Origin of the sequence: Cryobacterium levicorallinum (assembly GCF_004402405.1) — a bacterium.
Taxonomy (GTDB): Bacteria; Actinomycetota; Actinomycetes; order Actinomycetales; family Microbacteriaceae; genus Cryobacterium; species Cryobacterium levicorallinum.
In genome coordinates this window covers 1-112,882 of sequence record NZ_SOFE01000011.1, presented here as the reverse complement: position 1 = coordinate 112,882, position 112,882 = coordinate 1, and the positions used below count along the sequence as shown (strand labels likewise).

Genomic DNA, 112,882 nt, shown 5'->3' with positions numbered 1-112,882 from the left:
GGCGAGGGACCGCTGTCGCTGGCCGGACGGGTCGTACACACGGAACTCGCCGGGCACCTGCCGTGGCCGGGCATGATCGAACTCCTGACCGCGCTGGGCGAGCGGTTCAGCATCATGCGGGTGATGGGCTCAGCCACGCTGACCGTCGTGGGAATCGCCGCCGGACGGGGAGCCGCCTCGGTGATCGGCCAGTTCAGCGCCGTCGACCATCTGGCCGGCACCCTGATCGTGCAGGAGGCCGGTGGCGTCGTGCTTGACGAAGACGGGATTCCGAACGCGTTTCCTCGGCGCGGCGGCATCGTGGTTGCCGCCCCCGAGGCCGCGACGGAAGTGTATGGCCTGTGGCGCGCCGCCGTGCGCGCGAGCTGATGCCCGCACTCGACGCACTCGACGGTCTCGACCGGCAGACGCCCTGGCACCTGGTCGACCGGTTACCGCTCGACTTTGCCACCTTCCACCCGCAGGGGCTGGCCTTCGCCGCGGGACTCACCTTTCTGTCTTCGGTGGAGATTCAGGCCGAAACCCGTGGAGTGGGTCACGTGTTCATCATCGACGAGCGCGGAGCGCTGCAGCGGGATGTGATCGTGGGCGACGGCGAGATGTACCACCCGGGCGGCGTCGACTTCGACGGCAGTTCGGTATGGGTGTCGGTGGCGCAATACCGCCCGGGCGGCCAGAGCATGATTATGACGATCGACCCGGCGTCCGGCGAGGTTCGGGAGCGCTTTCGGGTCGCCGACCACGTGAGCTGGGTCGTCTGCGACCGGGTGAATGGCCTCGTGCACGGCGCCAGCTGGGGCTCACGGTTCTTCTACACCTGGACTGTTGCTGGGGCGTTGGTCGCGTATTGGCCGAATCCGAGCGGGTTCATCGACTACCAGGACTGCCGCTTTCTCGGTGAGGGTCTCATCGCCGCGAGCGGAATCGCGGTGCTGAGCGGGGCATCCGGAGCCTTTGAGCTGGGCGGGTTGGCACTCATCGATACCGCACAGCGCACGATCGCTCGGGAATTTCCGATCGGCCTGTACTCGACGGCCGGGCACACGGTCACTCGAAACCCGTTCTCGATCTCGCTCGACTCGGGCTGCGTGACGATGCGGGTGGCCCCCGACGACGACGACGAAGGCAACGGCACCGAAATTCTGACCTATTGCGCCACCCCCTGACGCCATCGTGCACGGGGCCCGGACCCGGAACGTGGGCCCAGTTCATAGGCTGGGCCCCGGTTCACAGGGTGGGCCCGGCGCCTGTCACGCACCGGGGAGGGCTACGAACGGTCGGCGAGCATCCCGGTCATCAGATCGATTTCGGACTCCTGGCTCAGCACGACCGAGGTCGCAAACGACTGCACGGTCGCGTTGGTGCTGCGGTCCAGCACCGCCTCGGCCATCTCGATCGCACCCCGGTGGTGAGTGATCATGATGGCGAGAAACTGGCGTTCAGCTTCGACCCCGGAGGCCGCGGTGAGCGCGGCAATTTCGGCGGCGGTCGCGAGCCCGGGCATCGGCTCCCCGGCGACGTGCACGGCGTCGGAACCGGCCGTGTGCGGTCCGTCGTGGGTCTCGCCGGAGAGGCCAGGCCGAGTCATCCAGGTCATCGACGGCTCCGGGGCGAATTGCGGCAGCCCCCACACGGCGAGCCAGCCCGACATCTGCCCGCTCTGCTTGGCCTGCGTCGTGGCGATGTCGTAGGCGAGCAGCCGCACCGGTTCATCATCGGTCCGATCGCGGATGATCAGGGCGAGTTCGACCCCCTGGTTGTGGTGCTCCTGCATATCCCGCGCGAAGCCGGCCTCGGCGCTCGTCGTCTCGGGCGTCGCGTCGACGATCGTGCTCAATCTCCCGATTGAGAAGGCCACGGCTCCGACTACGAGCGCCGTCACCAGAACGGATGCCGCGATCGCACGAATCAGGGTGCGGCGCGGTCGCGACGGTGGGGCATCCGCTGGTCGCGCAGGCATTATGGGCTGCACGCTGTCCCGCGCTCTAGGAAACCTTGCCGGGGGCGTCGATTGCGCCCGAGCAGGAGGCGCCGTCTTCGGGCACGTTCGTGCTCTTCCAGAATTCGGTGAAGAATTCACCGATGCGCGCGTCGTCTGCGCTGTCGATCTGCAGCTGGGCATTCCAACCGCTCAGCACGATCGGTGCGGGAATTCCCTCGAAGGGCGACAACACGACGTAGCTGGAGGGCAGCGCCGTCTTGAGCAGGTCGAGCTCGGCGTCAGCGATCGCCGGGTCATAGGTAACCCAGATTGCGCCGTGCTCGAGGGAGTGCACCGCGTTCTCGCTCGGAACCGCCTGATCGTACACGCCGCAATTGAGCCAGGCCGGGGCGTGTTCGCCACCGGCGGGCGGCGTCTGCTCGTAGGTCACCGCCGTTTCGACGTGTCCGGCCGTGTTAGTGAAGGTCTCCACGCCGTCGATCGTCGACGCATCGCCGGCGCCGCCGCCCGCGTAGTTCGCCGCTTTCGGGGCGAGCGCAAAAGTGGCCACCAGGAGGGCGATGATAGCGACCGCGGCGACCGACCCACCAATGATGCCGATCCGTCGGTTGCGCTTGCTGCGCTTCTGCTGGCGGTGATATTCCTCCAGCTTCTTCGCGCGCTTCGCAGCACGCTCTTCCTTGATCGACGCTTTATTGACTGGGGATCCGGGCTGGGGGGTCACGACGGCCTCTCTGTGGGAACTACTTCCAATCGAACGTACCAGTCGCCCCTGCAGCTTCCCTCTGATCTCGCTCTCACAGACATTTCTCAGGCTGGTCGCCAGGTCTCGCCGCCCGTTAGAGTGGATGCGTGCCCGTTCACTCGTCGTGTTGCTGCTGTCGCTAGCCGACCCTCCACGAACGCGCCCGGCCACCGCCCGGAACGCGCCGCGCCGGTGCAACCCGAGGCCGCGCCTGCCCACTCGCGTGCGGCTCGACAGAAGGAATTCCCATGAAAATCGCTAACACCATTCTCGACCTCATCGGTGACACGCCGCTGGTCAAACTCCACAAGGTCACCGCGGGATTGACCGCGACGGTGCTGGTGAAGCTGGAATATCTCAACCCGGGCGGCTCGGCGAAGGACCGCATCGCGGTGCGCATTATCGACGCCGCCGAGCGCGATGGATTCTTGAAACCCGGCGGTACGATCGTCGAACCCACCTCCGGCAACACCGGGGTGGGCCTGGCCCTGGTGGCGCAGCAGCGCGGCTACAAGTGCGTGTTCGTATTGCCGGACAAGGTCGGCGAGGACAAACGCAACGTCCTCACGGCATACGGCGCCGAGATCGTGGTGACGCCGACATCCGTTTCACCGGAGGACCCCGAATCGTATTACAGCGTCTCGGACCGGCTGGCCAGGGACATTCCGGGTGCTTTCAAGCCCAACCAATACTTCAACCCGAACGGCCCGCTCAGTCACTACGAGACCACCGGCCCCGAGATCTGGCGCGACACCGACGGCACGGTCACGCACTTCGTCGCCGGAGTCGGCACCGGCGGCACCATCACCGGAACCGGCCGCTACCTACGGGAGGTGTCAAACGACGCCGTGCGCATCATCGGAGCGGACCCTGAAGGTTCGGTCTACTCCGGCGGCACCGGCCGGCCCTACCTGGTCGAGGGTGTTGGTGAGGACTTTTGGCCGGGCGCCTACGATCCCGCCGTCGTGCACGAGGTCATCGCCGTCTCCGACGCCGACTCCTTCGCGATGACCCGGCGGCTCGCGCTCGAAGAGGGAATTTTGGTCGGCGGCTCGAGCGGAATGGCCGTCGTTGCCGCCCTGCGTGCAGCCGAAAAGCTCGGACCCGACGACACCATCGTGGTCCTGCTGCCCGACGGCGGTCGCGGTTATCTCGGCAAGATCTTCAACGATAAGTGGATGCGCAGCTACGGTTTCAGCGCAGCCCCCGCCGGTCACACGGTCGCCAATTTGCTCGAATCGAAGACCGGGCGACTGCCGGCTCTGGTCTATGTGCACCCGAGCGACACCGTGCGTGACGCCATCGAAACCATGACCAGCCAGGGTGTGTCGCAGCTGCTCGTGCTGAGCGCCAAGCCGCCCGTCGTCATGGGGGAGGTGCTTGGCTCGGTCGATGAGCGAGCTCTGATGGACCGGGTCTTCTCCGGCGACGCGCAGCTCACCGACCGGATCGGGGCGATCGTGGGCGTGCCGCTGCCGCTGATCGGCGTCAACGAGCCCGTCGCTGCCGCCCGCGCCGCCTTCGCCACTCACGACGCGCTGCTCGTGACCGACGGCGGCAAACCACTCGGCGTCATCACCCGGCACGACCTGCTCAGCTACCTGAGCGTCTAATCATTTCTACACAGGGAGCACCCATGGCTAACAAGTTCGACACGATCGCCATCCACGCCGGTCAGGAATTCGACCCGACGACCGGCGCCGTCATTCCGCCGATCTACCAGACTTCCACCTACGTGCAGGAGAGCATCGGCAACCTGCGCGGCGGTTACGAGTACAGCCGCGGCGGCAACCCCACCCGCACCGTGCTCGAATCCCTGCTCGCCGCGTTGGAAGGCGGCAAGCACGGCCTGTCGTTCGCGAGTGGTCTAGCCGCGGAAGACACCATTTTGCGTGCCATCCTCAAGCCGGGCGACCACGTGGTGCTCGGCAACGACGTCTACGGAGGAACCCACCGGCTCATCAACCAGGTGCACGGAGCCTGGGGCGTGCTCAACACGACCGTTGAGATGAGCGACCTTGCGGCGGTTGAGGCGGCCATCCGCCCCGAAACCAAAATCCTCTGGGTGGAGACGCCGAGCAACCCGCTGATGAAGATCAGCGACATCGCGGCACTGTCCGAGATCGCGCACCGGCACGGTGTCATCGCGATCGTCGACAACACGTTTGCGTCGCCGGCCCTGCAGCATCCGCTTGCCTTCGGCGCTGACGTCGTCGTACACTCGACCACGAAATATCTTGGCGGCCACTCTGATGTGCTCGGCGGCGCGCTCATCATCAACGATGACGAGCTGCACGAGAAGGCCAAGTTTCTGCAGTTCGCGGCCGGGCCGGTGTCGGCCCCGCTCGACTCCTGGTTGACCGTCCGCGGCATCAAGACGCTCTCGGTGCGCATGGAACGGCACTGCAAGAATGCTCAGGCCATCGCCGATTTTCTCGACGGCCACCCAGCCATCGAGCAGGTCTACTACCCGGGGCTGCCCGGCCATCCGGGGCACGAGCTGGCCAAGAAGCAGATGTCCGGCTTCGGCGGCATGATCTCCATCGCGTTCGCCGGTGGCGCCGCGGCCGCACGCCAGTTCGCCGAGTCGATGCACCTGTTCCAGCTGGCCGAATCGCTTGGTGGCGTGGAGTCGCTCGTGAACTACCCCTCGGAAATGACGCACGCCTCGGTGCGCGGGACCGAGCTCGAGGTGCCCGACAATATCATTCGCCTCTCGGTCGGAATCGAAGACGTCGAGGACCTCATCGCCGACCTGAAGGGTGCGCTACCCGGGGCCTGATCTGGACCGACGCGTTTGTTGCGGGCCCAGGTTAGGAAAGCGGGCCCATGATCGATCATGGGCCCGCTTTCCGGGCCCGGGCCCGGAAAGACTTGCGGGGTATCGCGCGTGCGGGCCCAGTTTCTAAGCTGGGCCCCGTCCGATGCAGAGAGCAGGGTCAGGGCTTGCGGGAGAAAGCGGAGGCCCGGTGCACCTGATCGGGAGTTGGGCGGATGCCGGTGTAGAGAAAGAACTGCTCCTCGGCCTGCAGCGCGACGACCTCGGCTCCCGTGATGACCGGCTTGCCGAGCGCTTGGGCCGCCAGAATGAGCGGAGTTTCGGCGGGGGTGGCTACAACGTCGAAGACCAGGCGTGCCCCCGCTATCGTTTCGGGCAGAAATGACGTTTCAGCGGATGCCGCGCCTCCGGTCATACCTACCGGCGTGACGTTGACGATGAGGTCGGCGGTGAGCGGGCCGACCTCGGGTGCCCAGTCGTAACCGTAGAGTGCGGCCAGCGCCCGGCCGGTGCCCTCGTTGCGTGCCACGATCGTGCCCTGGGCGAACCCGGCATCGTGCAGGGCCGCTGCGACGGCCTTGGCCATGCCGCCGCTGCCGCGCAGAATGACCGAATAGTTCCGCGGCACGGCGTGCTCGGCGAGCAGACGCTGCACTGCGGAATAGTCGGTGTTGTACGCCGTGAGGTGCCCCGCGTTGTTGACGATCGTGTTGACCGAGTCGATGGCCGACGCCGAGGCATCCATTTCATCGATGAGAGCGATGACGTCTTCTTTGTAGGGCATCGACACGGCGCAACCGCGGATGCCTAATCCGCGCACGCCGGCGATCGCATTCGCCAGATCAACCGGGGCGAAGGCCTTGTAAATGTAGTTCAGGCCGAATTCTTCGTAGAGATAGTTGTGAAACCGGGTGCCCAGGTTGCTCGGGCGGGCCGCGAGTGAGATGCACAGGGTCATGTCTTTGTTGAGAATGGGCATAACTCCAGTGTGCCGTGCTTTGCGACACGAGCCGGGCCGGGCGAATGTGACAGTCACATTGTGACCGTCACAATGTGACTGTCACATCGCGGTCTGTGCCTGCATAATGTAACCGCGGGCCAATTTGTGACCGTGCACATGACTTCGGGGGTGACCGTGTCGGACGACTCAACGAAAGAGCGTGCGCCGAGCATCCGCGACGTCGCGCGCCTCGCCGGGGTCTCCCACCAGACCGTATCGCGCGTGCTCAACAATCACGCCAGCATCCGCGATTCCACCAAAGCCCGGGTGCTCGCGGTCATCGAAGAACTGCAATACCGGCCCAATCGGGCCGCCCGCGCACTCTCGCGCGGACGATCCCGCACGATCGGTGTGCTGTCCGCGTCGAGCGCCGAATACGGCCCGGCGAGCAGCATCGCCGCGATCCAGGACGCGGCGCGGGACGCCGGATACTTTGTGAACACGGCGAACCTCAATCGTGGGGAGCCCGGGTCCATCGCGGCGGCCGTCGACCACCTGATGTCCCAATCCGTGGAGGGGATCGTGGTGATCGCACCGCAGGTGCAGGTGTTCAATGCCCTCAAGCTACTGTCGATCGATGTGCCGTTCGTGACGCTGCAGTCCTCCGGGAACGTGGACGCCAACGCCCTCACCGTGGACCAGATCGCCGGTGCACGACTGGCCACTCGGCACCTCATCGACCTCGGACACCGTGACATCTATCATCTCGCCGGGCCGCAGGACTGGATCGAGGCCGAGGCTCGTATGCACGGCTTCCTGGAGGAGATGGGGGCCAGGGAAGTTCCGACCACGGCGCCGATCCTCGGCGACTGGACTGCGCAATTCGGCTATCACGCCGGGCGCGAGCTGCTGCACGTGCGGGACTTCACTGCAATCTTCTCGTCCAACGACCAGATGGCCCTTGGCCTCATGCACGCGATCCGGGAAGCCGGGCTCGAGGTGCCCCGCGACGTGAGCATCGTGGGCTTCGACGACATCCCGGAGGCGGCTCACTTTTGGCCACCGCTCACGACGGTGCGCCAGGACTTCGCCGAGCTCGGCCGGCGCTGCGTCGCGCTGCTGCTGGCCAACATCGCGGGCACCACTGCGGAAAACCAGGGCGCCATCATGCCGGAGCTCATCGTTCGCGGCTCGACCGCGCGCCCGGCATTCTGAGGTTCGGCCTGCGGGTCGATCGATCCTTTGTAGCGATTTCGATCGGCGGTATGCGCGATTTCGAGCGTTATTCAAACGAGACAAAGTCGCTGTTGACACACTGTGTCCCAATGCCGCTAACATAAACACACAGCAATGTGACCGATCACATTCGGTCGGAACATGCAGATCGAGTCAAGCGATTGCCCTGTCACCACACCCGAACCACTCGCGGTATCGTCCGCGCTCAGACCTGACATAGGAGTCGATTCCGTGAGTACAACCGATGCGATCTCCTGTGCCGAGTCCCTGACCTCGGTCGACGGCGGGACGCGCGCGTTGAGCGTGGCCAATCCGAGTCGGGCCGTTATGGTGCGCGCTGCCGGCGGCCGTCCGGCCGCGGCCACGGACCGCGCCAGGCTGGTGTTCGCATGAGCACCTACGGCCCCCAGATCGAGGTCGCGATCGCCCGCGTTCGCGCTGAAATCACCCGCCTGCACGCGGAGCTGTTTCGCAACGGGCTCGTGGTCTGGACCGGCGGCAATGTCTCTGGCCGGGTGCCGGGCGCCGACCTGTTCGTTATCAAGCCCAGCGGGGTCGACTATGCCGACCTGGCACCGGAGAACATGATTCTCTGTGACCTCGACGCAAATGTCATCCCCGGCACGCCGGGCGCCGACCGCTCGCCGTCGAGTGACACCGCAGCACACGCCTACGTCTACCGGAACATGCCTGATGTCGGCGGTGTTGTGCACACGCACTCCACCTACGCCACGGCCTGGGCCGCCCGCAATGAAGCCATCCCGTGCGTTATCACGGCCATGGCCGACGAATTCGGCGGCCCGATCCCGGTCGGACCTTTCGCCATTATCGGCGACGATTCGATCGGCCGCGGCATCGTGGAGACTCTCACCGGCCACCGTTCTCGTGCCGTCTTGATGGCGAACCACGGGCCCTTCACGATCGGCAAGGACGCTCGCGATGCTGTGAAGGCCGCGGTCATGGTGGAGGACGTTGCCCGCACGGTTCAGCTTGCCCGCGTGGGCGGTGAACTCGTCCCGATCCCACAGGAATCTATCGATTCCCTGTTCGCCCGCTACCAGAATGTCTACGGACAAGCACCGCAGGGGGCGTTGCAGTGATGGCAGCCGACCGCACCACCGTAACGTCGTCTGCCGGCGGCACCGAGGTGCTCCACGATTTCGCCGAGATCGCTCGCACCGAGCTTCTCGTGATCGATAAAACCACCACCCTGCGCGATTTCACCCGCGAAGTGCGTTGGAATCAGGCCTACTACCGACTGGCACAAGGCCTGTACCTGCTCCACAATCCTGCAATTTCACATCAATGACGATAAACAGAATGAAAGGTAACACAGTGAAAAAGAACGTATTCTTCGCAGTCGTGGCCGCGGGTGCCCTCGCGGTATCGATGGCAGCCTGCTCATCCGGCGCCACATCCACCGGCACCGACGGAGGTGGCGACAAGGGACTGATCGGCGTTGCCATGCCGACCAAGAGCTCCGAGCGTTGGATCGCCGACGGTAACGCCGTCAAGAGCCAGCTCGAGGAACAGGGCTTCACCGTCGACCTCCAGTACGCCGAGGACGATATCCCCATGCAGGTCTCGCAGATTGAGAACATGATCACCAAGGGTGCCGAAGCCCTGATCGTGGCCTCGATCGACGGCACGACGCTCACGAGCGTGTTGCAGGACGCCGCTGACGCGGACATTCCCGTCATCGCATATGACCGACTCATCCGCGATACCGAAAACGTCGACTACTACGCCTCCTTCGACAACTTCAAGGTCGGACAGCAGCAGGCCTGGTCGGTCCTGAACGGACTCGGACTTGCCGAACTCGACGGAACGCCCATCGAGGGCGCGCCTGCCGGTCCGTTCAACCTTGAGCTCTTCGCCGGTTCGCTCGATGACAACAACGCGTTCTTCTTCTTCAACGGTGCAATGGATGCCTTCCAGCCGCTGATCGACGACGGCGTCCTCGTGGTCAAGAGCAACCAGACCGACATTGAGCAGGTCGCTACCCTCCGCTGGGCCGGAGAAGAAGCACAGGCTCGCATGGAGGACCTCCTCACCGCGCAGTACTCGGACGGCACCGTGGTCAACGCCATCCTGTCGCCATACGACGGCATCTCTCGTGGCATCATCTCTGCCCTCGAGGGCTCTGGCTACTCCGTCGGCGACGGCTGGCCCATCATCTCCGGCCAGGACGCCGAGATCGACTCGGTCAAGGCGATCAACTCGGGTGAGCAGTACGGCACCATCTTCAAGGACACGCGCGAGCTCGCATCCGTCGCCGTGAACATGGCCGTCGCCCTGCTGAATGGCGAGACCCCCGAGACCAACAACTCGGAGGACTACGACAACGGTGTGAAGACCGTTCCGTCGTTCCTGCTCGACTCGACGATCGTGGTCAAGGACAACATCCCGGCCGTGCTGATTGATTCGGGCTACTGGACAGAAGCAGAAATCAACGGCTAGGTTTCGCTGCCCCTGTTTAGCCCGTGCCCAACGGTCGGTGGGGTAGTTTTACCCCACCGGCCGTTGTGCCCCCCCACATTTTTACCGGTCGCCGAAATCGCCCGGGTTCTGACCATGCAATAGAGGAATAAAGAAGGTGCTCACGTGACTACGAACATCCTTGAGATGCGCGGCATCACCAAGACGTTTCCCGGAGTAAAGGCGCTCTCTGACGTGACACTCGACGTCAGTCGCGGGGAGGTCCACGCCATCTGCGGCGAGAACGGTGCCGGAAAGTCAACCCTGATGAAGGTGCTCAGCGGCGTCTACCCGCACGGCACCTACACCGGCGACATCGTCTTCGAAGACGAAATCGTTGAGTTCAAGAGCATCAGCGATTCCGAGGCCAAGGGAATCGTGATCATTCACCAGGAGCTCGCGCTCAGTCCGTACCTCTCTATTGCCGAGAACATCTTTCTGAACAACGAACAGCGTGGCGCCTTCGGTCTCATTGACTGGAACAAGACCAACTCTGAGGCTGCCAAGCTTCTTGCCCGGGTGGGGCTGCGCGAAAATCCAACGACGCGGATCATGGACATCGGCGTCGGCAAGCAGCAGCTCGTCGAGATTGCTAAGGCGCTCTCGAAACGGGTGAAATTGCTGATCCTGGATGAGCCAACGGCGGCCCTCAACGATGACGACTCCGACCATTTGCTCGATCTCATCCTGCACCTCAAGGGTCAGGGCATCACGTCGATCATCATCAGCCACAAGCTCAACGAGATCAAGAAAGTCTCCGACGCGGTCACGATCATCCGTGACGGCCGGGCCATTGAAACCATCGCCAAGCTCGACGTCACCGAAGAACGCATCATCAAAGACATGGTCGGTCGTGACCTCGAGCACCGCTACCCGGATCACACTCCCGACATTGGGGAAGAGATCCTTCGGGTTGAGGACTGGACCGCTTTTCACCCGCAAGACGTGACGCGCATGATCGTTGACCACGTCAACCTCAGCGTACGTGCCGGTGAGATTGTGGGAATCGCCGGCCTCATGGGGGCTGGCCGCACGGAATTCGCAATGAGCCTGTTTGGGCGTTCCTACGGGAGCCGCATCACCGGCAAGGTATTCAAGCACGGCACTGAGATCAAGACCCGCACCGTGACCGAAGCCATCGACAACGGCATCGCCTACGCCACTGAGGACCGCAAGACCTACGGCCTGAACCTGATCGAAGACATTAAGCGCAACGTCTCTATGGCGGCGCTGCATCGGCTGGTACGCAAGGGCCTCGTGAATGACAACGAGGAGTATCAGGTCGCCAACGAATACCGCGCGAGCATGAATATCAAGGCTCCGAACGTGCTCGTCAAGACCGGCAAACTTTCTGGTGGCAACCAGCAGAAGGTGGTGCTGTCGAAGTGGATCTACTCCAACCCCGACGTTTTGATTCTTGACGAGCCCACCCGCGGGATCGACGTGGGGGCCAAATACGAAATTTACACAATCATCAACAAACTTGCCGCGGCCGGTAAGGGCGTTATTGTCATCTCTTCGGAGCTGCCGGAACTGCTCGGCATTTGCGATCGCATTTATACCCTGGCTGAGGGTGCCATCACCGGGGAATTCCCGATTGAGACCGCCACGCCGGAGACCCTCATTAAGCACATGACCATGGAAAAGGCCCGCTAGCGCCGGCGCTAGCGGAAAAGGAGAACCCCAATGAGTGATCAAGAGACCACGCCGGCCACGGGAGGCCTGGTCAACCCGAGTGAGAACAAAGCCACGTCTTGGCTGAGTCACGTTTTGGCCGACCTGGGCAAGAACGGTATTTTCATTGCCCTCGTTCTGGTGGTGGTGCTGTTTGCGGTTCTGACCGACGGCATTCTTTTACGCCCGCAAAATATCTCCAACTTGATCGTGCAGAACGGCTACATTCTCGTTCTCGCCATTGGAATGGTGATGGTGATCGTTGCGGGCCACATCGACCTGTCGGTGGGATCGGTGGCCGCTTTCGTCGGCGCATGTTCCGGTGTCTTCGCCGTGCAGTGGGGCCTGCCGTGGTGGCTGGCCATCATTATGTCGCTCGGCATCGGCGCTCTTGTTGGCGTGTGGCAGGGCTTCTGGATTGCCTATGTGGGAATCCCGGCGTTCATCGTGACCCTGGCGGGCATGCTCATCTTTCGCGGCCTGGCGCTCGTTGTGCTCGGAAATACGAACATCGGTTCCTTCCCGGCCGAGTACCGTGCGCTCGGCAACGGCTTTCTCACCGACGTGTTCGGCGAGTTCGACCTCGACCCGCTCACCCTCGGAGTCGGACTGATCGCCGTGATTGCTCTGATTGTGCAGCAGGTGCGCACGCGCCTGGGACGGTCCAAGTACGGCCAAGAGGTCGAGCCCCTGGTGTGGTTCGTGACCAAGCTCATCCTGATCACCGCGGCAGTTGGCTTCTTCGCCTACGCGCTCGCGAGCTATAAGGGCATCCCGGTCACCCTGATCGTGCTCGCCGTGCTCGTGCTCATCTATGGTGTTGTGATGAACCGGACGGTGTTCGGCCGCCACATCTACGCGATCGGCGGCAACCGCCACGCAGCCGAACTCTCCGGCATCAAGAACCGCAAGGTCGACTTCTACCTGTTCGTGAACATGGGTATTCTCGCCGCCCTGGCGGGCCTCATCTTCACCGCCAGGCTTAATCTCGCCGGCCCGAAGGCCGGTGATGGCTTCGAACTCGAGGCCATTTCGGCAGCGTTCATCGGTGGTGCGGCCGTGCAGGGTGGCATCGGTACGGTCGGCGGCGCCATCATTGGCGGTCTGATCATTGGTGTGCTCAACAACGGTATGTCGATTCTCGGCATTGGCATCGAGTGGCAGCAGGCAGTCAAAGGCCTCGTGCTGCTTCTCGCTGTGGCTTTTGACGTGTACAACAAGCGCCGGTCGGGCGGTCACTGACCGTTCTTGCGTTAGCACTACCCACCCGAAGGCCGGAATGCGTGAGCGTTCCGGCCTTTTGTGTGCCGTGCGCGCTCGGTGTGGGGACCGGCCGCGACACGCCGTCGGACATTCCACAGGCAAAATATAGTCAGGGCAAGGCCCTGTGGATAACTGTCCGGGGTTCCGCGGAATTCGGGCGGTCTGGGGCCGGTCGGCGGTGTGCGGCTTGTGGAATGTCGGTGGATAACTACATAAATGTAATTACCGCATGTAGTGGCTCTGTTCTTCTTTGATCACTAGATGTAGTATTGAGACTCTAGCCAGGCAGTATTGCCAGGCGAAAACTTGCTCACTTTACACTGCGATTTCCGACGAATTCCGGCTCGAAGTCGAAGTTTTTTATAGAACATACTTGCGAAGTATCACGAGCAGAATTAGACTGAATCAGCCAAGAAGAGAGGCCATAATCATGGCAATCACCGTTTACACGAAGCCCTCCTGCGTGCAGTGCACGGCGACTTACCGTGCTCTCGACAACAAGGGCATCGAGTACGAGGTGCGCGATCTCTCGGTCGACGAGAACGCTCTCGACGCGGTCAAGGCCCTTGGTTACCTGCAGGCGCCCGTCGTCATTACCGACGAAGAGCACTGGAGCGGCTTTCGCCCGGACAAGATCAACGCGCTCGCCGCTCGCCTCGCGTAGTTCAGATCGCACCCTCGCGCCAACACCCACAAACTCAGGATTGACTCGCACGGATGACTGACATGGTGTACTTTTCCAGCACCTCGGGCAACACCCATCGGTTTGTCGAAAAACTGGGCCGGTCGGCCGCACGCATTCCGCTCCACGCCCGCGACGAGCCGCTCGTCGTCCAGGCTCCGTTCGTGCTGTGCGTGCCCACCTATGGTGGGGGCCGTGACGGCGGGGCTGTCCCCAAGCAGGTCATCAAGTTTTTGAACAACGAGACCAACCGGTCCTTGATTCGCGGCGTCATCGGCGCCGGCAACATGAATTTCGGTACGGCCTATTGCCTGGCCGGCGACATCATCGCCGCCAAGTGCAAGGTGCCGCACCTGTATCGCTTTGAAGTATTTGGAACACCGGATGATGTACGCATCGTTCACGACGGATTGGAAGAATTTTGGAAACAACAGCCGTGAAAGTCACACCAGTGGATGCGCCGAGCATGGATTACCACTCGCTCAACGCCATGCTCAACCTGTACGGGCCGAACGGGGAGATCCAGTTCGACAAGGACCAGGAAGCCGCGCGGGAGTTCTTTCTGCAGCACGTCAACCAGAACACGGTGTTCTTCCACTCGCTGCGCGAGCGCCTCGACTACCTGGTCGAGAAGGAATACTACGAGCAGGCCGTGCTCGACCAGTACTCGTTCGAGTTCATCACGAGCCTGAACGACCTCGCTTACTCCAAGAAGTTCCGCTTCCAGAGCTTCCTCGGCGCATTCAAGTACTACACCTCGTACACGCTGAAGACTTTCGACGGCAAGCGTTATCTCGAGCGTTTCGAAGACCGCGTCGTGATGACGGCGCTGGGTCTCGCATCCGGTGATGAGAAGCTCGCCGTCGAACTGGTCGAGGAAATCATCGCCGGCCGTTTTCAGCCGGCCACCCCCACGTTCCTCAACTCCGGCAAGGCCCAGCGCGGCGAGCTCGTCTCCTGCTTCCTGCTGCGCATCGAAGACAACATGGAGTCGATCAGCCGCGGCATCAACTCCTCGCTTCAGCTGTCCAAGCGTGGCGGCGGCGTGGCCCTGCTGCTCAGTAACATCCGCGAGGCCGGCGCCCCGATCAAGCAGATCGAGAACCAGTCCAGCGGCATCATCCCCGTGATGAAGCTGCTCGAAGACTCCTTCAGCTACGCCAACCAGCTCGGTGCCCGGCAGGGAGCCGGAGCCGTCTACCTGCAGGCGCACCACCCCGACATCATGCGTTTTCTCGACACCAAGCGGGAGAACGCCGACGAGAAGATTCGCATCAAGACGCTCTCGCTCGGTGTCGTCATTCCTGACATCACCTTTGAGCTCGCCAAGAATGACGAGTGGATGTACCTCTTCTCGCCCTACGACGTGGAAAAGGTCTACGGCGTGCCCTTCGCCGATATCTCGGTGACCGAGAAGTACCACGAGATGGTCGACAACCCCCGCATCAAGAAGTCGAAGATGAAGGCGCGCGAGTTCTTCCAGACCCTCGCCGAGATTCAGTTCGAGTCCGGCTACCCGTACATCATGTTTGAAGACACGGTGAACAAGGCCAACCCGATCGACGGTCGCATCAACATGTCGAACCTCTGCTCCGAGATTCTGCAGGTGAACACCCCGACCACGTACAACGAGGACCTCTCGTACAACGAGATCGGCAAGGACATCTCCTGCAACCTCGGGTCGATGAACATCGCCCTGGCGATGGACTCCGGCAACCTCGGGCGCACCGTCAACGCCGCCATTCGTGGCCTGAACGCGGTGTCCGAGCAGAGCCACATCAGCTCGGTTCGCTCCATCGAAGACGGCAACGACCGTTCGCACGCCATCGGCCTCGGCCAGATGAACCTGCACGGCTACCTCGCCCGTGAGCGCATCTACTACGGCAGTGAAGAGAGCATCGACTTCACCAACATCTACTTCTACACGGTGTTGTTCCACGCGCTGCGCGCCTCGAACGCCCTCGCCATCGAGCGCGGTCGCACCTTCGAGGGCTTCGAAAACAGCACTTATGCCTCCGGTGCGTTCTTCGACAAGTACATCGACCAGGTCTGGGAGCCGACGACTGACCGCGGCGCCGAGCTGTTCACCCAGGCCGGAGTGTCGATTCCGACGCAGGCGGACTGGGCCGAGCTGAAGGCATCCGTTGTCGAGCACGGTATTTACAACCAGAACCTGCAGGCCGTGCCGCCGACCGGATCGATCTCGTACATCAACAACTCGACCGCGTCAATTCACCCGATCGCGGCCAAGATCGAGATTCGCAAGGAAGGCAAGCTGGGCCGCGTCTACTACCCGGCGCCGTTCATGACGAACGACAACCTGGAGTTCTACCAAGACGCCTATGAGATCGGCTACGAGAAGGTCATCGATGTCTACGCCGCGGCGACCCAGCACGTTGACCAGGGCCTCTCGCTGACGCTGTTCTTCAAGGACACCGCGACGACCCGCGACATCAACCGCGCGCAGATCTACGCATGGAAAAAGGGCATCAAGACGATCTACTACATCCGTCTGCGCCAGATGGCCCTCGAAGGCACGGAAATTGAGGGTTGCGTCTCGTGCGCGCTTTAATCTGGCGCATCGAATGATGGATTAAATTCGCTGGTCGAGCTTGCCCCGACCGCCATCGAAATACCGTGGCGGTCGGGGCAATCTCGACCAGCGGTTGGCTGGGTTTCGCATACCGGCGCCGACGAGTAACGACCCAAGCAATACCCAATAAGCAGTATCCGAAGAGGACCTCCCATGATTGACAAGCTCAAGCTGGTGTCGCACGTTGACGCGATCAACTGGAACAAGATCGAAGACGATAAAGACGTCGACGTCTGGAACCGCCTGACCAATAACTTCTGGCTGCCGGAGAAGGTTCCGCTCAGCAACGACATCCAGTCGTGGAACCAGCTGACGCCGGTGGAGCAGCAGCTCACAATGCGCGTCTTTGCGGGGCTGACCCTGCTCGACACGATCCAAGGCACAGTGGGCGCTGTCTCGCTCATCCCCGATGCGATCACCCCGCACGAAGAAGCCGTCTACACGAACATCGCCTTCATGGAGTCGGTGCACGCCAAGAGCTACTCCTCGATCTTCTCAACGCTGGCCTCCACCAAGGAGATCGACGAAGCTTTTCGCTGGTCGACCGAGAACGAGAACCTGCAGCGCAAGGCCTCGATCGTCATGGATTACTACCAGGGCGACGACCCGCTCAAGCGCAAGGTCGCCTCGGTGCTGCTCGAGTCGTTCCTGTTCTACTCGGGCTTCTACCTGCCGATGTATTTCTCCAGCCGCGCCCGCCTGACCAACACGGCCGACCTCATCCGTTTGATCATTCGTGACGAAGCCGTGCACGGCTACTACATCGGCTACAAGTTTCAGAAGGGGCTCGAAAAAGAGACGCAGGCGCGTCGCGACGAGATCAAGGATTACACCTTCAATCTCGTGTTCGAGCTGTACGAGAACGAGGTGCAGTACACGCAGGACCTCTATGACGAGGTCGGCCTGACCGAAGACGTCAAGAAGTTTCTGCACTACAACGCCAATAAGGCGCTGATGAACCTCGGCTACGAGGCGATCTTCCCGAAGGACGTCTGCGACGTGAACCCGGCGATTCTCTCCGCGCTCTCACCCAACGGCGACGAGAACCACGACTTCTTCAGCGGGTCGGGCTCCTCGTATGTGATCGGCAAGGCCGTGAACACGGAAGACGACGACTGGGACTTCTAACCACACACACGACCTCGGGAAATGCTATGCGCTCATAGCTGTTCGGAGCCGGTTGATGAAGCGGATGCCACAGCTCGCGCCGCGTCGGCTGCGCGAAACTCCTCGGGCGTGGCGAAGAAGATTGCTGGCCGCTTTGGTGTGCCGGCCGGCGTGCCGATCGTCGTGGTCCTGGCCTGAGCCTGCCAGAACGCGGGCGATATCGGTGGCAACGAGCACTGGTGTGATCGCTTCACTGGGGACTAACGTGAGGGCGTGCCCGCTGTTGTGCTCGACGCCCGGAGCGCTCACGCCGCCGGCGTGCAGCGCCTACTGCAGAGCTATCGCGCCGTCCCGGTGGCGACCCCGATTCGATTGGCCAAGTCCACCTCGAATCTGTTTCGGACCCGGACCAAAGCCCGGGGCGTAGGGCTCGACCCGTCCGGACTGACCGGCGTCATTGCTGTTGATACGGAGGCGCGAACGGCCGACGTGGCCGGCATGTGCACCTACGAAAACCTCGTTGCCGAGACGCTGCGCTACGGGTTGGCGCCGCTGGTCGTGCCGCAGTTGAAGACCATCACCCTCGGCGGCGCGGTCACCGGCCTCGGCATCGAGTCGACATCGTTCCGCAACGGCCTGCCCCACGAATCCGTGCTGGAACTGGACATCCTCACCGGCGCCGGAGAAGTGCTCACCGCATCGCGCCGCGAGAACCCCGAGCTGTACCATGCCTTCCCCAACTCCTACGGAACTCTGGGCTACGCGGTACGGCTGCGCATTGAACTCGAACCTGTCCAGCCCTTCGTCGCTCTCACGCACGTGCGGTTCCACGCGCTCGTCGACCTGGTCGCGGCGATCAACGGCATCCTGCTGACCGGCAGCCTCGACGGTGTCGCCGTCGATTATCTCGACGGTGTCGTGTTCAGCGCCGACGAAAGCTACCTCTGCGTGGGCCGGCAGACCAGCGAGCCCGGCCCCGTCAGTGACTACACCGGCCAACAGATCTACTACCGCTCCATCCGACACGAGCGCGGTGTGACAACCGACCGCCTCACGATTCACGACTACCTCTGGCGCTGGGACACCGACTGGTTCTGGTGCTCCGAGGCGTTCGGCGCGCAGCATCCGTTTATTCGCCGGTGCTGGCCCGGGCGTTACCGGCGCAGCAGCTTTTACGGAACCCTGATGAGGCTCGAACGGCGGTTTCAGATCGGCGACCTCCTCGAGAAACTGCACGGCCGGCCGCCCCGCGAGCGAGTGGTGCAAGACGTTGAGGTGCCTCTGGAGCGGTGCGCGGAATTTCTGGACTGGTTCCTCGACACGGTGCCGATTGCACCGATCTGGCTGTGCCCGCTGCGCTTGCGGGGCGATGACCGCTGGCAGCTCTACCCGATGCGACCCCGGCAGAGCTACGTCAACGTCGGGTTCTGGTCGACGGTGCCGGTCGGGTCGATCGAGGGGGAGGCCAACCGGCGCATCGAACGCAAGGTCGGCGAGCTTGACGGGCACAAGTCGCTGTACTCCGACTCGTTCTATTCCCGTGAAGACTTCGACGAACTCTACGGCGGGCAAGCCTACCGGGCCGCGAAAAAACGCTACGACCCCGATTCACGTCTCCTCGACCTCTATGCCAAGGCGGTGCAACGACAATGACGACGTTCAAAGATCGTAAAACGGATGCTTCGGCCGGCACGTTCACCATCGCGCAGGTCCTGGAGATTCTGGCCGGCGGACGCCTTCCGGTGCGGTTCACCGCCTACGACGGGAGTTCGGCCGGACCCCCGGACGCCCCGCTCGGGCTGGACCTATTGACGCCGCGCGGCACCCACTATCTCGCCACGGGCCGGGGCGACCTCGGACTGGCCCGCGCCTATATCGCCGGCGACCTCGACCTCCGCGGGGTGCACCCTGGGGACCCGTACGAACTGCTCAAGGCACTTTCCGAGAGTCTGGTTTTCACCCGGCCACCGGCGCGGCTGATGGTGGACATCATCCGCTCTATTGGAATCAGGCAGCTGCGCCCGATCGAGCCGCCGCCGGAGGAGGCGGAACCCCGCTGGCGCCGCGTTGCGGGAGGGCTACGACACAGCAAGACTCGTGACGCCGACGCGATCCACCACCACTACGACGTCTCGAACAGGTTCTACGAGTGGGTGCTTGGGTCGTCGATGACCTACACCTGCGCCTGCTACCCGAGCGGCGACGCTTCCCTGGACGAGGCGCAGGAGAACAAATACCGACTCGTGTTTGAGAAGCTGCGGCTGAGGCCGGGCGACCGGCTACTCGACGTCGGGTGCGGTTGGGGCGGCATGGTGCGCTACGCCGCCCGGCGCGGTGTGCGCGCCACCGGAGTCACGCTCTCGATCGAGCAGACCGCGTGGGCGCAGCGGGCCGTCGCCGAGGACGGCCTGAGCGATCTGGCGGAGGTTCGCTTCGGCGACTACCGCGACGTCACGGAAACCGGCTTTGATGCGATATCGTCCATCGGGCTGCTTGAGCACATCGGCGTGCGCAAATATTCGTCGTACTTCCGCTTTCTGCAGGACAGGCTGCGCCCCGGCGGCTTGCTGCTCAATCACTGCATCACCCGGCCGGAGAATCAGACCGAACCGGCGACTCGCGGGTTCATCGATCGTTATGTCTTCCCCGATGGGGAGCTCACCGGCTCGGGCCGGATCATTAGCGAAGCGCAGGATACAGGCCTCGAGGTGCTGCACGAGGAAAACCTGCGCCAGCACTACGCGCTCACTCTGCGCGACTGGGGCGCCAACCTGGTCGAGCATTGGGACGAGGCCGTCGCGGAGGTCGGGCTGCCCACCGCGAAAGTGTGGGGGCTGTACATGGCGGGTTCGAGGCTCGGCTTCGAGCGCAATGGGATCCAGTTGCACCAGGTGCTGATGACCAAGCCCCACGAGGGTGGCGCGGCCGGGGATCTGCCGTTGCGGCCGTGGTGGACGCCGTAGCAGCAGCCGGGCTCAGTACCAGTTGGACTCCTCGGAGTGTGCCCAGGCGCCACAGGGGGTGCCGTAGCGGGAAGCGATGTAGCCTAGGCCCCAGGTGATCTGGGTGGCGGGGTTCGTTTGCCAGTCGTCGCCCGCGGTCTGCATCTTGCTCCCAGGAAGCGACTGGGGAATTCCGTAGGCGCCGCTGGACGCGTTGTAGGCGCTCACCCGCCAGCCCGACTCCCGTTGCCAGAGCTGAACCAGGCAGGTGAATTCGGCGGTGCCCCAGCCCCGGGCGGCGACCTGGGTGGCGGCGATCGCCTGCGCGCCGCTGCGATCGATCACGGCTCCGGCGGGCGGTACGGGCGACGACGCGGGTGATCCGGATGACGCGGACGCCTCAGCCGCCGCGATGGCCGCAGCCTGGCGCTGCTGTTCGAGATACTGCTGATGGGCGGCCACGCCGTTTCGATACTGCCGCTCCACGTCGGCGGATGAGTTCTTCAGTGACGCGAGCTGGGCATAGAGCACCTCGCTTGCGGACTGCTTTACGACAACCTCCGCGTCGGCTGCCTGCTGGGCCGCGCGCGCAGCCGTCAGCCCGGCCAATGCTGCGGCCTGCAATCGGTCGCGCTCCGTGGTCATCGCTTCGGCTTGCGCGCTGAGCGCCTCGGCCAAGTTGCGTTCGGCATCAGCCTCCGCGGTGAGCCGCCCCGCCTGCTCCGTGAGTCGCTCCATCGTGCCGAGCCGAAACAGCAGGTCGTCGGAGTGCGTGCTGTCGAAGAAGGCGCCCAGACTCAAATCGGTGCCTGCGGCTCGGTAAAGCTGGGCCCCCAACGCGCCCAGTCGGGTGCTGCTGTCGACAGAGCGAGCGGATGCGGCATCCGCTTGAACGGAGAGCACCGTCTGCTGGGCTGCGGCTGCGCTGTAATCCGCCTGTGTTTGTTCATGGGCGGCGCCGAGCGCTACGGCGTCGTCGGCGAGGGTGGCGGTGCGGGTCTGCAACTCGTCGAGCGCGAGTTCGATCGCGGCTACCTCGGCGAGAGTGGCGGCGACGCTGCTCTTGGCGGCTTCCACCTGCTCCCAGGTCGGGTAATCGGCGGCGGCGGCGGAACTCGTGGTGACGCTGCCGGCCGCGATGGCGGCGGCGGTCACGAGGCAGAGTAACATGCCCGGTTGTTTCATGGAACTTAGTCCTCACCCCGTAGAGGGCGAGTTTAGCCGCCCGACCCGGGAAAACCGGTGGGTGGGTAAATCCGCGCGGACGGCGACGGTCACAACGGATGCTCCCGGCTCTGCCTACAGGTTCGCGCCGCACGTCGTCGATCGGGCCGAGTCGAGCCTTTAGGGGAAGGTTTGACGAGCTTTTGGGGGCACGTTTGACGAGGTTTTAGGGGAAGGTTTAACGGGGCTTGAGGGGCACGTTTACCGCTTGCCGGGATTAGGCAGGGTCCCAAGGTAGGGGCTGATCAGACGGAACCGGGGCGAGGGGAATCACCACCACCGGACGATGCTGACGGTGCGCCAACTGGGCCGCCACCGAACCGTTGATGAACTCCTGCAGGCTGGCCCGCAAGGTCGCCTCCCTAGTTCCGACCACGATCATCGCGGCACTCAGCGTGTCTGCCAATTCGCCGAGGGCCCCGGCCGGATTGCCGGCCAGGGCCCGGGTGCTCCAGGTGAGCCTGCATCCGTCGAGAAGCACGGCCAGGTGCGCCGCGAGATCCGGGTCGAATCTCGCCTCCGCACGTTCGGGCGAGTCCGCAGTGAATGGCAGACTCGTCATCGTTCCGTCGCCCAGGTCGTAGACCCGGTACTGGCCGGCGTCGACGGATGCGCACACCAGCTCCGCGTTGAAGCGCGCCGCGAATATGGCCGCCTGCACGACGACGGTATCCGCTTGGCCGGGCACTACCCCAACAATCACGCACGCGCTCATGCTGTCCTCCTTTACTCAAGGGCCCGCAGACGAACCGGAACGCCTGCCGAACAGCGGGTCACCGTCAGCATGGCAGACCCCGCCCCGATTTGCCGTTTGGCGGATACAGAGATTTTCGTCCAGCGACGAGCAGGACTTCAGGCGTTCGGTACGGTGGATTTTTCAGTTCGGCCTCCGAACAAATCGACCAAGGCGAAGGCCAGGGCAACGGCGATGAGTGCCAACGCGACCAGGATGCCGCTGAAGAAGCCGTCACGAAACACCTGCACGCGATCAGGCTGGCTCGCCTCCGCGTACAACATCGCGTAGAAGGTCGAGATTATGGCCGCGACTCCGATCGCGGTTCCCACTCGCTGACCGACCTGGGCCATCGACCCGGCGACACCGCCCTGAGTGACCGGAACGTCGCTCAGGGTGAGCGTCTGATTCGGCGAAATGACGAGGCCACCGCCGGCGCCGGTCATAGTCATGGCTGCGGCGATGAGCCACGGAGCGAGGTTCACCGAGGCGAACAGTCCAGCAAGCAGAACGAGCACAAAGCCGATCATGACCGTGACCAGGCCGGCGGCGACGAGCTGGCGGCCCCAGCGAAATACCAGGCGACCGCCGATCCACGACGTAACGGCGGAGGCGAGAGCAAATGAGATGCTGACCATTCCGGCGAAGACGGGTTCCAGCCCGAGGCCCTGCTGCAAAAAGAGGGTGACCAGCAGAAAGTACGGTGGAATCGCCGCAAAATATGCCGTCGAAATCAGTATCCCGTTGCGATAGGACGCCGTGCGAAAGAGCGAGAAATCTATAACGGGTGACTTGCCGATCTGCTGGTATCGCCGTTCCCACCAGAAGAATGCGGCACCGGACAGGCCGAAGACAATGAGCCAGAACCAGCGGTTGTGGTCATCCGTTGGCGAACCGGTCGTCAGCACGAACGGGAGCATGAGGCCGAGGGTGGCAATTCCGAGCAAGAGGATGCCGACCAGGTCCAGTCCGGTCTGCTCCCGCGCATGACTCTGACGTTTCGGAAGCACGCGCATCGCGAAAAAGAGTGCCAGCAGGCTCAACGGCACGTTCATCCAAAACGACAGACGCCATCCGTTCTCTGGGCCGCCCACGGCGATCAGGAGGCCACCCAGCGTCGGCCCGAAGGCCGTCGAAATTCCAATGACCGCGCCAAACAAGCCGAATGCGTGCCCTCGTGCCGCGCCCTGGTAGAGCTGCTGGATCAGCCCGAGTACCTGCGGCATCTGGATTCCCGCAGCAATTCCCTGCACGATGCGCGCTACTATCAGGAACTCGATCGTGGGCGCGATCGCGCACAGGATGCTCGCGACCGTAAATGAACTGAGACCCACGATGAACATGAGTCGCCGGGAATGAATGTCGCCCAGCCGACCGGACGGTACCAGCGCAAGCCCGAAAGCGAGGGCGTAACCAGCGACGATCAGCTGGAGTTCGGTGGTACCGCCGCCGAGCGACTGTTCGATGGCGGGCAGGCCAACATTGATCTTGGACAGGTCGAGAATGGTGAGCGATGCAACTCCGACGCAGACCCAGAAGGCTTGCCGCTTCAGCCGGTCGGCATGTTCGGAACTCGGATGGGGTGTATTCGGCATGTTCCACTCACTCTAAAGCCGGGGTGCGGAGCCGGCATCGTCTGGGGCGCGTGACAGCACCCTGTCGGGGCCTGACCGTGACGAAGGTTACCGAATTCTGGGCGGTATTTTGAGGGCCACTCTGCCGCGAACTTTGTCCTTCTCGGCCTGTCAGAACAGGGTGTTGGGTTCACCCACGGGGCCGCCTGGCCGGGGGGTCGAGTCCTCGGCGGTTGGAGCAGCGGTGGTGGGCTTCGCCGCCGTAGTCGCGTTGAGCCCCGTGGCTACGTAGACGACCATTGGGCCGCGGCGAGGGCTATCTGGGGCAAAATCGATGAGCTTTCGAGTCCTCAGGCGTGTCAGCCGATTCCGTGCGGTGACGACATCGCAGTCAAGATAGTTGCGGACGTCCTCGTTCGAAATGCGATCGTGACGTTTGAGGTGGCGGAGGAGTTTTTCATCGTCGGCGTCGATGCTATCTGTGCGGTACGTCAGTGCCGAACGCAGACCAGCGATCGTGCGCGATGAGAGTAGGTAGTTCGGGTGCGCCCGTCGCGTTGTGCTCTTCGTGGGTTGGATGAGCTCGGCAGTATGCATCCGGATTAGGATTCTCTGCGTGTCATTCGGGTTTCGCTGGAGCCTTGTCGAAACTGTGTCAGCGTTCACTGACCGGTTGTGCCTCAGCGCGGTTAGAACAGTGAGTACGTCGACATCAGTTGCGAGGGCGTCTGGCATTGCGGAGCTTCTCAGAAATCGCGCGAAAGCCTCATCACCGGCGCCGCCAATGAGCGCCACTCGGAACCGAGGCCCGTCTTCGAAGGCGGGTGGCTCTTTACCCAGGAGGGCGACGGATCGGAAAATCCGGTCGAAACCGAGTCCGCTCATTTCTGCCAATCGAAGCCTGGCCATGTGCCCGGCTAGTTTGGGGTTTCGTGGTGACGCGGCATCATGCAAGAGGCGGTCGACGCGGAGGGATGGCAGGAGGCCGCCTGGGCTCGTGACGACCAGCTCCTCGGGGCTGTGGATGATCTCGACGACGCCAGTGGCCTCCCAGTCTCGGTGCGCGAAGGCATTGGCAATAACCTCGCGAAGTGCGTCTCTCGGGTAGTCGACGAGTTCGATTTGTTCGGCGCCGACACGAATAAACTGGCTGCGCGCAAGTGAGCCAACAGTCGTGAGGAGTTGGTCGAGCAGTAGCACTAACGGCAAAGACGTGTCGTCTCGTCGCATCAGAATTCGGGGGTCGCCTCCCAAACTGGGGCGCGATTGCACGCTGACTCCCCATCGAAAGATTGTCTTCAGGGCCTCGGGATTTCCGTAAAGCAGCACTGCGGCACGATTCGGTCCCCCGTTCGCAGTCGCGAGTTCGGTCGCCTTGGCGAAGGCGGGGAAGTCTGAGAGGGCGATTGACGCTAACTCGTCATTGCCATTCAGTGAGAGGAGCTGGGCGCCTCTCTCGATGGCTGCCCGGGACAGTTGACTCCACTCTATGCTTGCTGGTTCGGCGGACCAGTCGCGCCCTTGTCGAATGGCTCTGAGGCCACGGAGCTGCTCGCCTTCGAGGGCGACGCAGCGGTCGTTGAGGCGGATCTTGTAGACGCCCTCCGTTGTGCTGTAGACGTCGCTCCCGTCCGGGACGCCCAGCACCAGGATGCTCTTGCCGTCCACAATTAGTGTGTGGGGGTGAACCGTGATCGACGGGCTTGTGCGGGCGTGCATGTTGTTGACGATGTCATTGATGAGCCATTTTGTGGTGTCGACTCCGACTATTGCTTCAGATCGCGTCGCTGCTTTATCCTTCACGCCGATGATGAGAATGCCGCCATTTTGCGCATTGGCGAAACAGACGACGGATTCGGCGAGGTCCTTGAGGAATTTTTCGGGAGCCAGTCGGTCACCGCTCGGTGGGGTCTGCTTGAAGTCAAGCCTTGTGCCCCCGAGCGAATCAGCGTCCCAGCCGTCCCCAATCTCGGCCAATGCTGACTCAGCTTCCTCGCGTACTGTCATAGCCAAATGATAACAGGTATGATACGACCGCACTAGGTATCTCGTGTCATACTCGAATCATTTGTGAGGTGCCGCCTATGGCCCTCAGCCTGCGCGGCGGGTGAGTCGTAGCCGCGGATCAGGTGCCACCGCGGAGGGCAGTAATCGGCTCGATGTTGGAGGCGCGCACGGCGGGATAGGCGCCCGCGGCGAGGCCGACGACCGTTCCGAGCAGGGCGGCCCCGATCGCGACGAACGGGTCGAGAATCGGGGTCCAGCCCTGCAGCAATGAGACGGCGACGACCGCGAAGACCCCGAGGGCCGAGCCGATCAACCCGCCGAGCAGGCCGATCACGGCCGACTCTACGATGAACTGCCGGGCAATGTCGTGCCCGGTCGCGCCGAGCGCCCGGCGCAGGCCGATCTCGCCGACCCGCTCCATTACCGAGAGCAGGGTGACGTTAGCGATGCCGAGGCCGCCGGCGAGCAGCGCAAGAATGCCGAGGGTGAGAAAGACGATGTTGATGTCGGCCTGAATGTTGTCCTGCAGCGATGACGCCGCGGCGGGCGCCTGCACCGTGAAATTCTCCGGAGCGCTCGGGTCCAGTGCGATCGGCGCCTGTCGCGATACCAGAGTGCCGGCACCGACCTGAATTTGCACGTGCAGTTCGGCCGGGGCGGTCAGGCCGAACTGCACGCGGGCAGTGTTCAGCGGCACGATGACGGCGTCGAGCAGGTTGGCACGACGTTCGACGCCGTCGATGATGCCGATGACGGTGTACGACACCTCGCCGATGAAGATCGACGGCTGGCTGTCGACCCGGTTGACGCCGAGCGTTTCGGCGGCCCGCTCCCCGAGCACGGCCACCCGGTCGCCGCGCTCGTCGTGGCCGGCGTCGAAGAAGCGTCCGGTGACGACCTGCCCGCGCACCGCGGCGAGCAGTCCAGATGAGGCGGCGATGACGGCGGGGCTCAGTGTTTGCGCGGCCGAAGGATCATTGACCGGAACGGATGTCACGGCCTGGCCGGCAACATCGACATCCGCCACGAGACCCGCGCGTTCTACCCCGGCCAGCCGATCGACCCGCTCCGGGGCATCCCAGGGGAGCCGGCCGGTCGCTTGTTCGGTGCCGCTCGAATTGCGGGTCGAGGCCGGCTCGATCATGATCTGGGTCGCCGAGACCGCGTCGAACTGGTTGGAGATCTGCCCGGCGGCGGTCTGCGCGAATCCGATGGTGACCACGAAGGAGGCGATGCCGAGCACGGTACCGAGGGTGGTCATGACGAGCCGGCTGGGCCGGGCGCCGACGCCGTAGCTTGCCTCGACCAGCAGGTCCTGCACCGAGAACCGGTCGGTCCGGCGAATAACCGGCACGATGTTGGGTGGGCCGGAGAGTGCGGCGACCTGTTTGTCGGTGGTGGCTGGGTGAGCGGATGCTGCGGCGGAGGATTCAGTGGCGGCCGATTCTGCACCGGCTGGCATTGCGACGGCTCTGGGCGCTGAGGCCGTCAGCTCAGCGGCATCGTCGTTCAGCGAGTCAGAGCCACCGCGGGGCGCAGGCACCGCCTCGTCGACCGCGGCGGTGCCTGCGGAACGGCGGCGCAGCATCCGCTTAAAGGAGAACGTCATGACAGCTCGCTCAAGCGACCGTCGGTGATGCGCACGCGGCGGCCGGCCCGATCGCTGACAGCTTGGTCGTGGGTGATGACGATGAGGGTGAGGCCGTCGGCGTGCAGCTCTTCGAACAGGTCCATCACCTCGCTGCCGGTGGTTTCGTCGAGGTTTCCGGTGGGTTCGTCGGCGAGCAGCAGCTCGGGCGACGCGACCACGGCGCGCGCGACGGCGACCCGCTGGCGCTCGCCGCCGGAGAGGGTGCCGGGCAGAAAGTTGAGGCGATGATTGAGGCCCACCCGGTCGAGGGCTGCTCGGGCCCGGTCTTCGCGCTCGCCGCGCGGAACTCCGCTGTACAGGGTGGCGAGCAGTACGTTGTCGAGCACGGTGCGGTGTGGCAGCAGGTGGAAGGCCTGAAAGACGAAGCCGATGGTGCCGCCGCGCACGATGGCGCGCTGCTTTTCGTCGAGCAGGCTGGTAGAGGTGCCGTCGAGGTGGTACTCGCCGACGCTCGGCCGGTCGAGCAGGCCGAGCAGGTTGAGCATGGTGGACTTGCCGGATCCGCTTGGTCCGACGATCGACAGGTAGTCGCCGCGTTCAACCCGCAGGTTGACCGATTTGAGCGCCTGCACCTCGGGCGGGCCGGGAAACGACCTCGTGACGTTGACCAGTTCGACGACCGGGGCCGCGATCACCGGCCCACCACGACGAGGTCCCCGACCGCCAGCGAGCCGTCGACGGCGGTGATCTCGACGAATCCTTCGGCGGCGAGCCCGGTGGTGACCTCGACCAGCACGGTTTCCGCGCCCTCGCCGGGGTCGAATTCGACCCGGGATTCGCCGCCGGGACCGGCGGTGAGCGCGGCGAGCGGAACGGCGAGCACCTCGCCCTCGGTCGAACTGACCGGGATGCGCACGCGCACGTTACTGCCCTGCACGGCCTGGATCTGCTCGTCGGTGAGCGCGTCGGGGGCGAACAATACGGTGAAGCGGCCGCTAGCTGGTGCACTACTTGTTGCTGCACCGCTGGCCGGTTCGGCTGGCAGGATCGAGGTGATCGTGGCGCCCTGGTCGCCGTCGGGCATGGCGAGAATGGCCGGGGCCCCGACTTCAAGCAGGGCGGCGTCGCTGGCGGTCGCCGATCCGGAGATGACCAGGGTCGCGCCCGAAACCCGCATGACCGGTCCGGTGATGCTCGATCCGCGTTTCACGCTGATCTCGTCGACCCGGCGGGGCAGTCCCGGCAGGTAGAGCACTTCGCCGGCGGGCAGGTAGGCCAGCGCACCGTCGCGCGCGTCGCTCAGGGTCTCCCCGGCGCGGGTCAGCTCGGCCTTGGCCGCGGTAACGGCGGCCGTCTCCGCGCTCGAGTCCCGCGGGGCTAGGGCCTGGACTCGGCGCGCGACGGCAAGGGTGACGGCCTCGGCGGCATCCGCTATCTCATTAGGGGTGCCGTCGGCCCGGGCAGAAGCGAGCGCCCGCTCGGCGCTGCGCACAAGGTTGCCCTGCTCGACCACGTCGACGTTGGACGCCGCGCCCTGAGCGGTGGCGAGTGCGTTATTGGCGCTGTCAACGGATGCCTGCGCGCTCGAGACGCCGGCTTCGGCGCCGCTCACCGCGCCGGCGACCTCGGAGCCGCCGGTGGGGGCCGGGTAGCCGACCTTGGCGTAGAGCGCGGTGACCGCGCTCGCGGTCTGGGCGTCGAACACGTCGGAGTCCAGCGCACCGGCATCGATTCCGGCCACGCTCAAACCCTGCTTGAGCTGCAGCACGTCGGGGCCGGACACTCCGACCCGCAGGGTGCGGTAGACCGGCAGGTCGCCCGGCAACACGATCACCGGGCGGCCGGTGACCTCGAGCGCGATCGACGCGGTGTCGAAGATTGCGGCGACCTCGGGCACCTGCCCGGTGACGATGGGCGGCCCGGCGAGTTCGCCGGTTTCGATGCTCACTTCGACTGAGTCGGCGTAGGTCGCGTCGCCGCGCATGGTGACGTCGTTGGCGAGCGTGCGGTTTTCTATGGGAACGGTGATGAGTCCGGCGGCGGGAGCATCGGCATCCGCTGCCGCCTGCCCGGGCGAGACGATCAGCTGGCCGAGTCCGAGGCCGGCCACGAGAGCGACGATGGCGACGGTGGCCATGACCCAGATCACCCGGTTGCCGACGAACAGGCGGCGCCAGCCCTGGCTGCGCGAGTGGGGTTTCGGCGCGACCGATTCGGCGGCGGGCGCCAACTCGTCGGGCGCACTCGTTCGTCGACCGAACCGGCGCGACACCTACTTGCCTTGCTCGGTGTCTGCGATGAGCGCGTCCAGCTCGGACTTGTGATCAATGATGAACTGCTCTTCGAGGTCATACTGCACACTCATCGAGGCGTCGGTGTAGTCAATCTTTTCGGCGCAGGTGAAGTCGGCCATGGCGACGGCGAGTTCCTTGTCCCGCATCTCGGCGAGCACCGTCTCATCGGGGCCGGCGCCGGTTTGGTTTTCGTAGAGCTCACTCTGCGCGGTCGAAATCGACTCCTGCGCGTCCGCCTTCTTGGTGAAGGTTGCATAGCCGGCGTCGGCCATGCACGCTGCCCACTCGGAATCGAGCTTCACGAGCGTGGGGGAGGACTGGGCTGCTTCGTACATGGCGCTCATCGCTTCATAGAGGGCTGCATGTTCGTCCTGTGAGGGCTGGTCGCCGTTGATCTCGTGACTGGCGAAACCTTGGCAGCCCGACGTCTCCCAGTTGTACTCGTAAGAACCGTCCTCGCCCATCTCTTCCTCGGTGGGCGGCGCGCCATAGAGCACCTCGTAGTACGCGGCTTGCTCGCCCTCGGAGAGGCTCGTGACGTAGTCCTGGTTCGGGTCGACGAACTCTTGGCTCTGCTCCTGCTGCTCGGCGATCTGCTCTGGCGATTGACTCATGCCGTAACCGTTTTCGGCGACCCACTTCTCGGTGCCATATTCTTCGCCGTCGTCGGCGCTCATCATGCCGCTGTACTGCGAGTTGTCGACCGGAACGTAGTCGAAGCCCTCGTCAGCCATGCAGGTCGCAGTCAGTTCTTCCTGCTCGTTCTGCTGCGCCAACATGAAGTCTTCGTCGTAGCCCTCGTTCATCACCGACATGTACTTGGTCAGCGGGCTCTCGGCCGGGTCGAGCTTGGCTCCCGCCTGGTCAGAGCTGCACCCAGCGAGCGTCAATGAGAGCAGTGTAGTAGCGGCGATGGCCGTGAGCAGCGAGCGTTGGCGCATGAATTTCCCCTTTTAATACGATGGCGACGATGCCCGTTTCCCCATAAGGTACCGCATTGCTGTGGCCGATTGGGGGTGAACGCCGCTTTGCAGCAGTACAAGAACCATACCGCTCGGTCTGTTTTGTACGCAAAGTCAGGGAAGGGATGGCGAGCGGCGTACGGAGTGCAGGCTGGGCCAGCTGCGGGCGAACGGATGCTGCGGTGCGGGCGGGTGCGGCGGCATCCGTTTGCGCAACGTGGGTTTTCGGGCGCAGCCGACCTCGAGCGTTTGGGAGCTACCCCGCGGGGGCCGCCGGGTCATCGCCGCGGGTCCACGCGATGGCAATGAGCCGGCGCAGCACGTCGAGGGTCTTGCCGTCGTCGTGGCGGCGGGCGGGCGTTACCGCGTCGAGGAAATCCTCGACGGAGGATACGGTCGATTGCGTCTTGTTTGCGGCCATGGCCTCAGTTTTGCGCGTGCGGGCCTCTTCTGCTGCCGGGCCGAAACTCGACTCGTCGATCCCGGCGCGTGCGCCACACAGCCGCGGCATGCTTCGGGCGGATATGGTGGGCAGCAAGGAGTCGCCTCCCGGTTACACGTGATTGGAAACAGCACCATGGCCCAAAATCCCAAACAGAGCAACAAGGTTGCCCGAGCGGCAAGCTCAGGCATGCGGAACGCACGGTTCAGCGCTGAAGCGGATACCGCCGCGGCAAGAGCCCGCGCCCTGAGGGCCAGCCACCTGGAGAAAAAGAAGCCCGGCAAGTAGCTTTGCGGGTCAGCTGCTGCCGCGCAGGTAGGCCAGCTGCGCGCGAACGGATGCCTCGGCGGCGAACCTCACCGCGGCATCCGTTTGGGCGTAGACCACGTCGGTGACCTGAGCCGTGCTCGCATCGTCGCCAAGCTCTCGCAGGGCGGCACGCACCTGGTCGAGACGCTCGCGCCGGTGGGCGAGGTAGGTGTCGCAGCTGGCGGCGAGGTTGGGCAGCACCGGGCCGTGGGCCGGCAGCACAATGGCCGGGCCGAGCGCGCGCAGACGTTCGAGTGAGGCGAGGTAGTCGGCGAGGGTGCCGTCGATGATGGAGGTTCCGCGGCCGAGAATGGTGTCGCCGGTGAGCACCGAGCCGGTCGGGCCGTCGTCCGGCAGGTGCAGGCAGACGGAATCGTCGGTGTGCCCGGGGGTGTGCACGATGTGGATGCTGGTGCCGCCAGCGTCGATCAGTTCACCGTCGGCGAGGGGGTCGCCGCCCAGGCAATACGCCGGATCGAACGCCCGCACCGGGACTCCGGTCAGTTCGGCGAACCGTGCGCTCGCGGCTGTGTGGTCGGCGTGCCGATGGGTCACGAGCACTAGTGTGACCCGCCCAGTCGCGGCGAGGGCAGCGAGGTGGCCATCGTCGAGGGGACCGGGGTCAACCACGACGATGTCGGTCGTGCCGGGCGCGGCAATGATGTACGAATTGGTGCCGTCGAGGGTCATCGGCCCCGCGTTCGGAGCGAGCAGGCTGCGGGTGAATGGGCTCGTGCGCTGCGGTTGTGCGTCGTGGTCGGGCATAGCTCGCAGCTTAGTGTCGGTGTCGGTGCCGATGCCGGGGGTCGGCGTTAGGGTGGGGGAACCCGATCGATGAGGACGACGCGATGACGCGAGATGCACAGACCGGCCCGGTTCCGATCGGGGATGGTGCGAGCCCGGCTGCGCCTCTCGGGGTGGCCGCGACGGTGGTGTTGCTGCGTGACGGTGCCGAGGGGCCCGAGGTGTTGCTGCTCGAACGTCCGCGCCATCGCGGGTCGTTTGCCGGTGCCTGGGTGTTTCCCGGTGGTGGCGTTGATCCGGAGGACCGATTACTAACGGATGCCGCGGATGTCGCGGCGTCGGGTGGCAGCGGAGCGACCGCCGCCGAGGGTACCGAGGCTATGATCGTCGGCGCGGATGCTGGTGATTCTGCTGACTCGGACGACCCTATCGCCCCGGCGGCAGCCGAGGCCGTCGAACAGCTCGCCGCCCGCCGGGCCGCCGTGCGCGAGGTGCGGGAGGAGACCGGGCTCGAGGTGTCGCCGGATGCGCTCGTCTCGACCGCGCTGTGGATTCCGCCCCCGATCGCGCCGAAGCGCATGCGCACCTGGTTTTACCTCACGGCGGCACCGGCCGGTATCATTGTGCTCGCCGAAGATGAGGTCATCGACTACGCCTGGCTTCGACCCGCGATCGCGCTGGAGCGGCACGCATCCGCTGTGATGACGCTCGTGGCACCGACCTGGGTGACGCTGCACGGGCTGCAGGGGTTCGAGTCGGTGGCCGCGATCGTGGCGCATTTCACCGGGCGTGGGTTGGCGCACTACGAGACCCGACTCGGAGCGAGCGAGCGTGGGCAAGTGCTGTTCTGGGCGGGCGATGTGGCCTACGACGACCAGGCCCACATCGAGCAGGAAGGGGGCCGGCATCGGCTGGAGATCGGCCAGGTCCCGTGGGTGTACACGGCGAGCGATCGGGCGTAACGCCTCAGCCGCTCGTCTGGCTGCTCGATTTAGCGCTTGCTGAACGGAACGCTCGGACGCCCGGGTAAGGCGCCCGGGTCAGGCGGCCGGGCCGACGGGGATCAGCGACGGCACGCGGCAGTTCTGGCCGCCGACGAAGTTCAAGCACTCGTCGAACATGAGTGAGAAGGGTTCGAACGTGGATTCACCAAACCAGTCACTGAAGAACAGCCAGAAATTGAGGTTGCCGTAGGTCGAGCAGGCATCGCCCTCGTCACCAGCGTTTTGCACGGCCACCGGGTTGGGCTGGTAAGGCGTGTAGTTGTACAGGTTAGCCGTGGCCTGGTTTTCGATGGCGACTGGGGTTGAACCGCACTCGGCGTTGGGGTTGAAACCCACGTCGACCGTGCCGATCTTGAAGGCCCGGTCGGGTTCCTGGGTGTACTGCCGAAACTGCCAGGCCGCGTTGTAGACCTGGTTGAAGAATCCGAAGTACTGGGCGTCGCAGTCGGCGGTGTCCGGGCAGCCGTAGCCGGTGGCGCGCAGGTAGCCCGATTCGCTCGGCCGGGTCAGCAGGGACTGCTCTTTTTGCAGCAGCACCAGCAGCACCTCGGGGCTGATCGTGCAGGCCGCCGCGATCTTCGCGATAATGCGGGCGGCGGTCTCGTTCGCGCCGCCGGTATAGGGCAGGCAGTGCCCGGCGCCCTTGGCCGGTTGGCTGGTCGTCGTCTCGCGGTACTCCCAGAGGCACGGCACGCCGTCACTCGGGGCGCAGGAGCGGTCTTCGAGAAAATCCTGGATCTCGCTCTCGGTGAGGGCATCCGGGTTGAAGAAGTTGTAGTCGCTGATGATGAGGCCGGGGTCGAACGGAGCGGGTTCCGTCACCGCGGTCGACAGCGGGGCTGCGGTAACCGGTGGCGTCGGAGAGGTGACCAGGGTCACCAGCAGCCCCAGCAGAGTTACGCCGGTCGCCAAAATGCGCAGTCGGCGAGGGGGCAGCGCAAATGTGCTCATACCAAAACCCTAACCGCGGGCGGCCAGCTCGAGGCACTCATGACGGAAGCGGGCACTCGTTCCCAGGGGTGCCAGCGTCTCGAACGAGTGCCGCGAGGCGCTGCCCAGTGCGGGTCAGGCCGTCGGGGCCGGGATGACCACCATGGGCGACTGGATGTTCAGCACGATCGAGTGACTCACGGAGCCGAGCAGCAATTTCGACAGGCCTGTGAAGCCGTGGTCGCCGACGACCAGCAGCGCAGCCCCGCGGGCTGCGTCGAGCAGCACCGACTGGGCCGGGCCGCGCACCAGCGACGGACGGATGCGCACCATCGGGTAGCGGGCGGCGACGATACGCAGCGACTCGTCCAGGATGCGCCGGTGCGAGGTCTCCAGGGCCTCCAGAAACCGGGCGTCAGGTTCGGTCGTGTCGCGCCAGACCAGCGGTTCCTGCCAGGCATGGATCGCGATGAGGTCTTCGCCGGAACGCTCGGCTTCGGCCGCCGCGAATTCGATGGCGGCGTTGGAAGCAGCCGAACCGTCGACGCCGACCACAATGCCGGTGTGCCCGGTGTTGAACGGCACAGCGCTGTCGCCCTCCGGAATGATCGCGACGGGGCCGTTGGCCGAACCGGCCAGGCGTGCCCCCATCGACCATTCGTAGCGCAGGGTCGACCCGCGGCCACGGTGGGTTCCGACGACGACGAGGGTGTCCGTTCCGCTCAGCGCGCGCAGTTCGGAGATCGGGTCTCCGGAGAGCAATTCGGAGTGCACCGTCAGCGCCGGATACTTCGCGCTGACCCGCTCCGCATCATCGCAGAGTACCTCGCGGGCGCGTGCTGTCGTGGACTCCAACGCGAAATAGTCCGCCGACGACACCGTGCGATCGAGCACCTGCACCAGCGTGAGGTCCCCGCCGGTTGCACGGGCCAGCGACCAGTTCAGGGCCGCTCGGGCCGGCTCCGTTCCGTCCCAGGCAACCACCATCTTGGCGGTAGTGAGCGTGTCAGTCATGAGCCCAACCCTTTCTGCGGTGCTGGGCCGCGAGTGAATGCTCGGGTGACCGTCGCCGACTTCTACTTTTCAGGTTAGCCACGGCGATCATCCCCAAGTAGGGCCGAAAGTCACGAGATTAGCGACGACATCCGCTCAGCACGGTACGCAACGCCGGTAGATTTCGGGACACACCGCGATTGGGGCGCAGCCAGATCGGGCAGGGAGTCGAACCATTCCTGCACGCCTCTGCCGGCGGCATCCGCTTCAAGATGGAGGGTGCGCTGGGGCGTGACGGCGGCATCGATCGCGCCCTGTCGGGTGCTTGGCCGGCTCAGGCCGTGTAGGTGGGTCGGGCCGCCGACCGGGAGCAGGTCGACCTGGCTGAGGTCCACCACGGTGTTCCGGACGGCCGGAACGAGAATGACCTCGGCCGGGGCCAGGCCACGCCCGATCGCCTCCGCGACGAGACGGGTGTTGCCGTACATCGATTCGTAGACGATCAGGGCGCGCATGAAACCTCCCGGGGAAACGTTGTTAGCGGGTGATTACGACCTTGAGGGCCTTGGTTTCGGCGGCGCGAGCAAAGGTGTCGTAGGCCTCGAGGAACTGGTCGAAGTTGAAGTGGTGCGTGGCCAGTTTCTCCGCCGGCAGCTTTTTGCTCGCGACGAGCTTGAGCAGCATCTTCGTGGTGTTGGCGTTGACCAGCCCCATGCTGATGTTGATGTTCTGAATCCAGAGGTTCTCCAGGTGCAGGTCGACCGGCTTTCCGTGCACGCCGACGTTGGCGACGTTGCCGCCCGGGCGCACGATTTCGGTGGCCATGGTGAAGGTCTGCGGAATGCCGACGGCCTCGATGGCCACGTCGACGCCGGCGCCGTCGGTGAGAGCCAGAACCTGCTCCTTCCAGTCGGCGGCACCGGAAACGACCGTGTCCGTCGCGCCGAAGTTGCGGGCCCGCTCGAGGCGGTTCTCGTCGAGGTCGATCGCGATGATGGTCGCGGCGCCGTACAGGCCCGCGGTCGCGATGGCGGCGAGGCCGACCGGGCCGGCACCGATCACGGCGACGACATCGCCGGGCTTGACCCGGCCGTACTGCACGCCGATCTCGAAACCGGTCGGCAGGATGTCGCTGAGCATAACGCCCTGGTCGTCGCTGACGCCTTCCGGCAGCTTGTGCAGGGAATTGTCGGCGTAGGGAACGCGCACGAACTCGGCCTGGGTGCCGTCGATGAGGTGGCCGAAGACCCAGCCGATACCGGAGGCACCCTCATCGCCGAGGCAGTGCGAGTAGAGCCCGTTGCTGCAGTTGCTGCAGTGGCCGCAGCTCTTGATGCAGGAGATAATGACCCGGTCGCCGACCTTCAGGTTGCTGACGGCTGAACCGACCTCGGTGATTGTGCCGACGCCCTCATGGCCGAGGATGCGGCCGACCGTGACGGCGGGAACGTCTCCCTTGAGAATGTGCAGGTCGGTGCCGCAGATGGTGGTGGTGTCCACGCGCACGATCGCATCGGTCGGGCTGTGCAGCGTCGGATCCGGAACGTCGGTCCAGCTCTTCAGGCCGGGGCCGCCATAGACGAGTGCCTTCACGGGGTATCTCCTTTGGTTCGTGGGCGGGCAAACGACCCGTCAGAGCCACGGTACTTCTGGAGCTCCTGCGCCCAACAGGGCCGAAAGTCCCCTTGGGAAAAACCCACCTAATCGGGACTTCCGGCCCTTCTATTATTCTGCGCGCACTGGGAGGATGAGGCGTAGGTGGTGCACTGCATCGCTGTGACCTGAGCTATCAGAAGAGGTAGAGCAATGAACCGGATGATTGTGGTTGGCATTGATGATTCTGCCGCCGGCGAGACCGCCCTCGCGTGGGCCATGCAGCGAGCCGAGAACGTGAAGAGCCCGGTGACCCTCATGCACACCGTGTACGAAACCTGGCTGGCCGATGGCTACGGCTACTACGATTCCATTCTCGACGCCGAGAAGAAGCTGCTCACCGACGCCGGCGCTCGCGCCGCGGCCCTGGCCCCCACCGTCACCACCCACACCGAGTTGCGAACCGGCAGCGCGCCGCGCGTACTCAGCGAGTTGTCCAAGGAAGCCGAGCTCATCGTGGTCGGCACTGATCGAAAGGGCCGGGTCCAGGGCGAACTGTTCGGCAGCGTGAGCCTGCAGATTGCCGCGCTCTCCACCTGCCCCGTCGCCGTCATCCCCTCGCTGCCCGAAATTGAGCGCTCGGGCGTGTACGTCGGCGTGGATGGCTCAGCCGATTCCGTGGCGGCCGTCGCGTTCGCCGCCGCCGAGGCCGACCGCACTGGCCAAGAGCTCTACGCCCTGTACGCGGTGCACCTGCCGAACCGTCGCGTGTTGCGCAGCATCCCGGCAGACGCCGTGACCGAGCGCATGGAAGAGGAACGCATTGTGCTTGCCGAGGCCGTCGCCGGCCTCAGCGCTCGATACCCCGACCTCGTGGTTCACCAGGTTCTCGAGACCGACGAATCGCCCGCCCGGGCGTTGGTGTCCGCCGCCGTGCGCGCCCAATTACTCGTCGTAGGTAGCCGCGGCCGCGGGTCGCTGACCCGTCTGCTGATGGGATCGGTCAGCCACGAGGTGCTACTGCACATCAGCTGCCCGACGATTGTGACGAGAACAACCCACAAGTAAGGTCACCTCCCACCAAACCGTGCCAAGGTGAGAGCACAGATCGCTGACTGGGTGGGGGGGAACACGGTGTCGGATCAGAGTATCGCCGAATTGGCGCTCACCCAGGACCGCATGCGTGGCCTGCTCGACGCCGTCGTGTCGGTTGCTGAGGACCTCAGCCTCGAAGCGGTGCTCGAGCGTGTGGTGACCGCGGCCTGCCAGCTCGTGCAGGCCCGGTACGGTGCCCTCGGAGTGATCGGCAGCGGTCCCGTCCTGAGCCACTTCGTCACCGTCGGTTTCGATGAGGAAACCGTTCACCGGATCGGGGCGCTGCCGACCGGCCACGGCGTCCTCGGTCTGCTCATTCGCGAACCGCGCCCGATCCGGCTGCACGATCTGCACGAGCACGCCGACTCCTTCGGGTTTCCGGCCCATCACCCGCCGATGAAGTCGTTCCTCGGCGTTCCGGTTCGGGTGCGCGACACGGTGTTCGGCAATCTCTACCTCACCGAAAAAGAAGGCGGCGGCGACTTCACCGACGAAGATCAGGAACTGGCCGTCGCGCTCGCCGCGGCCGCCGGCGTGACGATCGAGAACGCCCGTCTCTACGACGAGGCCCGCCGCCGCAGCCGCTGGTTGGAGGCGGTCGCGGCGATGGGCCGCGACCTGCTGCGCCCGGACGACGGTGACGAGAACAACGGCCTCGATCTGGTGGCGCAGCGCGTCCTCGTCGCTTCCGGTGCCGAGCTGGCCGTGATCGGGTTTCCCACCGACGACAGCCTGTACTGTGCGGCCGCTGCCGGCGTGGACGCCTCGGCCGAAGTCGCCGCCCGCCTGGTCGGCGGCACGGTACTGCTGCGCCCCGGCACGCTCGACGAACTGCACGACACCGGTGCGTCCTCAGCCCTCGGCAATCCGCCTATTCTGAGACAGGATGTAGCGTGCCCGGCCTCCGCGGCGCAGTGGTCGCTCCTGGGTCCCACACTGGTGGCCGCACTGGGGCCGGCCGGCGACGGGCAGGGCGTGATTCTGCTGTCGCGAGCACCGGCATCCGCTGCCTATAGCCTCACCGATGTGGAGATGAGCGCGGTGTTCGGCACCCAGGTATCGCTCGCGCTCGAGCTGGCCACGGTGCACCGGATGCGCGAGGAGCAGGCGGTGCTCGGCGACCGCGACCGGATCGCGCGCGACCTGCACGACCTCGTCATTCAGCGGCTGTTCGCCGCCGGGCTGAGCATGCAGAGCCTGCGCCGGTTCACGAACGATCCGGTTGCGCTGGACCGCATCAACGCGGTGACGACCGAACTCGATGAGACCATTCGTGAACTGCGTGACACGATCTATTCCCTGCGCGGAATGGCTCAGGACACCGGCACGCTGAGCAGTCGCATTCTCGCCGTGATCAAGGAGGGCGCGCAGGGTCTGCCGTTCGCACCGCGCATCCGCCTATCCGGGCCGATTGACGGACCGCTCGCCGATGACCTCAGCGGCAGCCTGCTCGCTGTGATCTCGGAGGGGCTGAGCAATGCTGCTCGCCACGCGCAGGCGACCAGCATTGACATTTCGGTGGACGCCCAGGACGAGCGGATCAAGCTCGTCATCGCCGACAACGGCATCGGTTTCAGTAAGCCGGCGCGGCGCAGCGGCCTGGACAACCTCAAGGAACGCGCGGCGCTGCTCGACGGTAAATTCTCGGTGCGCAGCACCCTCGGCGAGGGAACCCGGCTGCGCTGGTCTGTGCCGGTGCCGGAAATTACAGTCGGTGTTCGTCTCCACGTTTCGCAACGAACACGGCAGCCTGGGTTCGGCGCTGAAAGTCCAGCTTCGCGAGCATCGACGACACGTAGTTCTTGACGGTCTTCTCCGCCAAAAACATGGTCTGGCCGATTTCGCGATTGGTCAGCCCCGCGCCGATGAGGTCGAGCACCTTGCGCTCCTGCGCGGTGAGCGTGGCGAGCCGGGCATCCTGGGGGTCGGCCAGGCCGGCGATGATGCCCGCCTTGATCGCCGGGTCGAAGAGGGATTCGCCCGCCGCCGCGCGCCGAATCTTGCCGAGCAGGTCGGTGCTGCGAATCTCCTTGAGCAGATAGCCGGCCGCGCCAGCCAGAACCGCACCGCGCAGCGCCTGCTCGTCGTCGTAACTGGTGAGAATGAGGCACTGCTGGGCTTCGTCGACCGAACGCACGTCCCGGCAGACCTCGATGCCGGTGCCGTCGGGCAGGCGGGCATCGAGAATGGCCACGTCGGGACGCAGCTCGAGAATGAGCGGGGTTGCCTCGGCGGCCAGGCCGCAGTCGGCCACGACCTCGAATCCTTCGCCCTCGAGCAGCTCGCGCAGTCCGCGCCGAACCAGCTCGTGATCGTCGAGAATGAAGACCCGTACGGGAGCGGCCGTGGCGGCATTGCTGTTCATGGGGGTCCCTCTTCAATCGGCACGGATGCTGTCGGCACGGATGCTGGCCGGTGCGTATTGCTGACTGTTAAGTGTCGCGCCGGGCTGCACCCGGGGACTAGGGCCAAAGGTCCGGTCCTTTAGGAACGGACCAGACGTGCGATGGCGGCGGAAGCCTCGCGGAGCTTGGCCTCGGCTTCGGCGCCGCCAGCGACAGCGGCGTGCAGCACGCAGTGATTCAGGTGATCGTCGAGCAAGCCGAGTGCGACCGATTCGAGGGCGCTCGTCATGGCGGAGATCTGGGTGAGGATATCGATGCAGTACTTGTCGTCGGTGACCATTCCCTGCAGCCCGCGGGCCTGACCTTCGATGCGGCGCAGACGCTTGAGGTAGGCATCCTTGTTGGAGATGTAGCCGTGCGGCCTGTCGTGGGTCGACTCTGACTCGTTCATACGGATATCCTCTGCGTCGTCGTTAGTGTCCCAGTGTACCCCCTCGGGGTATAGTAGTGCTCTGAGTACCCCCAAGGGGTATGCTCGAATGAGACCTCTTCGCGGGGAAACAGAAAGGTTCTGACCATGAACAGCACGACCACCGCCTACGGCGTTGACGGAATGACCTGCGGTCACTGCGTCGCGAGCGTGACCGAAGAGATTGCAGCTCTCGAAGGGGCTGAGAACGTCACCGTGGAACTGGTTAAGGGTGGCACCTCGCAGGTGACCGTCACGAGCGCCGCCCCGCTCGACCGTGCTCTGGTTGCCGCAGCCGTTGAGGAGGCGGGCTACCAGCTGGTGTCCGCGGCCTGATGTTGGATGGTCAACAGGTAGACCTCCTCGTCGGTGGGATGACCTGCACCTCGTGCGCTGCCCGCATCGAGAAGAAGCTCAACCGGATGCCCGGGGTCGCCGCCACGGTCAATTACGCCACCGAAAAGGCTAGCGTTTTCGTGCCGGCCGGCACGAGCGTCGACGACGCCATCAAGACGATTGAAGCCACCGGCTACACGGCCGTGCGGCCCGCAGCCGCCCCCGTGGCGGACACCGGCGACCCCGAGCTGGCCACCCTGCGCCAGCGCCTGCTCGTCTCGGCCGCGCTGACCGTGCCGGTTGCCGCCCTGTCGATGATTCCGGTGTTGCAGTTCACGAACTGGCAATGGCTGGCCCTGACCCTCGCCGCCCCGGTCGCCATCTGGGGAGCCTGGCCGTTCCACCGCGCCGCCTGGGTGAACGCCCGCCATGGCGCCGCGACCATGGACACCCTGGTCAGCGTCGGCGTGCTCGCCGCCCTCGGCTGGTCGCTCTATGCCCTGTTCTTCGGCATGGCCGGGATGGCCGGCATGACCATGAGCTTCACCTTCTCGGCCACCCCGGGAGGTGGTGCCGATGAGATCTATCTCGAGGTGGCATCCGCTGTCACGGTGTTCATTCTGGCCGGGCGCTACGCGGAGGCGCGGGCCAAACGCAACTCCGGGGCGGCGCTGCAGGCGCTGCTCGAACTCGGCGCGAAGGAAACCACGCTGCTGAAGGATGGCATCGAGAGCCGGATCAGCACCGCGCTGCTCGTGGTCGGCGACGAGTTTGTGGTGCGGCCGGGGGAGAAGATCGCGACCGACGGCCTGATCGTGGACGGTTCGAGTGCGATTGACGCGAGCCTGCTCACCGGCGAATCGGTGCCGATCGAAGTCGGACCGGGCGACAACGTTGTGGGGGCAACCCTGAATTCCGGCGGGCGCCTCGTGGTACGGGCCGTCCGGGTCGGCGCTGACACCGAGCTGGCCCATATCGGCCGACTGGTGGAGCAGGCGCAGACCGGCAAGGCCGAGGTGCAGCGTCTGGCGGACCGGGTCTCCGCCGTGTTCGTGCCGATCGTGATCGGGCTCGCCCTGGCGACCCTGGCCGGCTGGCTGCTGGTCGGCGCCGGCGCGACGATGGCGTTCACCGCGGCCGTCGCGACGCTCATCATCGCCTGCCCGTGTGCCCTCGGGCTCGCCACACCGACCGCGCTGCTCGTGGGAACCGGACGCGGCGCGCAACTGGGCATTCTGATCAAGGGGCCGCAGGTTCTGGAATCCACCCGCCGGGTCGACACCATTGTTCTCGATAAGACCGGCACGATCACGACCGGGCGTATGACGCTGTCGAGCGTTGTGCCACACGAGTGCGGCTCTGTCGATGAGTTGCTGGCTCTGGCGGGGGCGGCGGAAAGCGGGTCGGAGCATCCGATCGCCCGCGCCATCACGGCGGGCGCGGTGTCGAAGCTCGGCCCTTTGTTGCCGTCGTCGGCGTTTCTGTCGGAGCAGGGGCTCGGGGTGCAGGCCGAGGTAGACGGCCGCCTGGTGCTGGTCGGCCGGCCCGCGTGGCTGGTTGAGCGGTGGGGGCTTAGGGTGCCGATTGAGCTGCAGGCCGTGCTGGGCACCGCCGAGGGGCTCGGCAAGACCGCCGTCATGGTGGCCTGGGAGGGCCAGGTGCGCGGCGTGCTGACCGTCGCCGACACCGTGAAGCCGACGAGCGCTGGGGCGGTCGAGCGCTTTCGGGCGCTCGGGCTGACGCCGATGCTGGTCACCGGCGACAATCTCGCGGCGGCGCAGAATGTCGCCGCCTCGGTCGGCATCACCGACGTGACCGCCGGGGTGCTGCCCGCCGACAAGGCCCGGGTAATTGCGCGGTTGCAGGCGGAGGGGCACGTGGTGGCGATGGTCGGTGACGGCGTGAATGACGCCGTCGCCCTGGCGACCGCTGACCTCGGCATTGCGATGGGCTCGGGCACCGATGTCGCGATCGAGGCGAGTGACCTCACGCTCATGCGCAGTGATCTGCTCGCCGCAGCGGATGCCATCCGCTTGTCTCGGCGCACCCTCACGACGATCAAGGCAAACCTGTTCTGGGCCTTTGCCTACAACGTCGCGGCGATTCCGCTCGCGATGGCCGGGCTGCTGAATCCGCTGATCGCCGGCGCTGCGATGGCCCTGTCCTCGGTGTTCGTGGTGACCAACAGTCTGCGGTTGCGCGGCTTCCGCGCGCTCCCGGTCGCCTGAGTATTTCCTTCCGGACCTCCTGTGTTTCCGGGTTCGGGCTTTCGGGTTTCTTGTTTCCGGGCCCGGGCCCGGTCGCTGGGCCCATGATGGATCATGGGCCCGCTGCCGCAAGGTGGGCCCGGGCGAGCGGATGCCGCCGCCGCGCCCGCAGGCTTGTGCCCTGGATACCCTCTAGGGTTTAATTTGAATGGAGGCAAACGTGAAAATCATCATTGTGGGCGGCGTCGCCGGCGGAATGTCGGCGGCTACCAGGTTGCGCAGGCTCGACGAGAGCGCCGAGATCATCGTGTTCGAGCGCGGACACTACGTCTCGTTCGCGAACTGCGGCCTGCCGTATTTCGTCGGGGGAATCATCCGTAAGCGCAGTGACCTGCTGCTGCAAACCCCCGAATCTCTCGGAAGTCGTTTCGCGCTCGACGTGCGCATCGACACCGAGGTCGTGCAGATCGACCGCGTCGAACAGACCGTTTCGGTGCGCAATCTGCTCACCGGCGAAGAAAGCCTCGAGAGCTACGACCGCCTCGTGCTCGCCGCCGGCGCCTCGGCGCGTTCCGGCGCGACCGACAGCACCATTCCCACCCATACGCTGCGCACGGTCGATGACGTCGACCACATCACCGCGGTGCTCGCGGGCGTCGAAACGGCATCCGCTGTGGTCATCGGCGGCGGATTCATCGGCCTCGAAGCCATCGAAAACCTCGTGCACCGCGGGGTGCAGGTGACCCTCGTGCAGCGCGGCAGCCAGATCTTCACCCCCCTCGACCCCGAAATGGCCGCGCCCGTGCTTGACCGACTGCGCGAACGCGGCGTCGACGTGCGCCTGGGTACCGTCGCCACTGGAGCGTCGGGGCAGAGCGTCACACTCAGTGACGGCACCGCCGTACCCGCCGACCTCGTGATCGACGCGAGCGGCGTGCGCCCCGACGTGACCCTCGCCGAGCAGGCCGGTCTGCGCATCGGCGAGAGCGGCGGCGTCTGGGTCGACGGCACCCAGGCCACCAGCGATCCACTCATCTTCGCGGTCGGCGACGGCGTCGAGAAAACGGATGCCGTCGACGGCTCCGGCACGCTCGTCACCATGGCCGGCCTCGCGAACCGCCACGGCCGCTCCGTCGCCGACAGCATCGCCGGCACGCCCGAGCAGGCTGAGCCGGCCGTCGGCGCCGGAATCGTCGCCATCTTCGGCCTCACCGTGGCCACCGTCGGCTGGAACGAGAAGCACCTGATCGCCGCTGGGCGCGCCCACCGCATCGCACACACGCACCCCGCCAACCACGCCGGCTACTTCCCGGGCGCGGAAGGGATGTCGATCAAACTGCTCATCGATGCCGCGACCGATGCAATTCTCGGCGCGCAGATCGTGGGCGGTGCGGGGGTGGACAAGCGCATCGACGTACTCGCGGTCGCGATGGCGGCCGGGCTGACGGCATCCGCTTTGACGCGTCTGGAACTCGCCTACGCGCCGCAGTATGCCTCGGCAAAAGACCCGATCAACCAGCTTGGATATGTCGCCGACAATCTCGCGCAGGGAACGAGCGTGAACCTGCAGTGGCACGAGCTGGAAGCGGCGCGCGCGGCCGGCGCTGTGCTCGTGGACGTGCGGTCGGCGGGCGAATTTGCCGCCGGAAGCATTCCGGGCGCGCTCAACGTGTCACTCGACGAGTTGCGAGCCCGACTCGCTGACCTTCCGCCGGTGCCGCTGATCGTGCACTGCCAGGTCGGTCAGCGCGGCCACACCGCCGCGCGCATTCTCACCCAGCACGGATTCGACGTGCGCAACCTCGACGGCGGCTACCGCACCTGGCTGGCCGGAACCGTCACTTCACCCATTTTGGAAAGAGCCCTCGCATGAAAGAAATCACCGTCACCGAGCTGTCCGCGCTCACCGAACCCGTTGTCATCGACGTGCGCGAACCGTGGGAGTACGAAGCCGCCCACGTTCCTGGCGTGATCCACATTCCGATGGGCGAGGTCGTCGGGCGAATCGGCGAGATTCCAGCGGATCTTCCGGTGCACGTCATCTGCGCCCTCGGCGGACGCAGCGCGCAGGTGGCGGAGTATCTGGCCGCGCACGGCCACGACGCCGTGAACATTGCCGGCGGCACCACCGCCTGGCAGCAGGCCGGTCTGGCGACCGAGCAGGGGGCCTGAGATGGACGACGTGCGCGCCGCCGAGCAGAAGAAGATCCTGAACCGGTTGCGCCGGGCGCAGGGGCAGCTGACCGCCGTCATCGCCGCGGTCGAGGGCGGCGGCAATTGCCGCGACGTCGTGACCCAACTGGCTGCCGTGTCGAGTGCCCTCGACAAGGCCGGCTTCGTCATCGTGTCGACCGCGATGCGCGACTGCATCGCGAACCCCGACAGCGAGAACTCGCTGACGGTCCCCGAGCTTGAGAAGTTGTTCCTGACGCTCGCGTAGGGCGTGCGGGCGGGGCACGGGCGGCGGGGCGCGGCATCCGCTCGCCGGGCCCACTCTCTGACTCCGGGCCCAGTCTATAAACTTGGCCCGGGGACGGGGCCCGGGCCAAGTCCGCAAAGAGCGCGGCACTCAGATGGCGGGGGTCACTCCGAGACCGGCCAGCATCTCCGTGACGTTCGCCCGGATCTGGTCGCGGATGCGCCGCACCTCCTCGATCGGCTGGCCGGCCGGATCGACGAGCTCCCAATCGACGTAGCGTTTGCCAGGGTAGATCGGGCAGGCATCGCCGCAGCCCATGGTGATCACGACGTCCGCCGCCTGCACCACGTCGTCGGTGAGCGGCTTCGGAAATGACTCGTCGAGCGACAGGCCGAGTTCGGCCATGACCGCGACCATGGTCGGGTTCAGCTCGGGCAGGGGCATCGATCCGGCCGAACGCACGTGCACGGCACCGCCCGACAGGGAATTGGTGAACACAGCGGCCATCTGCGAGCGGCCGGCATTCTGCTCGCAGACGAACAAAACTTCGGGCACCGGGCGCTCTATCGCACCCTTGGCCTGGCCCAGTGCATTCAGGCGTTCGCGAGCAAAGCGTGCCGTGCGGGTCGTCAAATGAGCCTTCACGCTCGACGTGCGCAGCAGCCCGGTATAGGACTCGAGCACGTAACGTTCGACGGTCTCGGCGGCGAAGATGCCGTGAAACTGCTCGGCGAGCTCACCGGCGAGACGCTTGAGCGACTCTTCCGGGTAGGTCAGGCCGGGAAGCATGCCTAAGCCTCGATCGGCAGAATCTCGGCGAGCAGCGCCTCGATGCGCGCCTTGATCTCATCGCGAATGGGGCGCACGCTTTCGATGCCCTGGCCGGCCGGATCGTCCAGCTTCCAGTCCTCGTAACGCTTGCCTGGAAAGATCGGGCAGGCGTCGCCGCAGCCCATTGTGATGACGACGTCGGACTGCTTGACGGCCTCGGTCGTGAGGATCTTCGGCACGTTGCCGGCGATGTCGATGCCCTCTTCGGCCATCGCGGCGATCGCGACCGGGTTGATCTGATCCTTCGGCTCCGAGCCGGCCGAGAGCACCTCGACGCGGCCCTGCGACAGTGCGGTCAGAAAGCCAGCGGCCATCTGCGAGCGTCCGGCGTTGTGTACGCAGACAAACAGTACGGAGGGTTTCATTTCTAAGTTCCTTCAGTTAGACGAGGGTACGAGTGGATGCTGCGACCGGCGCAGAGTCGGCCGCCGGCATCCGTTCGGGAAAGAGTCGCGGTTTCAGCCAGAGCGCGACGTAAACGAGCGCGACGAGCGCCGGCACTTCGATCAGCGGGCCGACGATGCCGGCGAGGGCCTGGCCGCTGAGGGCGCCGAAGGTTCCGATCGCGACGGCGATCGCAAGCTCGAAGTTGTTGCCGGCGGCGGTGAAAGCCAGCGTCGTGGTGCGTTCGTAGCTCAGGCGCAGCAGGCGCCCGGTGAGGAAACCGGCGAGGAACATCATCGCGAAGTAGACCAGCATCGGCAGTGCGATGCGGGCCACGTCGCCGGGGTGGTCGATGACCTGCTGGCCCTGCAGGGCGAACAGCATGACGATCGTGAACAGCAGTCCCCAGAGCGCGAACGGGCCGACCCGGGGTAGAAAGCGAGCCTCGTACCAGTCGCGGCCGCGGCGGGCCTCGCCGATGCGGCGAGACAAATACCCGGCCAGCAGTGGAATTCCGAGGAACACCAGCACGCTCGCGGTGATCGCCCAGATCGAGAACTCGGCGCTCGTGGTGGGCAGGCCGAGCCAGGCCGGCAGGACCTGCAGGTAAAACCAGCCGAGGGCACCGAACGCGACGACCTGGAATACCGAGTTCACGGCCACGAGAAATGCCGCGGCTTCGCGGTCGCCGCAGGCGAGGTCGTTCCAGATCAGCACCATGGCGATGCAGCGGGCGAGGCCGACGATGATCAGTCCGGTGCGGTATTCGGGCAGGTCGGGCAGAAAGATCCAGGCCAGGGCGAACATGAGCGCTGGACCGACCAGCCAGTTCAGCAGCAGAGAAGAGATCAGCAGGCGCTTGTCGGAGGCGACGGAACGGGCATCCGTGTAACGCACCTTGGCGAGCACCGGGTACATCATGATCAGTAACCCGATGGCGATCGGCACGCTGATCGAGCCGATCGTGAACGCGTGCAGCAGATCGCCGACGGCCGGAACGAACACGGCGAGCAGCAGGCCGAGGCCCATGGCGGCGAGGATCCAGACCGGCAACAGCCGGTCCATCGCGCCGAGTCGGGTGGGGGCAGGTGCCGTAATGCTCACGAATCTCCAAGTCTTGACGACAGCGATTCGCGGTAACATTGATCGTTGTCGATGTCCACGCTAGATCAATACATTGACCAATGTCAATCTAAGGAGGATCTGTTCAGATGACGTTTACCCGGACCCTGCCCCTGACCGACATTTCTCAAGCGGATGCCTGCTCCTCCCCGCTGGCGCGCGCAGCCATCGCCCCGGACCACGCAGACTCCCTGGCCCGCTCGCTCAAGGCCCTCGCCGACCCCGCCCGACTGCGCATCATCTCGATCGTGGCTGCCCACGCCGACGCCGAGGCCTGCGTCTGCGACCTCACCGACCAGCTCACGCTGAGCCAGCCAACCATCTCGCACCACCTGAAGGTGCTCGTCGACGCAGGTTTTCTCAGTCGGGCCAAGCGGGGAACCTGGTCGTATTACAGCCTGGTACCCGGCTCGCTCGACTCCGTCGCGGGCGTGCTGGCCGCCGTCTGAGGTCGGCCGCCTGATCGCGTCCGGGACCTGAGCCGTCCTGTCAGGCCGCCGTTCGTGCTGATGGCCGGCGCCGGGGCATCCGTTTGTGTCGCGTGTCGTTTTTCGAATTGTTCGGTCTGTTCTGGCCCTATGCGCTCGGCGCAATTGCTGGCAAGCTGGCGCCAGGGGAGAGGAGCCATCCGTGAGCACCTATGTGATCGTCGGCGTGATTCCGGGCCAGCCCGACGCCGTTGTGCTGGAGGCCGCTGCCTTTGCTGCCCGGTTTCAGGCCGAGCTGGTCTGCGCCACGGTCGATGCCGGCCGATATTTCGTGGATGAGTTCGCCGATGGAGGCGTTATCTCCCTGCCGATCGACCCCGACCTTGACGACACCGATGACGACGGATTCAGCGTGGCCTTCCGCGCTCACCTGACGACTCTGCTCGATGGCAGCAACCTGGTCTGGTCTACCCGGGCGGTGGCGGGCGATCCGGCCCGTGCCCTCGCCCACCTCGCCGACACGCTCGACGCCGCGATGATCGTGGTCGGTACCCGCGAATCCGGCGTGCGGGCCAGCGTGCAGGAATTCTTCGGCGGCTCCGTGGCCGTACACCTCGCCCACCGGCAGCACCGGCCGGTCGTCGTAGTTCCGCTCGCCCCGGTAGCCTTCCGCGACGAGCTGCCGTGGGAGTCGGAGCGGTAGCCGTCCAGCCGCGCGGGTATTTCGCGCCGCAGCGATTACGTGCCGCAGTCGCCACGTGCCGGAGGCCTACCCGGGCGCAGACGTGTATTCTGGCCTCGGCGATGGATCCCGCCGGAGCATCCGCTCAAACTGCCCGCGCTGATGGTTCCTACTCATTGCGACGGAATCACACCGGGCAGGACACCATCGACGAAATCACGCCGCGCGCCGCGCATCTGCGCTGGCGCTACCTCGGCCTGGTGTTTCTCGGCGGAACGGCGGGCACCGCCCTGCGCGAAGCGCTCTCGCTCGTGCTTCCTGACGGTCGCCTACCGCTGACCACGCTCGGAATTAACCTACTCGGTGCCCTGTTGCTTGGCCTCCTGCTCGAGGCCCTCGTGCGCAGCGGATACGATGCCGGTGGCCGCCGCAGCCTGCGACTCCTGCTCGGCACCGGTCTGCTCGGCGGTTTCACGACCTACAGCGCGCTCGCGACCGACAGTGCACTGCTCCTGCACGGCGGCGAGGTCGGCCTCGCGCTCACCTATGCTCTCGGCACCGTGCTGCTTGGCGGCGTGGCCACCGGGCTCGGCATCGTGCTCGGCGCCGCTCTGCACCGGCATCCGGGGGCGAACGGATGACCCCGCTCCTGTTCCTGGGGATCGCCTGCGCCGGCGGCGTGGGCGCGGCCGCCCGGTTCTACCTCGACGGCCTCTTGCGCTCCCGCCTCGGCGGGGCGTTTCCGTTCGGCACGACCATTATCAACGTGAGCGGCTCGCTGCTGCTCGGCCTCGTCACCGGCCTCGCCCTGAACCACCTGCTCGCGCCAGAGTGGAGCCTCGTGATCGGCGTAGGTCTGCTCGGAGGCTACACGACGTTCAGCACGGCGAGTTTCGAGACCGTGCGACTGGCCCAGCAACGGCGGTATCTGGCCGCGCTGGCCAACGGGATCGGCATGCTCGCGGCATCCGTTGGCGGCGCAGCACTCGGTCTCTGGGCGGGGCTGGCGCTCGGCTGACTCTGACTCTGCCTCTGCCTCTGCCTCGGGCGCCCGCGAGGCCGGGCCCATGTTGCGAACGGGGGCCCACGATCGATCATGGTCCCGCTTTCCGGGCCCGGGCCCGGGCTCGGAAAAGATTGGGCCTGAAATGGGAGCCCGCGGAATGGGGTGCGTGCGCCGCCGCGAGGTGCTAACTTTGGCACCTCACCAGAGATGACCAGCGTTCAGGGGGCTGAAGGTATCGGCCCGCGGCCGGGTCACCCGTCGGACTCCTCGAAGTAGAGGTGGGCGTGCAGGCGGCAGCCGGGGTTGAATTCGGCCGCGCAGTGCGGGCAGCGCTCGACCTGGCGATACTCGGTGATGCTGAGCTCGCGGTGGCAGACCCCGCACAGAATCGCGAGCTCCGACCACTCGGACTGTGGCCACCGCCGGGCCGCATGCGGAACGGGTTCGCCCCGTAAAGCCTCGTCGTGGCACTGGTAGCAAGGGTAGTAGCGCCGGCAGCAGGCGAACCTGATCGCCACGATGTCCAGTTCAGAGTGAAAGTGGATGCAGCGGGTCGCCGAATCGAGAACCGCCCCGAACACGGGCGGCGCGGCATCCGTTTTCGCGGATGCTACGCCGGCATCCGGCGGTGGAGCTGCGCTCGCCCTGTTGGCGGGGTTGGCGCTGGGCTGAGAACGTCGGGCCCAGGTTGCGGAGCCGGGCCCATGATCGATCGTGGGCCCGCTTTCCGGGCCCGGGCCCGGTCGATGAATCGGGCCGAACATGCTATTCGCCCGACTCGGCATCAGCGGACGCCTGCTCAGTGACGAAGGCTTCGAAAGTGGCGGCATCGCTGTTGGAGCCCGAGTACTTCACGCCATTCACCAGCACCGTCGGGGTTCCCTCGATTGCATCAATGTCGGAGTTGGGAATCGGTCCCTCGAGCGCACGTTGCGTCGAGGCGTCGACCCAGTCGGAGTAGGTCTGATCGGCGATGCAGCTGGCGACCTCGCTGGAGGTCACCCCGGACCCCTCAACCAGGCTGGTCAGCTCGGCATTGGTCAAGCCGGTCGTGTCCTCGGCGGGCTGATCGGCGAACATGGCCGCGTTGAAATCGAGAAAGTTGTCGGGAGCATAGTTGGCCACGCAGGCAGCCGCGTTTGCGGCGCGGGTGGCGTACTCGGTGCCCGACGACAACCGATCGAGAATTGAGATCGGGTGAACCTCGACCGTGGCATTTCCGGCGGTGACCCACTCGGTAATCTGCTCGCCATTGGTGGCCTCGAAATCGCCGCAGATCGGGCACAGGTAGTCGATGTACATCACGATGTTGGCCGTCTCGACAAGCGCGCTCTGGTCGGTGGCGATCGGGTCGGCATCCGCTTCTAGAGCTGCTGTCGCGGCGGCGGAAACCGTCGTTCCGTCGCTACCGAGCAGGATGCCGTCGCTGGCCATGTTGGCCGGGCTCGCCGCTGCCGGGGCGGTGACGTTGTTCACGATGACCACGGCGACGATGGCGACCACGGCGAGCAGGCCGATACCGATGCCTCCGCGCAGAAAGAGTCGACGGCGTTGGTCCCGCTTGACCTGCTCGGCGCGCATGAGGCGGGCGGTTTCGCGGGCGTCTTCGCGGCGGTCTTTCTTGGGCGGGCGGGCCTGGCCGGAAGTGCTCATGCGGAAGTTCACCATTCGTTTGTAGCTGCTGTTGCCTAAAACGTTAGCGGCCCTGCCTAACGGTCTGGTTCCGGGAGCCTGTGAGGCGACTGTGAGAGCCGAGCTTAACGCGTGGGCACCTACTGGGTGAAGGCCGCATCGAACGAGGTGCTCGGCTGCGCAAAACCGAAGCTCATCAGGAAAGCGAGTGCCTCCGGCGCGCCCTGCAGGCGGTCCATGCGTCTTCGTACTCCACCGAGAGGGGGCCGTCGTAGCCGATCGCGGTCAGCGCACAAAAGCTGTCCTCCCACGGCACATCACCGCGGCCCGTCGAGACGAAATCCCAGCCGCGTCGCGGGTCTCCCCACGGCAGATGAGACGAGAGGATGCCGTTGCGCCCGCCACCCATCCGCATCTTCGTATCCTTGCAATCCACGTGGTAGATGCGGTCCTGGAAGTCGCTGATGAACGCGACCGGATCGATCTGCTGCCACATGAGATGGCTGGGATCCCCTTTCAGGCCGAACGCCGGGCGGTCGCGTTCAGACTCGCGTTCGCGCCGAGGTATCCGGGGAGTAGTGCCTATCCATCGACGAGTTCAGTTTGCCTGGCTTTCACCGCCGAAAACATCGCCAAGACCAACGCGTCCGCCGACATGAAATTTGGGTCGTCCAACGATGTCGAAACGGCTTGACACCTCTGAGAAACAAGCAGCGACGAGATGCCATCTCTGATGGGTAAAACGAGAGTCCTTATGAGTCGTGTTTTACTTGATCAACACCGTATTTTTAGATTTTCCATGCGTCAAAACCCGAACCCGACCGATGGGTGGATGCTCGTGCAACTGCATTCAGTCGAGCTCGGCGATCATCTCATCCACGGCGGCCGCACCCAAGCGCTCGCTGAGCACCATGAGCCCGGCTCCTCGGATGCCCGCATCGGGACCACCCCGAGCGGGCACGATGTTGAGGTGCTGATTGGCTAGGGGAATCGATCGCCGGTACACCACTTCACGCACGCCTGCGATGATCTCCTGCACGTTTATACCCAGCTGTCCCCCAATGACGACGACAGACGGGTTCAGGACGCTGACGCACATCGCCGTGACCTCGCCGATCGCTCGCCCCGCCGCGCGCGCAGCGGCAATCGCTGTGGGGTCGCCCATTCTGATGCGGCCGGTGACGTCACCGGGCCCGATAATCGCGACCCCATCCCGACTCAGGTACGCCGCTATTGCCGGGGCGCTGGCCGTCGCCTCAAGGTCACGATCGTTGGCCGTTCCGGGCACCAGTACATGTCCAATGTCGCCTGCTGAGCCCCGGGAACCGCGCTGCAGTACTCCGCCCAGGATGATGCCCGCGCCAATTCCCGTGGACACCTTAATGAAGACCAAATCGTCGACCGCGGGCCACTGGGTCGCTTGCTCGCCGAGTGCGAGCAGGTTCACGTCGTTGTCGACCAGGACCGTGGCCATCAGGCGCTGGCGCACAAAAGCGGGGATGTCAAAGCCGTCCCAGCCCGGCATGATCGGGGGGCGGATGGGCCGGCCCGTCGAATGTTCTACGGGGCCTGGCACCCCCACGCCAATCCCCAACAGATCCCGTTGCTGATGACCACTAGCGACGAGTAGGCGCTCCGCGGTGTCGACGGCCCATGTGAGAATCTCGGTCGGTCCGTCGGCGATGTCAAGCACCCGGCTCTCCTGATAAAGCACGCGGCCGGAAAGGTCGAGAACGCCCACCGCACCGCGGGTAGCGCCAAGGTCGATTCCTATGCAGACCCTCGAGGTCTGGTCGAACATCAAGCGCGCGGCGGGGCGCCCGCCTGACGATGATGCCAGGCCTTTCGGAGTCACCAAGCCGATCGCCGTGAGCCCAGCCAGCCTGTTCACCACGCTGGTTCTCGCCAACCCGGTCTCGTCGACAAGCTCGGATCGCGTTCGCGGTCGGCCGTCGCGGAACAGCTGAAAGAGGTCGCCGGCACCGGATGAAAACATAGTCTCGTATCCCAAATCATGAAAAGACCAATGAGTAAAAAGAACACTACCGGACCGAACGAGTGCCCAAAAAAACTGTCTATTGACATTTTAATGTCATAAGTGCTACTTTCAACCCAGCAAGGACAAACTACAAGGAGGTAGAAGTGATGAAGTTCGCCTACGAGGCCAACGCGTGGGGCGGCGTGGTCGGTACGCCCGGCGCAGTGACTGATCTGGGATCGGGTTTCTATGTGACGCCGGGAGACGTGCATCAAACCGTCCAGGCGATCGCTGCAGCCGGCTACTCCGGAATCGAGTTGTTCGACGGCAACCTCCTTCCCTTCGAAGAATCGATCGACGACTTCGTATCTATCGTGCAAGCCAATGGCCTTGAAATCGCTGGCGTCTACACTGGTGGACACTTTATCTACCCTGATGCCCAGGAAGACGAGCTCGTCCGCTTCGATCGTTCGATTCGACTAGCCGCGTTCGCGGGTGCGCGCCACTATGTAGTCGGCGGCGGCGCAGTGCGGTCCACCGGCCCTAGGGCGCAGGACTATGAGGTAGCTGGTGCCTTCCTGGATATTATCGCCGAGCGCGCTCGCGCGGCCGGCCTCATTCCCAGCTATCACCCTCACCTCGGAAGCATCGCCCAAGCACCGGACCAAATCGACGCTCTCTTCGCCGCCACCTCCATCGGTCTTTGTGCCGACGTTGCGCACATCGCCGCAGGCGGCGGTGATCCCGTAGCCGTAATCCAGAAGTACAGCGACCGTCTGGCGTACGTGCACCTGAAAGACCTCGATCAGAAGACCAACGCCTTCCTGCCGCTGGGCGCGGGCGACCTGGACCTCACCGCCATCTTTGCTGCGGTCATCGACGCGGGCTATCAAGACTGGATCACCGTTGAGCTCGACGGATACGAGGGTGACAACGATGAAGCTGCCAGGAAAAGTCTTACATTTCTGCAGAACCTAACGCTTACCGACCCCGCACGATCCTAAGCACGACCAAGTAGTTACTCATAGCAAAGGAGCATGGAGAATGAAAGTTTCAACAACGCTTGTCGCCGCAGTTGCGGCCGCGGGTCTATTCGCGTTGACGGGGTGCACCCCGTCTGCGCAATCCACCGCAACCGAGGTTGCACCCGAGGTCACCGCTCAGATTGATGCGGCCCTCGCGGACATCACCGGCAAGGTTTTCAGCATCGGCCCCAACGGCGAAGAGCCCGCCTCGGTCGACACCACGACTGTAACCGACGAGCAGGCAACCGAGATCGCGGGTATGGGCCTCACCGCCGCGATTGTGATGCACTACGGTGGAAACGACTGGGCGAACGCCCAAATCGCCGGCCTGAACGCGGAATTCGACCGTCTCGGCATCGAAGTCATCGCAACCACGGATGCTAACTTCAACCCGGCCACGCAAGTCGCCAACATCGAGACGGTTCTGGCGCAGGACCCCGATATCATCGTGTCCATTCCCACCGATCCTGTGGCAACGGCTAGTGCCTACCGCAAGGCCAGTGAACAGGGCGTCAAACTAGTTTTTATGGACAATGTGCCCCAGGGCTTCGTCGCCGGTGAAGATTATGTCTCGATGGTGTCAGCCGACAACTACGGTAACGGGGTCACCTCGGCATACCTCCTCGCCCGCTCCCTCGGTGGCCAAGGAACGATCGGCGTGATCTATCACGAGGCCGACTTCTTCGTCACCCAGCAGCGATACGCTGGCTTCACGAAAACGATCACCGACGAGTTCCCCGATATTGAAATCATTCAGGAGCAAGGAATCGCCGGGCCTGACTTCGCCGGCGATGCCCAAGGCGTGGCCAACGCCATGCTCACCAAAAACCCCGACCTCGACGGTATTTGGGCTGTTTGGGACGTGCCAGCGGAGGGCGTGATGGCCGCTGCCCGAGAGACCGGTCGCACCGACATCAAGATCGCCACCGAAGACCTCGGCACGAACGTGGCGATCGCTCTGGCGAAGAATCAGATGATCGTTGGCCTCGGAGCCCAGCTTCCCTATGACCAGGGAATCGCCGAGGCCGACCTCGCCGCGCTCAGTATGCTCGGTCTGGAGGTTCCGGCCTACGTCGCGCTGAGCTCGCTGCCCGTCGACCACAAGAACGTTCTTGAGGCTTGGGAGACCGTTTACCACTCGGCTCCGCCGGCTGCCATCAAGGATGCCTACGTCGACTAATAACCGATGATCGACTCGTGGGGCGGCCGAAAACGGTCGCCCCACGAGAACTTTTGAAAATTGATGATCAACAGAACTGTCGAGCCCCGGTGGCTCAGGAAAGGTAGTCATGCAAGAGATTAATATCGCCATGATTGGTGGCGGATTTATGGGTAAAGCCCATTCCCTCGCCTACGCGGCGATGCCCATGTTCTTCTGGCCGTCTCCGGCGCGCCCAATCAAGAAGATCATCGTCGATGTGACCGACGATCTTGCTCGCACTGCCGCCGAGCGGTACTCGTGGGACGGTTATTCGTCATCGTGGCGCGACGTCGTCAACGATCCCGGGATCGATGTAATCGATATCGCCACCCCGAATAATCTGCACGCCGAGATCGCAATCGCCGCTGCCGAGGCCGGCAAACACATCATTTGTGAAAAGCCTCTGGCCCCGACGGCCGGCGAAGCCCGCCGCATGTACGAGGCGGCCCAGAAGGCCGGCGTTGTTACAGCAGTTGCCTTCAACTACCGCCGCACCCCGGCTGTAGCGCTCGCTAAGAAGTACATCGACGAGGGCGCTATTGGCACCATTCTGAACTTTCGCGGTACCTATTTGCAGGATTGGAGCGCAGACCCGAACTCGCCGCTCAGCTGGCGTTTCCAGAAAGACATCGCCGGCTCGGGCGCCGTGGGTGACATCGGCTCGCACGTGGTTGACTTGGCCCGCTATCTGGTCGGCGAGATTTCCGAAGTTACCTCGCTGGTCTCGAACTTTATCCCCGACCGTCCGCTCCAGTCTGGTGGTTTTGACGCCCTCGGCGGTTCCTCCACGTCTGACGGCCCGCGTGGCGCGGTCGACGTCGACGACGAGGCAATGTCGTTGATCAAGTTTCGCAATGGCGCGGTCGGCTCCCTTGAGGCAACGCGCAACGCCTGGGGCCGCAACAACTACATCACCTTCGAAATTCATGGAACCGAAGGCTCTATTTTCTTCAATTACGAGAACCGTGACGAGCTCCAGGTAGCGTTCAAGAATGACCGCGCCGATCGTCGAGGCTTTCGCACGGTATATACCGGCCCGAACACGCCATATGGTGAGTCGCTCTGGCCTATCCCTGCGCTGGGTATCGGTTACAGCGAAACGAAGATCATCGAAGCCCACGACTTCCTCAAGGCAGTCGCTGAAGGCGGAACTGTCGAACCCAACTTCGCCGACGGCTACCAAGCCGCGCTCGTCGACGACGCCATTCTTGAATCCGGCCGAACCGGTGAGTGGGTGCGGGTTCCGGATGTGACCGACCCGAACGCCACCGATGTCTGAGACTGCTGGCGCCCCTCCAGCGGTAAGAATGCGAGGCATCGTCAAGAGCTTCGGCCCGGTCGAAGTCCTGAAATCCGTTGACATGGACATCGTGGCCGGTGAGGTGCACGCTCTCGCCGGAGAGAACGGCGCGGGCAAGTCCACCCTAATGAAGGTCCTGCAAGGCGTTCATCCGATCACCTCTGGCACTATCGAGGTCGGGGGACAGCCGGTCGTCATCCGAACCACCGCCGATGCCGAGCGGGCCGGCATCGGCATGGTCTTTCAGGAATTCAGCCTCATCCCCTCGATGACGGTAGCGCAGAACATCTTTCTCAACCGCGAGATCCGCGGTAAAGCCGGACTGGTTGATGACCGTATGGCGGAGAAGGCGGCGCGCGAAATCTTTGACGGTTTGGGTGTAAAGATCGACCCCAAGGCGCGGGTGGAGACGCTGGGCACCGCGTACTGGCAGCTGGTGGAGATCGCTAAGGCTTTGGCCAAGAATGCCAGCGTCCTGGTAATGGACGAACCCACGGCCAGTCTCGCCAAACACGAGGTTGAGAACCTCTTCGAACTTATCGACAAGCTCAAGACCCGTGGCATCGCCATCGTCTATATCTCCCATCGGATGGACGAGATCCGCAGGGTCGCCGACCGCATCACGGTTTTGCGGGACGGCCGCGTCGTGCTCGCAGCCGGCGTCGCGCAACTGACCGCAGCCGAGATCATCGAAGCGATCATCGGCCGGAGGCTCGCCTCTGACCTGGTATATCGCGACCGACACCTGCTGGCCGATGCTCCCATTGTGCTCGAAGCCACCGACATTGGGAGCAGTCGCGTACTCAAATCAGTCAGCCTCACGATCCGTGCTGGAGAGATCGTCGGTCTCGCCGGGCTGATGGGCAGCGGACGCACCGAGTTCGCTCGCGTGGTCGCCGGAATGGACCGTCCGACTCAAGGAACGCTGAGTATCGATGGCACACTCGTTCGCTTTAGTACCCCGATGGCGGCTCAGCAGGCGGGTATCGCGCTCATTCCTGAGGACCGTCGCGAACAGGGGCTGGTGCTTGAGCACTCCGTCTCGGAGAATCTCGCCCTTCCCGTGCTTGACCGCGTGAAGTCAGGCGTCTTCCTTTCCATGACCAAGTTGCGCGAGCTGACCAATCAGCTCGTCAACCGCTTCGACGTCAAGGTCGCCGACCCCTATGCGCCGGTCAGTCTGCTGTCAGGCGGCAACCAGCAGAAGGTAGTCGTGGCGAAGTGGATCAACACAGGCCCTCGCATATTAGTGATGGACGAGCCTACCTCCGGTGTCGACATTGGCACGAAGACGGAAATCCTCGACATCGTGCGTGAATTTGCATCGCAGGGCAATGCGGTGCTGTTCATCTCATCCGAATTACCAGAACTCCTCGCGGTCGCCGACCGCATCGTCGTGTTCCGCGAAGGACGCTCCGACCGCGAACTCGACCGCGACGACGTCGCGAGCGAGGAACAGCTTCAACTCATAATCCAAGGAGAGGCAGCATGAGCAGCCCCACAACGGCCACCAGGCCATCCCTCATCTCCCAAGCTGTTAGTCGGTTCGACTGGCGTAGCAACGTTATTTACATCGCGTTCGTGGTCGTGTTCATCCTGTTCGCCATCTTCCTTAGCAACGACGGATTCCTCTCCGCCAACAACATGCTGAACATCGTGCGGCAGACGGCAACAATTTCGATAATGGCTGTCGCAATGACCTTCGTGATCGCCACTGCCGAAATCGACCTCAGCGTCGGCTCGATCGCCGGTCTCGCCTCCGTCGTCACCGCCATGGCGACGACCCAGTGGGGGCTCGTTCCCGGCATCGTCGCGGGACTACTCTCCGGGGCCATTATCGGCGCGATCAACGGCGGACTCGTTGCCTTGCTGAAGGTCCCGTCCTTCCTCGTTACGCTTGGGATGCTCGGCCTCGCGGCCGGGCTCGCGCAGTGGATCACCGCCTCGGCACCCCAGCCCATCAGCGACACCTTGTATGTGCAGATCTTCGGCGGCGGTGATTTCGGCCCTGTACCCGGGCTCCTCGTCTGGACGGTCGTGGCCGTGGCGGTCGGATGGATTGCAATGAACCGAACAAGTTTCGGACGCCGTGTGTTGGCGACCGGCGGTAATCCCACCGCAGCCGCGTACACCGGAATCCGCACCGCACGGATTAAATTCACCGTACTGCTTCTTTCAGGTATCGCCGCTGCTATCGCAGGGATGCTTTACGCGGGCCGGCTCGAATCAGGCCGCTTCCAATGGGGCCAAGGTGACGAGCTCACAGTCATCGCCGCAGTAATTCTCGGCGGTACAAGCCTTTTCGGAGGCCGGGGGGCGATCATCGGTACGCTCGTCGGGTCGCTCTTCATGGGTCTCATTAACAACGGCCTCATCCTCGCCGGGCTCGACGTCGCCCAACAGTCGGTCGTGCGTGGCGCGATCATCATCGCAGCGGTCGCCTTATCGAGGAAAAAGTGACGACCCGACCGCTCCGGAGCGGCATTATCGGAACCGGCTTTATGGGACGGGTGCACACACACGCTGTGCGTTCAGTAGGCGGCGTCGTCGTCGCCTACGCCGGCCGCGATGCCGACCGAACACGACTAGCCGCTGACGAAGAGAACGTGCCGCTGGCTCTCACACCAGAAGAGTTGATCGCCCATCCGGATGTCGATCTGGTACACATCTGCACTCCAAACGCGCAGCACGTTCCACTAGCCCTGGCCGCAATTGCCTCGGGCAAACACGTCATCTGTGAGAAACCACTAGCCCTCACCGCCGACGACGCCCTACGGCTCCAGCGCGCCGCCGATGATGCCGGAGTCGTAAACGCCGTGCCCTTCGTCTACCGCTTCTATCCGACGGTTCGCGAAGCAAAGGCCCGAATCGCCGATTCTGGCGAACGCATCTGGCTCGCGCACGGTCACTACCTACAAGACTGGCTCTCCGATCAGTCGAGCTACAACTGGCGGGTGATGGACGCGGGATCCCGTGCCTTCGCCGACATCGGTGTGCACTGGTGCGACCTTTTCGAGTTCACTACCGGTCACCGCATACAAAAATTGCTCGCGCAGAGCTCGCGGCTACATGACACTCGCCTGTCCGAGGCGGGCGAGGTCGCCGTCGCCACAGAAGACGGAGTGACCATGATGTTCCATACAGATCACGGCGCCACAGGCTCTGTCGTAATCTCCCAAGCCAGCCCCGGACGTAAAAATCAGCTGTGGATGTCGCTCGATGGCGAACACCGCTCCTATGCCTTCGACCAAGAAAATCCAAACGGTCTGTGGATCGGGTCGACCTCAGGAATCTCAATCATTCCGAAGGGCCTTGAGACGGTGAACCACGCTGCCACCGCGCCCTACGTCACAGTGCCCTCCGGGCATCCGCAGGGCTATCAAGATTGCTTCGGTCTATTCATGAAGGATGTGCATTCCGTGATCGAGGGCAAAGTCGTCCATGGACTTCCCACCTTTGCCGATGGAGTGCGTGCCGCCCAGCTGACGGATGCAGTCATCGAGTCATCGAAATCGGGTAATTGGGTCGAGGTCGTACCAACTCGTCAGTCGACCTCGAGGGCGGCATGAGCCAGCCGACGCACCCCGTCACCTTGTTCACGGGCCAATGGGCAGACCTCCCCTTCGAAGAGGTAGCGCGCCTGGCCGCCTCGTGGGGCTATGACGGTCTTGAGATCGCCGCGTCGGGCGACCACCTCGACCTACAACGAGCCGATGAAGATGCCGCGTACCTCGCATCCCGGCTCGAGATTTTAGACCGCCACGGCCTGAAGGTCTTTGCCATCTCGAACCACCTCGCAGGGCAGGCCGTCTGCGACGCTCCCATCGACTTTCGCCATCAGGCGATCCTGCGCCCCTATGTGTGGGGAGACGGAGAGGCTGAAGGTGTGCGGCAGCGGGCAGCCGAGGACATGAAACGTGCCGCGCGCGTCGCGCGCAAGCTCGGGGTAGACACGGTTGTGGGATTTACTGGTTCATCGATCTGGCCGTACGTTGCCATGTTCCCGCCAGTGCCGCCGTCGGTCATTGAGGCCGGCTACGATGACTTCGCCGCACGATGGAATCCAATCCTCGACATCTTCGACGACGAGGGCGTTCGATTCGCGCACGAAGTACATCCCGGTGAGATCGCCTACGACTACTGGACAAGCGTGCGCACTCTTGAGGCGATCGGCCATCGCCCGGCGTTCGGCTTCAACTGGGATCCGAGTCACATGATGTGGCAAAACATCGATCCTGTCGGATTCATCTGGGACTTTCAAGACCGGATTTACCACGTGGACTGCAAGGACACCCGACTGCGCCCAACCAACGGCCGTGCCGGCGTTCTGGGTTCCCACCTCGCGTGGGGCGACCCACGACGCGGCTGGGATTTCGTATCGACAGGACACGGCGATGTGCCATGGGAAGACGCATTCCGAGCCCTGGAGGCGATCGGCTACAGCGGACCCATCTCGATCGAGTGGGAGGATGCAGGAATGGACCGGCTCCACGGTGCGGCTGAGGCAATCGAGTTCGTTCGTTCTAAGCTGTGGACACGGCCGACCGACTCATTCGACGCGGCGTTCACAAACCAATGACGACGCCAGCGGAGTCGGCGTTCGTTGTTTTTGCTCAAATTCGGGTGTGTGAAGCGAAGCTCGAACGGTTTCTCACGCATCTTCTAAGGCTTGCCGAGCGGTCCCTCGCCGATGAGACCGGCTGTTTGCAGTACGACGTAATCGAACTCGATCGCGCGACCCGGCTGTTTGGCGTCTACGAGGTCTACCGTGACGCCGAGGCCTATAACGTACACCGGACATCCGTTCACTTCCACGAGTGGGAGGTTGTGGCCGAAGGCGTTATAGAAGAGAGTGGCCTCGATGTGCAAACCGGTCGGCTGGTGCGCACAAGCTCCGCCCGGACCGATGCCCCGTGTCGGAAGTCCCCTGTGGAAGTCGTTTAAGGGATTCGAGGATTTGATCTGCGGGTTCTGGTCCAGATGCATGGTTTGGGGGGCGTCGTTCCACGCTTTCACTCAGTTACTGTATCGGCCTTGAGCGCTCGGGAGCTGCGGTGATCTGAACGTCAGAGGAGGTCTACGCATCGTGGTGTCCAGCGACATGGACGCGGTCGGGTGCTCGAGGACGCCAGGAGGGTCATCCAGCACATACTCGCACCTGATGCGATCGTCCGGCGCCTGAGCGAGCTGGCTCGATCCCCTCCAGAAATCGGCGACCGGCATCCGAGCAGGGCGAGGCACCGCTCATACGTGCGCCGGGGAGTGGATGCGCGCTGGCTGGGGGAAATTGAGCAGTTGAAACGGTCGTCGTTGCGCACCGGCTATTCAGTGGTCGGCGCCTACGGTCCCGCTTGAGGAGCGTTCAGAGGAATGAGGCCGCGGCGTGCGCGGCGTACTGCGCGCGAATGACCGTCTGAAAGTCGGGCGCCGGCTCGGCCGCAATGGCCGCAGCCCAGGTCGGCCGGGTGCCGGTCAGAGCCCAGGCCGCCTGCACTGCCCCGCCGTCGGCGACATACTCGCCCGGCGCCGGTACCACGACCGGAGCGGCGAACACCTGGGCGGCGATGGCGCGCACGGCCGGGTTCTGCGCCGCCCCGCCGATCAGCAGAATGCGCCCGACGGCAACGCCCAGCGCCTGCACGGCGTCGAGGCCGTCGGCCAGTCCGCACAACATGCCCTCGATCGCGGCGCGTGCCAGGTTCGGCCGGGTCGTCGACGCGAGAGTCATTCCGAAAACGGATGCCGTCGCCTCCGGCAGGTTCGGCGTGCGTTCCCCGGCGAAGTACGGCTGCAGCACGAGGCCTTGTGCTCCCGGCTCGGCTTCTAGGGCGAGGCGCCCCAACTCGTCGTAGTCGACGCCGAGCAGCGCTGCGATGGAGTCGAGAACGCGGGCGGCATTGAGGGTCGCGACCAGGGGCAGGAAGTCTGCGGAAGCGGAGGCGAACCCGGCGACCGAGCCGGAGGCATCCGTTGTGGCCTGATCAGTGACGGCGAACACGGTGCCGCTCGTGCCGATCGAGACGATGACATCGCCGGCGCTCGCGCCGAGGCCGAGGGCGGCACCCGCATTGTCGCCGGCACCCGCGGCAACCACGATGCCGGCTGGGAGCCAGGCGTGGTTGCTGCTGTCGACGAGTCGCGCGGTAACGCCGGCCTGGTCGGCGGCATCCAGCACGCGGGGGAGCACGGCGGCGTGGCCGAGGGCGAGTTCGAACAGGTCAAGGTCATAGTCGCCGGTGCTCGGCGACCAATACGCTGTGCCGCTCGCGTCGGAACGGTCGGTGGTGAGCTCTGTCAGCACGGGGCCGAGGGGATTTTCGGCGGCCGGGCCATCGGCGACGACGGAGGTCGCGGCCGGGCCGAAGCCGCGCAGACGCCAGGTGAGCCAGTCGTGCGGCAGGGCTACGGCGGCGACCCGGGCCGCGTTGGCCGGTTCGGCGTCCTGGAGCCAGCGGAGTTTGGTCGCGGTGAAGGACGCGACCGGAACGACTCCGGTGCGGGCGGCGTACTCGGCGGCGCCTACTTCGCGCAGCAGGTCGAGGGCGGCCGGGGCGCTGCGGGTGTCATTCCAGAGCAGCGCCGGGCGAATGACTTCGCCGTCGATGTCGAGCACGACCATGCCGTGCTGCTGCGCCCCGATCGAGATGGCGGCGACGTCGTCGAGCCCGCCGGCGTCAGCGACGGCCTCCTGCAGGGCGTCCCACCAGGCGGCGGGGTCGACCTCGGTGCCTTCGGGGTGGCTGGCCCGACCGGACCGCACCAGCGCTCCGGTGTCGGCGTCACGAATGACGACCTTGCAACTCTGTGTCGACGAATCGACTCCGGCAACCAGTGTCATGACATGTCCGTTCGTAGGTCAGGTGCGCATAACTCCTGCAATCTGTGCGGCCGCCCAGTGACTTTGGCGTAAAGACGTGGGTGTCGGTGCGGGCGGCAGATAATTTGCAGGAGTTATGCGCGGTGGTGGGTGGCTAAATCAGGAAACCGGGGGTGCTGGTTGGCACCCGACCCCGATTTTACGGGGCACATAGTGGCGATGGCGGCCGAACCCTGAATTAGCCCCCGCCGGGCAGGGGCAGGGGCAGGGGCTAGCGGGCGCCGAGCAGGTGTTCGAGGGCGAGCTGCTGCAGGTGCACGAAGCCGAAGCCCTTGCCGCCGAAGTACGCGTCGGTGTCGAAGTCTTCGTAGGAGCCGCGGTCGGCCAGCAGGTCGTCGTAGCTCTCGCCGACGGCGAGGGTGTTGTTCGACAGGTCAGGCACCTTCGACGCGGCGAGGGCCGCCTGCACCTCGGGGTCGGCGCGGAAGGCGGCGGCGCGCTGTTTGAGCAGCAGGTAGGTGCGCATGTTGGCGGCGGCCGAGGTCCACACTCCGGCGACGTCTTCCGTGCGTGAAGGCTTGTAGTCGAAGTGGCGGGGCCCGGTGTAGGTCTGGCCACCGTTAGGGCCGCCGTTTTCGAGCAGGTCGACGAGGGCGAACGCGTTCTGCAGGTCGCCGTGCCCGAAGACCAGGTCCTGGTCGTACTTGATGCCGCGTTGACCGTTCAGGTCGATGTGGAACAGCTTGCCCTGGTACAGCGCCTGGGCGATGCCGGCAGCGAAGTTGAGGCCGGCCATCTGCTCGTGCCCGACCTCGGGGTTCACGCCCACCATCTCGGGCCGCTCGAGGGTTTCGATGAAGGCCATCGCGTGGCCGACGGTCGGCAGCAGAATATCGCCGCGGGGTTCGTTGGGCTTGGGCTCGATCGCGAAACGAATGTCGTAGCCCTTGTCGGTGACGTAGTCGCCGAGCATGTTCACAGCTTCGCGGTAGCGGTTGAGCGCCGAACGGATGTCCTTGGCCGAGTCATACTCGGCGCCCTCGCGGCCGCCCCACATGACGAACGTCTGGGCGCCGAGCTCGGCGGCGAGGTCGATATTGCGCAAAACCTTGCGCAGGGCGAACCGGCGCACGGCCCGGTCGTTCGAGGTGAACCCGCCGTCTTTGAACACCGGAGCGCTGAACAGGTTGGTGGTGACCATCGGCACGACCAGGCCGGTGTCGGCGAGGGCCTGCTTGAGGCGGTCGATCTGCAACTGGCGGGCGGCATCCGTTGAACCGAAGTCGAACAGGTCATCATCGTGAAAGGTGAGGCCGTAGGCGCCGAGCTCGGCCAGGTTAGTGACGGCGTCGACCACGTCTAGCTTGGGCCGGGTCGGGCCGCCGAACGGGTCACTGCCGTTGTAACCGACGGTCCACAGGCCGAAGGAGAACTTGTCGTCGCGGGTGGGGGTCAGGCTCACGGTCATGTCACTCTTTCCATTTCAGCTGCATTGATGATTTGTTGATTACTCAAACATATATGAGAAGCGAGCGCAATCGTGCGTGAATTTGCGAAGCCGAGCATCCTCGCCCTGTCGATCGTCTCGGTCAATACACGGGCATGGTGTATAGCAGCGTTTTCACCAATTCAAGAATCTTTTGGGGCAGCGGGAATTGAGTCCTGGACATCGGTCAACCCTGCAATGGGTCGGTTCAGATTCGGGTATTCCGTGCTGTTGCGCAAGTCGCCGCATCCAGTCGAGTTCATCGAGGACAGGTCCAAGCGGCGGATGGGGCTGGGCGCGGGTGGATTCGTAGAGTGTGAGGTGGGCCCCGGCCCTCTTGGCTCGGAGCCCCTGGTTGGCCAGTTCCGCAGCGAGCGACTTGGGTGCTGCGTCGTAAGCGAGCTGGAAGGCGCCGGGTGCGTCGTGGTGCATGGCGAACTCCGCGGTGGCCAGGTGCGCCTCTGCCTGGTCGATCATGAGGTCTGAGAGCTCTCGATTTGGTGCCACCCGATCCAGTCGGCGCTCCGCAATCAGGCGATCAACTACGCTCCGTCCTTGTTCCCAACGAACGATCATGAGTTGGTTCCTCCGATCTTCAAATCGACGAGGGGTCGCCTAGAGTGTGCTCACGAAGGGCGAATCCCCCGTTTCCCAATCATTCACAGACAGACGCACTTTATGTGAAAGTAAACACGTCGTTCCTTGTCCACGGGTTCAACGCGCTACACGTGATCCCGCCAGCTGTGCTCGGGGGCGAAGCCGAGCATCCGCTTCGCCTTGTCGATCGACAGCAAGGTCTCGTGTTCGCCGACCTCTTTCGTGACGGAAACGTTTGGGAAGACCTCGGCTGCCAGGCTTGCACTCGACCGACTCATCACGGTGTCGGCGGCCGCGATGATGAACGTCTCGAAGCCCGGCTGGGCCTGCTCGAGTGCCCGCAGCACGGCCTGGGCGCCGTCGCGACCGTCGATGTAACCCCAGAGGTTCCACTTGCGCAGGGTGGCGTCGGCGTCGTAGCCGGGGAAGGCCGCGTAGTCGCCTTCGTCCATGACGTTGGAGAAGCGTAACGCGGTGATGCTGAGCAGCGGATCCCAGCGCACGAGCTGAATGGCCATCTGCTCTTCGAGGTGCTTGACCAGCGAATACGTGCTCTCCGGGCGGGCCGGGTACGCCTCATCGACGGGAATGTACGGCGGGTCGATATCGAAGGGCAGACCCAGGGTGGTCTCGCTCGAGGCATACACGATGCGCTTGATGCCCGCCCGCCGCGCGGCCTGGAACACGTTGTAGGTCGCGAGCATATTGTTATGAAAGGTGGCCACGTCGGGCAAAATGCCCGGGGCCGGAATGGCGCCGAGGTGCACGAGCGCGTCGAACCCGTCGGTGCGGTCGTCGATGCCGAACATCACGTCACTCACCTGGCCGTAGTCGGTCAGGTCGATCTGGGTGAATCCGGCGCCGCGCACTCCCGACTGATCGAGGTTGGTGACGGTGTGGCCCTCGCTGGTCAGGCGCGCGACGACGCTGCGTCCGAGCTTGCCACTGCCGCCGGTAACGGCGATTCTCATTAAGTACGCCTTTTTTTAATAGCGGATGCCGCTGGCTTACGCTTCGCGCTGCTCCGGCGAGACGGTCTTGCGCGGGTCGAACTCGGCCAGGTCGCGCACGGCGGCGTCGATTTGTGTGAGCACCTCAGAGTCGAGCTGCACTCCGGCGGCCTTCACATTGTCGGCGACCTGCTCGGGGCGGGAAGCGCCCATGATGGCGGAGGCGACGTTCTTATTCGCGAGCACCCAGGCGAGCGCGAGCTGAGCCATGGTGAGCCCGAGGTCATCGGCGATCGGGCGCAGCTTCTGCACGGCCGTGAGAACCTCGGTGCTCATCCAGCGCTGGATCATATTGGCGCCACCCTTGGCATCCGTTGCCCGGCTGCCTTCAAGGAGCGCCTGCCCCGGCAGATACTTGCCGGTAAGCACGCCCTGCGCAACCGGGGACCAGACGATCTGGGAGACGCCGAGTTCCTCGGCGGCCGGAACCACCTCGGATTCGATCACACGCCAGAGCATCGAATACTGCGGCTGGTTGGAGATGAGCTGAATATTCAGGTCGGTAGCAAGCTTGTGGCCGGCGCGTAGCTGCTCGGCGTTCCACTCGCTCACCCCGATATAGAGGGCCTTGCCCTGGCGCACGACGTCGGCGAAGGCCTGCATGGTCTCTTCGAGCGGGGTCTCCACGTCGTAGCGATGCGCCTGGTAGAGGTCGACGTAGTCGGTCTGCAGCCGGGTTAGTGAGCCGTCGATCGACTTGAGGATGTGCTTGCGGGAGAGTCCGACGTCGTTGTGGCCCTTGGGGCCGGTCGGGCCGAAAACCTTGGTGAAAATCTCGAGAGATTGGCGGCGTTCGCCCTTGAGCGCGTTGCCGAGCACCTGCTCTGCCATGGTGTTGGCGTACACGTCTGCGGTGTCGAAGGAACTGATTCCCGCGTCGAGGGCCGCGCGCACGCACGCCGTCGCGGTGTCGTTTTCGATCTGAGAACCGTGGGTCAGCCAATTGCCGTAGGTGATTTCTGAAACTTTTAATCCGCTGTTGCCGAGATAACGAAACTCCATGACGTCCCTGTCTGGCACCCGTGTCCGTCAGCGCCGTCGATGATTTGTTGACTCTGGCAACGTATCACCCCACGATGTCCATCCGGAGCGGTAACCTGAATTCTGATCGAAACATGAGAGTCGAGAGCAGTGGACGCCATGCAGGGCACCAACCATGACGATCTGCGTCGCCGCAACCTGTCGATCATTCTGCGCCTGGTGCACCGGAGCGGGGCAGCATCGCGCGCCCAGCTCACCCGACTGACCGGCCTGAACCGGTCGACCATCGGCGCCCTGGTTGCCGAACTCGTCGAGCGCGGGTTGGTTGAGGAACGCACGCCCGACCCGACCAAACTGGCCGGTAGGCCGAGTCCGATCGTCGCGGCGAGCGACCGCGTGGTGGCCCTCGCGGTGAACCCCGAGATCGACGCGATTACCGTGGGAGTGGTCGCTCTGAGCGGCGTCGTGCACCGCCGCATCCGCTTCGCAACGTCGTCGTCGCCGACGGCCGCCGAGGCCGTCGCGATCACCGCCGGCATCATCGACGATCTGCGAAATGACCTGAGCGAATATTCCATAATCGGAATAGGCATTGCTGTGCCCGGTTTGGTGCGTGCGTTCGACGGGCTGGTGCGCCACGCCCCACACCTCGGCTGGGTCGACGAGCCGCTCGGCGACCTCCTCGCGGCGGCAACGGGCCTGCCCGTCGTCGCGGCCAACGACGCGAGCCTCGGCGTCACCGCCGAACGCTACTTTGGTGCCGGGCAGGGTATGACCGACTTGATCTACCTCAACGGCGGATCGAGCGGAATCGGTGGCGGCCTCGTCGTCGGGGGCGTCGCGGCCGGCGGTCGAGCGGGCTACGCCGGAGAATTCGGGCACATCCGGGTCAGCGCGAGCGGGCAGAAAGACTCGGCGGGCATCGCGGGCACCCTCGAAGCGGAGGTGACCCGCGACGCTCTGCTCGAGGTGCTGGGCCTGCGCGCGAGCGAAACGGATGCCGACACCCTCGAACGCGCGCTGCTCGCCTCCGATTCCGCGGCGGTGCACGCCGAGGTCGCCCGGCAGCTCGACTTTCTGGCCGTAGCCCTGGCTGGCGCGGTGAACGTGCTCAACCCGCAGGTGATCGTGCTCGGCGGCTTTCTCGCCGCGCTGCACGCAGCCGACCCCGACCGGCTCAGCCGCGCGGTCGCCGCTCTGTCACTCGGGACAGCGTTCGACGGGGTGCAGATCGCGCCCGCGCTGCTCGGCTCGAATCTGCTGTTGATCGGGGCGGCCGAACTGGCCTTCGAGGCGCTGCTGCTCGACCCGCAGCTGGATCGGGGGAATACTTTCGCGCTCCCCGCGCTTAGCGCAAGGGTGGCCGTGTCGCCCGCCAGCCATCCTCACTAAACCAACCAAGGACATCCGCTACGTGATTACCGCCAGCATCCCCGTCATCAGTGCCGCGCAACTTTCCTCGACTGCCGTGCACCCCGGGGACAAGCTGAGCCGGCGACAGCGCATCGTCTACATTCTCATTCTGGGAGCCCTCACCGCCCTGGGCCCGTTCACGATCGACCTCTATCTGCCGGCCTTCCCGACACTCGAGAGCGAATTCGGTGTCTTGCCGTCGGTCATTCAGCTCACCCTGACTGGAACCATGATCGGTTTCGGGTTCGGGCAGCTCGTTGTGGGTCCGTGGAGCGACAAGGTGGGCCGCCGGCTGCCGCTCATGCTGGCGACCGGCGTGCACATCCTCGCCTGCGTCGGTGCTGCGATGTCGAACGACATTATTGTGCTCGCGGGGTTCCGCGTGCTGCAGGGCTTTGGCGCTGCGGCCGGTGCGGTCGTGGCGATGGCCATGGTGCGCGACCTGTTCGGCGGCAAGCCGCTCGTGCGTATGCTCTCCCGGCTGGCCCTGGTCAGCGGCCTCGCGCCGGTGCTTGCGCCGGTCATCGGTTCGCAGCTTCTGCTCGTGATGAACTGGCGCGGCATCTTTTGGGTGCTCGCCGCCTACGGCGTCATCGTGATTCTGGCCGTCGCGTTCTGGATCGTGGAGACGCTGCCCGAGAGTGAACGCAACGTGAAGGGGCACAACACCCTGGCGCAGCGCTACAAGGCGGTGCTGAGCGACCGCACCTTCGTCGGCGTCGCGATCATCGGGGCGATGACCTTCACCGGGCTGTTCTCCTACCTCTCGGCGTCGCCGTTTCTCTTTCAGGATGTCTACCGGTTCAGTCCGCAGGAATACGGCCTGCTCTTTGCCGTGAACTCGCTCGGTGTCGTCACCGGTGTGCAGTTGAGCTCGCGGCTGATGCACCGATTCAACATTGGGCCGCAGTGGATTTTGTCGGTCTCTACCGTTGTGCTGCTGCTCACCGCCGGGGCGATCGTGCTCCTGGACTTTGCTGGCATGGGACTGTGGGGCACTCTGGTTCCGCTGTGGTTCTTCATCGCCGCCTGCGGCTTCACTTTGCCGAGCGTTCAGGTCATTGCCCTCAACGCGCACGGGCATGAGGCCGGAACCGCGGCGTCGCTGCTTGGCGCGGCGAACTTCGGTGTGGCCGGCCTGATCTCGCCGATTGTGGGACTGCTGGGAGTGGGAACGTCGATACCGATGGCATCCGTTATGGGAGTCGCCGCGGTGGTGTCGCTGCTCTCCCTCTGGCTAATCGTGCGCCCGCGCAGCGTTCCGGCGCTCGAGCGCTGACTTTCTCCGGAGCTTCTCCACAGGAGATAGTTTCGATTCGTTATCCACTGATAATGAGCTTTTCTCGAGGTTTCGGGGGGTCGGTGGGAGAATTGGGGTATGCACAACCTCGCTGATGAGCTTCGCCGGGCGGCCGATCGGGTCGCCGCTCTCGGCGATTGCAGCGCAGCGTTTGATGCTTTGGGTGAGGCCGATGTGCTGGCCGGGCAGCGGTCACTGGCTGAGGCCCGGCGATTGCTCGACGTGTTTGCGGCGTGGATGGCCGGTACGGTCGCGCGCCGGTCCCGGCCCGAGCTGGGAAGCGAGGGTTTGGCTGCGCGGCAGGGGTTCGCGACGCCGGTGGCGATGGTGCAACACGTCAACGGCTCCAGCCGTGGGGAGGCGGAGAAGCTGGTCGCCTCGGGCATTTTGATCGGTGAAACGGATGCTGCCGAAAAGTTGGCCGCGGAAGGCGATGACGACGGTGCGGATGGCATCGGCACGGGTGACGTCGATGCCGGTGGACTGGCGGGCCGGCCGGTAGTGCCGTGGCAGGCGCCGATCGTGCATGCCGTTGCCGCCGGCACCCTCACGGTGGACCAGGCCGACGCGCTGCGCCGAGGTTTGGGCGAGATCGATCTGGCCGTGTCCGCCGATATTTTGCGCGCCGCGCTCACGGAGCTGGTGCCGGAGGTGATCGGGCTCAACGTTGAGCTGGTATTCCGCCGTGCTCGCCGGTTGCGGGACCAGCTCGACGAGGCTGGCATTCGGGCTCGGGAGAAGCAGGCCCGTGACGATACCAAGTTCAAGCTGTTTCGCCGCCAGGACGGCATGGTCGTGCTCAGCGGGCTGTTCGCCCCCGAACAGGGCGAGTACTGGCTCAGCGCCTACGACTGTGTCACCAGCCCGCGCCAGCGCGGAGGCGTGCGCTTCGTAGATCCGGAGCAGGAGGCCTGGGCGGACCGGGTACGGAACGACCCGCGTACCGTGGACCAGATCGCCGCGGACTCCTTCACCGCGCTGCTCAAGACCGGCACCGACGCAGACCCCACCAAAATGTATGGCGGACGCCAGCCGGCGGTGCGGATCATCGTCACCCAGGCCGACCTTCAGCGTGCCGGACTCGTGCCGGCCGACGTCGCTGAAGCCCGGGACGAGATCACCGGGCAATCCGGTCAGAGCGAGCAGAGCGGCCTGAGCGAGCGGACCGGGCAGACCGGGCAGACCGGGCAGACCGGGCAGACCGGGCAGACCGGGCAGAGCGAGCAGGCAGGGCGGAGCGGCCTGAGCGAGCAGACCGGGCAGCGCGGGCGGGTGGGGCATGGATTCCTTGAGGGCAACCCCGCCCCGATCTCCCTCGAAACGGTGCAATGGTTTCTCTGCAACACCGGCCAGCTGCGGCTGTTGGTAGACGAGGCGGGGCATCCGCTGAAATTGGGCCGCACCATGCGAACTTTCAGTGAGGCGCAGCGCGTGGCCATGGGCGTACGTGACGGCGGCTGCATGTTTCCGGGCTGCGACATGCCACCCTCCCGAACGGAGGCGCACCACGCCGACCAGTGGGTGCGCGACACCGGCGCGACCGACATCGACCTGGGACTGTTGCTCTGCGGCCCCTGCCACCGCCGACTTCACCAGGAAGGCTGGCGGGTGATTGGCGAGCCGGGGGAGTTCTGGCTGCAACCACCCGCGAGCATCGACCCGACGCAGACGCTGATTCCGCTGGCCAGTAAGAGCCCGCTCATGCTCGAACTCAAGCGGAAGCAGGACGCCGAAGCCAACTGAATCCAGCAACGCGGATCAGGGACCGCGCCGCGGTGCGAATTGTTGGGTCTGAGCGGGTGTGGACCAGGCTGACGTGACCAGGTTGCCGGGACCAGGCTCTGCGGGCGCACCTTACGGTCGTGGGTCCATGATCTAACCTGGGCCCACGTTCCGGGCCCGGTGCAAGTGCGGGGGCATGCATCGGGGGTACACATTCGGGGAGAGCGGATGGCGCGGGTCCGGCCCGCCGATGGCCCAACCCGAAGCGGCTGTTCTACGATGGCGGGATGACGAACCCGAAGTCTCCGGAGCGTGCCGCCGACCCCGCAGCGCGCCGCATCTCCCGCCGCTGGCCTGTGATCAGCGGGATAGCTGCCGTCGCATTGGCCGCCCTGCTTGGCCTGGTCGTCGTCGTGCGTGCCAACGGACTCGCCCTCGAGGTCGACACCGAGTGGATGGGCGAGGTGATCGAACACCGCTCTCCGATCTGGGAGGTTCCGTCGCTGTTCATGAACGCCCTCGGTGGCGGTCTGTTCGGCGTGCTGATCGTGCCGATCGTCATCACCGTGGTCGTCGTGTTCATCAAACGTCCGTGGGCGGCCGGCTACTATCTCGTGGCGACCGTGGTCAGTGCCGGCGCTGTGCAAGTCCTGAAGCAGGTCTTTGGCCGGGCCCGGCCAGAAGACATGCTGGTCACGTCCGATTTTGGCTCCTTTCCGTCTGGCCACGTCGCCAATGCGGCGACCATGGCGGTGTGTCTCGCCATCATCTTTCCGCGGTTGTGGGTGGCCCTGGCCGGTGCCGCGTACACGATCGTCATGCTGCTCAGCCGTACCTACCTCGGTGTGCACTGGCTGACCGACACCATCGGCGGGCTATTGATCGGTGCCGGAGTTGCAATTGTGCTGTGGGCTCCGGTCGCCGCGAAGCTCGATGGCGAGCGCGCACTCGCCGCCCGGCTGCGGCTTGAACGAGACCGAAAGAAGGCAGCGCAATCGTGACTCGAGTGACCCCGGTGCGCAATGGCGACGTCTCGTTCTGGTGGAACCAGCTCGGCCAGCCAGCGCCGCGGCCCACCCTGCCCGGGTCGACCCGCGCCGACGTCGTCATTGTCGGCGCCGGCTATACCGGACTGTGGACCGCGTACTACCTTAAGAAGGCGGCGCCGCAGCTACGCATTGTGGTGCTCGAAGCCCGCTTCGCCGGGTTCGGCGCCTCCGGACGCAACGGCGGCTGGCTCACCAACTCGATCACCGGTGGCCGCGACCAGTACCTGAAGCACCACGGCCGCCCGGCGGTTGAAAACTTTCAGGCCGCGATGAACGACACGGTCGACGAGGTCATCCGCGTGGCCGCAGCGGAGAGCATCGACGCCGGCATCGTCAAGGGCGGCGAATTCACCGTCGCCTACGATGCCCCGCAGCAGCACCGCCTCGAAGCTGCCGCCCGGGCCGAACAGACCTGGGCGCACACCGACGTCGAGGTGCTCTCGCGGGCCCAGGCACAAAACCGCATCAACGTGGCGGGAATGACCGGGGGTATGTGGCATCCGCACTGCGCCCGCATCAATCCGGCGGAGCTCGTGGCCGGACTGGCCCGCAAGGTCGTTTCGCTCGGCGTTGAGCTCTACGAGAACACCCCGGTGAGCGAAATCGCGGCAAACCAGGCGGTGACCGAACACGGTACCGTCGACGCCGCGTTCGTTGTGCGTGCGACCGAGGGCTTCACGGCCACGCTCAAGGGGCTGCATCGCACCTGGCTTCCCATGAATTCGTCGCTGATCGCGACCGAGCCGCTCGACGCATCCGTTTGGGAAAAGATTGGCTGGTCGGGTCGGGAAACCCTGGGGGATATGGCGCACGCCTACATGTACGCGCAGCGCACGAGCGACGACCGCATCGCCATCGGCGGGCGCGGGGTTCCCTACCGATTCGGTTCGAAAACGGATACCGACGGCCAGACCCCGCAAGCCACCATCGACGCCCTCCGCGCGATTCTGGTGCGCTTCTTCCCGGCGACGAAGGACGCGGGCATCGATCATGCGTGGTCGGGCGTGCTCGGTGTACCCAGGGATTGGGCCGCGACCGTCGGTCTCGACCCGCAGACCGGACTGGCCTGGGCCGGCGGCTATGTGGGCACCGGGGTGGCGACCACGAACCTGGCCGGCCGTACCCTGACCGACCTCATTCTCGGCCGGAGCAGTTCGCTCACCGAACTGCCGTGGGTGAACCATCGGGTGCGCCAGTGGGAGCCGGAACCGCTGCGCTGGCTCGCGGTCACGGCGCTCTATCGGGCTTACTCGCTCGCCGACCGCACCGAGCTGACCGGCCGCCGCACGACGTCACCGCTCGCGCGGGTGGCCGATGTGGTGTCGGGGCGCGGGCACTAGCCGTTCAGTCGTTCAGTCGGGCTGCGTGTCGCGCCAGGCGGCGCACCAGCTGAGGCCGCAGCTGGCCGAGTTCGGCCACGGTCAGCGGGTCGGGTGGGCGCAGCACAGCGACACCGAGCTGGTCGATCGCGCTCTCAATCGTGGACCGCGACCAGATTTGGCCACTCAGGTGCACGAGCACATCACCGGCAGCATCAAGCAAATACAGGTGCGGCAGGCAATCGGCCGTCCCGCTCTGATAGAGCTCGACCAGCACCACGCTGCCGATATCGGCGATGGCGACGTGCGTTTCGCGACCGAGCAGACTCCGAACCGATAGTCGGTCGGGGGTGACGCGCAGGGCCATTTTGCTGACTCCGAGCCCGAAGATCACACCAAGGGCGGTGAACCCGCATTGGATTTCGAGCACAAACGGCCAGGTCTGGCGAGGAATGGACAGCCAGTACAACACGAGAAAGAGCGGGATGAACAGGGCGAGCGCCGCGATGATCGCGTGCGAAATGATGCGCTCCCGCGGTCGCAGCACACGTATTTGCGCTGGTTCTACCTCATCACTTATCGTCATTGTCGATCCCCCAGATTGAGTATTGCGCACTAGTTGTCGGAGTCGCGGACCGAAGTTGGGGGCTAGACGAAGCCCGTCAAACCGACTACAAATAGCTGCCGCACAATCGAGGCCGGCACGTTCCTGTACGGGGCCCGGGCGCGGAATGCGGGCCCAGTTTAGAAACGGGGCCCGGGTTCACAAAGTGGGCCCGGGGAGCCGGGTCCGCCCACGCTTCAGGCCCGGGGAGCCTGACGCCCCACAGTCCTGCCCGTCCGAGCCAGCGCGGACTCCCAGCGTAGAGTTGGCTCTGTGCACTCACGGGCCGTCCGCGAACGCGGCAACACATCGAAGCGCTACCGCCTGCACCCGGCGCAAGTCGTCGTCACCGGTTTTGCCCTGACCATCCTGGTTGGCACCGCGCTGCTCATGCTGCCGAACGCGCGGGTCGGGCCGGGCGGGGCGTCCTTCATGGAGGCGCTGTTCACCGCCACGAGCGCCGTCTGCGTCACCGGTCTGACCGTCGTCGATACGGCGGTCTACTGGACGCCGTTCGGCCAGATCGTGATTCTTGGGCTGATCCAGATCGGCGGTTTCGGTATTATGTCGTTCGCCTCGGTGGTCGGTTTGGCGATCGCCCGTAAACTCTCGCTGCGCTCGCGCATCACGGCCGCCGCCGAAACCAAGAGTGTCGGTCTCGAAGACGTCAAGGGACTCGTGCTCGGTGTTGTGCGCATCTCGCTGGTCATCGAGCTGACCGTCGCGATCATGCTGGCCGTGCGCTTCATGGTCGGCTACGGCGAACCTGTCGGCCGAGCCGTCTGGTTGGGCGTGTTCCACTCCGTGTCGAGCTTCAATAACGCCGGCTTTGCCCTGTTCAGCGACAACCTGATGGGTTTTTCAACGGATGCCTGGATCTGCCTGCCGATCAGCGCCGCCGTCATCCTGGGTGGGTTGGGGTTTCCGGTGATCGTTCAGTTGCGGCGGCAGCTGCGGCATCCTCGGTCAAAGAGTGCCTGGTCGATTCGCACCTGGACCATGAACACCCGCGTCGTCGTGGCCGGCACGATCGCATTGCTCAGTCTGGGAACGGTATATATCACCGCCGTTGAATGGTCGAATCCGAATACGCTCGGGCCGCTCGATTGGCCCGGCAAGTTGCTGACCGGTTTCTTTCAGTCCGTGCAGACCCGCACCGCGGGTTTCAACAGCATCGACATTGGCCAGATGGATTCGGCGAGCCTGCTCGGAATGGACGTGCTCATGCTGATCGGTGGTGGCCCGGCCGGAACCGCCGGTGGCATCAAGATCACGACCTTCGCCGTCTTGTTCTTCATCGTCTGGACGGAGCTGCGCGGCGAGGTTGCCGTCAACGTTTTTGGCAAGCGGCTCTCCCGGGCGGTGCACCGGGAGGCGATCACGATCGCCCTGCTCGCGGTCGGCGTGATCATCGCCGCGACCGTGGCCCTCATGCTCATGACGGATATCTCAATGGACGCCCTGTTGTTCGAGGCGATCAGCGCCTTCGCGACCGTGGGATTGTCCACCGGAATCACTGCCGGGCTGCCCTGGGAGGGGCAGATCATTCTTATCCTGCTCATGTTCGTCGGCCGTCTCGGTCCGATCACCATCGGCTCTGCTATCGCCCTGCGCGAACGGCACACCACCTATGAACTCCCCAAGGAAAGGCCGATCATTGGCTAAATATTCGCTGTTCGGGCATCGTGACCCGGCCCGCCTGGCCGAAGCCGAATCGGTCGTCGTCATTGGCCTCGGCCGGTTCGGCAGCTCCCTGGCCCTCGAACTCATGAAGAGCGGCACCGAGGTACTCGGCATCGACGGTGACGAAGAGATCGTGCAGGCGCACAACCGGCTGCTCACGCACGTGGTGCGCGCCGACTCGACCAAGGAGGCAACGCTGCGCGAGCTCTCGGTGCCCGACTTCTCGAGCGTGGTGGTGGCTATCGGCGGTGACATTCAGGCGAACATTCTGACCGCGTCCCTGCTGCTCAAGCTCGGCATTCCGAACATCTGGGCCAAGGCTGTCAGTGACCCGCACGGGGAAATTCTTACCCAACTCGGCGTCAATCACGTTATCTACCCCGAAAAAGACATGGGCCAGCGGGTCGCGCACCTCGTGCGCGGTGCCATGCAGGACTACATCGAGATCGGTGAGAACTTCGCGCTCGTGAAAACGGCGCCGCCGCGCGCGCTGATCGGGGTTCCGCTCGGCGAGGCGAAGGTGCGCGCCCGCTACGGTGTGACCGTGACGGCGTTTCATCGGCCTGGCGTGGGCTGGAGCTACACCTCGCTCGACACGGTGATCGAAGATGGCGACATCATTCTGATCGCCGGGGAGTCGGCGCGGGTCGAAAAGTACAGCCTGATGCGATGAGCGATCCCTTCGCTTTTCTAGCGGATGCCCCGCTCGGCACCCGGGTCGTCGTGCGCACGCGAATCCCCGGTGGCTATACGGACGCGCTCGGGTTTTTGCGCAGCCGCAGCGGGGCATCCGTTTCGGTGGAAACCAAGCGCGGACTGGTGACTCTCGCGATGGCCGACGTCGTCGCCGCGAAAGAGGTACCGCCGGCGCCCGAGCAGCGCCGGCGGCGAACGCCTGCCCGGCCGTAGCGCCAGTCGCGAAGGCCGTGACGCCGGAGCCAGGGCCGCGCCCGCGGCGTCGGCCGATTGCTCGGCTGGCGCGGGAGTTACGCTAATGCGCGGGAGTTCTGGCGGCGCTGGGAGTTGAGGGAGTGGGCATCCGTGGGGCTGGGCTGCGCTGCGCGGGACCTGCGTCAGTGCGCGGGGGTTTCGCCTCCCGCGCAGCTGCGCAACTCCCGCGCGCCGCAAAGATCTTGCCGAGTTCCCCATCGACCAAGGGAAGCGACCTCCAGCCCGGACCATTCGGGCTAGAGAACGATGCGCAGCGGCTCCTCGAGCAGCTGGGTCAGGTCGCGCAGGAACGCGGCCGCGACGGCACCGTCGAGCACTCGGTGGTCGACGGTCAGGGTGATCTTGACCATGGGCACGCTGACGAGTTGGCCATCGCGCACCTGGGGTACCTCGGTGGCCGCGCCGATCGCCAGAATTCCGGCCTCCGGCGGGTTGAGTACGGCGGTGAACGAGTCGATGCCGAACATGCCGAGGTTGCTGATGGTGAAGGTTCCACCAGACATCTGCGCCAGGGACAGGCTGCCCGTACGGGCGAGCCCGGCCAGGGCGCGCGTCTCGGTGGCGATGGCGGCGAGCGACTTCTGGTCGGCGTCGGCCACCACTGGAACGAGCAGTCCGTCGTCGGTCGCGACGGCCACGCCGACGTTCACGTGGTTGTGCCGCAGAATGACTCCATCGCTCCAGGATGCATTCACCTCGGGGTGCGCGCGCAGCACTACGGCGCAGGCGCGCACGAACAGGTCGTTCAGGCTGACCTTGCTGCCGACCGTCTCGAGCGAAGCGTTGACGTCGGTGCGGAACGCGACGAGACGTTCCACGTTAACGACGCTCGTCAGGAAGAAGTGCGGCACGGCCTGGCTCTCGGTGAGCCGGCGGGCCGTAACGGCGCGAATGCGGCTGACCGGCACGGTGACCGAGTCGGCCGAAACGGCGGTCGGGGCTGCCGCAGCGGCTACCGGCTCCGGAACGGATGCGGCGGATGCCTGAGCCAGGATCGCCGTGTCAACGTCGGTGCGGGTGATACGGCCCTGCGGCCCGGTGCCCGCGATCGTGTGCAGGTCGATTCCATGCTCGCGGCCGATCTTGCGGGCCAGCGGCGAGGTACGGAGCTCGCCGGTCGGCGTCGGCGTCGCGGCCGGAGCCTCCGGTGCGGTGGGAGCGGTCGGAGCCACCGCGACGGGGGCCGGGGCTGATGCGGCGGGCAGTGCAGCCGGAGCTGCGGCATCCGCTGCCGGGGCAGTGGTCGCAACCGGGGCAGTGGTCGCAACTGGAGCAGCCGTCGCAACCGGCGCAGCGGGTCTCGCGCCATCCGTGACGATATTGCTGCCGTCGCCGATGCGGGCGACCGGGGCGCCGATCGGCACCAGGGTGCCGGCGACTACGAGCAGCTGCTCGAGGACGCCGTTGTCGAAGGCCTCAAGGTCCATCGTGGCTTTGTCGGTTTCGATCTCGGCGAGCACGTCGCCCTTGTGAATCTCGTCGCCGACCTGCTTCATCCAGCGGCTGAGCTCCCCCTCCTCCATGGTGTCGGAGAGGCGGGGCATGATGACGTCGGGCATGGCCGGCTCCTACTTGTCGTTCGCGGTAGTTGAGATATTGAGTACTTCGCGCACGACCTTGGCGAGGTCGGCGGCATTGGGCAGCGCGGCCTTCTCGAGGGCCTTGGCGTAGGGCAACGGAACCTCGGCAGCGGCGACGCGGCGCACAGGGGCGTCGAGAAAGTCGAACACACCCTCGCCGATGGTCGCCGAGATCTCAGCGCCGATGCCGTAGCTGAGCCAGTCGTCTTCGAAGACGACGGCATGGCCGGTCTTCTTCACCGAGGCGCAGATGGTGTCGCGGTCCAGCGGGCGCAGGCTGCGCAGGTCGACGACCTCGATTGACAGGCCCTCGGCTTCGAGCTGATGGGCCACCTCGAGGGCGGTCGTGGTGCCGCGCGAGTAGCTCACGATGGTGAGGTCGGTGCCGGTCTTGACGACGGCGGCCTTGCCGATCTCGGCGACCTGTTCGCCGTCGGGAACCTCGCCCTTGGCGCTGTACAGCGAGAGGTTCTCCAGAAAGATCACCGGGTCGTCATCGCGAATCGCCGCGGTCAGCAGCGCTTTCGCGTCGGCCGGGGTCGACGGGGCGACAACCTTGAGCCCGGGAATGTGCGCGTACCAGACCTCGAGGTTCTGCGAATGGGTCGCGGCGAGCTGCTGGCCACCACCTCCGGGCATGCGAATGACCAGCGGAATGGAGACCTGGCCGGCGAACATCGAGCGCATTTTGGCGGCGTGGTTCACGATCTGGTCGATCGCGATGAGGCTGAAGTTGATGGTCATGATTTCGACCACGGGACGCATGCCGAGCATCGCGGCGCCGAGGGCTGCGCCCACGAACCCCTCCTCGGCGATGGGGGCGTCGAGCACCCGGTCGGGGCCGAAGTCTTCGAGCAGTCCGGCGGTGATCTTGTAGGACCCCTCGAACACCCCGATCTCTTCGCCGACCAGAAAGACCTTCTCGTCGCGTTCGAGCTCGGCGCGCAGGGTCTCATTGAGTGCCTGGCGGTAGGTGATCGTGCGGGTTGTTGCTACTTCGGTAGTCATCACAGTGCGTCCATAACGGGTTCTCCGGGCAAAGCGGATGGCGCATTCGCCACCGGGGTTGCGTATACATACTTGAACAGGTCGGCGACGACGGGCTCGGGGCTCTCGTCGGCGAACACGACCGCCTCGGAAACGCGCACGTCGGCGGCCTCGTCGATGGCGGCGGCATCCGCTTCGCTGAGCATGCCGGAGGCGATCAGCTCGGTGCGAAAGCTCGGCACCGGGTCGGACTGTTGGGCGATCGTGGTGTCTTCGGGCGAGCGGTAGCGGGCCGGGTCGACCACGGAGTGGCCGCGCAACCGGTAGCACATGACCTCGAGCAGCACCGGCTGGCGCGACTCTCGGGCCTGCTTGAGGGCGTCCCGGGCGGCATCGCGCACGGCGAGAACGTCATCCCCGTCGACCCGGATACCGGGCATGCGGTACGACGCGCCGCGCTTGTACAGATCGGGTTCAGCTGATGCCTTCTCCACCGTCGTTCCCATGCCGAGGCCGTTGTTGACGATCACGTAGACGATCGGAAGCTTCCAAAGCCCGGCGAGGTTGAGCGATTCGTGGAACGCACCGATGTTGGTGGTGCCGTCGCCAAGCAGACACATCACGGCGGCAGCGTCGGGGCCGGCCGCTTCTTGATATTTCAGGGCGAGCGCGGCGCCGGTGGCCGGGGGAATCTGCCCGCCGACGATGCCGTAGCCGCCGAGCAGGCGCGCCTCGTCGTCGAACAGGTGCATCGAGCCGCCGCGTCCGCCGGAGACGCCGGTGACCTTGCCGAACAGCTCGGCCATCACACGCTCGGGCGCGAGGCCGCGCATCAGGGCGTAGCCGTGGTCGCGGTAGCCGGTGAACAGGTAGTCGCGGGACTCTATGGCGGCCATCAGACCGACCACGGTGGCCTCTTCGCCGAGGTTCAGGTGGCAGTAGCCGCCGATTTTGGCGCGAGCGTACATCTCACTGGAGCGCAGCTCGAAGGCCCGCACCAGCGACATCCGTTCGTAGTAGTCACGGAGGGTTTCGGCGGGTTCACCACCAGCGGACTCGACTACTGCTTTCGGTCGCGTGCGGGCTTTTGCCGCCATGTGGTCCCACTTCCTGCGTATTTCGTTCATTAAGACTATTACTTTGCGTTGAATGATTTGCTTCCCAGCAGCTCAGCCGGAGAATCTGCGGCGGGAGGGAGAGAAAGTGACTGTTTCTGCTGCCACCCACTGCAGCTGATTCACGCGTGGGAGGTCATAATGGAGTCATGGCCGCCCAACCTCCGAGTTACAAAACGCTCGCCAGTCTGAGCCGCATGAACCTGCTCTACCAGCTGCAAAGTCGCGGAACGATGACCGTGAACGACCTCGCCGAAGCCGCTGGCCTGCACCCCAACACCGCCCGCGAACACCTCGATCGCCTGATCAATGACGGTTTCGTCACCTGTGCGCCCGAGCCGCGCGACAGCAAGGGTCGCCCGAAGATGCTCTATAGCGCCGCCGGCGGGGTCAGTACCGAACTCGGTTCGATTCGCGCCCGCAAGATCGAGGCCGCGCAGGAGCGTGCCGAGCAGTTGAGACGGCTGCTGCTGCTTCCTGCAGGCCAGCCCGCCTTGGCCGGCTGCACCGGCCCCGCAGCCCGGCGTCAGCTCGATGCCCTCGACGACCACCTGGATCAGGCCGGCTTCGACGCGAGCGTCGCCGCCAACGGTGAACAGGTCAACCTGCACGACTGCCCGTACTCGGAGATGATCAAGGATCACCCCGAGGTCTGCGGCGTGCACTACCGGTTGATTCAAGGAGTGCTGGAGCAGGCCGACGGCCCCCTTCGCGCAGTCGGCCTGAACCTCATCGACGCCCCGCACCTCTGCGTGATCGACGTCGCTCCCCTTCCCGCTGAACGCGAGAGCGCAAAAAGTGCCCGATTGGACACCTCAAACGGGCACTTTTTGCGCTCTCGCGAACCGAGGTGAAACATTATTACCGGCACTTTGCGGTTGTTGACCTCGAAGGCAGCGGCTTAGCTCGTTCTGAGGGGGAATAGCGCTTCGGCATTCCCCGGCAGGCAAGGGGCAGCCGTGAAAACACGCACAACCAGTACCACCAGCAAGCCCGGTACCGACGGCCCGGTCGCCGATTCGCTGCTCAAACTCGGTCGCTTTCTGCGCAGCTCAGAAACCAGCGAGGACCTGCGCAGCGTGTTCAAGACCGGCGGCCGCACCGCCGACGCGTTCTACCGTGACCGCTGGACCCACGACAAAGAGGTGCGCAGCACCCACGGCGTGAACTGCACCGGCAGCTGCTCCTGGAAGGTGTACGTCAAGGACGGCATTATCACCTGGGAAACCCAGCAGACCGACTATCCGAGTGTTGGCCCCGATTCACCCGAATACGAGCCCCGAGGCTGCCCCCGCGGCGCCGCGTTCAGCTGGTACACCTACTCGCCCACCCGGGTGCGGTACCCCTACGTTCGCGGCGTACTGCTGAACCTTTTCCGCGAAGCGAAGGCCCGCCTCGGTGACCCCGTGCTGGCCTGGGCTGAGATCACCGGCAACCCCGAAACTGCCCGCCAGTATAAAAGCGCCCGCGGCCAGGGTGGCTTGGTTCGCGCCACCTGGGACGAAGCCGCCGAGATCGTCGCCGCCGCCCACGTGCACACCATCAAGCAGTACGGGCCCGACCGGGTGGTCGGCTTCAGTCCGATTCCGGCCATGTCGATCGTGTCGCAGGGCGTCGGCAACCGCTTCATCTCACTGCTCGGCGGCACCATGCTCTCGTTCTACGACTGGTACGCCGACCTCCCCGTCGCCAGCCCGCAGGTGTTCGGCGACCAGACCGACGTGCCCGAATCGGCCGACTGGTGGAACTCCAGCTACCTCATCATGTGGGGCTCCAACGTTCCCGTCACCCGCACCCCCGACGCGCACTTCATGGTCGAGGCTCGCTACCGCGGCCAGAAGGTCATCACAGTCTCGCCCGACTACGCCGACAACTCCAAGTTCGCCGACGAGTGGCTCGCCGTGCACCCCGGAACCGACGGTGCCCTCGCCCTGGCCATGGGCCACGTCGTGCTCAAGGAATTCCTGGTCGACCGCCGCACCCCGCGCTTCGCCCGGTACCTGAAGAAGTTCAGCGACTCGGCGTACCTGATCGCACTCACTCCGCGCCAGGATGCCTGGGTTCCCGGCAAGTTTCTGACGGCCGACGCGCTGCCTGGCACCGACGCATCCGTTTCAAGTGCAGCCTTCAAGACGGTCATGCTCGACGAGAACGGTGAGGCCTTCGTGCCGAACGGGTCGATCGGGCACCGGTTCAGCGAGGCCGATAAGGGTAAATGGAACCTCGACCTCGAGGGTCGAGACCCACTCCTTTCCATAGCGGATGCCCCCGACTACGACGGTCGCTCTGTCGCGATCGACCTGCCCCGCTTCGACGGAACGCCCGATGTTGACAGCCCCGCCGGGCAGCAGGAGGCCCAGCAGCACGCAGGCGCCGCCGGCATCGTGCGCCGCGGCGTGCCCGTGCGCGAGGTCGCCGGTGTGCTCGTGACGACCGTGTTCGACCTGCTGCTCGCTCAGTACGGCGTCGGCCGCGACGGCCTGCCAGGCGTTTGGCCCACCGGCTACGACGACGCCTCCAGCCCAGGAACTCCAGCCTGGCAGGAGGAGATCACCTCGGTGCCGTGGCAGGCCGCGGCGCGCATCGGCCGCGAATTCGCGCAGAACGCCGAGGACTCCGAGGGCCGGTCGATGATTCTGATGGGCGCCGGCACCAACCACTGGTTCCACTCCGACACCATCTACCGTGCCTTTCTCGCGCTCACCACCATGACCGGCTGCCAGGGCGTGAATGGCGGCGGCTGGGCCCACTATGTCGGCCAGGAAAAGGTGCGTCCGCTCACGGGATACGGCCAGTACGCTTTCGGACTGGACTGGGTGCGCCCGCCGCGCCAGATGATCGGCACCGGCTTCTTCTACCTCGCCACCGACCAGTGGCGCTACGACGGCCTGAGCGCCGACACTCTCGCGAGCCCGCTCGGCGCCGGGATATTCAAGGGACGCACCACCGCGGACACCATGGTCGAATCGGCCAAGCGCGGCTGGATGCCCAGCTACCCCACCTTCAACCGCAACTCGCTCGACCTGGTCGACGACGCGGCCGCCGCTGGCCAAGAACCGGCCGAGTACGTCGTCGATTCGTTGAAGGACGGCTCGCTCGTGTTCTCCTGCGAAGACCCGGACGCGCCCGAGAACTTTCCGCGGGTGCTCGTGGTGTGGCGGGCCAACGTGCTCGGCTCCTCGGGCAAGGGCAATGAGTATTTTCTCAAGCACCTGCTCGGGGCACCGTCCGCGGTGCGTGCCGTGGAATCGATGCCGGCGCGCCGCCCGCAGACCATGAAATGGCATGAGAGCGCGCCGGAAGGCAAGCTCGACCTGTTGGTCACGAGCGATTTCCGCATGACGTCGACCACGATCTACAGTGACGTGGTCTTGCCGCCGGCCACCTGGTATGAGAAGAACGATCTCTCGACGACGGATATGCATCCGTTTATTCACTCGTTCAACCCCGCGATCGCGCCGCCGTGGCAGGCCAAGACCGACTTCGACATCTTTCACGTGCTCGCCGCCAAGATCTCCGAAATGTCCGTCACGCACCTCGGCGTGCGCAATGACCTGGTCGCAGCGCCTCTGCAACACGACACCCCCGACGGCATGGCCACCCCGCACGGCACCGTGTTGAACGATCAGCCGCTCATCCCCGGCGTCACCATGCCGAAGCTCGTCGTGGTGGAACGCGACTACCCGGCGTTCGCCGCGCAGCTTGGCGCGCTCGGGCCGCTCACCGAAAAGCTCGGCATGGTCACCAAGGGAGTGAAATTCAACCCCGACGTCGAGGTCGCCTACCTCGGCAAGAAAAACGGGCTCGTTCCCAGTGGCCCCGCCGCCGGCCGCCCGCGCCTGTCGACCGCTATTCACGCTTGCGAAATGGTGCTCGCGCTCTCGGGCACGACCAACGGCCGCCTCGGCACGCAGGGTTTTCGGCAGCTCGAGGAACGCACCGGTGTCAAGCTCGCCCAGCTGGCCAGCGACAAGGAGGGTCGACGTTTTTCCTATCCGGATGTCCAGGGTGCGCCGATCCCGGTGCTCACCTCCCCGGAATGGTCCGGTTCAGAGCACGGTGGTCGCCGCTACAGCGCCTTCACCATCAACGTCGAGCACTTGAAGCCCTGGCACACTCTCACCGGTCGTCAACACTTCTACCTCGACCACGACTGGATGATTGAACTGGGCGAGCAACTGCCGATCTTTCGGCCGCCGCTGGACATGTACCGCCTGTTCGACGACTCGATCGTCGGCGCCACGAGTAAGACCCCGACCGGTCACGCCGAGGTAGCCGTGCGCTACCTGACGCCGCACTCAAAGTGGTCGATCCACTCCGAATACCAAGACAACCTGCTCATGCTCTCGCTCTCCCGCGGCGGTCCGACCATCTGGATGAGCCCGCAAGACGCCGACAAGATCGGCGTGATCGACAACGAGTGGATCGAGTCCTACAACCGCAACGGCGTCGTCGTGGCCCGCGCGGTCGTGTCGCACCGCATGCCGGAGGGCACGGTGTACATGTATCACGCGAAGGACCGCACCATCAACGTGCCGGTCGCCGAAACCAGCGGTATGCGCGGCGGCACCAACAACTCGCTCACCCGCATTTTGCTGAAACCCAGCCATCTGATCGGCGGCTATGCCCAGCTGTCCTTCGCCTTCAACTACCTCGGCCCGACCGGGAACCAACGCGACGAGGTCACCGTGATTCGTCGCCGCAGCCAGAAAGTGGATTACTAATGCGTGTCATGGCCCAGATGTCGATGATCATGAACCTCGACAAGTGCATCGGGTGTCACACCTGCTCGGTCACCTGCAAGCAGGTGTGGACCAACCGCACCGGCGTGGAATACGCCTGGTTCAACAACGTTGAGACGCGGCCAGGTCTCGGCTACCCGCGCGAGTACGAAAACCAGGACAAGTGGAAGGGCGGCTGGGTGCTGGGTAAGCGCGGCCGGCTGCGGCTCAAGGCCGGCGGACGGCTGAAGAAACTTTCGCAGATCTTCAACAACCCCAACCTGCCGCAGATCGACGACTACTACGAGCCGTGGACCTACGACTACGACATGCTCACCACCGCTCCGGCCGGCACCCAAAGCCCGGTCGCCCGCCCGAAGTCGCTACTGACCGGCCAGGACATCGACATCAAATGGTCGGGCAACTGGGACGACGACCTCGGCGGCTCGCAGGAGACCGCGAGCTCGGACCCGATTCTCGCAACGATGAGCGAGAAGGTGAAGATGGAGTTCGAAGAGACCTTCATGTTCTACCTGCCGCGCATCTGCGAGCACTGCCTGAACCCCGCCTGCGTGGCCGCCTGCCCCTCTGGCGCCATGTACAAGCGTGAAGAAGACGGCATCGTGCTTGTGGACGAAGACGGATGCCGTGGCTGGCGCATGTGCGTCTCCGCCTGCCCCTATAAAAAGGTGTACTTCAACCACAAAACGGGCAAGGCCGAAAAGTGCACGCTCTGCTACCCGCTGATCGAGCAGGGCAAGCCCACCATCTGCTCCGAAACGTGTGTCGGACGTCTGCGTTATCTTGGCCTCATGCTGTACGACGCTGATGCGGTGCTCGAAGCGGCCTCGATCGAAAACGATCAGGACCTGCTTGACGCCCAGCGTGCCTGCTTTCTCGACCCGTTCGATCCAGAGGTCATCGCCGCCGCCAAGGCGGACGGCATGGCCGACGACTGGATCGAAGCCGCCCAGAACAGCCCCATCTACAAGCTCATCTCCGAGTACGAGATTGCCCTGCCGCTGCACCCGGAATACCGCACCATGCCCATGGTCTGGTACATCCCGCCGCTCTCCCCGGTGGTCGACGTCGTGAGCAACTCCGGCAGCGACGGCGAAGACGCGCGCACCCTGTTCGCCGCGATCGACAAGCTGCGCATCCCGGTGGAATACCTCGCCGGGCTGTTCTCGGCTGGCGATGTCGTTCCGGTCGAGCTGTCGCTGCGCAAACTCGCCGCGATGCGCGCCTATATGCGGGGCATCAACCTCGGTAACGAGCCAGACGAGCGCATCCCGAACGCTGTCGGCATGACCGGCGAGACCATCACGGCCATGTACCGGCTGCTCGCGATCGCCAAGTATGAAGACCGTTACGTCATTCCGAAGGCGCACGTCGAGACCGCGCGGGAGCTCGACGAGCTCGGCTGCTCACTCTCCAATGACGGCGGCCCCGGGATGGGCGGCCCGCGCGAGCACGCCGGCCCGCACAACGGCGGCGACGCCAGCCCCGCGGGCCCGTACGGCAATACCCCCGGCATGCCGCTGAACGCGACCGTTGACAACTACAACCAGATGGTCGGCGACTCGCCGCTCATCAAGACCCGCCCGGTGACCCCTGGCCGGGTCAACCTGCTCAACTGGAATGGTGGCGGGGTGCCGAAGGGCATGTTCCCGCCCAAAGCGGATGCCAGGAGCGCGGCATGAGCGCCGCCACCCGCCTTCCTGCGGCACTCGCTGCGCGGGTGAATTTTGGCTTTCGGGCGCCGAAGGTGGCCCCGCGGTTCATGGCCGCAGTGCCGCTCACGCCCGAGCACGGCGTTATCGCGCACATGGCGGCGTCGATTCTGCTGGATTACCCCACGCCCCAGCGGCAGCGGCAGTTTTCGCTGGTGCGTTCAGGCGTTATTCAACTGCCCGACCCGCTGCGGGAGGCGTTCGACGCGTTCTTCACGGCGATCGACGGCTGGAGCGAGCAGGAGCTCGCCACCCATTTCACCGCGATCTTCGATCTGAAGCGCAAATGCTGCCCGTACCTCACCTACTACGCGGCCGGCGATACCCGTCGGCGCGGCATGGCGCTGGTGCGTTTTGTCGAGGCGTATCGGGCGGCCGGCTGGCAGGTTGACGCCGATGAACTGCCGGATTACCTGCCGATGGTGCTGGAGTTCTCGGCGCTGTCGGACTCACCGATCGCGCAGGAGTTGCTCTCAGCGCACCGCGACGGCATCGAGGTGCTGCGTACGGCGCTGGAGAAATTCGACAGCCCGTACGCGCACCTGGCGCGCGCCGTGTCGCTGTCGTTGCCCGAGATTGACGACGAAACCCGCGAACGCTACCTGGACCTCGTCAACGAGGGACCGCCGAGCGAGACGGTCGGCATGACCTACCTCGGCAATTTGAAGCCGTTTTCCGCGCACGCGAATGAGGTCAGATAGAAATGGGTAATGACAGTATGACCGCCTGGGATTACCTGCTCTGGGTCGCCTTTCCCTACGCCGCCTCCGGCGTGTTCGTGGTCGGGCACCTGCTGCGCTACCGCTACGACCAGTTCGGCTGGACGTCGCGATCGAGCCAGACCTACGAGAACCGACTGTTGCGCTGGGGCTCGCCGATGTTCCACTACGGCATGCTCATGGTGATCGGCGGGCACGTCGTCGGCCTGTTCATCCCGAAGCCGTGGCTCGAGTTCTTCGGGGTGACCGAGCATATCTATCATCTCGGGGCGACCTGGCTGGGAACATTCGCGGCCATACTCACGGTGGCTGGCCTCGCCATTTTGATCTACCGGCGACGCCTGACTAAGCGGGTGCTGCTCGTCACGACGGTCATGGACAAGGTCATGTACGTGTTCCTGGCCAGCACGATCTTGTGTGGCACCACGGCGACGGTGCTGTACCAAATCTTTGGCGGCGGCTACGACTATCGTGGGTCGATTTCGCCGTGGATCCGCTCGCTGTATGGCTTTCAGCCCGATCCCTCGCTCATGAGCGACGTGCCGTTCTTTTTTCAACTGCACGTGCTCACCGCGACGACGCTGTTTCTGCTCTGGCCGTTCACCCGTCTGGTGCACGTGTTCTCGGCGCCGCTCGGCTACCTCGTTCGCCCTTACGTGGTTTACCGTTCGCGCGATGACCCCCGCGGTGCCGGGGCGCGCCCGCCGCGTCGCGGGTGGGAGAAGAGCGAGCGCCCGCTGGAGCGCTCACGGAAGTAGGCTGCTTTCATGGTGCGCATCAAGAGGGCCTATGACGAGGCATCCGCTGATGACGGATGCCGGGTGCTGGTTGATCGACTCTGGCCGCGCGGTGTTTCTAAGGAACGCGCCGAGCTCGATGAGTGGCTGAAAGACGTGGCGCCGTCGCCGAAGCTGCGCACCTGGTGGAAGCACGACCCGGAGCGAATGGATGAGTTCGCGCTGCGTTATCGCGCCGAACTCGACTCTGTGGCCGCGACCCAGGTGGCGGTCGCGGCGTTGCGCGCGCTCGTCGCCGAGGGTGTCACAACCCTGGTCTACGGAGCCAAGGACCCGCACGTGAACCACGCTCGAGTGCTCGCGGAGTACCTCGCGGAGTAACCGACGTATCGCCACAATGTGCCGAAGCGGAATAGTGCGCCGCCATTCGGGCTTGCAGCTAGAGCCGCCCACACGCGAACACTCGCCTCGACGAGTACTGGCCGGCCCGGGGAACGGGGCAGTCGAGCGTGCGCGGTACCACGAATGGCAACAGAAAGTGTCGTACTAGTGACTTCAGCAGATCGCGTCAGCACCAGCAGAATCCCCAAATGGGTACGCTCCTTCGGCGTTCAGATCATCGCCGCACTCATTATTGGCCTGGGCCTTGGGCTGCTCGCCAAATACACCGGTAGCACCGAAGAGAGCCCGACCGGTCTCGGCGCCACGCTGAAAATCATCGGATCGAGCTACGTCTCGCTGCTGCAGGCGGCCGTCGTACCACTCATCTTTACAGCCGTGGTCAGCTCCATCGCCAATCTGCGCCAGGTATCCAACGCGGCGAAGCTGGCTTGGAACACCCTGCTCTGGTTCGCCATTACCGCGTTGATCGCCGTTGTGATCGGTATCGGCCTGGGCGTTCTGATCAAACCGGGTGCCGGAACCGGCATAGCCGAGGCCGGCGAGTACTCCGGCCGAACCGGCGATTGGTGGGCCTTTTTGACCGGGTTGTTCCCGAAGAACTTCCTTGGTCTGGGCGCGAGCACCAGCGTCGTTGACGGCACCGCGACCACCAACATCAGCTTCAACGTATTGCAGATTTTGGTCATCGCCATCGTGGTGGGAATCGCGGCGTTGAAGGTGGGCAAGCTGGCCGAACCCTTCCTCAACCTGAACGCATCCGCTCTGGCGGTTATTCAGAAAGTGCTCTGGTGGATCATTCGAATCGCGCCGCTCGGCACGATCGGCCTGATCGGTAATGCCGTCGCGGTCTACGGCTGGGACACCATGGGGTCGCTCGGAAAGTTCGCGGTCACCATCTACATCGGCCTGGTACTCGTATTGTTCGTCGTCTACCCGGTGCTGATCAAATCGCACGGGCTGTCCGTGAGGCAGTACTTCTCCGGCGTGTGGCCGGCGGTGCAGCTCGGGTTCGTGTCGCGCTCCTCCATCGGCACCCTGCCGTTGACCCAGCGCGTGACCGAGCGCAGCCTCGGTGTACCCCGCGCCTACGCATCCTTCGCCGTTCCGCTCGGAGCCACGACCAAAATGGATGGCTGCGCGGCGATCTATCCGGCCGTCGCTGCCATTTTCGTGGCCCAATTCTTCGGCATTCAGCTGGACCTCACCCAGTATCTGCTGATCGTGCTCGTCTCCGTGCTGGGGAGCGCAGCGACCGCCGGTACCACGGGCGCCGTCGTCATGCTGACGCTGACCCTGTCCACGCTGGGACTGCCGCTGGCCGGGGTGGGCCTGCTGCTGGCCATCGACCCGATCATCGACATGGGTCGCACCGCTGTCAACGTCGCAGGTCAGGCGCTCGTGCCCACGATTGTGGCCAAGCGCCAGGGAATCCTGGACGAGACGCTCTACAACGCACCGCGCACCGCGCAGCCGTTCACGGACGACGCCGCCGCGGAGTCGGCGCCGAGCGAGCTGGCCGACACGCGGGCCTAGCCCACTCGCGCTGCTCGTTGATCGAGGAGCGAGCGATCGCGATCATGCGTGGGTCTCGACCGCTCGTTCCTCGTGTCTCGACCGACTGGTGGCCTCGACCAGCGAAGCCTAGACCTGGTCGAGGGGGATGGATTCGTCGGCGAGGCGAGCGGGATCGACCGGCTCGCCCCGACGAATCAGAGCCTGAACGGTGTCATTGACGTCCCAGACGTTGACGTTCATGCCCGCGACGACGCGGCCGGTCTGCTGCCAGAACACGATGAACTCGCGGGAATCCCGGTTGCCGCGGTAGACCAGCTCGGCGCCGTCGGTCAATATGCCGAATCCGGAATACTCCATGCCGAGGTCGAACTGGTCGGTATAGAAGTAGGGAATGGCATCGAACGAAACGCTCTGGCCGAGCATCGCTCGGGCCGCGGCCGGACCGCCGTTCAGGGCATTCGCCCAGTGCTCGCTGCGCAGCCGCTGTTTGATGAGCGGATGCTCCGCGTTGGCCACATCGCCCGCCGCGAACACGTGGGGATCGCTGGTTTCCAGGCTCGCGGAGACCAGAATTCCATTGTCGACTGCGAGCCCCGCCTTTTCGGCGAGTTCGACGTTCGGAACCGCACCGATGCCCACCAGAACGAGGTCGGCCGGCACGGTTTCGCCGCCGGCCAGGAGCACTCCGGTGACCCGGCCATCCGTTCCGACCAGGCTTTTTACGGTCACGGAGCGACGGATGACCACGCCGTTGCGCTCGTGGAGGCTCGCGAACAGGTCGCCGAGCTCGTCGCCAAGCGCCGCAGCAAGCGGGACGGCGCCACGTTCCAGGATAGTGACCTCGTTGCCGAGGGTGCGGGCGGTTGCGGCGACCTCCATGCCGATCCAACCGGATCCCACGACTACGAGTCGCTTGCCGCCGTCAGCCAGAACGGAGTGCAGCAGGTCGGAGTGGTCGAGGGTGCGCAGGTAGTGCACTCCGCCGAGGTTTGCACCCGGCACAGTCAGGCGTCGCGGCCGGGAGCCCGTGGTCAGGAGCAGCCGGTCGTAGCTCAGCTGCGCGCCGTCGTCGTTGTCGAGGAGGTGCGCGCTGAGGTCGAGGCTCACCGCCCGGGTGCCGGAATGCAGCTGCACCTCATGGTCGGGGTACCAGCTCGCACTTTGCACAAAGACGGAGTCGCGTTCGGCCGTGCCGGCCAGGTAGTCCTTCGACAGCGGCGGGCGAATGTACGGACGGTGTTCCTCGGCTCCGATCAGGTCAATCTGTCCGTCGAAGCCTTCTTCGCGCAAGGCTCGGGCAGCGCTCGCCCCCGCGAGGGACGCCCCTACAATCACAAAATTCTGCTGGTCGGCCATGTGTGGTCCTTCCTCGGGGGTGTGCTCTGACTGTACGAGGGTTTGGCGGTTTGGTCGAGGTGCGGCTGTGCCGGCAGCGTGCGCTACGCGGGACTTGCGCCAGTGCGCGGGAGTTCGGGACTGGCCAAAACTCCAGCGCCACGCGTCGCGCTGGAGTTGCGCCAGTGCGTGGGTGTTGCGCCTCCCGCGCAGCGGCGCATCCCCCGCGCGATCGCTCGAGACCGCCATCGCCCAACGGTGGCTGCCCGCGGGGCGGCGGGACGGCATCCGTTTAAAAGAGGATGCCAGGTTTCAGCTCGGCGCGACCAGGGTGTCGCAGCGCCAGCAGGTGGCGGGCAGCTCGCCCGGAACGAATGCACCGCAGTCCGGGCAGACCTGTTCGAGCCAGCAGGCTGGGTCGCCACCGATCGGGTTGCCGCCGATTGCTGCATCGTCGACCGAGTGAGCGTCATCGTGTGTGGTCATCGTTTCAGTATGGCCCTGGGCCGGGAAAGACCCGAAGCCCCCCGCTGGAGGAGGAGGGGGCTCCGGGTGGGAGTCGAGCGTCAGCTCGGGTTGGGCGCGCCGGGACGCGCGTAGTAGAACCAGGCGAGGCCCGTGCAGAGCACGCAGAATACCGTGCAGCCGATGAAAAAAGTGGTCGGGCTCATGGCAGTGAGGGCCATTCCGACGATGAATGGGCCGAAGGCGGCGATCGCGGCGGTCCAGCCGATCGCGCCGCCGGCCTGGCGCTTGGGGAAGATCATCGGCATCTGCTTGAACGTTCCGGCGTTGGCGAGGCCGGAGAAGAAGAAGATGATGATCATGCCGGTGAGAAAGCCCTCGAACTCGTCGACGCTGGTCGGGGTGAGGAAGAACACCGTGACCAGGGTGCCGACGGCCATGCCGGCGCCGCCGATGAAGGTGAAGATGGCGCCGCCGAACCGGTCGCAGAGCGGGCCACACGCTGCACGCACGAGGGCGCCGAGTACCGGGCCGATGAAGGCGAAGGCGAGCGGGTTGGGTGCATCGGGGAAGTCGCCGTAGACGTTGAGGATGATGAGGCCCATTTGGGCCGCCAGGCCGCTGAACGCGCCGAAACTCATGAGGTAGATGAGCGTCATGATCCAGGTGTGCTTGACCGTGAAGATGTCCATCTGCTGCCGAAAGTTAGCTTTGATCGGCACTTTACGTAGAAAAATGAGAGCGAGGGCGACCGTGAGCAGTACCCAGGGGATGAGCACGAGGCCGCCGTTGTGCAGCCAGACCAGTTCGCCGTTCGAGTCACTCTCCGGGGTCAGCACCGCGGTGCCGAGCAGGCCGAAGCCGACGACCCAGGGGGTGAGCAGCTGGATCAGTCCGATGCCGAAGTTGCCGAGCCCCGCCTGCAGGCCGAGGGCCGTTCCGGCGAGGCGCTTGGGAAAGAAATAGCTGGTCGAAGCCATGAAACCGGAGAAGCTGCCGCCGCCGATACCGGCTGCGAAGGAGAGCGCGAGCAGCACCCAGTACGGCGTCGACACGTCGCGGGCGACCAGGGTCCAGCCGATCATCGGCAACAGCAGCAGCGCGCTGGAGAGGGCGACGAGGATGCGCGTGCCGAGAATCGGCGGCAGGAACATGAAGACGAGGCGCAGCAGGCCACCGGCCAGGCCGGGCAGCGCGACGAGCCAGTACAGCTGGCTGGTGCTCAGGTCGAAGCCGATGTCGTTCAGCCGCGGAGCGATCGCGCTGACCAGGTACCAGGCCGCGAAGCCGAGGGTCATGCTGAACGTGGTGATCCACAGGGTGCGCCAGGCGAGGTGTGAATCCCAGGTCTCTTCGTTTTCCGGATCCCAGTTCGAGAGGTCCGGCTTCAGCGTGGACGTGACGCGTGGTGGTGAGACGGTTGACATGGTTTCCTCGGCTGGTTGGTCGGGCAGCAGGCCCGCTTAGTAGCCAGCTTGTTCGCTTGCCGGTGCCGACGCGTCGCACAAACGCCGTGAAAAATGATTCGGAGCGAAGCGGATGCCGGCGGCCCGGTGCGATCGCGTCCGAGGTCGCACCCCTCCGGTGATCGAGTTTGCCGTCGACCAAGGTGATTGAGTCGGGGGTCGCCGGCATCCGCTTCTCGCTGTGGCGCGGCTGGAGGCGGTCTGTGGTCCGTCCCCTCCGTTGATCGAGCTTGCCGAGATCGCCATCGACCAACGTGACCGGGTCGGGGGTCGCCGGCATCCGATTCTCCCCGGGCGGGCCGCGGTACTCTAGAACGGTGAAAACTCAGCTCAAACTTGGGGCCGAACTCGGGGCCGTCGTGATCACCGTGTCTGATCGCTGTTCGCGCGGCGAACGCGAAGACAGGTCCGGCCCGGCCGTCGTCGATGCGCTCGGCGAGGTCGGCATTCCGTGCGGGCCGCCCCGGGTCGTCCCCGACGGAATTGAAAGTGTGGCTGGCTCTATTTCGGCGGCGCTCGCTGACGGCTCCCGCCTGGTCGTGACGACCGGTGGCACCGGCGTATCGGCGCGCGATCTGACGCCCGAGGGCACGGCGACGGTGCTGCACACGATTCTTCCGGGCATTTCCGAGCGGATGCGCGCGATCAGCGTCGCGACGATTCCCACCGCGGTGCTGTCCCGCGGCATAGCCGGCATCGCCGATTCGGTCGGCAACAACGGAGCCCTGGTGGTGAACCTGCCGGGTTCAGTTGGCGCGGTGCGGGACGGTGTGGCCATACTCGCGCCGCTCGTGCGGCACATCATCGACCAGCTCGACGGCGGCGACCACTGATGGGGGCACGTGCATCGGACGCGGATTTCTCGGCCGCGGGCTCTTCGGGTGTGGGCCGCGCATCGCTCGGCTTCGCCCGTGTAACCGAGTCGCTGCTCGACGTCACCGAGCACGTTTCGGCCGTTTCGGGCCTTTCCCACGGTGCCGTGGTGACGTTCATCGGACAGGTGCGGGACCACGATCCCGATGCGCTCGGGCGCGTCACGGGCCTGGACTATAGCGCGCATCCCGACGCGGGGCGCATTATCGGTAAGATTGCCGAGCGGGTGTTGACGCAGCATCCGCTGGTCGTATTGGCGGTCAGTCATCGCATCGGACACCTTGAGGTCGGCGACCTCGCCCTCGTGGCTGCGGTCGCGAGCGCCCACCGCGGCGACGCCTTTGCGGCCTGCGAAGCCCTCGTCGAGGCCGTCAAGGCAGAGGTCCCGATCTGGAAGAAGCAATACGAGGTCGACGGAACGCACTCCTGGGTCGGTTTGTAGCCTCGCCGACAGCGCTACTTCGCGGGTGCCGTTCAGAATCGCGGAGATCGCTGTTTCGGCGGCTGATCGGGGCCGTTGGGCGAAATTCTCCGCAGTTATGCGGGGAGCCCCTGGTACTTAGCCGCCGGCGAAGGGCGGGAGGACGTCAACGGTGTCGGTCGGCGCGAGCGCAACGGTGTCATCGGCGGCGCGGGCGCCGTTCACCAGCAGCGAGCAGAGGCCGAGCACGCGCACGAACTCGCTGCCGTAGCGTTCGCCGAGTTCGGCGCGCAGCTCGCCGATCGTGCCGGCATCGAGCGTGGCCGTTTCGGTCTGGGCGGCTTCGGCCGCTCCGGCGAAGAACCGCAGGGTCGCCATCACAGTTTTTCGGGAGTCCAGTCGAGGGCGAGTTCGCTCGCGGCGGCGCAGGCGGCCTCAATTGAGGCACCGGTACCCCCATTCTTCGCGGCTGCGAGGCCGATCAGAAAGGTGCTGAGTGGTGCAGCCGGCCGGGCCACATTGTGGGCCACGTCGCGGGCCACGTCGAGCAGGTCGCCGACCGGCACGTCGGCCGGATCGAGCTGGAGCCGGTCGGCGAGGGCGGTCAGCCAGTCGTCGAGCGCTTCGGGAGGCAGCGGTGCTGAACTCATTCTGGTCACTCCTCGGGTCGTGCGTCGGGTACACCGGTCAAACGCGCGGTGCTGCTCTCAACATCCTGCCACGTATCGACGTCGACCCCGGTTTCGGATTCGTCCATCAGCCCTATGAGCTTCAGCCCCGACAGTAGGTTCCGCATGCTGGCGCCGTTGACGCGATCGCCGAGGCGGTCCACGGCCGCGCGCAGGGCGGGCGCCCGGTAGATTCCGGCGAGCCACTGGGCGTGGCCGGTGTAATCGGTGAGGTGCACACCGTCGGCCTGTTCACCGATATTCTCCAGAGCGGATGCCGCGGTGACCAGCAGGCGCGCAGCATCCGCTCCCCACGGAAGATCGCAGGCGAGCACGAGCAGCCAGGTGGCGGGGTCGTCAACGTTCGCTTCGACCTTGGTCCCGCCGTGTGCCTCGCAGTGTACTTCGACGTGTGCTGCGCCGTGCGCCTCGAGCGCGGCGAGGCCGGCCGCGATTCCGGCTACCGGGCCGCCGAACGGTGGGTCTTCGAGTGTCCAGATCAGTGCGGACGGCATGGCGGTAGCGGCGGCGGGCGTTGCGGCTGCGGGGGTTAGTGCCGTGGCCGTGGGCGACGCGAGATTGGGATCGGGTGCGGGTGCAGGTGCACCTGTCGAGGGTGCGGGGTGCGCGGCGAGCGGAGGCGTGTCGGCGGCGGGCACCGCTGCGGGCGGGCCGACAACGACGGTGTGCCGGGCGACCGGTCGGGCGTCGAGCACCCTGGAGAGCAGGGTGCGCCCGGCCACCTCGACTGCGGGTTTGAGCGCGCCGCCGAGGCGGCTGCCACGCCCGCCCGCGAGCACGATGAGGTCAATGGTGAGTGCCGGAAGTGGGCTCATGAGGCGTGCCCTGGGCACGACCGCGCCCGATATGGGTGCGCGCTACGGTAACCGGCGTAGCGGCTACCCGTATCGGGCGCGGTCACGGGAGGGAGCATCCGCTTAGCCTTGGCTGCGCAGCCAGTCGCCGGACTTGCCACCACTCTTGGAGAGCAGACGCACGTTCTCGATCGTGACGGACTTGTCGAGGCCCTTGACCATATCGACGATGGCGAGAGCCGCGACCGAGACGGCGGTGAACGCCTCCATCTCGACGCCGGTGCGGTCTGCGGTGCGCACGGTCGCGGTGATGCTCACCCGGTCATCCTCGACGATCAGGTCGACGACGGCGCCGTGCACGCCGATGACGTGGGCGAGGGGGAGCAGGTCGGCGGTCTTCTTGGCGCCCTGGATTCCGGCGATGCGGGCCACGGCGAGCACATCGCCCTTGGGAGCCGTGCCGTCGCGGAGCGCCGCGATCACCGTGGCACCGCAGCGCACGAAGCCCGCCGCGGTGGCACTGCGAACGGTCGGAACTTTGTTGGTGACGTCGACCATGCGGGCTTGTCCGGCCGAGTCGAGGTGGGTGAACGGCTGGGTGGGCACTGTCGCGTCGGGAATATCGGTGGTGTGCGTCATGATGACAGCATGACAGTGATGAGGTCGCCGCCGCGAACGTGAGTCGTGTCTTCGGACACGATGGCAAGACCAGTTGCCTGCGCCAGCCCGGCGACGAGGTGCGAACCCGATCCGCCGCGGGAGGCCGGGCGCACCTCGATGTGGGTTCCGTCTCGGGTTCCGTCGGTGTCGGTGTCAGTCCCGGTCTCGGTTCCAGAATCGGTACGGTGCGTGACGATGACGGGCATGTACTGGGCGCGTCCGGGCGGGGAATTCCAGCCGTCGGCGACGGTCGCCGTGATGGTGCGGCGGTGCAGCTCCGGGTGCCCGAGCAGGCGGCGCAGCGCGGGGCGCACGAACACTTCGAACGACACGTAGGCGCTGACCGGGTTGCCGGGCAGGGCGAAGATGAGCGGTCCGGGCACGTTTTCGGTAGCGGGCCAGCGTCCGAACCCCTGGGGCTTGCCGGGTTGCATCTTCACCGGTCCGAAGTGCACGGTGCCGAGGGGTTGTAGTACGGCCTTGACCACGTCGTACGCTCCGACACTGACGCCGCCGGAGAGCACGATCACGTCGACCGTTCCGGCCAGGTCGGTGAGCAACGCGCGCAACGTGTCGTCGTCGTCGGGCACGGCGCCCACCCGAATGGCAACGCCGCCGGCTTCGGTGACGGCCGCCGCCAGCAGAAAGGAGTTGGAGTCGGGAATCTGACCGCGCCGGGTCGGGCTGCCGGGGGTGACGAGTTCGCTGCCGGTGGAGATGACCGCGACGCGCGGCGCCGGGTGCACCAGCACAGAGCTGGTTCCGGCGCTCGCCGCTGCGGCGACCCGGGTCGGCCAGAGCACGCTTCCCGCGCCCAGCACGCGGTCCCCGGCGTGGGCGTCTTCGCCGGCGCGGCGCACGTGCGCTGCGGCCGTGGGAGCGCGCACGATGGTGACCCGGTCGGTGCCCTGGTCGGTGTCTTCGATCGGAACGACGGCATCCGTTCCGTCGGGAATCGGCGCGCCCGTCATAATGCGCGCGACTTGCCCGGGCATCAGGTGTGGGTTCTCGGCGGTGCCGGCGGCCAGGTCGGCGACGACGGGCAGGTTGATCGGGTTCTGCGCCGAGGCGCCGAGCAGATCGGCGCGGATAACGGCGTAGCCGTCCATCGCGGAGTTGTCGAACGGAGGAGTATCGGTCGCTGACAGCACGTCCTCGGCGAGCACCAGGCCGCGCGCGGCGTCGAGCGGCACGCGCACCGGCACCAGCGGCTTCAGGTCGGCCAGAATCACCGCCAGTTGTTCGGCGACGGTGCGAGCGGATGCGGCCGGCGCGCAGGCATCCGCTCTGTCGGAATGCGTGTGGTCGCGATGAGCGGCGTGCGCGCCTTCAGCCTGCGCAGGTCGAACCAAGAATTCGTTTGGCACGGCCGTCGCGCCGGGCAGATTTGTCTCGGTCATCGGCTAGTTGTGGCTGTCGGGCTGGCGGGCGCTGCCCTGTTATCCGGAGCCGACGCGTGGCGCCCGGTCGGAGTCGGCTCGAGGGACGGCCAGCGGCTGCCGATGCCGGGCGCGCGTCCGGCCGTGACGAGGTCGTCCCAGGCCACGATCCCGCCGGTGAGCACGGAGACGTCGGTGAATCCGGCCTCGCGGAGCGCGGCAGCAGCGCGGGCGGCTCGCCCCCCGGCGTGGCAGTGCACGATCAGCGGGGTCTCCACCGGGAGGGCGGCCCGGCCGGTATCGGAGAGTACCCCGTCGGTGAGGAGCTCGCCGAGCGGCAGTAGTCGGGCCGTCGGAATGGAACTCTCGGCATTCTCGTTCGGCTCGCGCACGTCCAGCACGAGAAAGTTGTCGTTTCCGGCGCGTTGGGCCTCGAGACGTTCCACGAGTTCGGCACCCGAAACCTCGGCGGTATTCTCTGCGGCGACGCGGGCGGTTTCGGCCGCGAGCTCGGCCGCGACCTCGGCAGCGGTCGGTTCGGCGGCGATGCCGGTTCCGACCAATGGAATCTCGCTGAATCGGCCGGACAGGGCATCGATCACGAGCACCCGGCCGATCAGCGGGGAGCCGATTCCGGTGATGAGCTTGATGGTTTCGGTCGCCATGAGCGATCCGACCTGGCCGCAGAGAGCGCCGAGCACGCCGGCATCGGCGCAGTTGGGCACTTCACCGTCGGCCGGCGGTGTCGGAAACAGATCGCGCAGGTGCACTCCGGTGACGCCTGAGCTCGCCGGCGGCGTGGCCCAGAACACCGAAAGCTGGGCATCGAATCGCAAAACGGATGCCCACACCAGCGGCAGTCCGAGCCGCGCGCAGGTGTCGTTCACGAGGAACCGGGTCGGAAAGTTGTCGGTGCCGTCGATGACCACGTCGTAGCCGCCCAGGATCTCGGCGGCGTTATTCGCGACCAGACGCTCGGCGTGCCGAACGACGGTGGTCTCCGGGGCGATCTCGGCGATACGCTCGGCGGCGCTGTCTACCTTGGGGCGACCGACATCCGCTTGACCGTGAACGATCTGGCGCTGGAGGTTGCTCGGTTCCACGTCGTCGCCATCGACGATACCGATGGTGCCGACGCCCGCTGCCGCGAGGTAGAGCAGCGCGGGGGAGCCGAGCCCGCCGGCGCCGAGCACGAGAACCCGAGCGTTGGCGAGGCGGCGCTGGCCGAGTTCGTTGAGCTGGGGGAGGCGGCGCTGGCGAGCGGTCCGCACGGATTCGGATGCGCTGAGGCGGTCAACGGGCTCAACGAGGGGAGGAATGGCCATGGCTTAACGCTAGGCGTTGCGCGGCCCCTCGGCCACCCATCCCGCGCGCTCTCCTCTGCCTTCCCATCCGTCCAGCGTGATGTCACGAACCCCATCCGCCCCGGGTCGCCGGCGCCTAACTCCTGCAATTTCTCGCTCCCGGCAGTGCGATGCCCGTATTTACGGGGGATTGGCCGACCGCCGCGATCAATTTGAAGGAGTTATGCCCCGGTGGTCGGGCTCACTCGGTGGCTTCCTGAATTAGCCACGGCCGATCGCGAAGACAGGGACCCAGACAGCGGGTCAAAACCGCAGATACGGTGCTATCGTGCAATTCATGACGCAATATCGGATCAGTGAGGCCGCCGAGCTGCTCGGCGTTAGTGACGACACCGTGCGCCGCTGGGTCGACGGTGGCCGTCTCGTGGCGGATGCCGATGCATCCGGTCGCCTCGCGGTTGACGGAGCGGCGCTCGCCGCCTTCGCCGTCGACCAGGCGAGCACCCCGGCAGACCCGTCGAGCGTGGGCCGCAGCGCCCGCAACCGCTTCGTCGGCATCGTCACGGCCATCACCATGGACACGGTCATGGCTCAGGTCGAGCTGCAGTGTGGCCCGCACCGCGTCGTCTCGCTCATGTCGAGCGAGGCCGTGCGCGAACTCGGGCTCGAGGTAGGGTCGCTCAGCGTTGCCGTGATCAAGGCCACCAATGTGATCGTCGAAACTCCGGGACGGATGCCGTGACCCGCCTCCCCCAGGCCCTCGCCGTTCTGGCCGTGCTCGCCCTGGCCCTCACCGGTTGTGCACCCTCGACCGCCACAGATACCGGGGCAACCGACTCGGCTGCCGCGGGCACTGAACTTGAGCCCCAGACCCTCAGCGTCTATGCCGCCGCGTCGCTCACCGGCGCTTTCGACGAACTCGCGACACTGCTCGAGCAGCAGAATCCGGCCGTCGATGTGCAGCTCACCTACGACGGATCTTCCGCCCTCGCCACCCAGATCGCCGCCGGCGCCCCGGCCGACGTGTTCGCGAGCGCCGACCAGAAGAACCTGCAGCCGCTGGCCGACGACGGGCTCGTCGGCCCGGCCACCGTGTTCGCCGGCAACACCCTGCGCATCGCGGTCGCCCCGGGCAACCCGCTGCAGATCGACACCCTCGAAGATCTGGCCCGCCCCGGCGTGATCACCGTGCTGTGCGCGGCGCAGGTGCCGTGCGGTGCGGCAGCCGCTGCCCTGCTCGCCAACGCCGGTGTCACTCTCACGCCCGCCAGCGAGGAACAGAATGTGACGGCCGTCGTTACCAAAATCGCCGGCGGCGAAGCGGATGCCGGCCTCGTCTACGCGACGGATGTCGCCGCCAACCCCGGCCGCATCGACGGCCGGACCCCGGCCGGAGCCGACGCGGTCATCGGGCACTATCCGATCGCGGTCGTGGCGGGCAGCGCGCACGCCGAGGCGGCCCAAGCTTTCGTTGACCTCGTGCTCTCGCCGGCGGGGCAGTCCGTGCTCGCCGCTCACGGATTTCTCGCCCCGTGAGCGTTTCATGCCGACCGGGCCTGGGCCCGGAAACCGGGCCCAGGATAGAACATGGGCCCACCGACCGGGCCCGGGCCCGGAACGGGAGAAACCTCCCGCGGCACATCGCAGGCTGCGACGAAACGGCAACCGTTCGCGGATACGGGATCGCCCGCCTGGGCCCACCTTATGCAACCGGGCCCATGATCGAACATGGGCCCGCTTTCCGGGCCCGGGACCGGAAAGCAATGCTCAGACACGTCACGCCCTCTGGCCCGAGCACCGGGCACGGTCGCGCATGATTCCGCGCCTGCTCTACCTGCCCGCGAGCATCGGCCTCGCCCTGCTCGTGCTGCCGCTCGCCGGCCTGCTGTTCAAGGTCGACTGGCCCCGCCTCCCCTCCCTGCTCCTCTCGCCGGAAGCCCTGCAGCCGCTGGGGCTCTCGCTCGCGACGGCATCCGTTTCGACGCTGCTCTGCCTGCTGTTCGGCGTGCCGCTCGCCGTCGTTATCGCCCGGTCGCGGCCGCGGGTAGCCGGTCTGCTGCGCGCACTCGTGACCGTGCCGCTCGTGCTGCCGCCACTGGTCGGCGGCATCGCGCTGCTCTCCCTGCTCGGACGCGGCGGCGTGCTCGGCAGCACCCTCGAACTGGTCGGGCTGCGCATTCCGTTCACGACCGCGGCCGTCGTCCTCGCGCAGACCTTCGTGGCCCTGCCGTTTCTCGTGATCGCCGTCGAGGGCGCGCTGCGCACCGCCGGCACCCGCTACGAGAGGGTCGCCGCGACCCTCGGCGCCCATCGCGGCACCGTCTTCGCCCGCATTACGCTGCCGCTTGTCGGCCCCGGACTACTGGCCGGCACCGTTTTGAGCTTCGCCCGCGCCCTCGGCGAATTTGGCGCGACCGCCCTATTCGCCGGCAACCAGGCCGGAGTCACCCGCACCATGCCGCTCGCCATCTACACCGCCTTCAACGGCTCGGGCGTCACGACCGACCAGGCCGTCGCCCTGTCGCTGCTGCTGATCGCGGTCGCCGTGATCATTCTCGTGCTGGTCGGAACCCGCCGAGCGAGCGTACTGTCGTGACCGCCGCCCTCTGCCAGGACGCCGCCACCGCAGTTCTCGCTGCGAACCTGCAGCTCACCCGAGGCTCGTTCACCCTCGATGTGCAACTCACGCTCGCGCCCGGCGAGGTGCTGGCCCTGCTCGGCCCGAACGGCTCGGGCAAATCGACGGTGCTCGATCTGCTCGCCGGACTCGCCACCCCCGACACCGGAACCGTCACCCTCGATGGTGTGACCCTCACCGCGTCCGGCCGGCTCGTGGCCCCCGAAAATCGCACTATCGGCCTGCTCGGACAAGAGCCCTTGCTCTTTCCTCACCTGAGCGCCCGGGCCAACGTGGCCTTCGCGTTCCGGGTCGGCGGAGCGCGACTGAAGACCGCCGAGGCTCGGGTGCAGGCCGACCGCTGGCTCGATCGGGTCGGGCTGGCCGGCCTCGGCAGCAGCTTGCCGGGCGCCCTCTCCGGCGGGCAGCAGCAGCGCGTCGCCCTCGCCCGAGCCCTCGCGGCCGGCCCGCGAGTGCTCCTGCTCGACGAGCCGATGGCTGCCCTCGACGCGGAAACAGCACCGTTCATCCGGCAACTCATCCGCGAGCAGCTTAGCGAAACGGGCACGAGCGCCATCATCGTCACCCACGACATCGTCGACGCCGTCGTGCTCGCCCACCGCGTCGCCGTGCTGCACCACGGCGCGCTCATCGACGAAGGCACGACCGCAGCGGTACTCGCGGCCCCGCAAAACCCCTTCGTTGCGGCGCTCGCCGGCGTCAATCTCGTGGTGGGCACCGCGCAGAACGGCGGGGTCGTCGCCCCAGACGGACGCACGTTCTGGGTGCGCCCAGCGGATGCCGCAGCCCTGTCGCCCACAACTCCCGCCTCTGCAGCCCTCGGCGCAGAAGCCGCCGCGGCCGTCTTTCGCCCGGCATCCGTTGTCGTGCACACGGTACAGCCCCGTCACGCGAGCCCCCGCAACGTCTGGTCGGCCCGGGTCACCGGCATTGAGCCGGGCACCGGCGGGGTGCGCCTGCGCACGAGCGGCGACCCCGAGATCATCGCAGAACTCACCCCCGCCGCGGTTGCCGACCTCGGCCTGCAGGTGGGCTTGACGGTCTGGCTTTCGGTCAAGGCCACCGATGTGAGTGCCTACCGTCGCTAACGTTACATTCCGGACACCGGGGCGGCGATCAACGAGGAGAAAAAGAGTCGGTCACTGCTCCTAGGTATTTCAAGATGATGTGCCAAGGAGCGTCAACGTTGAAGTGGCGACCGTCCAAGGACCGGGGGCCCTCACTGTGTTCAAGAGAAGCTGATCGGGGCCGCGCCGATCGCTCCTTTGTCGTCATTTTCCCTCGGCGGTGAGGGCAAGAGTACGACGAGCGCCAACCTGGACATCGCCCTGTCTGACGCGGAAACTCGCGTTCTGCTCGTCGACGCCAACCTGCGTCGCCCGAAGATCGCCGAATACATGAACGTCGAGGGCGTTGTCGGCTTCACGAATGTTTGCCAGCGAAGCGGATGCGACGGCATCTTGCCACCCACCGCCCCAGCCCCGCCCGGATGCACCTGTCTGGCCACCCTCACCGTTTTCGGGCAGTATCCGCCTTTTATCCCGCCACCCATGTGAAATCACTGCTGTCTCGCACGCACAAAACAGGAGCGAGTCGAACCGACTCCACGGCGTCTCCGTTCAGCACGCCGAGGAGCAACTTCACGGCGACCCGGCCGATGTCGAGCATCGGTGATCGCACCGACGACAGCGCGATGGGCAGTTGCGCGGCCAGCGACGTGTCATTGAATCCGACAATTGCCAGATCGCGGCCCACGTGCAATCCGTGAGAATTTGCCGCGCCCATGGCGCCGATGGCCGCGAAGTCGTTGACCGCGAAGATCGCACTGGGGCGAGGATGTGTGCCTCGCAGAATGCTATCCGCTGCGGTGTGCCCGCCCGTTGTGTCGAAGCGCGACCACACGATGGCGCCCTCGGGGATCGTTCCGCCGAGCGAGCGAAACCGGGAGACGAAGCCGTGCGTGCGATCGACTGCAGTACTGGCGTAGGGTTCACCAGCGATGATGGAAACATCGCGGTGGCCCTGGTCCCACAGGTGCTGCGCCACCAGAGCTCCGCCAAGGGTGTCATCGCAGGTTGCTGACGCAAAACCGGCAATGGCGCGGTTCATGAGCACGAAAGGCACCTTGCGTTCGGTGAGCTCGTCGAGAATATTGCCGTCAAGGTGCGCGTCACCGATGATGAGGCCGTCTACTCGCCGAGACAGCATGATTTCCATCTTGCGCCGCTGTATCAATGTATCGTCGCGAGAGTTCATGACGAATGTGGAGTAGTTGGCGTCGTCGGCTGCCTCGTCGATTCCTTCGTACATAACCGCAAGCACGAGGTCGGAAAGACGCGGAACGATAACTCCGAGAAGATGCGTGCGCCGCGTGCGCAGACTCGTAGCCTGGGGGTCGGGGGAGTAGCCCACCTTCTTGGCGAGGTCACGCACACGTTGGGCCGTGACCGGCGCGGCGGCGCCGCGTGCCGTGTCAGCTTTCCCGTGCAGGATCCGTGACACGGTCGACGGGTGTAGGCCGAGTTCGGCGGCCAGATCTTTCAGGGTGACGGACCCCGGTCTGATGCCTGTCATTTCGCTGTCTCCAGTTTCCGTTATCCGAGAAAGCCGGATGCGAAGCTTGACTTGCTTGTGGATCTCATTCTATAGTTTTACCACCTCACTACCCAAACGATTGGGTAGTGAACGTTACGTACCCGCAATGACGCGTGCAGTCGGCCGAAACATTGGGTATTTACTCTTGCATCAAGAAACCCAATCGTTTGGGTACCGACCTCCGGAGAAAATAATGACAGATCGTGCCGGCACCCACGTGGTGTTGCTGGCGACCGGTGGAACCATCTCGTCGCGCGCCCGCTCTGCGGAAGGCGGCGCCACGGTTGCCGCCGACGCCGGTGCAGAAGTTCTCGGCGGTCTGGCCACAGCCCCGGCCTACCCCGTGCGGGTCGTCGACGTCGCCTGTGAGGGGTCCTACCTGCTCACTCTCGTTGACATGATCGCGATCTGCGCGCAGATCAAGATTGCCCTCGCCGACCCATCGGTGCGGGGGGTCGTCGTCACGCACGGCACTGACACGATGGAAGAGACCGCCTACCTGGCCGACCTCACCCACGACCACGTAAGCCCGGTCGTCTTCACCGGGGCGCAGAAATCCGCCGACGCCGCCGACCCCGACGGTCCCGGCAACCTCGCCGATGCCATCGCGGTCGCTGGATCACCCGCGGCAGCAGGCCTCGGCGTGTTGATCGTTTTCGCCGGCGAGATATTCCCCGCCCGCGGCGTGCGCAAAGCACAGACCTTCGCACTCCATGCCTTCACCAACCCCGACTTTGGCTCGGCCGGTTCCCTGACCGCCACCGGTGACGTCGTAATCACCCGCCAGGACCAGCGGATGCCCCCGCTCCCGCTCCCGCCCCTCCCTCCCCGCCAGGCCAGACGCGTCGACGTGGTGTCTGCCTATCCGGGGGCGGACGGGATCTTGCTGCAGGCATCCGTGGCTGCCGGGGCCAGCGGAATCGTGTTGCAAGCGACGGGAAGCGGCAACGGCAACCCCGCCCTGTGCGTCGCCGTCGCCGCCGCCGCCGCGGCTGGCACCGTCGTGGTGACGAGCACCCGGGTGAGTGCCGGCCCGGTCATCCCGGTCTATGGCGCCGGCGGAGGACGAGACCTCGTCGCGGCCGGTGCCATCCCCACTGGCCTGCTGCGGCCCTCACAATCGCTGATTTTGCTCAGCCTTCTGCTGCAGCTCGATCGCAACCATGACGAGATCGCCGCCGCGTTTGCCCTGTACGGGGCAGCCATCACCGAGTCCGCCCAAATTTGTTAGTGCAACGAAAGGCACAGATATGAAAAAAGATATCCAGATTGCATTTGGAGTAGACGTCGACGCTGTCGCAGGCATGCTCGGTTCCTACGGCGGCGAAGATTCCCCGTGCGACATCTCCCGCGGCATGTTCAGCGGCGAGGTCGGTGGGCCGCGTCTTATTCGCCTGTTCGACAAGTACGACTTGCCCGCTACCTGGTTCGTTCCAGGGCACTCCATCGAGACCTTTCCCGAGCTCACCCGCATGATCGTTGCCGCGGGCCACGAGATGGGCGTGCACGGCTACTCCCACGAGAACCCGATCGCGATGACCCGCGAACAGGAGACCACGATCCTGGACCGATCCATCGAACTGATCGAAAACGTCTCCGGACGCCGCCCCACTGGGTATGTCGCCCCTTGGTGGGAATTCTCGTCGGTGACGAACGAAATTCTTCTCGAACGGGGCATCAAGTACGACCACTCGCTCATGCACAAGGACTTCGAGCCGTACTACGTGCGCGTCGGTGACAGCTGGAAAAAGATCGACTACGCCCAGAACGCCCAAACCTGGATGGAGCCGCTCGTGCGCGGCACCGAGACTGACCTGGTCGAGATTCCCGCCAACTGGTACCTCGATGACCTGCCCCCCATGATGTTCATCAAGGCCGCCCCCAACTCGCACGGTTTCGTGAACCCACGCGATATCGAACAGATGTGGAAAGACCAGTTCGACTGGGTCTACCGCGAAATGGATCAGGCCGTCTTCACGATGACGATCCACCCCGACGTCTCCGGACGCCCGCAAGTGCTCCTCATGCTCGAGCGCCTCATCGAGCATTTCAACTCCCACGAAGGCGTCAGCTGGAACACCTTCGACCAGATTGCAGATTCGTTCCTCGCCCGTTCCCCCCGAAAGGTTCCCTCCGTATGAAACTGAAATCTCCCACCCTCGATCTCACGGCGGCGACCGTCAACGAGAAACGTCGCTTTCCCGCCTTCACCGTGAAGCAGACCCGCACCGCCACGATTCTGGCGCTGTTGGCCTGGACCGTTGCCGTCTTCGACTACGGACTGTTCGGCACGCTTCTGCCCGCCATGCAGGAATCCTTCGGCTGGACCGCGCCGGAAGCCTACGCGATCAACACCTGGATCGCCGTGGGCACCGCGATCGTCTGCTTCGGCGTCGGTCCGGTCATTGACCGCCTCGGACGACGCAAGGGCATGATGGTCACCGTCGGTGGCACGGCCATCGTCTCCGGCCTCACCGCCATCATCCCCACCGGAATGGCCTTCCTCAGCAGTGGGTTGCTCGTGATCGTTCGATCATTTGGCGGTCTGGGCTTCTCCGAGCAGGCCGTCAACGCGACCTACATGAACGAGGTCTACCAGGTCACCGAAGACGAGAAGAAGCGCAAGCGCCCGGGCCTGAGCTACTCCTTTATTCAGGGCGGCTGGCCGCTCGGCTTTCTGCTCGCCAGTGCGCTCGCCCTGGCTTTTCTTCCGACCTTCGGCTGGCGTGCACTGTATTTGATGGCCACCATCCCCGCAGCGCTCATCGTATGGGCCATCGCACGCAAGCTCAAAGAAACTCCTCAGTTCGAGCTGCACAGTGAACTCACCCGACTCGAGAAGGCCGGGCGCACCGAAGAAGCCCACCTGCTCGCCGGGTCGTACGGCGTCGAGCACTCCTCGACCGCACCACTCAAGCTCATCTGGGAGCCGAAGCTGCGCCGTAACACGATCGTGTTCTCGCTCGCCTGGATCTTCAACTTCATGGGCATCATGATCTTCAGCATTCTGGGAAGCTCCGTTCTTAAGAACGCCAAGGGTATTGAACTCTCCGACGCCTTCTGGATGCTCATCATCATCAACGCCCTGGCCTACTTCGGCTACGTGTTCCACGGGTGGCTCGGCGACAAGATCGGCCGCAAGCGCACCATCATCAGCGGCTGGATCCTCGCATCGGTCGCCTTCACCATCATGTTGAGTCCCCTCGCGAACAGCCCCGTGACCATCGTTGCGAGCTTTGGTGCTGGCCTTTTCTTTCTGGTGGGCCCGTACGCAGCTATTCAGTACTTCATGGCCGAGTGCTACCCGGTGAGCTGCCGCGCCACCGGCACCGCGTTCATCGGCGCGATGAGCCAGCCCGGCATCGTCCTCGGCGGCGCGCTATTCACCGCCGTCGCCGCCGGAGCCAACACGGGAACCGCCGCGCTCTGGGTCGGCGCCCTGGGCACCCTCATCTCGGGTGTGCTCATGATCGCCGCCAAACCCATGGCAGAAGCTCCCCTCGCTATCGCACCGGAAAACGAGCTGAAAACCCAGCGTGCCTGAACCCCGCGTCGCAATAATTACCGGAGCCGCCAGCGGTATCGGCCGGGCCCTCGCCGTGCACTACGCCGGCGAGGGGGTGCGCAGCATCATCGGTACCTTCCCGGGCGACCCGCACGACCCGCAGGAAACACTGCGGCTGGTGCGCGCCGTCGGTGGCGAAGCCGTCGTGCACGAAGTTGACGTGCGAAGCACGGCATCCGTTGACGCTTTCGCCCAACGAGCGGTAGACGAATACGGCCGCCTCGACTACGCCGTCGCCAACGCGGGCATTCTGCGTCATTCATCCCTCGCCGACATGACGGATGCCCGGTGGACCGACATGCTCGATGTCGACCTCACTGGTGTCCTGCGCACACTGCGTGCCGGAGCCGAACGCATGACCGAGGGCGGCGCCATGGTGGCGGTGTCCTCGATCGCCGGCGCGGTCTACGGGTGGGAGGGCCATGCCCACTACGCGACGGCGAAAGCCGGCGTGCTCGGTTTGATTCGCAGTGTGGCTGTTGAACTGGGGCCGCAGGGCATCCGGGCCAATGCGGTCATTCCCGGTCTCATCGAAACTCCGCAGTCACTCGACCCGGTAAATTCGCTGGGACCGGACGGCCTCGCACGAGCCGGCAAGGACATCCCCTGGGGTCGGGTGGGTACGCCGGCAGAAGTGGCCAGTGTTATCGCGTTTCTCACTTCTTCGCAGGCCGGGTACGTCACCGGGCAGTCCCTCATCGTTGATGGTGGACTCACCGTGAAAATGCGCGCATAGATATGGAACAGAAATGACCCCGCACCATCGCGCGTCCACCGGCCGCGGAGTCGTCGTCACCGGCGGCAGTAGTGGAATCGGGCGGGCGATCGCCGAAGCGTTTGTCGCCAACGGTGACCGCGTGGTCATACTCGATCGCGCGGGCACCGACATTGACGCGATCAACGTTGACGTGTCGCAGGAAGACAGCGTGCGCACGGCCTTCGCGACCGCTCGCCAACGGCTTGGCACCATTGACGTTCTGGTGAACAGTGCCGGTCTGCTCACCGAGTCACCACTGCAAAACATGACACTCGCCATGTGGAACGAGACTCTCTCGGTCGACCTCACCGGGGTGTTCCTGTGCTGCCGGGAGGTGGTGGGGGAGATGCGCCAACAGAAATGGGGCCGCATCATCAATATCGCTTCCCAGCTCGCCATCAAGGGCGGCACCGGCCTGAGCCACTATTCGGCGGCCAAGGCCGGGGTCGTGGCGCTGACTAAATCGCTGGCGCTCGAAGTTGCTAGCGACAACGTGCTCGTCAACAGCATCGCTCCCGGCCCGATCGAGACCCCGCTCGTGCAGGGGATCTCCGAAGATTGGAAGATTGCCAAGCGCGCCGAATTGCCGCTTCGGCGTTTCGGCGTTGCGGCCGAAGTCGCCCCCACGGCGCTGCTGCTTGCGAGTGAGCCCGGAGGAAACCTCTATGTAGGGCAGACCCTCGGGCCCAACTCCGGCGACGTGATGCAGTAACTCGGGCCGTCAGGTCAGTCAGGAACAAAAAAATGTGCGGAGCATGCGGCACGACGGTCTACCCTGACCCGGTGATGGGCAACGAACACACCCTCAGAAATCGCATTCTGGTGGCGCAAACGGTGTCCGCCGTGTGTGCCGGCGTGCCCGGCGCACCCCGCATCGCGGCGCTCGCCGCTGGATGGTCGGTGACCAGCGCCACCGGCTCGATCTCGTTGTGCCACACCGTTGCTGACATCTGGCGTGCGCTCCCCGTCCGAAGTGCGTCGGTGCTGCAGCACGCGCTCGAGGTGAGGGCGCGCACCGAAGGGTCCGTGGGCCTTTCGGCGCGCGTCGTTGCCCTCGGGCTCGACCTGACGCGGCAGCGCTTGCTCGTTGGCTCGCCTCGCTGATCGACGTTGCGACTAGCCTGAGCAACGCACCAGCCGCCGCGAGGGCGACCCGCCCATCGCCGACGAGTGCGAGCTGTCCCTCGCTGGGCCACGCAAACCCGCGCCGCCCTCCTGATCTCCGGGCAGACGGCCCGAATAATAGGGCGGGGCGTTGTTTCTCACGTGAGCACGAGGCACGAAGCTTTAGGCTTGCGCCACGCAAACTGGTGTCGTCGGAGGTGGCAACAACCCGCGGTTCAGCGGATGCGTATGAGTCCCGGCGGGATCGCGGAATAGCGCGGGGGTACGGTGGCAGAACGACTAAGGAGAGCCATGACCCCGTCCGAACTGCTCATCGAAGAGTTTTCCCGTATCCAGGGATACGTAGGTGCGACCCTGAAAAACACGACCGTCGCCACCCTCACGTATCGAGCGGATGCCGACGCCAACACGATCGCCTGGCTCATCTGGCACCTGTCCCGCGTGCAGGACGACCACCTCGCCGACCTCGCGGGCACCGCGCAGGTGTACACCGGGCAGGGCTGGGCTGAACGATTCGACCTTCCGTTCGGGCCGACGGCCACCGGCTATGGCCACACCTCGGCCGATGTCGCGGCCGTTCGCGCTGACGCTGAACTGCTTGTCGGCTACTACGACGCCGTGCACACCGCGACCGTGGCGTACCTGGGTACCCTCGTCGAGGCCGATCTCGACCGGGTCATCGACGAATCCTGGACCCCCGCCGTCACCGTCGGCGTGCGCCTCGCGAGTGTGCTCTCTGACGACCTGCAGCACGCCGGCCAGGCAGCCTTCGTGCGCGGTCTCGCCGACCGCGCTGACGCCTGACCTGTTCGTCATCCAACACGCTGCAGTGGATCTTTGGCGGAGAATGGGGGATTCGGACCCTGCGAGTGGGGTTTGTGCGTCATCCAACACGCTGTCCTACAAGTCTGGCGGAGAATGGGGGATTCGGACCCTGGGAGTGGGGTTTGTGCGTGACCCAACACGCTGTACTACAAGTTTGGCGGAGAATGGGGGATTCGGACCCTGCGAGTGGGGTTTGTGCGTCATCCAACACGCTGTACTACAAGTCTGGCGGAGAATGGGGGATTCGGACCCTGGGAGTGGGGTTTGTGCGTGACCCAACACGCTGTCCTACAAGTCTGGCGGAGAATG

The 112,882-nt window shown here is 65.2% G+C and carries 109 protein-coding genes, 2 pseudogenes and 1 riboswitch (1 of these 112 cut by a window edge); of the genes and pseudogenes, 67 read left to right on the top strand and 44 right to left on the bottom strand.

The features are described 5' to 3' along the window. Window positions 1-369, top strand: partial view of an inositol monophosphatase family protein gene (locus tag E3O11_RS05895; RefSeq protein ID WP_092448349.1) — the final stretch only. It extends 1,182 nt beyond the left edge of the window; only the last 369 of its 1,551 coding nucleotides appear in the window; its start codon lies beyond the left edge, outside the window; the stop codon is at window positions 367-369. Next, the gene (locus E3O11_RS05890) at window positions 369-1,166 is read left to right on the top strand and encodes a DUF6454 family protein (RefSeq protein ID WP_166787503.1); all 798 of its coding nucleotides are present in this window, start codon (window positions 369-371) and stop codon (window positions 1,164-1,166) included. The genes E3O11_RS05895 and E3O11_RS05890 overlap by 1 nt, the downstream gene beginning before the upstream one ends. A 101-nt stretch (window positions 1,167-1,267) precedes the next feature. Here the strand turns inward: E3O11_RS05890 and E3O11_RS05885 are convergent, their stop codons facing one another. Beyond that, window positions 1,268-1,960, bottom strand: a complete 693-nt coding sequence (locus E3O11_RS05885) for a DUF305 domain-containing protein (protein WP_092448347.1) — start codon at window positions 1,958-1,960, stop codon at window positions 1,268-1,270. A 25-nt stretch (window positions 1,961-1,985) separates the two neighbouring features. Beyond that, the gene (locus E3O11_RS05880; protein WP_092448346.1) at window positions 1,986-2,666 is read right to left on the bottom strand and encodes a DUF3105 domain-containing protein; all 681 of its coding nucleotides are present in this window, start codon (window positions 2,664-2,666) and stop codon (window positions 1,986-1,988) included. Window positions 2,667-2,935: 269 nt separating this feature from the next. Between E3O11_RS05880 and E3O11_RS05875 the strand changes: the two genes are divergently transcribed. Both E3O11_RS05875 and E3O11_RS05870 read left to right on the top strand, forming a co-directional pair. Continuing rightward, window positions 2,936-4,300 carry a cystathionine beta-synthase gene (locus E3O11_RS05875; RefSeq protein ID WP_092448345.1) on the top strand — a complete coding sequence of 455 codons (1,365 nt, stop codon included), beginning with the start codon at window positions 2,936-2,938 and terminating at the stop codon, window positions 4,298-4,300. Window positions 4,301-4,323: 23 nt separating this feature from the next. Then, window positions 4,324-5,469: a cystathionine gamma-synthase gene (locus tag E3O11_RS05870; protein ID WP_092448344.1), complete on the top strand. Its 1,146-nt coding sequence runs from the start codon at window positions 4,324-4,326 to the stop codon at window positions 5,467-5,469. A gap of 157 nt (window positions 5,470-5,626) precedes the next feature. Here the strand turns inward: E3O11_RS05870 and E3O11_RS05865 are convergent, their stop codons facing one another. Next, window positions 5,627-6,445, bottom strand: a complete 819-nt coding sequence (locus tag E3O11_RS05865; RefSeq protein ID WP_092448343.1) for a shikimate 5-dehydrogenase — start codon at window positions 6,443-6,445, stop codon at window positions 5,627-5,629. A gap of 138 nt (window positions 6,446-6,583) precedes the next feature. Here E3O11_RS05865 and E3O11_RS05860 point away from each other — a divergent pair, with 138 nt between their 5' ends. From E3O11_RS05860 to E3O11_RS05805, 14 genes and pseudogenes are all read left to right on the top strand, one after another. Further along, window positions 6,584-7,621, top strand: a complete 1,038-nt coding sequence (locus tag E3O11_RS05860; protein ID WP_166787513.1) for a LacI family DNA-binding transcriptional regulator — start codon at window positions 6,584-6,586, stop codon at window positions 7,619-7,621. A gap of 252 nt (window positions 7,622-7,873) precedes the next feature. Beyond that, window positions 7,874-8,035, top strand: a complete 162-nt coding sequence (locus E3O11_RS17550) for a hypothetical protein (protein ID WP_166787502.1) — start codon at window positions 7,874-7,876, stop codon at window positions 8,033-8,035. Further along, window positions 8,032-8,742 (top strand): L-ribulose-5-phosphate 4-epimerase, encoded by a 711-nt coding sequence (locus E3O11_RS05855; protein WP_092448342.1) that lies wholly within the window; start codon window positions 8,032-8,034, stop codon window positions 8,740-8,742. The genes E3O11_RS17550 and E3O11_RS05855 overlap by 4 nt, the downstream gene beginning before the upstream one ends. Continuing rightward, window positions 8,691-8,951: pseudogene (locus tag E3O11_RS05850) on the top strand (hypothetical protein); the annotation flags it as partial. The gene E3O11_RS05855 and the pseudogene E3O11_RS05850, both read left to right, overlap by 52 nt. Before the next feature lie 80 nt (window positions 8,952-9,031). Continuing rightward, complete coding sequence (gene chvE, locus E3O11_RS05845; RefSeq protein WP_369828661.1) at window positions 9,032-10,102, top strand: multiple monosaccharide ABC transporter substrate-binding protein; 1,071 nt, start codon at window positions 9,032-9,034, stop codon at window positions 10,100-10,102. Window positions 10,103-10,246: 144 nt separating this feature from the next. Then, window positions 10,247-11,776: a multiple monosaccharide ABC transporter ATP-binding protein gene (gene mmsA, locus E3O11_RS05840; protein ID WP_092448340.1), complete on the top strand. Its 1,530-nt coding sequence runs from the start codon at window positions 10,247-10,249 to the stop codon at window positions 11,774-11,776. A 30-nt stretch (window positions 11,777-11,806) separates the two neighbouring features. Then, window positions 11,807-13,036: a multiple monosaccharide ABC transporter permease gene (mmsB, locus tag E3O11_RS05835; RefSeq protein ID WP_092448339.1), complete on the top strand. Its 1,230-nt coding sequence runs from the start codon at window positions 11,807-11,809 to the stop codon at window positions 13,034-13,036. Between the two features lie 451 nt (window positions 13,037-13,487). Beyond that, the gene (gene nrdH / locus E3O11_RS05830) at window positions 13,488-13,721 is read left to right on the top strand and encodes a glutaredoxin-like protein NrdH (protein ID WP_092448338.1); all 234 of its coding nucleotides are present in this window, start codon (window positions 13,488-13,490) and stop codon (window positions 13,719-13,721) included. Between the two features lie 53 nt (window positions 13,722-13,774). Then, a complete protein-coding gene (gene nrdI / locus E3O11_RS05825) occupies window positions 13,775-14,179 on the top strand; it encodes a class Ib ribonucleoside-diphosphate reductase assembly flavoprotein NrdI (RefSeq protein ID WP_092448337.1) in 405 nt (134 codons plus the stop codon). A gap of 26 nt (window positions 14,180-14,205) precedes the next feature. After that, window positions 14,206-16,311 carry a class 1b ribonucleoside-diphosphate reductase subunit alpha gene (nrdE, locus tag E3O11_RS05820; RefSeq protein ID WP_092448466.1) on the top strand — a complete coding sequence of 702 codons (2,106 nt, stop codon included), beginning with the start codon at window positions 14,206-14,208 and terminating at the stop codon, window positions 16,309-16,311. A 174-nt stretch (window positions 16,312-16,485) separates the two neighbouring features. Next, window positions 16,486-17,460, top strand: coding sequence for a class 1b ribonucleoside-diphosphate reductase subunit beta (nrdF, locus tag E3O11_RS05815; RefSeq protein WP_092448336.1), 975 nt, complete (start codon window positions 16,486-16,488; stop codon window positions 17,458-17,460). Window positions 17,461-17,481: 21 nt separating this feature from the next. After that, the gene (locus E3O11_RS17545) at window positions 17,482-17,637 is read left to right on the top strand and encodes a hypothetical protein (RefSeq protein ID WP_166787501.1); all 156 of its coding nucleotides are present in this window, start codon (window positions 17,482-17,484) and stop codon (window positions 17,635-17,637) included. Between the two features lie 75 nt (window positions 17,638-17,712). Further along, window positions 17,713-19,092: an FAD-binding oxidoreductase gene (locus E3O11_RS05810; protein ID WP_092448335.1), complete on the top strand. Its 1,380-nt coding sequence runs from the start codon at window positions 17,713-17,715 to the stop codon at window positions 19,090-19,092. Beyond that, the gene (locus tag E3O11_RS05805) at window positions 19,089-20,402 is read left to right on the top strand and encodes a class I SAM-dependent methyltransferase (protein ID WP_092448334.1); all 1,314 of its coding nucleotides are present in this window, start codon (window positions 19,089-19,091) and stop codon (window positions 20,400-20,402) included. Before E3O11_RS05810 ends, E3O11_RS05805 begins: the two co-directional genes overlap by 4 nt. 12 nt (window positions 20,403-20,414) lie before the next feature. Here the strand turns inward: E3O11_RS05805 and E3O11_RS05800 are convergent, their stop codons facing one another. From E3O11_RS05800 to E3O11_RS05755, 10 genes are all read right to left on the bottom strand, one after another. Next, window positions 20,415-21,566 (bottom strand): coiled-coil domain-containing protein, encoded by a 1,152-nt coding sequence (locus tag E3O11_RS05800; protein WP_134495434.1) that lies wholly within the window; start codon window positions 21,564-21,566, stop codon window positions 20,415-20,417. A gap of 256 nt (window positions 21,567-21,822) precedes the next feature. Continuing rightward, a complete protein-coding gene (locus E3O11_RS05795) occupies window positions 21,823-22,320 on the bottom strand; it encodes a universal stress protein (RefSeq protein WP_092448332.1) in 498 nt (165 codons plus the stop codon). A 137-nt stretch (window positions 22,321-22,457) separates the two neighbouring features. After that, a complete protein-coding gene (locus tag E3O11_RS05790) occupies window positions 22,458-23,933 on the bottom strand; it encodes an MFS transporter (RefSeq protein WP_092448331.1) in 1,476 nt (491 codons plus the stop codon). A gap of 150 nt (window positions 23,934-24,083) precedes the next feature. Beyond that, window positions 24,084-25,919, bottom strand: a complete 1,836-nt coding sequence (locus E3O11_RS05785; protein WP_092448330.1) for an RNA-binding domain-containing protein — start codon at window positions 25,917-25,919, stop codon at window positions 24,084-24,086. Window positions 25,920-26,037: 118 nt separating this feature from the next. After that, on the bottom strand, window positions 26,038-27,528 hold the full coding sequence (locus tag E3O11_RS05780; protein WP_241994663.1) for an ABC transporter permease: 1,491 nt from the start codon (window positions 27,526-27,528) through the stop codon (window positions 26,038-26,040). Then, the gene (locus E3O11_RS05775) at window positions 27,525-28,205 is read right to left on the bottom strand and encodes an ABC transporter ATP-binding protein (protein WP_198415554.1); all 681 of its coding nucleotides are present in this window, start codon (window positions 28,203-28,205) and stop codon (window positions 27,525-27,527) included. Before E3O11_RS05775 ends, E3O11_RS05780 begins: the two co-directional genes overlap by 4 nt. Continuing rightward, window positions 28,202-29,782, bottom strand: a complete 1,581-nt coding sequence (locus E3O11_RS05770) for an efflux RND transporter periplasmic adaptor subunit (protein WP_241994662.1) — start codon at window positions 29,780-29,782, stop codon at window positions 28,202-28,204. Before E3O11_RS05770 ends, E3O11_RS05775 begins: the two co-directional genes overlap by 4 nt. Further along, window positions 29,783-30,745: a hypothetical protein gene (locus E3O11_RS05765; protein ID WP_092448328.1), complete on the bottom strand. Its 963-nt coding sequence runs from the start codon at window positions 30,743-30,745 to the stop codon at window positions 29,783-29,785. A gap of 277 nt (window positions 30,746-31,022) precedes the next feature. Next, window positions 31,023-31,304, bottom strand: coding sequence for a hypothetical protein (locus E3O11_RS05760; RefSeq protein WP_134478189.1), 282 nt, complete (start codon window positions 31,302-31,304; stop codon window positions 31,023-31,025). 201 nt (window positions 31,305-31,505) lie between these two features. Continuing rightward, complete coding sequence (locus E3O11_RS05755) at window positions 31,506-32,282, bottom strand: MBL fold metallo-hydrolase (protein ID WP_092448326.1); 777 nt, start codon at window positions 32,280-32,282, stop codon at window positions 31,506-31,508. A gap of 83 nt (window positions 32,283-32,365) precedes the next feature. Here E3O11_RS05755 and E3O11_RS17540 point away from each other — a divergent pair, with 83 nt between their 5' ends. Beyond that, entirely contained in the window at window positions 32,366-33,223 is an 858-nt protein-coding gene (locus E3O11_RS17540; RefSeq protein WP_166787500.1) for an NUDIX hydrolase, read from the top strand. Window positions 33,224-33,301: 78 nt separating this feature from the next. Here the strand turns inward: E3O11_RS17540 and E3O11_RS05745 are convergent, their stop codons facing one another. From E3O11_RS05745 to E3O11_RS05730, 4 genes are all read right to left on the bottom strand, one after another. Continuing rightward, a complete protein-coding gene (locus tag E3O11_RS05745; protein ID WP_092448325.1) occupies window positions 33,302-34,216 on the bottom strand; it encodes a hypothetical protein in 915 nt (304 codons plus the stop codon). A 114-nt stretch (window positions 34,217-34,330) separates the two neighbouring features. Beyond that, window positions 34,331-35,209, bottom strand: coding sequence for a universal stress protein (locus tag E3O11_RS05740; RefSeq protein WP_092448324.1), 879 nt, complete (start codon window positions 35,207-35,209; stop codon window positions 34,331-34,333). 110 nt (window positions 35,210-35,319) lie between these two features. Further along, entirely contained in the window at window positions 35,320-35,703 is a 384-nt protein-coding gene (locus E3O11_RS05735) for a flavodoxin family protein (protein WP_092448323.1), read from the bottom strand. A 22-nt stretch (window positions 35,704-35,725) separates the two neighbouring features. Further along, window positions 35,726-36,781: a zinc-dependent alcohol dehydrogenase family protein gene (locus tag E3O11_RS05730; RefSeq protein ID WP_092448322.1), complete on the bottom strand. Its 1,056-nt coding sequence runs from the start codon at window positions 36,779-36,781 to the stop codon at window positions 35,726-35,728. Window positions 36,782-36,994: 213 nt separating this feature from the next. Between E3O11_RS05730 and E3O11_RS05725 the strand changes: the two genes are divergently transcribed. Both E3O11_RS05725 and E3O11_RS05720 read left to right on the top strand, forming a co-directional pair. Further along, window positions 36,995-37,849, top strand: coding sequence for a universal stress protein (locus E3O11_RS05725; RefSeq protein ID WP_092448321.1), 855 nt, complete (start codon window positions 36,995-36,997; stop codon window positions 37,847-37,849). 66 nt (window positions 37,850-37,915) lie between these two features. Beyond that, on the top strand, window positions 37,916-39,682 hold the full coding sequence (locus E3O11_RS05720; protein WP_241994661.1) for a GAF domain-containing sensor histidine kinase: 1,767 nt from the start codon (window positions 37,916-37,918) through the stop codon (window positions 39,680-39,682). Here E3O11_RS05720 and E3O11_RS05715 read toward each other — a convergent pair. Then, window positions 39,582-40,241 (bottom strand): response regulator, encoded by a 660-nt coding sequence (locus E3O11_RS05715; protein ID WP_092448320.1) that lies wholly within the window; start codon window positions 40,239-40,241, stop codon window positions 39,582-39,584. The genes E3O11_RS05720 and E3O11_RS05715 overlap by 101 nt on opposite strands. Before the next feature lie 119 nt (window positions 40,242-40,360). Continuing rightward, on the bottom strand, window positions 40,361-40,672 hold the full coding sequence (locus E3O11_RS05710; protein WP_092448319.1) for a metal-sensitive transcriptional regulator: 312 nt from the start codon (window positions 40,670-40,672) through the stop codon (window positions 40,361-40,363). 126 nt (window positions 40,673-40,798) lie between these two features. Between E3O11_RS05710 and E3O11_RS05705 the strand changes: the two genes are divergently transcribed. From E3O11_RS05705 to E3O11_RS05685, 5 genes are all read left to right on the top strand, one after another. After that, window positions 40,799-41,026 (top strand): heavy-metal-associated domain-containing protein, encoded by a 228-nt coding sequence (locus E3O11_RS05705; protein ID WP_092448318.1) that lies wholly within the window; start codon window positions 40,799-40,801, stop codon window positions 41,024-41,026. Between the two features lie 38 nt (window positions 41,027-41,064). After that, window positions 41,065-43,254 carry a heavy metal translocating P-type ATPase gene (locus E3O11_RS05700; protein ID WP_241994660.1) on the top strand — a complete coding sequence of 730 codons (2,190 nt, stop codon included), beginning with the start codon at window positions 41,065-41,067 and terminating at the stop codon, window positions 43,252-43,254. A gap of 199 nt (window positions 43,255-43,453) precedes the next feature. After that, window positions 43,454-45,106 (top strand): FAD-dependent oxidoreductase, encoded by a 1,653-nt coding sequence (locus E3O11_RS05695; RefSeq protein WP_092448462.1) that lies wholly within the window; start codon window positions 43,454-43,456, stop codon window positions 45,104-45,106. Further along, a complete protein-coding gene (locus E3O11_RS05690) occupies window positions 45,103-45,405 on the top strand; it encodes a rhodanese-like domain-containing protein (protein WP_092448316.1) in 303 nt (100 codons plus the stop codon). Before E3O11_RS05695 ends, E3O11_RS05690 begins: the two co-directional genes overlap by 4 nt. A 1-nt stretch (window position 45,406) precedes the next feature. Further along, window positions 45,407-45,673 carry a metal-sensitive transcriptional regulator gene (locus tag E3O11_RS05685; RefSeq protein WP_092448315.1) on the top strand — a complete coding sequence of 89 codons (267 nt, stop codon included), beginning with the start codon at window positions 45,407-45,409 and terminating at the stop codon, window positions 45,671-45,673. Window positions 45,674-45,802: 129 nt separating this feature from the next. Here the strand turns inward: E3O11_RS05685 and E3O11_RS05680 are convergent, their stop codons facing one another. The 3 genes from E3O11_RS05680 to arsB are packed head-to-tail and all read right to left on the bottom strand — an operon-like array spanning window position 45,803 to window position 47,932. Further along, the gene (locus E3O11_RS05680) at window positions 45,803-46,441 is read right to left on the bottom strand and encodes an arsenate reductase ArsC (RefSeq protein WP_092448314.1); all 639 of its coding nucleotides are present in this window, start codon (window positions 46,439-46,441) and stop codon (window positions 45,803-45,805) included. A 2-nt stretch (window positions 46,442-46,443) separates the two neighbouring features. Further along, the gene (locus tag E3O11_RS05675; protein ID WP_092448313.1) at window positions 46,444-46,848 is read right to left on the bottom strand and encodes an arsenate reductase ArsC; all 405 of its coding nucleotides are present in this window, start codon (window positions 46,846-46,848) and stop codon (window positions 46,444-46,446) included. Window positions 46,849-46,864: 16 nt separating this feature from the next. Beyond that, window positions 46,865-47,932, bottom strand: a complete 1,068-nt coding sequence (gene arsB / locus E3O11_RS05670) for an ACR3 family arsenite efflux transporter (protein WP_198415561.1) — start codon at window positions 47,930-47,932, stop codon at window positions 46,865-46,867. A 146-nt stretch (window positions 47,933-48,078) separates the two neighbouring features. Between arsB and E3O11_RS05665 the strand changes: the two genes are divergently transcribed. From E3O11_RS05665 to crcB, 4 genes are all read left to right on the top strand, one after another. Then, complete coding sequence (locus tag E3O11_RS05665) at window positions 48,079-48,438, top strand: ArsR/SmtB family transcription factor (protein ID WP_092448311.1); 360 nt, start codon at window positions 48,079-48,081, stop codon at window positions 48,436-48,438. A 181-nt stretch (window positions 48,439-48,619) separates the two neighbouring features. After that, window positions 48,620-49,120, top strand: coding sequence for a universal stress protein (locus E3O11_RS05660; protein WP_092448310.1), 501 nt, complete (start codon window positions 48,620-48,622; stop codon window positions 49,118-49,120). Between the two features lie 88 nt (window positions 49,121-49,208). Next, window positions 49,209-49,278, top strand: a riboswitch (Fluoride riboswitch). Beyond that, the gene (locus tag E3O11_RS05655) at window positions 49,276-49,740 is read left to right on the top strand and encodes a CrcB family protein (protein WP_241994659.1); all 465 of its coding nucleotides are present in this window, start codon (window positions 49,276-49,278) and stop codon (window positions 49,738-49,740) included. It overlaps the preceding riboswitch by 3 nt. Beyond that, window positions 49,737-50,117: a fluoride efflux transporter CrcB gene (gene crcB / locus E3O11_RS05650; RefSeq protein ID WP_092448308.1), complete on the top strand. Its 381-nt coding sequence runs from the start codon at window positions 49,737-49,739 to the stop codon at window positions 50,115-50,117. Before E3O11_RS05655 ends, crcB begins: the two co-directional genes overlap by 4 nt. Before the next feature lie 239 nt (window positions 50,118-50,356). Here crcB and E3O11_RS05645 read toward each other — a convergent pair whose 3' ends face one another. The 4 genes and pseudogenes from E3O11_RS05645 to E3O11_RS05630 form a co-directional block, all read right to left on the bottom strand. Then, window positions 50,357-50,869 carry a CHY zinc finger protein gene (locus tag E3O11_RS05645; protein WP_092448307.1) on the bottom strand — a complete coding sequence of 171 codons (513 nt, stop codon included), beginning with the start codon at window positions 50,867-50,869 and terminating at the stop codon, window positions 50,357-50,359. Window position 50,870: 1 nt separating this feature from the next. Then, window positions 50,871-51,758 carry a DsbA family protein gene (locus tag E3O11_RS05640; RefSeq protein ID WP_158251547.1) on the bottom strand — a complete coding sequence of 296 codons (888 nt, stop codon included), beginning with the start codon at window positions 51,756-51,758 and terminating at the stop codon, window positions 50,871-50,873. Between the two features lie 119 nt (window positions 51,759-51,877). Further along, window positions 51,878-52,272 (bottom strand): annotated as a pseudogene (locus E3O11_RS05635) (sugar phosphate isomerase/epimerase family protein); the annotation flags it as partial. Window positions 52,273-52,587: 315 nt separating this feature from the next. After that, on the bottom strand, window positions 52,588-53,733 hold the full coding sequence (locus E3O11_RS05630) for an ROK family protein (protein WP_092448304.1): 1,146 nt from the start codon (window positions 53,731-53,733) through the stop codon (window positions 52,588-52,590). A 149-nt stretch (window positions 53,734-53,882) separates the two neighbouring features. Between E3O11_RS05630 and E3O11_RS05625 the strand changes: the two genes are divergently transcribed. The 8 genes from E3O11_RS05625 (at window position 53,883) to E3O11_RS18670 (ending at window position 62,185) form a co-directional block, all read left to right on the top strand. Beyond that, a complete protein-coding gene (locus tag E3O11_RS05625) occupies window positions 53,883-54,719 on the top strand; it encodes a sugar phosphate isomerase/epimerase family protein (protein WP_092448303.1) in 837 nt (278 codons plus the stop codon). Between the two features lie 40 nt (window positions 54,720-54,759). After that, complete coding sequence (locus E3O11_RS05620) at window positions 54,760-55,920, top strand: substrate-binding domain-containing protein (RefSeq protein WP_092448302.1); 1,161 nt, start codon at window positions 54,760-54,762, stop codon at window positions 55,918-55,920. Between the two features lie 109 nt (window positions 55,921-56,029). Further along, window positions 56,030-57,220, top strand: coding sequence for a levoglucosan dehydrogenase (locus E3O11_RS05615; protein WP_092448301.1), 1,191 nt, complete (start codon window positions 56,030-56,032; stop codon window positions 57,218-57,220). 28 nt (window positions 57,221-57,248) lie between these two features. Then, window positions 57,249-58,733, top strand: a complete 1,485-nt coding sequence (locus tag E3O11_RS05610; protein ID WP_092448300.1) for a sugar ABC transporter ATP-binding protein — start codon at window positions 57,249-57,251, stop codon at window positions 58,731-58,733. Then, complete coding sequence (locus E3O11_RS05605) at window positions 58,730-59,701, top strand: ABC transporter permease (protein ID WP_092448299.1); 972 nt, start codon at window positions 58,730-58,732, stop codon at window positions 59,699-59,701. The genes E3O11_RS05610 and E3O11_RS05605 overlap by 4 nt, the downstream gene beginning before the upstream one ends. Then, complete coding sequence (locus E3O11_RS05600; RefSeq protein ID WP_092448298.1) at window positions 59,698-60,810, top strand: Gfo/Idh/MocA family protein; 1,113 nt, start codon at window positions 59,698-59,700, stop codon at window positions 60,808-60,810. Before E3O11_RS05605 ends, E3O11_RS05600 begins: the two co-directional genes overlap by 4 nt. After that, window positions 60,807-61,820: a sugar phosphate isomerase/epimerase family protein gene (locus E3O11_RS05595; protein ID WP_092448297.1), complete on the top strand. Its 1,014-nt coding sequence runs from the start codon at window positions 60,807-60,809 to the stop codon at window positions 61,818-61,820. The genes E3O11_RS05600 and E3O11_RS05595 overlap by 4 nt, the downstream gene beginning before the upstream one ends. After that, window positions 61,817-62,185, top strand: coding sequence for a putative quinol monooxygenase (locus E3O11_RS18670; RefSeq protein ID WP_092448296.1), 369 nt, complete (start codon window positions 61,817-61,819; stop codon window positions 62,183-62,185). The genes E3O11_RS05595 and E3O11_RS18670 overlap by 4 nt, the downstream gene beginning before the upstream one ends. Before the next feature lie 418 nt (window positions 62,186-62,603). On the opposite strand, the gene E3O11_RS05585 is transcribed toward E3O11_RS18670, so the two are convergent. From E3O11_RS05585 to E3O11_RS05570, 4 genes are all read right to left on the bottom strand, one after another. Beyond that, a complete protein-coding gene (locus tag E3O11_RS05585) occupies window positions 62,604-64,079 on the bottom strand; it encodes a xylulokinase (RefSeq protein WP_092448295.1) in 1,476 nt (491 codons plus the stop codon). A gap of 250 nt (window positions 64,080-64,329) precedes the next feature. Next, a complete protein-coding gene (gene xylA / locus E3O11_RS05580) occupies window positions 64,330-65,526 on the bottom strand; it encodes a xylose isomerase (RefSeq protein ID WP_092448294.1) in 1,197 nt (398 codons plus the stop codon). Window positions 65,527-66,266: 740 nt separating this feature from the next. Further along, a complete protein-coding gene (locus tag E3O11_RS05575) occupies window positions 66,267-67,112 on the bottom strand; it encodes an NAD-dependent epimerase/dehydratase family protein (RefSeq protein WP_092448292.1) in 846 nt (281 codons plus the stop codon). A 36-nt stretch (window positions 67,113-67,148) separates the two neighbouring features. Beyond that, complete coding sequence (locus E3O11_RS05570; RefSeq protein WP_092448291.1) at window positions 67,149-68,153, bottom strand: aldo/keto reductase family protein; 1,005 nt, start codon at window positions 68,151-68,153, stop codon at window positions 67,149-67,151. A 138-nt stretch (window positions 68,154-68,291) separates the two neighbouring features. On the opposite strand from E3O11_RS05570, the gene E3O11_RS05565 reads away from it, so the two are divergent. The 5 genes from E3O11_RS05565 (at window position 68,292) to E3O11_RS05545 (ending at window position 74,956) form a co-directional block, all read left to right on the top strand. Continuing rightward, on the top strand, window positions 68,292-69,524 hold the full coding sequence (locus E3O11_RS05565; RefSeq protein WP_092448461.1) for an ROK family transcriptional regulator: 1,233 nt from the start codon (window positions 68,292-68,294) through the stop codon (window positions 69,522-69,524). A gap of 22 nt (window positions 69,525-69,546) precedes the next feature. Beyond that, a complete protein-coding gene (locus E3O11_RS05560) occupies window positions 69,547-70,824 on the top strand; it encodes a multidrug effflux MFS transporter (RefSeq protein ID WP_241980671.1) in 1,278 nt (425 codons plus the stop codon). A gap of 99 nt (window positions 70,825-70,923) precedes the next feature. Further along, entirely contained in the window at window positions 70,924-72,588 is a 1,665-nt protein-coding gene (locus E3O11_RS05555) for an HNH endonuclease signature motif containing protein (RefSeq protein ID WP_092448290.1), read from the top strand. Window positions 72,589-72,854: 266 nt separating this feature from the next. Further along, window positions 72,855-73,568 (top strand): phosphatase PAP2 family protein, encoded by a 714-nt coding sequence (locus E3O11_RS05550; protein WP_092448289.1) that lies wholly within the window; start codon window positions 72,855-72,857, stop codon window positions 73,566-73,568. A 5-nt stretch (window positions 73,569-73,573) separates the two neighbouring features. Next, window positions 73,574-74,956, top strand: a complete 1,383-nt coding sequence (locus tag E3O11_RS05545) for an NAD(P)/FAD-dependent oxidoreductase (RefSeq protein WP_373866159.1) — start codon at window positions 73,574-73,576, stop codon at window positions 74,954-74,956. Window positions 74,957-74,960: 4 nt separating this feature from the next. Here the strand turns inward: E3O11_RS05545 and E3O11_RS05540 are convergent, their stop codons facing one another. Further along, window positions 74,961-75,521: a hypothetical protein gene (locus E3O11_RS05540; RefSeq protein WP_134495432.1), complete on the bottom strand. Its 561-nt coding sequence runs from the start codon at window positions 75,519-75,521 to the stop codon at window positions 74,961-74,963. Between the two features lie 291 nt (window positions 75,522-75,812). Here E3O11_RS05540 and E3O11_RS05535 point away from each other — a divergent pair, with 291 nt between their 5' ends. Genes E3O11_RS05535 through E3O11_RS05525 form a run of 3 tightly spaced genes read left to right on the top strand, consistent with a single transcriptional unit; the run spans window position 75,813 to window position 78,131 of the window. Then, window positions 75,813-77,204 carry a TrkH family potassium uptake protein gene (locus tag E3O11_RS05535; RefSeq protein ID WP_092448287.1) on the top strand — a complete coding sequence of 464 codons (1,392 nt, stop codon included), beginning with the start codon at window positions 75,813-75,815 and terminating at the stop codon, window positions 77,202-77,204. Beyond that, a complete protein-coding gene (locus tag E3O11_RS05530) occupies window positions 77,197-77,895 on the top strand; it encodes a potassium channel family protein (protein ID WP_241978809.1) in 699 nt (232 codons plus the stop codon). Before E3O11_RS05535 ends, E3O11_RS05530 begins: the two co-directional genes overlap by 8 nt. After that, window positions 77,892-78,131, top strand: a complete 240-nt coding sequence (locus E3O11_RS05525) for a putative acetyltransferase (RefSeq protein WP_092448286.1) — start codon at window positions 77,892-77,894, stop codon at window positions 78,129-78,131. Before E3O11_RS05530 ends, E3O11_RS05525 begins: the two co-directional genes overlap by 4 nt. A gap of 278 nt (window positions 78,132-78,409) precedes the next feature. Here the strand turns inward: E3O11_RS05525 and E3O11_RS05520 are convergent, their stop codons facing one another. The 3 genes from E3O11_RS05520 to pdhA are packed head-to-tail and all read right to left on the bottom strand — an operon-like array spanning window position 78,410 to window position 81,837. After that, window positions 78,410-79,732: a dihydrolipoamide acetyltransferase family protein gene (locus tag E3O11_RS05520; RefSeq protein WP_092448285.1), complete on the bottom strand. Its 1,323-nt coding sequence runs from the start codon at window positions 79,730-79,732 to the stop codon at window positions 78,410-78,412. Window positions 79,733-79,741: 9 nt separating this feature from the next. Beyond that, window positions 79,742-80,761, bottom strand: coding sequence for an alpha-ketoacid dehydrogenase subunit beta (locus E3O11_RS05515; RefSeq protein WP_092448284.1), 1,020 nt, complete (start codon window positions 80,759-80,761; stop codon window positions 79,742-79,744). Next, window positions 80,761-81,837: a pyruvate dehydrogenase (acetyl-transferring) E1 component subunit alpha gene (gene pdhA / locus E3O11_RS05510; RefSeq protein WP_092448283.1), complete on the bottom strand. Its 1,077-nt coding sequence runs from the start codon at window positions 81,835-81,837 to the stop codon at window positions 80,761-80,763. Before pdhA ends, E3O11_RS05515 begins: the two co-directional genes overlap by 1 nt. Window positions 81,838-82,004: 167 nt before the next feature. Between pdhA and E3O11_RS05505 the strand changes: the two genes are divergently transcribed. From E3O11_RS05505 to E3O11_RS05475, 7 genes are all read left to right on the top strand, one after another. Further along, the gene (locus E3O11_RS05505) at window positions 82,005-82,709 is read left to right on the top strand and encodes a helix-turn-helix transcriptional regulator (RefSeq protein ID WP_092448282.1); all 705 of its coding nucleotides are present in this window, start codon (window positions 82,005-82,007) and stop codon (window positions 82,707-82,709) included. Between the two features lie 105 nt (window positions 82,710-82,814). Continuing rightward, window positions 82,815-86,579, top strand: coding sequence for a nitrate reductase subunit alpha (locus E3O11_RS05500; RefSeq protein ID WP_092448281.1), 3,765 nt, complete (start codon window positions 82,815-82,817; stop codon window positions 86,577-86,579). After that, entirely contained in the window at window positions 86,579-88,279 is a 1,701-nt protein-coding gene (gene narH, locus E3O11_RS05495; protein ID WP_092448280.1) for a nitrate reductase subunit beta, read from the top strand. The genes E3O11_RS05500 and narH overlap by 1 nt, the downstream gene beginning before the upstream one ends. Then, a complete protein-coding gene (narJ, locus tag E3O11_RS05490; RefSeq protein WP_241994656.1) occupies window positions 88,276-89,010 on the top strand; it encodes a nitrate reductase molybdenum cofactor assembly chaperone in 735 nt (244 codons plus the stop codon). Before narH ends, narJ begins: the two co-directional genes overlap by 4 nt. Window positions 89,011-89,012: 2 nt before the next feature. Further along, a complete protein-coding gene (narI, locus tag E3O11_RS05485; RefSeq protein WP_233194964.1) occupies window positions 89,013-89,786 on the top strand; it encodes a respiratory nitrate reductase subunit gamma in 774 nt (257 codons plus the stop codon). A gap of 9 nt (window positions 89,787-89,795) precedes the next feature. Further along, entirely contained in the window at window positions 89,796-90,146 is a 351-nt protein-coding gene (locus E3O11_RS05480) for a DUF488 domain-containing protein (protein WP_092448278.1), read from the top strand. A 168-nt stretch (window positions 90,147-90,314) separates the two neighbouring features. Continuing rightward, window positions 90,315-91,700, top strand: a complete 1,386-nt coding sequence (locus E3O11_RS05475) for a dicarboxylate/amino acid:cation symporter (RefSeq protein WP_369828625.1) — start codon at window positions 90,315-90,317, stop codon at window positions 91,698-91,700. A gap of 108 nt (window positions 91,701-91,808) precedes the next feature. On the opposite strand, the gene E3O11_RS05470 is transcribed toward E3O11_RS05475, so the two are convergent. The 3 genes from E3O11_RS05470 to E3O11_RS05465 all read right to left on the bottom strand — a co-directional run bounded on the left by E3O11_RS05470 (window position 91,809) and on the right by E3O11_RS05465 (window position 94,909). Then, window positions 91,809-93,038, bottom strand: coding sequence for an NAD(P)/FAD-dependent oxidoreductase (locus E3O11_RS05470; RefSeq protein WP_092448276.1), 1,230 nt, complete (start codon window positions 93,036-93,038; stop codon window positions 91,809-91,811). Window positions 93,039-93,329: 291 nt separating this feature from the next. Next, window positions 93,330-93,503, bottom strand: coding sequence for a hypothetical protein (locus tag E3O11_RS17535; protein ID WP_166787499.1), 174 nt, complete (start codon window positions 93,501-93,503; stop codon window positions 93,330-93,332). 80 nt (window positions 93,504-93,583) lie between these two features. Beyond that, window positions 93,584-94,909 carry an MFS transporter gene (locus E3O11_RS05465; protein ID WP_092448275.1) on the bottom strand — a complete coding sequence of 442 codons (1,326 nt, stop codon included), beginning with the start codon at window positions 94,907-94,909 and terminating at the stop codon, window positions 93,584-93,586. Between the two features lie 356 nt (window positions 94,910-95,265). Here E3O11_RS05465 and E3O11_RS05460 point away from each other — a divergent pair, with 356 nt between their 5' ends. Together E3O11_RS05460 and E3O11_RS05455 are read left to right on the top strand one after the other, a co-directional pair. After that, window positions 95,266-95,781 (top strand): MogA/MoaB family molybdenum cofactor biosynthesis protein, encoded by a 516-nt coding sequence (locus E3O11_RS05460; protein ID WP_092448274.1) that lies wholly within the window; start codon window positions 95,266-95,268, stop codon window positions 95,779-95,781. Beyond that, complete coding sequence (locus E3O11_RS05455; RefSeq protein ID WP_092448273.1) at window positions 95,781-96,263, top strand: molybdenum cofactor biosynthesis protein MoaE; 483 nt, start codon at window positions 95,781-95,783, stop codon at window positions 96,261-96,263. Before E3O11_RS05460 ends, E3O11_RS05455 begins: the two co-directional genes overlap by 1 nt. A 117-nt stretch (window positions 96,264-96,380) precedes the next feature. Here E3O11_RS05455 and E3O11_RS05450 read toward each other — a convergent pair whose 3' ends face one another. From E3O11_RS05450 to E3O11_RS05425, 6 genes are all read right to left on the bottom strand, one after another. Then, window positions 96,381-96,620: a MoaD/ThiS family protein gene (locus E3O11_RS05450; RefSeq protein ID WP_092448272.1), complete on the bottom strand. Its 240-nt coding sequence runs from the start codon at window positions 96,618-96,620 to the stop codon at window positions 96,381-96,383. Further along, window positions 96,620-96,892, bottom strand: coding sequence for a DUF6457 domain-containing protein (locus tag E3O11_RS05445; protein WP_092448271.1), 273 nt, complete (start codon window positions 96,890-96,892; stop codon window positions 96,620-96,622). Before E3O11_RS05445 ends, E3O11_RS05450 begins: the two co-directional genes overlap by 1 nt. Window positions 96,893-96,897: 5 nt before the next feature. Further along, window positions 96,898-97,746, bottom strand: coding sequence for a molybdenum cofactor guanylyltransferase (gene mobA / locus E3O11_RS05440; RefSeq protein WP_092448270.1), 849 nt, complete (start codon window positions 97,744-97,746; stop codon window positions 96,898-96,900). 102 nt (window positions 97,747-97,848) lie between these two features. Next, complete coding sequence (moaC, locus tag E3O11_RS05435) at window positions 97,849-98,364, bottom strand: cyclic pyranopterin monophosphate synthase MoaC (protein ID WP_092448269.1); 516 nt, start codon at window positions 98,362-98,364, stop codon at window positions 97,849-97,851. Next, window positions 98,361-99,785, bottom strand: coding sequence for a molybdopterin molybdotransferase MoeA (locus E3O11_RS05430; protein WP_092448268.1), 1,425 nt, complete (start codon window positions 99,783-99,785; stop codon window positions 98,361-98,363). The genes moaC and E3O11_RS05430 overlap by 4 nt, the downstream gene beginning before the upstream one ends. Beyond that, window positions 99,782-101,089: a ThiF family adenylyltransferase gene (locus E3O11_RS05425; RefSeq protein WP_092448267.1), complete on the bottom strand. Its 1,308-nt coding sequence runs from the start codon at window positions 101,087-101,089 to the stop codon at window positions 99,782-99,784. Before E3O11_RS05425 ends, E3O11_RS05430 begins: the two co-directional genes overlap by 4 nt. A 316-nt stretch (window positions 101,090-101,405) precedes the next feature. Between E3O11_RS05425 and E3O11_RS05420 the strand changes: the two genes are divergently transcribed. From E3O11_RS05420 to E3O11_RS05400, 5 genes are all read left to right on the top strand, one after another. Further along, a complete protein-coding gene (locus E3O11_RS05420) occupies window positions 101,406-101,810 on the top strand; it encodes a TOBE domain-containing protein (protein WP_092448266.1) in 405 nt (134 codons plus the stop codon). Continuing rightward, window positions 101,807-102,604 carry a molybdate ABC transporter substrate-binding protein gene (gene modA, locus E3O11_RS05415; RefSeq protein WP_092448265.1) on the top strand — a complete coding sequence of 266 codons (798 nt, stop codon included), beginning with the start codon at window positions 101,807-101,809 and terminating at the stop codon, window positions 102,602-102,604. The genes E3O11_RS05420 and modA overlap by 4 nt, the downstream gene beginning before the upstream one ends. A gap of 277 nt (window positions 102,605-102,881) precedes the next feature. Further along, on the top strand, window positions 102,882-103,664 hold the full coding sequence (locus E3O11_RS05410) for an ABC transporter permease (RefSeq protein ID WP_092448264.1): 783 nt from the start codon (window positions 102,882-102,884) through the stop codon (window positions 103,662-103,664). Beyond that, window positions 103,661-104,794 (top strand): sulfate/molybdate ABC transporter ATP-binding protein, encoded by a 1,134-nt coding sequence (locus E3O11_RS05405; RefSeq protein ID WP_092448263.1) that lies wholly within the window; start codon window positions 103,661-103,663, stop codon window positions 104,792-104,794. Before E3O11_RS05410 ends, E3O11_RS05405 begins: the two co-directional genes overlap by 4 nt. Before the next feature lie 177 nt (window positions 104,795-104,971). Beyond that, the gene (locus E3O11_RS05400; RefSeq protein WP_241994655.1) at window positions 104,972-105,262 is read left to right on the top strand and encodes a tyrosine-protein kinase family protein; all 291 of its coding nucleotides are present in this window, start codon (window positions 104,972-104,974) and stop codon (window positions 105,260-105,262) included. Here E3O11_RS05400 and E3O11_RS05395 read toward each other — a convergent pair. After that, window positions 105,243-106,280 carry a LacI family DNA-binding transcriptional regulator gene (locus tag E3O11_RS05395; RefSeq protein ID WP_092448261.1) on the bottom strand — a complete coding sequence of 346 codons (1,038 nt, stop codon included), beginning with the start codon at window positions 106,278-106,280 and terminating at the stop codon, window positions 105,243-105,245. The two genes, E3O11_RS05400 and E3O11_RS05395, sit on opposite strands and share 20 nt — an antisense overlap. Window positions 106,281-106,494: 214 nt before the next feature. Here E3O11_RS05395 and E3O11_RS05390 point away from each other — a divergent pair, with 214 nt between their 5' ends. The 7 genes from E3O11_RS05390 to E3O11_RS05360 all read left to right on the top strand — a co-directional run bounded on the left by E3O11_RS05390 (window position 106,495) and on the right by E3O11_RS05360 (window position 112,552). After that, window positions 106,495-107,532, top strand: a complete 1,038-nt coding sequence (locus E3O11_RS05390; protein ID WP_166787498.1) for an asparaginase — start codon at window positions 106,495-106,497, stop codon at window positions 107,530-107,532. Between the two features lie 19 nt (window positions 107,533-107,551). Continuing rightward, on the top strand, window positions 107,552-108,442 hold the full coding sequence (locus E3O11_RS05385) for a polysaccharide deacetylase family protein (protein WP_092448260.1): 891 nt from the start codon (window positions 107,552-107,554) through the stop codon (window positions 108,440-108,442). Beyond that, window positions 108,439-109,845 carry an MFS transporter gene (locus E3O11_RS05380; RefSeq protein ID WP_092448259.1) on the top strand — a complete coding sequence of 469 codons (1,407 nt, stop codon included), beginning with the start codon at window positions 108,439-108,441 and terminating at the stop codon, window positions 109,843-109,845. The genes E3O11_RS05385 and E3O11_RS05380 overlap by 4 nt, the downstream gene beginning before the upstream one ends. Further along, on the top strand, window positions 109,838-110,602 hold the full coding sequence (locus tag E3O11_RS05375) for an SDR family NAD(P)-dependent oxidoreductase (protein ID WP_092448258.1): 765 nt from the start codon (window positions 109,838-109,840) through the stop codon (window positions 110,600-110,602). The genes E3O11_RS05380 and E3O11_RS05375 overlap by 8 nt, the downstream gene beginning before the upstream one ends. Window positions 110,603-110,615: 13 nt before the next feature. Further along, window positions 110,616-111,335, top strand: coding sequence for an SDR family NAD(P)-dependent oxidoreductase (locus E3O11_RS05370; protein WP_092448257.1), 720 nt, complete (start codon window positions 110,616-110,618; stop codon window positions 111,333-111,335). Between the two features lie 71 nt (window positions 111,336-111,406). Then, window positions 111,407-111,727 carry a hypothetical protein gene (locus tag E3O11_RS05365; RefSeq protein ID WP_139226619.1) on the top strand — a complete coding sequence of 107 codons (321 nt, stop codon included), beginning with the start codon at window positions 111,407-111,409 and terminating at the stop codon, window positions 111,725-111,727. A 312-nt stretch (window positions 111,728-112,039) separates the two neighbouring features. Beyond that, on the top strand, window positions 112,040-112,552 hold the full coding sequence (locus E3O11_RS05360; RefSeq protein WP_092448255.1) for a mycothiol transferase: 513 nt from the start codon (window positions 112,040-112,042) through the stop codon (window positions 112,550-112,552). Window positions 112,553-112,882 lie beyond the last annotated feature (330 nt).

What these genes read in the sequence shown, in the direction of transcription:
- E3O11_RS05645 (WP_092448307.1), bottom strand. Translation starts at nt 50,869, where the DNA reads ATGTTCGGCCCGATTCATCGACCGGGCCCGGGCCCGGAAAGCGGGCCC.
- E3O11_RS17545 (WP_166787501.1), top strand. Translation starts at nt 17,482, where the DNA reads ATGCTATGCGCTCATAGCTGTTCGGAGCCGGTTGATGAAGCGGATGCC.
- E3O11_RS05740 (WP_092448324.1), bottom strand. Translation starts at nt 35,209, where the DNA reads ATGACTGACACGCTCACTACCGCCAAGATGGTGGTTGCCTGGGACGGA.
- narJ (WP_241994656.1), top strand. Translation starts at nt 88,276, where the DNA reads ATGAGCGCCGCCACCCGCCTTCCTGCGGCACTCGCTGCGCGGGTGAAT.
- E3O11_RS05755 (WP_092448326.1), bottom strand. Translation starts at nt 32,282, where the DNA reads ATGCCCGACCACGACGCACAACCGCAGCGCACGAGCCCATTCACCCGC.
- E3O11_RS05725 (WP_092448321.1), top strand. Translation starts at nt 36,995, where the DNA reads ATGAACCGGATGATTGTGGTTGGCATTGATGATTCTGCCGCCGGCGAG.
- E3O11_RS05625 (WP_092448303.1), top strand. Translation starts at nt 53,883, where the DNA reads ATGAAGTTCGCCTACGAGGCCAACGCGTGGGGCGGCGTGGTCGGTACG.
- nrdH (WP_092448338.1), top strand. Translation starts at nt 13,488, where the DNA reads ATGGCAATCACCGTTTACACGAAGCCCTCCTGCGTGCAGTGCACGGCG.
- E3O11_RS05445 (WP_092448271.1), bottom strand. Translation starts at nt 96,892, where the DNA reads ATGAGTTCAGCACCGCTGCCTCCCGAAGCGCTCGACGACTGGCTGACC.
- E3O11_RS05565 (WP_092448461.1), top strand. Translation starts at nt 68,292, where the DNA reads ATGCAGGGCACCAACCATGACGATCTGCGTCGCCGCAACCTGTCGATC.
- E3O11_RS05630 (WP_092448304.1), bottom strand. Translation starts at nt 53,733, where the DNA reads ATGTTTTCATCCGGTGCCGGCGACCTCTTTCAGCTGTTCCGCGACGGC.
- E3O11_RS05710 (WP_092448319.1), bottom strand. Translation starts at nt 40,672, where the DNA reads ATGAACGAGTCAGAGTCGACCCACGACAGGCCGCACGGCTACATCTCC.
- E3O11_RS05615 (WP_092448301.1), top strand. Translation starts at nt 56,030, where the DNA reads ATGCAAGAGATTAATATCGCCATGATTGGTGGCGGATTTATGGGTAAA.
- E3O11_RS05800 (WP_134495434.1), bottom strand. Translation starts at nt 21,566, where the DNA reads ATGAAACAACCGGGCATGTTACTCTGCCTCGTGACCGCCGCCGCCATC.
- E3O11_RS05870 (WP_092448344.1), top strand. Translation starts at nt 4,324, where the DNA reads ATGGCTAACAAGTTCGACACGATCGCCATCCACGCCGGTCAGGAATTC.
- E3O11_RS05505 (WP_092448282.1), top strand. Translation starts at nt 82,005, where the DNA reads ATGGCCGCCCAACCTCCGAGTTACAAAACGCTCGCCAGTCTGAGCCGC.
- E3O11_RS05420 (WP_092448266.1), top strand. Translation starts at nt 101,406, where the DNA reads ATGACGCAATATCGGATCAGTGAGGCCGCCGAGCTGCTCGGCGTTAGT.
- E3O11_RS05680 (WP_092448314.1), bottom strand. Translation starts at nt 46,441, where the DNA reads ATGCTTCCCGGCCTGACCTACCCGGAAGAGTCGCTCAAGCGTCTCGCC.
- E3O11_RS05465 (WP_092448275.1), bottom strand. Translation starts at nt 94,909, where the DNA reads ATGTCAACCGTCTCACCACCACGCGTCACGTCCACGCTGAAGCCGGAC.
- E3O11_RS05805 (WP_092448334.1), top strand. Translation starts at nt 19,089, where the DNA reads ATGACGACGTTCAAAGATCGTAAAACGGATGCTTCGGCCGGCACGTTC.
- E3O11_RS05380 (WP_092448259.1), top strand. Translation starts at nt 108,439, where the DNA reads ATGAAACTGAAATCTCCCACCCTCGATCTCACGGCGGCGACCGTCAAC.
- E3O11_RS05675 (WP_092448313.1), bottom strand. Translation starts at nt 46,848, where the DNA reads ATGAAACCCTCCGTACTGTTTGTCTGCGTACACAACGCCGGACGCTCG.
- pdhA (WP_092448283.1), bottom strand. Translation starts at nt 81,837, where the DNA reads ATGGCGGCAAAAGCCCGCACGCGACCGAAAGCAGTAGTCGAGTCCGCT.
- E3O11_RS05735 (WP_092448323.1), bottom strand. Translation starts at nt 35,703, where the DNA reads ATGCGCGCCCTGATCGTCTACGAATCGATGTACGGCAACACCCGTCTC.
- E3O11_RS05395 (WP_092448261.1), bottom strand. Translation starts at nt 106,280, where the DNA reads ATGACAGGCATCAGACCGGGGTCCGTCACCCTGAAAGATCTGGCCGCC.
- mobA (WP_092448270.1), bottom strand. Translation starts at nt 97,746, where the DNA reads ATGAGCCCACTTCCGGCACTCACCATTGACCTCATCGTGCTCGCGGGC.
- E3O11_RS05450 (WP_092448272.1), bottom strand. Translation starts at nt 96,620, where the DNA reads ATGGCGACCCTGCGGTTCTTCGCCGGAGCGGCCGAAGCCGCCCAGACC.
- moaC (WP_092448269.1), bottom strand. Translation starts at nt 98,364, where the DNA reads ATGACGCACACCACCGATATTCCCGACGCGACAGTGCCCACCCAGCCG.
- chvE (WP_369828661.1), top strand. Translation starts at nt 9,032, where the DNA reads ATGGCAGCCTGCTCATCCGGCGCCACATCCACCGGCACCGACGGAGGT.
- E3O11_RS05570 (WP_092448291.1), bottom strand. Translation starts at nt 68,153, where the DNA reads ATGGAGTTTCGTTATCTCGGCAACAGCGGATTAAAAGTTTCAGAAATC.
- E3O11_RS05690 (WP_092448316.1), top strand. Translation starts at nt 45,103, where the DNA reads ATGAAAGAAATCACCGTCACCGAGCTGTCCGCGCTCACCGAACCCGTT.
- narH (WP_092448280.1), top strand. Translation starts at nt 86,579, where the DNA reads ATGCGTGTCATGGCCCAGATGTCGATGATCATGAACCTCGACAAGTGC.
- E3O11_RS05795 (WP_092448332.1), bottom strand. Translation starts at nt 22,320, where the DNA reads ATGAGCGCGTGCGTGATTGTTGGGGTAGTGCCCGGCCAAGCGGATACC.
- mmsB (WP_092448339.1), top strand. Translation starts at nt 11,807, where the DNA reads ATGAGTGATCAAGAGACCACGCCGGCCACGGGAGGCCTGGTCAACCCG.
- E3O11_RS05855 (WP_092448342.1), top strand. Translation starts at nt 8,032, where the DNA reads ATGAGCACCTACGGCCCCCAGATCGAGGTCGCGATCGCCCGCGTTCGC.
- E3O11_RS05620 (WP_092448302.1), top strand. Translation starts at nt 54,760, where the DNA reads ATGAAAGTTTCAACAACGCTTGTCGCCGCAGTTGCGGCCGCGGGTCTA.
- nrdE (WP_092448466.1), top strand. Translation starts at nt 14,206, where the DNA reads ATGGATTACCACTCGCTCAACGCCATGCTCAACCTGTACGGGCCGAAC.
- E3O11_RS05780 (WP_241994663.1), bottom strand. Translation starts at nt 27,528, where the DNA reads ATGACGTTCTCCTTTAAGCGGATGCTGCGCCGCCGTTCCGCAGGCACC.
- E3O11_RS05890 (WP_166787503.1), top strand. Translation starts at nt 369, where the DNA reads ATGCCCGCACTCGACGCACTCGACGGTCTCGACCGGCAGACGCCCTGG.
- arsB (WP_198415561.1), bottom strand. Translation starts at nt 47,932, where the DNA reads ATGGACCGGCTGTTGCCGGTCTGGATCCTCGCCGCCATGGGCCTCGGC.
- xylA (WP_092448294.1), bottom strand. Translation starts at nt 65,526, where the DNA reads ATGACCGTGAGCCTGACCCCCACCCGCGACGACAAGTTCTCCTTCGGC.
- narI (WP_233194964.1), top strand. Translation starts at nt 89,013, where the DNA reads ATGGGTAATGACAGTATGACCGCCTGGGATTACCTGCTCTGGGTCGCC.
- E3O11_RS05385 (WP_092448260.1), top strand. Translation starts at nt 107,552, where the DNA reads ATGAAAAAAGATATCCAGATTGCATTTGGAGTAGACGTCGACGCTGTC.
- E3O11_RS05555 (WP_092448290.1), top strand. Translation starts at nt 70,924, where the DNA reads ATGCACAACCTCGCTGATGAGCTTCGCCGGGCGGCCGATCGGGTCGCC.
- nrdF (WP_092448336.1), top strand. Translation starts at nt 16,486, where the DNA reads ATGATTGACAAGCTCAAGCTGGTGTCGCACGTTGACGCGATCAACTGG.
- E3O11_RS05765 (WP_092448328.1), bottom strand. Translation starts at nt 30,745, where the DNA reads ATGCGCCAACGCTCGCTGCTCACGGCCATCGCCGCTACTACACTGCTC.
- nrdI (WP_092448337.1), top strand. Translation starts at nt 13,775, where the DNA reads ATGACTGACATGGTGTACTTTTCCAGCACCTCGGGCAACACCCATCGG.
- E3O11_RS05605 (WP_092448299.1), top strand. Translation starts at nt 58,730, where the DNA reads ATGAGCAGCCCCACAACGGCCACCAGGCCATCCCTCATCTCCCAAGCT.
- E3O11_RS05715 (WP_092448320.1), bottom strand. Translation starts at nt 40,241, where the DNA reads ATGAACAGCAATGCCGCCACGGCCGCTCCCGTACGGGTCTTCATTCTC.
- E3O11_RS05585 (WP_092448295.1), bottom strand. Translation starts at nt 64,079, where the DNA reads ATGACACTGGTTGCCGGAGTCGATTCGTCGACACAGAGTTGCAAGGTC.
- E3O11_RS17535 (WP_166787499.1), bottom strand. Translation starts at nt 93,503, where the DNA reads ATGACCACACACGATGACGCTCACTCGGTCGACGATGCAGCAATCGGC.
- E3O11_RS05470 (WP_092448276.1), bottom strand. Translation starts at nt 93,038, where the DNA reads ATGGCCGACCAGCAGAATTTTGTGATTGTAGGGGCGTCCCTCGCGGGG.
- E3O11_RS05865 (WP_092448343.1), bottom strand. Translation starts at nt 6,445, where the DNA reads ATGCCCATTCTCAACAAAGACATGACCCTGTGCATCTCACTCGCGGCC.
- E3O11_RS05390 (WP_166787498.1), top strand. Translation starts at nt 106,495, where the DNA reads ATGACAGATCGTGCCGGCACCCACGTGGTGTTGCTGGCGACCGGTGGA.
- E3O11_RS05520 (WP_092448285.1), bottom strand. Translation starts at nt 79,732, where the DNA reads ATGCCCGACGTCATCATGCCCCGCCTCTCCGACACCATGGAGGAGGGG.
- crcB (WP_092448308.1), top strand. Translation starts at nt 49,737, where the DNA reads ATGACCCCGCTCCTGTTCCTGGGGATCGCCTGCGCCGGCGGCGTGGGC.
- E3O11_RS05885 (WP_092448347.1), bottom strand. Translation starts at nt 1,960, where the DNA reads ATGCCTGCGCGACCAGCGGATGCCCCACCGTCGCGACCGCGCCGCACC.
- E3O11_RS05785 (WP_092448330.1), bottom strand. Translation starts at nt 25,919, where the DNA reads ATGACAGTACGCGAGGAAGCTGAGTCAGCATTGGCCGAGATTGGGGAC.
- E3O11_RS05455 (WP_092448273.1), top strand. Translation starts at nt 95,781, where the DNA reads ATGGGGGCACGTGCATCGGACGCGGATTTCTCGGCCGCGGGCTCTTCG.
- E3O11_RS05685 (WP_092448315.1), top strand. Translation starts at nt 45,407, where the DNA reads ATGGACGACGTGCGCGCCGCCGAGCAGAAGAAGATCCTGAACCGGTTG.
- E3O11_RS05515 (WP_092448284.1), bottom strand. Translation starts at nt 80,761, where the DNA reads ATGACTACCGAAGTAGCAACAACCCGCACGATCACCTACCGCCAGGCA.
- E3O11_RS17540 (WP_166787500.1), top strand. Translation starts at nt 32,366, where the DNA reads ATGACGCGAGATGCACAGACCGGCCCGGTTCCGATCGGGGATGGTGCG.
- E3O11_RS05425 (WP_092448267.1), bottom strand. Translation starts at nt 101,089, where the DNA reads ATGGCCATTCCTCCCCTCGTTGAGCCCGTTGACCGCCTCAGCGCATCC.
- E3O11_RS05705 (WP_092448318.1), top strand. Translation starts at nt 40,799, where the DNA reads ATGAACAGCACGACCACCGCCTACGGCGTTGACGGAATGACCTGCGGT.
- E3O11_RS05595 (WP_092448297.1), top strand. Translation starts at nt 60,807, where the DNA reads ATGAGCCAGCCGACGCACCCCGTCACCTTGTTCACGGGCCAATGGGCA.
- E3O11_RS05700 (WP_241994660.1), top strand. Translation starts at nt 41,065, where the DNA reads ATGACCTGCACCTCGTGCGCTGCCCGCATCGAGAAGAAGCTCAACCGG.
- E3O11_RS05575 (WP_092448292.1), bottom strand. Translation starts at nt 67,112, where the DNA reads ATGAGAATCGCCGTTACCGGCGGCAGTGGCAAGCTCGGACGCAGCGTC.
- E3O11_RS05410 (WP_092448264.1), top strand. Translation starts at nt 102,882, where the DNA reads ATGATTCCGCGCCTGCTCTACCTGCCCGCGAGCATCGGCCTCGCCCTG.
- E3O11_RS05550 (WP_092448289.1), top strand. Translation starts at nt 72,855, where the DNA reads ATGACGAACCCGAAGTCTCCGGAGCGTGCCGCCGACCCCGCAGCGCGC.
- E3O11_RS05860 (WP_166787513.1), top strand. Translation starts at nt 6,584, where the DNA reads ATGACTTCGGGGGTGACCGTGTCGGACGACTCAACGAAAGAGCGTGCG.
- E3O11_RS05360 (WP_092448255.1), top strand. Translation starts at nt 112,040, where the DNA reads ATGACCCCGTCCGAACTGCTCATCGAAGAGTTTTCCCGTATCCAGGGA.
- E3O11_RS05370 (WP_092448257.1), top strand. Translation starts at nt 110,616, where the DNA reads ATGACCCCGCACCATCGCGCGTCCACCGGCCGCGGAGTCGTCGTCACC.
- E3O11_RS05540 (WP_134495432.1), bottom strand. Translation starts at nt 75,521, where the DNA reads ATGACGATAAGTGATGAGGTAGAACCAGCGCAAATACGTGTGCTGCGA.
- E3O11_RS05640 (WP_158251547.1), bottom strand. Translation starts at nt 51,758, where the DNA reads ATGAGCACTTCCGGCCAGGCCCGCCCGCCCAAGAAAGACCGCCGCGAA.
- E3O11_RS05610 (WP_092448300.1), top strand. Translation starts at nt 57,249, where the DNA reads ATGCGAGGCATCGTCAAGAGCTTCGGCCCGGTCGAAGTCCTGAAATCC.
- E3O11_RS05790 (WP_092448331.1), bottom strand. Translation starts at nt 23,933, where the DNA reads ATGCCGAATACACCCCATCCGAGTTCCGAACATGCCGACCGGCTGAAG.
- E3O11_RS05745 (WP_092448325.1), bottom strand. Translation starts at nt 34,216, where the DNA reads ATGAGCACATTTGCGCTGCCCCCTCGCCGACTGCGCATTTTGGCGACC.
- E3O11_RS05875 (WP_092448345.1), top strand. Translation starts at nt 2,936, where the DNA reads ATGAAAATCGCTAACACCATTCTCGACCTCATCGGTGACACGCCGCTG.
- E3O11_RS05525 (WP_092448286.1), top strand. Translation starts at nt 77,892, where the DNA reads ATGAGCGATCCCTTCGCTTTTCTAGCGGATGCCCCGCTCGGCACCCGG.
- E3O11_RS18670 (WP_092448296.1), top strand. Translation starts at nt 61,817, where the DNA reads ATGACGACGCCAGCGGAGTCGGCGTTCGTTGTTTTTGCTCAAATTCGG.
- E3O11_RS05430 (WP_092448268.1), bottom strand. Translation starts at nt 99,785, where the DNA reads ATGACCGAGACAAATCTGCCCGGCGCGACGGCCGTGCCAAACGAATTC.
- E3O11_RS05480 (WP_092448278.1), top strand. Translation starts at nt 89,796, where the DNA reads ATGGTGCGCATCAAGAGGGCCTATGACGAGGCATCCGCTGATGACGGA.
- E3O11_RS05665 (WP_092448311.1), top strand. Translation starts at nt 48,079, where the DNA reads ATGACGTTTACCCGGACCCTGCCCCTGACCGACATTTCTCAAGCGGAT.